The organism is Streptomyces sp. NBC_00316, assembly GCF_036158715.1.
Classification (GTDB): domain Bacteria; phylum Actinomycetota; class Actinomycetes; order Streptomycetales; family Streptomycetaceae; genus Streptomyces.
Window position 1 is genome coordinate 4,358,618 of sequence record NZ_CP108023.1, and the last position, 115,343, is coordinate 4,473,960.

General features: G+C 71.5%; 99 protein-coding genes and 2 pseudogenes (2 of these 101 running past the window's edge). 59 read left to right on the forward strand and 42 right to left on the reverse strand.

Annotated elements, in window-relative coordinates:
- Positions 1–1,207, forward strand: partial view of an ammonium transporter gene (locus tag OG878_RS19370; protein ID WP_328887954.1) — the 3' portion only. Its footprint begins 80 nt before the window's first position; only the last 1,207 of its 1,287 coding nucleotides appear in the window; its start codon lies beyond the left edge, outside the window; it ends in the stop codon at positions 1,205–1,207.
- Positions 1,208–1,238: 31 nt separating this feature from the next.
- Positions 1,239–1,577: a P-II family nitrogen regulator gene (locus OG878_RS19375; RefSeq protein WP_328887955.1), complete on the forward strand. Its 339-nt coding sequence runs from the start codon at positions 1,239–1,241 to the stop codon at positions 1,575–1,577.
- Between the two features lie 85 nt (positions 1,578–1,662).
- Here the strand turns inward: OG878_RS19375 and OG878_RS19380 are convergent, their stop codons facing one another.
- A complete protein-coding gene (locus tag OG878_RS19380; protein WP_328887956.1) occupies positions 1,663–3,336 on the reverse strand; it encodes an acyl-CoA dehydrogenase family protein in 1,674 nt (557 codons plus the stop codon).
- A gap of 34 nt (positions 3,337–3,370) precedes the next feature.
- Positions 3,371–4,015: a TetR/AcrR family transcriptional regulator gene (locus OG878_RS19385; protein ID WP_328887957.1), complete on the reverse strand. Its 645-nt coding sequence runs from the start codon at positions 4,013–4,015 to the stop codon at positions 3,371–3,373.
- A 196-nt stretch (positions 4,016–4,211) separates the two neighbouring features.
- Between OG878_RS19385 and OG878_RS19390 the strand changes: the two genes are divergently transcribed.
- Entirely contained in the window at positions 4,212–5,747 is a 1,536-nt protein-coding gene (locus OG878_RS19390; RefSeq protein ID WP_328887958.1) for a class I adenylate-forming enzyme family protein, read from the forward strand.
- A gap of 88 nt (positions 5,748–5,835) precedes the next feature.
- On the opposite strand, the gene OG878_RS19395 is transcribed toward OG878_RS19390, so the two are convergent.
- Positions 5,836–6,576: a PP2C family protein-serine/threonine phosphatase gene (locus tag OG878_RS19395; protein ID WP_328887959.1), complete on the reverse strand. Its 741-nt coding sequence runs from the start codon at positions 6,574–6,576 to the stop codon at positions 5,836–5,838.
- Between the two features lie 150 nt (positions 6,577–6,726).
- Between OG878_RS19395 and OG878_RS19400 the strand changes: the two genes are divergently transcribed.
- The 3 genes from OG878_RS19400 (at position 6,727) to OG878_RS19410 (ending at position 10,094) form a co-directional block, all read left to right on the forward strand.
- The gene (locus OG878_RS19400) at positions 6,727–7,509 is read left to right on the forward strand and encodes a DUF72 domain-containing protein (protein WP_328887960.1); all 783 of its coding nucleotides are present in this window, start codon (positions 6,727–6,729) and stop codon (positions 7,507–7,509) included.
- A gap of 30 nt (positions 7,510–7,539) precedes the next feature.
- A complete protein-coding gene (locus OG878_RS19405) occupies positions 7,540–7,800 on the forward strand; it encodes a hypothetical protein (RefSeq protein WP_328887961.1) in 261 nt (86 codons plus the stop codon).
- A gap of 176 nt (positions 7,801–7,976) precedes the next feature.
- Positions 7,977–10,094 (forward strand): MMPL family transporter, encoded by a 2,118-nt coding sequence (locus tag OG878_RS19410; protein WP_328887962.1) that lies wholly within the window; start codon positions 7,977–7,979, stop codon positions 10,092–10,094.
- A gap of 105 nt (positions 10,095–10,199) precedes the next feature.
- Here OG878_RS19410 and OG878_RS19415 read toward each other — a convergent pair whose 3' ends face one another.
- Complete coding sequence (locus OG878_RS19415; protein WP_328887963.1) at positions 10,200–10,856, reverse strand: GDSL-type esterase/lipase family protein; 657 nt, start codon at positions 10,854–10,856, stop codon at positions 10,200–10,202.
- Here OG878_RS19415 and OG878_RS19420 point away from each other — a divergent pair.
- On the forward strand, positions 10,753–11,271 hold the full coding sequence (locus OG878_RS19420; RefSeq protein WP_328891297.1) for an alpha/beta hydrolase fold domain-containing protein: 519 nt from the start codon (positions 10,753–10,755) through the stop codon (positions 11,269–11,271). The two genes, OG878_RS19415 and OG878_RS19420, sit on opposite strands and share 104 nt — an antisense overlap.
- 12 nt (positions 11,272–11,283) lie before the next feature.
- On the opposite strand, the gene OG878_RS19425 is transcribed toward OG878_RS19420, so the two are convergent.
- Positions 11,284–12,495, reverse strand: a complete 1,212-nt coding sequence (locus tag OG878_RS19425) for a PucR family transcriptional regulator (RefSeq protein WP_328887964.1) — start codon at positions 12,493–12,495, stop codon at positions 11,284–11,286.
- A gap of 18 nt (positions 12,496–12,513) precedes the next feature.
- Here OG878_RS19425 and OG878_RS19430 point away from each other — a divergent pair, with 18 nt between their 5' ends.
- Positions 12,514–13,413, forward strand: a complete 900-nt coding sequence (locus OG878_RS19430) for an extracellular catalytic domain type 1 short-chain-length polyhydroxyalkanoate depolymerase (protein WP_328887965.1) — start codon at positions 12,514–12,516, stop codon at positions 13,411–13,413.
- A gap of 20 nt (positions 13,414–13,433) precedes the next feature.
- Here the strand turns inward: OG878_RS19430 and dacB are convergent.
- Positions 13,434–14,918, reverse strand: a pseudogene (gene dacB / locus OG878_RS19435) (D-alanyl-D-alanine carboxypeptidase/D-alanyl-D-alanine endopeptidase); the annotation flags it as partial.
- A gap of 235 nt (positions 14,919–15,153) precedes the next feature.
- The gene (locus tag OG878_RS19440) at positions 15,154–15,942 is read right to left on the reverse strand and encodes an HAD-IIA family hydrolase (RefSeq protein WP_328887966.1); all 789 of its coding nucleotides are present in this window, start codon (positions 15,940–15,942) and stop codon (positions 15,154–15,156) included.
- Positions 15,943–16,044: 102 nt separating this feature from the next.
- Between OG878_RS19440 and OG878_RS19445 the strand changes: the two are divergent.
- Positions 16,045–16,662, forward strand: a pseudogene (locus OG878_RS19445) (phosphoribosyltransferase); the annotation flags it as partial.
- 45 nt (positions 16,663–16,707) lie between these two features.
- On the opposite strand, the gene OG878_RS19450 reads toward OG878_RS19445, so the two are convergent.
- Together OG878_RS19450 and OG878_RS19455 are read right to left on the reverse strand one after the other, a co-directional pair.
- Positions 16,708–18,246, reverse strand: coding sequence for an alpha/beta hydrolase (locus tag OG878_RS19450; protein ID WP_328887967.1), 1,539 nt, complete (start codon positions 18,244–18,246; stop codon positions 16,708–16,710).
- A gap of 90 nt (positions 18,247–18,336) precedes the next feature.
- Entirely contained in the window at positions 18,337–19,071 is a 735-nt protein-coding gene (locus tag OG878_RS19455) for a polyprenol monophosphomannose synthase (protein ID WP_328887968.1), read from the reverse strand.
- A gap of 700 nt (positions 19,072–19,771) precedes the next feature.
- On the opposite strand from OG878_RS19455, the gene crcB (OG878_RS19460) reads away from it, so the two are divergent.
- The 3 genes from crcB (OG878_RS19460) to crcB (OG878_RS19470) are packed head-to-tail and all read left to right on the forward strand — an operon-like array spanning position 19,772 to position 21,035.
- Positions 19,772–20,293, forward strand: a complete 522-nt coding sequence (gene crcB / locus OG878_RS19460; RefSeq protein ID WP_443049131.1) for a fluoride efflux transporter CrcB — start codon at positions 19,772–19,774, stop codon at positions 20,291–20,293.
- Positions 20,290–20,664, forward strand: coding sequence for a DUF190 domain-containing protein (locus tag OG878_RS19465; protein WP_328887969.1), 375 nt, complete (start codon positions 20,290–20,292; stop codon positions 20,662–20,664). Before crcB (OG878_RS19460) ends, OG878_RS19465 begins: the two co-directional genes overlap by 4 nt.
- The gene (gene crcB, locus OG878_RS19470; protein WP_328887970.1) at positions 20,661–21,035 is read left to right on the forward strand and encodes a fluoride efflux transporter CrcB; all 375 of its coding nucleotides are present in this window, start codon (positions 20,661–20,663) and stop codon (positions 21,033–21,035) included. The genes OG878_RS19465 and crcB (OG878_RS19470) overlap by 4 nt, the downstream gene beginning before the upstream one ends.
- Positions 21,036–21,086: 51 nt before the next feature.
- On the opposite strand, the gene OG878_RS19475 is transcribed toward crcB (OG878_RS19470), so the two are convergent.
- From OG878_RS19475 to OG878_RS19485, 3 genes are all read right to left on the reverse strand, one after another.
- On the reverse strand, positions 21,087–22,610 hold the full coding sequence (locus OG878_RS19475; protein ID WP_328887971.1) for a DEAD/DEAH box helicase: 1,524 nt from the start codon (positions 22,608–22,610) through the stop codon (positions 21,087–21,089).
- A gap of 279 nt (positions 22,611–22,889) precedes the next feature.
- Positions 22,890–23,093: a cold-shock protein gene (locus OG878_RS19480; protein ID WP_277327371.1), complete on the reverse strand. Its 204-nt coding sequence runs from the start codon at positions 23,091–23,093 to the stop codon at positions 22,890–22,892.
- Between the two features lie 303 nt (positions 23,094–23,396).
- Positions 23,397–23,750 (reverse strand): MerR family transcriptional regulator, encoded by a 354-nt coding sequence (locus OG878_RS19485; protein WP_328887972.1) that lies wholly within the window; start codon positions 23,748–23,750, stop codon positions 23,397–23,399.
- Positions 23,751–24,280: 530 nt separating this feature from the next.
- Here OG878_RS19485 and OG878_RS19490 point away from each other — a divergent pair.
- From OG878_RS19490 to OG878_RS19515, 6 genes are all read left to right on the forward strand, one after another.
- A complete protein-coding gene (locus OG878_RS19490; RefSeq protein WP_328887973.1) occupies positions 24,281–24,763 on the forward strand; it encodes a hypothetical protein in 483 nt (160 codons plus the stop codon).
- 6 nt (positions 24,764–24,769) lie between these two features.
- Entirely contained in the window at positions 24,770–25,348 is a 579-nt protein-coding gene (locus OG878_RS19495) for a toxin (RefSeq protein ID WP_328887974.1), read from the forward strand.
- A 40-nt stretch (positions 25,349–25,388) separates the two neighbouring features.
- A complete protein-coding gene (locus OG878_RS19500) occupies positions 25,389–26,663 on the forward strand; it encodes an MAB_1171c family putative transporter (RefSeq protein ID WP_328887975.1) in 1,275 nt (424 codons plus the stop codon).
- Complete coding sequence (locus tag OG878_RS19505; RefSeq protein WP_328887976.1) at positions 26,660–27,271, forward strand: hypothetical protein; 612 nt, start codon at positions 26,660–26,662, stop codon at positions 27,269–27,271. Before OG878_RS19500 ends, OG878_RS19505 begins: the two co-directional genes overlap by 4 nt.
- Before the next feature lie 201 nt (positions 27,272–27,472).
- Entirely contained in the window at positions 27,473–29,314 is a 1,842-nt protein-coding gene (locus OG878_RS19510; protein ID WP_328887977.1) for an alkyl/aryl-sulfatase, read from the forward strand.
- 119 nt (positions 29,315–29,433) lie between these two features.
- A complete protein-coding gene (locus OG878_RS19515; protein ID WP_328887978.1) occupies positions 29,434–30,498 on the forward strand; it encodes an NAD-dependent epimerase/dehydratase family protein in 1,065 nt (354 codons plus the stop codon).
- 28 nt (positions 30,499–30,526) lie between these two features.
- On the opposite strand, the gene OG878_RS19520 is transcribed toward OG878_RS19515, so the two are convergent.
- Both OG878_RS19520 and OG878_RS19525 read right to left on the reverse strand, forming a co-directional pair.
- Entirely contained in the window at positions 30,527–31,642 is a 1,116-nt protein-coding gene (locus OG878_RS19520; protein ID WP_328887979.1) for a sensor histidine kinase, read from the reverse strand.
- Positions 31,639–32,460, reverse strand: coding sequence for a response regulator transcription factor (locus tag OG878_RS19525; protein ID WP_328887980.1), 822 nt, complete (start codon positions 32,458–32,460; stop codon positions 31,639–31,641). Before OG878_RS19525 ends, OG878_RS19520 begins: the two co-directional genes overlap by 4 nt.
- Before the next feature lie 123 nt (positions 32,461–32,583).
- Here OG878_RS19525 and OG878_RS19530 point away from each other — a divergent pair, with 123 nt between their 5' ends.
- Genes OG878_RS19530 through OG878_RS19540 form a run of 3 tightly spaced genes read left to right on the forward strand, consistent with a single transcriptional unit; the run spans position 32,584 to position 34,837 of the window.
- Positions 32,584–33,309 carry a glycosyltransferase family 2 protein gene (locus OG878_RS19530; RefSeq protein WP_328887981.1) on the forward strand — a complete coding sequence of 242 codons (726 nt, stop codon included), beginning with the start codon at positions 32,584–32,586 and terminating at the stop codon, positions 33,307–33,309.
- Entirely contained in the window at positions 33,306–33,965 is a 660-nt protein-coding gene (locus tag OG878_RS19535; protein ID WP_328887982.1) for a TIGR04282 family arsenosugar biosynthesis glycosyltransferase, read from the forward strand. Before OG878_RS19530 ends, OG878_RS19535 begins: the two co-directional genes overlap by 4 nt.
- Positions 33,962–34,837: a class I SAM-dependent methyltransferase gene (locus OG878_RS19540; RefSeq protein ID WP_328887983.1), complete on the forward strand. Its 876-nt coding sequence runs from the start codon at positions 33,962–33,964 to the stop codon at positions 34,835–34,837. Before OG878_RS19535 ends, OG878_RS19540 begins: the two co-directional genes overlap by 4 nt.
- A gap of 346 nt (positions 34,838–35,183) precedes the next feature.
- Here the strand turns inward: OG878_RS19540 and OG878_RS19545 are convergent, their stop codons facing one another.
- Positions 35,184–36,476 (reverse strand): molybdopterin-dependent oxidoreductase, encoded by a 1,293-nt coding sequence (locus tag OG878_RS19545; RefSeq protein ID WP_328887984.1) that lies wholly within the window; start codon positions 36,474–36,476, stop codon positions 35,184–35,186.
- A 204-nt stretch (positions 36,477–36,680) separates the two neighbouring features.
- Here OG878_RS19545 and OG878_RS19550 point away from each other — a divergent pair, with 204 nt between their 5' ends.
- Together OG878_RS19550 and OG878_RS19555 are read left to right on the forward strand one after the other, a co-directional pair.
- The gene (locus tag OG878_RS19550; protein WP_328887985.1) at positions 36,681–38,075 is read left to right on the forward strand and encodes a hypothetical protein; all 1,395 of its coding nucleotides are present in this window, start codon (positions 36,681–36,683) and stop codon (positions 38,073–38,075) included.
- 62 nt (positions 38,076–38,137) lie between these two features.
- Entirely contained in the window at positions 38,138–38,989 is an 852-nt protein-coding gene (locus OG878_RS19555) for a GNAT family N-acetyltransferase (RefSeq protein WP_328887986.1), read from the forward strand.
- A gap of 26 nt (positions 38,990–39,015) precedes the next feature.
- On the opposite strand, the gene OG878_RS19560 is transcribed toward OG878_RS19555, so the two are convergent.
- Together OG878_RS19560 and OG878_RS19565 are read right to left on the reverse strand one after the other, a co-directional pair.
- Positions 39,016–40,728 (reverse strand): SpoIIE family protein phosphatase, encoded by a 1,713-nt coding sequence (locus tag OG878_RS19560; protein WP_328891299.1) that lies wholly within the window; start codon positions 40,726–40,728, stop codon positions 39,016–39,018.
- 179 nt (positions 40,729–40,907) lie between these two features.
- Positions 40,908–41,648: an alpha/beta fold hydrolase gene (locus tag OG878_RS19565; protein WP_328887987.1), complete on the reverse strand. Its 741-nt coding sequence runs from the start codon at positions 41,646–41,648 to the stop codon at positions 40,908–40,910.
- A gap of 97 nt (positions 41,649–41,745) precedes the next feature.
- On the opposite strand from OG878_RS19565, the gene OG878_RS19570 reads away from it, so the two are divergent.
- From OG878_RS19570 to OG878_RS19580, 3 genes are all read left to right on the forward strand, one after another.
- On the forward strand, positions 41,746–42,294 hold the full coding sequence (locus OG878_RS19570; RefSeq protein ID WP_328887988.1) for a peroxiredoxin family protein: 549 nt from the start codon (positions 41,746–41,748) through the stop codon (positions 42,292–42,294).
- A gap of 225 nt (positions 42,295–42,519) precedes the next feature.
- Complete coding sequence (locus tag OG878_RS19575; protein WP_328887989.1) at positions 42,520–42,990, forward strand: cation:proton antiporter regulatory subunit; 471 nt, start codon at positions 42,520–42,522, stop codon at positions 42,988–42,990.
- Between the two features lie 2 nt (positions 42,991–42,992).
- Complete coding sequence (locus tag OG878_RS19580) at positions 42,993–44,225, forward strand: cation:proton antiporter (protein ID WP_328887990.1); 1,233 nt, start codon at positions 42,993–42,995, stop codon at positions 44,223–44,225.
- A 7-nt stretch (positions 44,226–44,232) separates the two neighbouring features.
- On the opposite strand, the gene OG878_RS19585 is transcribed toward OG878_RS19580, so the two are convergent.
- Both OG878_RS19585 and OG878_RS19590 read right to left on the reverse strand, forming a co-directional pair.
- The gene (locus tag OG878_RS19585; RefSeq protein WP_328887991.1) at positions 44,233–45,165 is read right to left on the reverse strand and encodes a M56 family metallopeptidase; all 933 of its coding nucleotides are present in this window, start codon (positions 45,163–45,165) and stop codon (positions 44,233–44,235) included.
- A 3-nt stretch (positions 45,166–45,168) separates the two neighbouring features.
- Positions 45,169–45,627, reverse strand: coding sequence for a BlaI/MecI/CopY family transcriptional regulator (locus tag OG878_RS19590; protein WP_443049132.1), 459 nt, complete (start codon positions 45,625–45,627; stop codon positions 45,169–45,171).
- 160 nt (positions 45,628–45,787) lie between these two features.
- On the opposite strand from OG878_RS19590, the gene OG878_RS19595 reads away from it, so the two are divergent.
- Together OG878_RS19595 and lysA are read left to right on the forward strand one after the other, a co-directional pair.
- Positions 45,788–46,243: a tellurite resistance TerB family protein gene (locus OG878_RS19595; RefSeq protein ID WP_277327349.1), complete on the forward strand. Its 456-nt coding sequence runs from the start codon at positions 45,788–45,790 to the stop codon at positions 46,241–46,243.
- Between the two features lie 847 nt (positions 46,244–47,090).
- Positions 47,091–48,434: a diaminopimelate decarboxylase gene (gene lysA, locus OG878_RS19600; protein ID WP_443049133.1), complete on the forward strand. Its 1,344-nt coding sequence runs from the start codon at positions 47,091–47,093 to the stop codon at positions 48,432–48,434.
- 21 nt (positions 48,435–48,455) lie between these two features.
- Here the strand turns inward: lysA and OG878_RS19605 are convergent, their stop codons facing one another.
- A complete protein-coding gene (locus OG878_RS19605) occupies positions 48,456–50,030 on the reverse strand; it encodes an MFS transporter (protein WP_443049134.1) in 1,575 nt (524 codons plus the stop codon).
- Between the two features lie 207 nt (positions 50,031–50,237).
- Positions 50,238–51,314, reverse strand: coding sequence for a PucR family transcriptional regulator (locus OG878_RS19610; RefSeq protein ID WP_443049135.1), 1,077 nt, complete (start codon positions 51,312–51,314; stop codon positions 50,238–50,240).
- A 276-nt stretch (positions 51,315–51,590) separates the two neighbouring features.
- On the opposite strand from OG878_RS19610, the gene OG878_RS19615 reads away from it, so the two are divergent.
- The 5 genes from OG878_RS19615 (at position 51,591) to OG878_RS19635 (ending at position 62,539) form a co-directional block, all read left to right on the forward strand.
- On the forward strand, positions 51,591–52,247 hold the full coding sequence (locus OG878_RS19615; protein WP_328887993.1) for a hypothetical protein: 657 nt from the start codon (positions 51,591–51,593) through the stop codon (positions 52,245–52,247).
- A 113-nt stretch (positions 52,248–52,360) separates the two neighbouring features.
- The gene (locus OG878_RS19620; RefSeq protein WP_328887994.1) at positions 52,361–54,475 is read left to right on the forward strand and encodes a flotillin family protein; all 2,115 of its coding nucleotides are present in this window, start codon (positions 52,361–52,363) and stop codon (positions 54,473–54,475) included.
- 270 nt (positions 54,476–54,745) lie between these two features.
- Positions 54,746–59,608 carry a DNA repair ATPase gene (locus OG878_RS19625; protein ID WP_328887995.1) on the forward strand — a complete coding sequence of 1,621 codons (4,863 nt, stop codon included), beginning with the start codon at positions 54,746–54,748 and terminating at the stop codon, positions 59,606–59,608.
- A gap of 72 nt (positions 59,609–59,680) precedes the next feature.
- Complete coding sequence (locus tag OG878_RS19630) at positions 59,681–61,666, forward strand: NAD-binding protein (RefSeq protein ID WP_328887996.1); 1,986 nt, start codon at positions 59,681–59,683, stop codon at positions 61,664–61,666.
- 204 nt (positions 61,667–61,870) lie between these two features.
- On the forward strand, positions 61,871–62,539 hold the full coding sequence (locus tag OG878_RS19635; RefSeq protein WP_328887997.1) for a 3'-5' exonuclease: 669 nt from the start codon (positions 61,871–61,873) through the stop codon (positions 62,537–62,539).
- A 386-nt stretch (positions 62,540–62,925) separates the two neighbouring features.
- Here the strand turns inward: OG878_RS19635 and trpS are convergent, their stop codons facing one another.
- Together trpS and OG878_RS19645 are read right to left on the reverse strand one after the other, a co-directional pair.
- Positions 62,926–63,984: a tryptophan--tRNA ligase gene (gene trpS, locus OG878_RS19640; RefSeq protein ID WP_328887998.1), complete on the reverse strand. Its 1,059-nt coding sequence runs from the start codon at positions 63,982–63,984 to the stop codon at positions 62,926–62,928.
- Between the two features lie 215 nt (positions 63,985–64,199).
- Positions 64,200–64,328, reverse strand: a complete 129-nt coding sequence (locus OG878_RS19645; protein ID WP_277327339.1) for a DUF6126 family protein — start codon at positions 64,326–64,328, stop codon at positions 64,200–64,202.
- A gap of 180 nt (positions 64,329–64,508) precedes the next feature.
- Here OG878_RS19645 and OG878_RS19650 point away from each other — a divergent pair, with 180 nt between their 5' ends.
- From OG878_RS19650 to OG878_RS19660, 3 genes are all read left to right on the forward strand, one after another.
- Entirely contained in the window at positions 64,509–65,591 is a 1,083-nt protein-coding gene (locus OG878_RS19650; protein ID WP_277327338.1) for an LLM class flavin-dependent oxidoreductase, read from the forward strand.
- Between the two features lie 6 nt (positions 65,592–65,597).
- Positions 65,598–66,248: an FMN reductase gene (locus tag OG878_RS19655; protein ID WP_328887999.1), complete on the forward strand. Its 651-nt coding sequence runs from the start codon at positions 65,598–65,600 to the stop codon at positions 66,246–66,248.
- Between the two features lie 92 nt (positions 66,249–66,340).
- Positions 66,341–66,763, forward strand: a complete 423-nt coding sequence (locus OG878_RS19660; protein ID WP_277327336.1) for a universal stress protein — start codon at positions 66,341–66,343, stop codon at positions 66,761–66,763.
- Between the two features lie 59 nt (positions 66,764–66,822).
- Here the strand turns inward: OG878_RS19660 and OG878_RS19665 are convergent, their stop codons facing one another.
- On the reverse strand, positions 66,823–67,986 hold the full coding sequence (locus OG878_RS19665) for a MerR family transcriptional regulator (protein ID WP_328888000.1): 1,164 nt from the start codon (positions 67,984–67,986) through the stop codon (positions 66,823–66,825).
- 102 nt (positions 67,987–68,088) lie between these two features.
- A complete protein-coding gene (locus tag OG878_RS19670; RefSeq protein WP_328888001.1) occupies positions 68,089–68,490 on the reverse strand; it encodes a hypothetical protein in 402 nt (133 codons plus the stop codon).
- A gap of 121 nt (positions 68,491–68,611) precedes the next feature.
- Here OG878_RS19670 and OG878_RS19675 point away from each other — a divergent pair, with 121 nt between their 5' ends.
- Positions 68,612–69,481, forward strand: a complete 870-nt coding sequence (locus OG878_RS19675; RefSeq protein ID WP_328888002.1) for a hypothetical protein — start codon at positions 68,612–68,614, stop codon at positions 69,479–69,481.
- 101 nt (positions 69,482–69,582) lie between these two features.
- Positions 69,583–70,566 carry an NADP-dependent oxidoreductase gene (locus tag OG878_RS19680; protein WP_328888003.1) on the forward strand — a complete coding sequence of 328 codons (984 nt, stop codon included), beginning with the start codon at positions 69,583–69,585 and terminating at the stop codon, positions 70,564–70,566.
- A 50-nt stretch (positions 70,567–70,616) separates the two neighbouring features.
- On the opposite strand, the gene OG878_RS19685 is transcribed toward OG878_RS19680, so the two are convergent.
- Entirely contained in the window at positions 70,617–71,027 is a 411-nt protein-coding gene (locus OG878_RS19685) for an RNA-binding S4 domain-containing protein (protein WP_328888004.1), read from the reverse strand.
- A gap of 331 nt (positions 71,028–71,358) precedes the next feature.
- Between OG878_RS19685 and OG878_RS19690 the strand changes: the two genes are divergently transcribed.
- The 4 genes from OG878_RS19690 to metG all read left to right on the forward strand — a co-directional run bounded on the left by OG878_RS19690 (position 71,359) and on the right by metG (position 77,488).
- The gene (locus OG878_RS19690) at positions 71,359–72,849 is read left to right on the forward strand and encodes an APC family permease (protein WP_328888005.1); all 1,491 of its coding nucleotides are present in this window, start codon (positions 71,359–71,361) and stop codon (positions 72,847–72,849) included.
- Positions 72,849–73,817 carry a hypothetical protein gene (locus OG878_RS19695; RefSeq protein WP_328888006.1) on the forward strand — a complete coding sequence of 323 codons (969 nt, stop codon included), beginning with the start codon at positions 72,849–72,851 and terminating at the stop codon, positions 73,815–73,817. Before OG878_RS19690 ends, OG878_RS19695 begins: the two co-directional genes overlap by 1 nt.
- Before the next feature lie 260 nt (positions 73,818–74,077).
- Complete coding sequence (locus OG878_RS19700; RefSeq protein WP_328888007.1) at positions 74,078–75,757, forward strand: VWA domain-containing protein; 1,680 nt, start codon at positions 74,078–74,080, stop codon at positions 75,755–75,757.
- Positions 75,758–75,883: 126 nt separating this feature from the next.
- Complete coding sequence (metG, locus tag OG878_RS19705) at positions 75,884–77,488, forward strand: methionine--tRNA ligase (protein WP_328888008.1); 1,605 nt, start codon at positions 75,884–75,886, stop codon at positions 77,486–77,488.
- Positions 77,489–77,585: 97 nt separating this feature from the next.
- Here metG and OG878_RS19710 read toward each other — a convergent pair whose 3' ends face one another.
- The 3 genes from OG878_RS19710 to aspS all read right to left on the reverse strand — a co-directional run bounded on the left by OG878_RS19710 (position 77,586) and on the right by aspS (position 81,574).
- On the reverse strand, positions 77,586–78,365 hold the full coding sequence (locus OG878_RS19710) for a hypothetical protein (RefSeq protein ID WP_328891303.1): 780 nt from the start codon (positions 78,363–78,365) through the stop codon (positions 77,586–77,588).
- Between the two features lie 307 nt (positions 78,366–78,672).
- Positions 78,673–79,614 (reverse strand): intradiol ring-cleavage dioxygenase, encoded by a 942-nt coding sequence (locus OG878_RS19715; RefSeq protein WP_328888009.1) that lies wholly within the window; start codon positions 79,612–79,614, stop codon positions 78,673–78,675.
- Between the two features lie 142 nt (positions 79,615–79,756).
- Positions 79,757–81,574 (reverse strand): aspartate--tRNA ligase, encoded by a 1,818-nt coding sequence (gene aspS, locus OG878_RS19720; RefSeq protein ID WP_328888010.1) that lies wholly within the window; start codon positions 81,572–81,574, stop codon positions 79,757–79,759.
- A 172-nt stretch (positions 81,575–81,746) separates the two neighbouring features.
- Between aspS and OG878_RS19725 the strand changes: the two genes are divergently transcribed.
- Positions 81,747–83,825 (forward strand): ATP-binding SpoIIE family protein phosphatase, encoded by a 2,079-nt coding sequence (locus OG878_RS19725; RefSeq protein WP_328888011.1) that lies wholly within the window; start codon positions 81,747–81,749, stop codon positions 83,823–83,825.
- A 46-nt stretch (positions 83,826–83,871) separates the two neighbouring features.
- On the opposite strand, the gene OG878_RS19730 is transcribed toward OG878_RS19725, so the two are convergent.
- From OG878_RS19730 to OG878_RS19740, 3 genes are all read right to left on the reverse strand, one after another.
- Positions 83,872–84,981 (reverse strand): AI-2E family transporter, encoded by a 1,110-nt coding sequence (locus OG878_RS19730; protein WP_328888012.1) that lies wholly within the window; start codon positions 84,979–84,981, stop codon positions 83,872–83,874.
- A gap of 86 nt (positions 84,982–85,067) precedes the next feature.
- The gene (locus tag OG878_RS19735) at positions 85,068–86,030 is read right to left on the reverse strand and encodes a pirin family protein (protein ID WP_267003933.1); all 963 of its coding nucleotides are present in this window, start codon (positions 86,028–86,030) and stop codon (positions 85,068–85,070) included.
- Between the two features lie 152 nt (positions 86,031–86,182).
- The gene (locus tag OG878_RS19740; RefSeq protein ID WP_030930244.1) at positions 86,183–86,623 is read right to left on the reverse strand and encodes an SseB family protein; all 441 of its coding nucleotides are present in this window, start codon (positions 86,621–86,623) and stop codon (positions 86,183–86,185) included.
- Positions 86,624–86,795: 172 nt separating this feature from the next.
- On the opposite strand from OG878_RS19740, the gene OG878_RS19745 reads away from it, so the two are divergent.
- Positions 86,796–88,622: an acyl-CoA dehydrogenase gene (locus tag OG878_RS19745; RefSeq protein WP_328888013.1), complete on the forward strand. Its 1,827-nt coding sequence runs from the start codon at positions 86,796–86,798 to the stop codon at positions 88,620–88,622.
- A 69-nt stretch (positions 88,623–88,691) separates the two neighbouring features.
- Here OG878_RS19745 and OG878_RS19750 read toward each other — a convergent pair whose 3' ends face one another.
- The gene (locus OG878_RS19750) at positions 88,692–88,889 is read right to left on the reverse strand and encodes a hypothetical protein (protein WP_328888014.1); all 198 of its coding nucleotides are present in this window, start codon (positions 88,887–88,889) and stop codon (positions 88,692–88,694) included.
- Here OG878_RS19750 and OG878_RS19755 point away from each other — a divergent pair.
- From OG878_RS19755 to OG878_RS19765, 3 genes are all read left to right on the forward strand, one after another.
- Entirely contained in the window at positions 88,888–90,186 is a 1,299-nt protein-coding gene (locus OG878_RS19755) for a M18 family aminopeptidase (RefSeq protein WP_328888015.1), read from the forward strand. The two genes, OG878_RS19750 and OG878_RS19755, sit on opposite strands and share 2 nt — an antisense overlap.
- A 228-nt stretch (positions 90,187–90,414) precedes the next feature.
- Positions 90,415–90,636: a DUF6458 family protein gene (locus tag OG878_RS19760; RefSeq protein ID WP_277327320.1), complete on the forward strand. Its 222-nt coding sequence runs from the start codon at positions 90,415–90,417 to the stop codon at positions 90,634–90,636.
- 287 nt (positions 90,637–90,923) lie between these two features.
- Positions 90,924–91,172, forward strand: a complete 249-nt coding sequence (locus OG878_RS19765; RefSeq protein WP_328888016.1) for a hypothetical protein — start codon at positions 90,924–90,926, stop codon at positions 91,170–91,172.
- A gap of 15 nt (positions 91,173–91,187) precedes the next feature.
- Here the strand turns inward: OG878_RS19765 and OG878_RS19770 are convergent, their stop codons facing one another.
- Positions 91,188–93,005 (reverse strand): NHL domain-containing thioredoxin family protein, encoded by a 1,818-nt coding sequence (locus tag OG878_RS19770; protein WP_328888017.1) that lies wholly within the window; start codon positions 93,003–93,005, stop codon positions 91,188–91,190.
- A gap of 83 nt (positions 93,006–93,088) precedes the next feature.
- Here OG878_RS19770 and OG878_RS19775 point away from each other — a divergent pair, with 83 nt between their 5' ends.
- The gene (locus OG878_RS19775; RefSeq protein WP_328888018.1) at positions 93,089–93,583 is read left to right on the forward strand and encodes an LURP-one-related/scramblase family protein; all 495 of its coding nucleotides are present in this window, start codon (positions 93,089–93,091) and stop codon (positions 93,581–93,583) included.
- A 93-nt stretch (positions 93,584–93,676) separates the two neighbouring features.
- On the opposite strand, the gene OG878_RS19780 is transcribed toward OG878_RS19775, so the two are convergent.
- A complete protein-coding gene (locus OG878_RS19780; RefSeq protein ID WP_328888019.1) occupies positions 93,677–94,477 on the reverse strand; it encodes a carbon-nitrogen family hydrolase in 801 nt (266 codons plus the stop codon).
- Between the two features lie 182 nt (positions 94,478–94,659).
- Here OG878_RS19780 and OG878_RS19785 point away from each other — a divergent pair, with 182 nt between their 5' ends.
- A complete protein-coding gene (locus OG878_RS19785; RefSeq protein WP_328888020.1) occupies positions 94,660–95,484 on the forward strand; it encodes a maleylpyruvate isomerase family mycothiol-dependent enzyme in 825 nt (274 codons plus the stop codon).
- Positions 95,485–95,573: 89 nt separating this feature from the next.
- Here the strand turns inward: OG878_RS19785 and OG878_RS19790 are convergent, their stop codons facing one another.
- Entirely contained in the window at positions 95,574–96,881 is a 1,308-nt protein-coding gene (locus OG878_RS19790; protein WP_328888021.1) for an MFS transporter, read from the reverse strand.
- Positions 96,878–97,597: a GntR family transcriptional regulator gene (locus OG878_RS19795; RefSeq protein ID WP_443049136.1), complete on the reverse strand. Its 720-nt coding sequence runs from the start codon at positions 97,595–97,597 to the stop codon at positions 96,878–96,880. Before OG878_RS19795 ends, OG878_RS19790 begins: the two co-directional genes overlap by 4 nt.
- Before the next feature lie 194 nt (positions 97,598–97,791).
- Between OG878_RS19795 and OG878_RS19800 the strand changes: the two genes are divergently transcribed.
- Positions 97,792–98,721 carry a D-alanyl-D-alanine carboxypeptidase family protein gene (locus tag OG878_RS19800; RefSeq protein WP_328888022.1) on the forward strand — a complete coding sequence of 310 codons (930 nt, stop codon included), beginning with the start codon at positions 97,792–97,794 and terminating at the stop codon, positions 98,719–98,721.
- Between the two features lie 80 nt (positions 98,722–98,801).
- On the opposite strand, the gene OG878_RS19805 is transcribed toward OG878_RS19800, so the two are convergent.
- From OG878_RS19805 to pdhA, 3 genes are read right to left on the reverse strand one after another with little or no spacing between them, the layout of a single operon-like run.
- The gene (locus OG878_RS19805) at positions 98,802–100,247 is read right to left on the reverse strand and encodes a dihydrolipoamide acetyltransferase family protein (RefSeq protein ID WP_328888023.1); all 1,446 of its coding nucleotides are present in this window, start codon (positions 100,245–100,247) and stop codon (positions 98,802–98,804) included.
- A gap of 11 nt (positions 100,248–100,258) precedes the next feature.
- Positions 100,259–101,239, reverse strand: coding sequence for an alpha-ketoacid dehydrogenase subunit beta (locus OG878_RS19810; RefSeq protein WP_328888024.1), 981 nt, complete (start codon positions 101,237–101,239; stop codon positions 100,259–100,261).
- 2 nt (positions 101,240–101,241) lie between these two features.
- Entirely contained in the window at positions 101,242–102,390 is a 1,149-nt protein-coding gene (pdhA, locus tag OG878_RS19815; RefSeq protein ID WP_328888025.1) for a pyruvate dehydrogenase (acetyl-transferring) E1 component subunit alpha, read from the reverse strand.
- 338 nt (positions 102,391–102,728) lie between these two features.
- On the opposite strand from pdhA, the gene OG878_RS19820 reads away from it, so the two are divergent.
- The 3 genes from OG878_RS19820 to OG878_RS19830 all read left to right on the forward strand — a co-directional run bounded on the left by OG878_RS19820 (position 102,729) and on the right by OG878_RS19830 (position 105,043).
- On the forward strand, positions 102,729–103,388 hold the full coding sequence (locus tag OG878_RS19820; RefSeq protein WP_328888026.1) for a response regulator transcription factor: 660 nt from the start codon (positions 102,729–102,731) through the stop codon (positions 103,386–103,388).
- 182 nt (positions 103,389–103,570) lie between these two features.
- On the forward strand, positions 103,571–103,996 hold the full coding sequence (locus tag OG878_RS19825) for a pyridoxamine 5'-phosphate oxidase family protein (RefSeq protein WP_328888027.1): 426 nt from the start codon (positions 103,571–103,573) through the stop codon (positions 103,994–103,996).
- A gap of 63 nt (positions 103,997–104,059) precedes the next feature.
- On the forward strand, positions 104,060–105,043 hold the full coding sequence (locus OG878_RS19830; RefSeq protein ID WP_328891305.1) for a phosphotransferase: 984 nt from the start codon (positions 104,060–104,062) through the stop codon (positions 105,041–105,043).
- A gap of 37 nt (positions 105,044–105,080) precedes the next feature.
- On the opposite strand, the gene OG878_RS19835 is transcribed toward OG878_RS19830, so the two are convergent.
- Complete coding sequence (locus OG878_RS19835; protein WP_328888028.1) at positions 105,081–106,688, reverse strand: protein kinase domain-containing protein; 1,608 nt, start codon at positions 106,686–106,688, stop codon at positions 105,081–105,083.
- 304 nt (positions 106,689–106,992) lie between these two features.
- Here OG878_RS19835 and OG878_RS19840 point away from each other — a divergent pair, with 304 nt between their 5' ends.
- From OG878_RS19840 to OG878_RS19865, 6 genes are all read left to right on the forward strand, one after another.
- Positions 106,993–108,630 carry a protein kinase domain-containing protein gene (locus OG878_RS19840; protein WP_328888029.1) on the forward strand — a complete coding sequence of 546 codons (1,638 nt, stop codon included), beginning with the start codon at positions 106,993–106,995 and terminating at the stop codon, positions 108,628–108,630.
- A 573-nt stretch (positions 108,631–109,203) separates the two neighbouring features.
- Positions 109,204–109,761: a hypothetical protein gene (locus OG878_RS19845; RefSeq protein ID WP_328888030.1), complete on the forward strand. Its 558-nt coding sequence runs from the start codon at positions 109,204–109,206 to the stop codon at positions 109,759–109,761.
- Positions 109,762–109,853: 92 nt separating this feature from the next.
- A complete protein-coding gene (locus tag OG878_RS19850; protein WP_328888031.1) occupies positions 109,854–110,471 on the forward strand; it encodes a PadR family transcriptional regulator in 618 nt (205 codons plus the stop codon).
- Positions 110,472–110,527: 56 nt separating this feature from the next.
- Positions 110,528–111,313 carry an ABC transporter ATP-binding protein gene (locus tag OG878_RS19855; protein ID WP_328888032.1) on the forward strand — a complete coding sequence of 262 codons (786 nt, stop codon included), beginning with the start codon at positions 110,528–110,530 and terminating at the stop codon, positions 111,311–111,313.
- The gene (locus tag OG878_RS19860; protein ID WP_328888033.1) at positions 111,310–114,165 is read left to right on the forward strand and encodes an FtsX-like permease family protein; all 2,856 of its coding nucleotides are present in this window, start codon (positions 111,310–111,312) and stop codon (positions 114,163–114,165) included. The genes OG878_RS19855 and OG878_RS19860 overlap by 4 nt, the downstream gene beginning before the upstream one ends.
- 100 nt (positions 114,166–114,265) lie before the next feature.
- Entirely contained in the window at positions 114,266–114,808 is a 543-nt protein-coding gene (locus OG878_RS19865) for a bacterial proteasome activator family protein (RefSeq protein WP_277327302.1), read from the forward strand.
- 232 nt (positions 114,809–115,040) lie between these two features.
- Here OG878_RS19865 and OG878_RS19870 read toward each other — a convergent pair whose 3' ends face one another.
- Positions 115,041–115,343, reverse strand: the end of a protein-coding gene (locus tag OG878_RS19870) for an NAD(P)H-quinone oxidoreductase (protein WP_328888034.1). Its footprint extends 687 nt past the window's final position; 303 of the gene's 990 nt are visible here — the last part of the coding sequence; its start codon lies beyond the right edge, outside the window; its stop codon occupies positions 115,041–115,043.

Here is a 115,343-nt window from a genome sequence, read left to right on the forward strand (position 1 = left end):
GCTGATGACCCCCGGGCTGGCTCTGTTCTACGGCGGCATGGTCCGCACGAAGAGCGTCCTCAACATGCTGATGATGAACTTCGTGTCCATCGCGCTGGTCACCGTCGTGTGGCTGGTCGCGGGCTATTCGCTGGCCTTCGGCGACGACGTGTTCGCCGGACTCATCGGCAGCCCCGACCACGTGGGCCTGACGGGCATAGGCCCGGGCACCCTCACCGGCAGCGTGCCCACCCTGCTCTTCACCACGTTCCAGCTCACCTTCGCGATCATCACGGCGGCGCTGATCAGCGGCGCGATCGCGGACCGTATGAAGTTCGCGGCCTGGCTGGTGTTCGTGCCGGTGTGGGCCCTGCTCGTATACGTCCCCGTCGCGCACTGGGTGTGGGGCCCCGGCGGGTGGATCGCGCACTCCCTCGGCGCCCTGGACTTCGCCGGGGGCCTCGTCGTGGAGATCGCGAGCGGAGCGTCCGGCCTGGCGCTCGCCCTGGTGGTGGGCCCGCGTCTCGGCTTCAAGAAGGACGCGATGCGCCCGCACAATCTGCCGATGGTGATGCTCGGCGCCGGCCTGCTCTGGTTCGGCTGGCTCGGCTTCAACGGAGGCTCCGCCCTCGGCGCCAACGGGCTGGCAGCGGCCTCGGTCCTCAACACCCTCGTCGCCGGCTGCACCGGCCTGCTCGGCTGGCTCTTCGTCGAGCAGCGGCGCGACGGCCATCCGACCACCTTCGGCGCGGCGTCGGGCGCCGTCGCCGGCCTGGTCGCGATCACGCCCGCGTGCGGCACGGTCGACATCCTGGGCGGTGCCATGGTCGGCCTCACGGCGGGTGTCGTCTGCTCGTACGCGGTCGGGTGGAAGTTCCGGTTCGACTACGACGACGCGCTGGACGTGGTCGGCGTGCACCTCGTCGGAGGCGTCGTCGGCACCCTGCTCATCGGCCTGTTCGCGACGGCCACGATGACCGGGGACAAGGAGGGACTCCTCCACGGTGGCGGGCCGGGTCAGCTCGGCCGGCAGGCCGTCGCCGTGGTGGCCGTGGCCGCGTACACGTTCGTCATGACGTACGCGATCGGCAAGGCGATCGACAGGCTGATGGGAATGCGGGCCTCCGCGGAGGAGGAACTCACGGGCCTGGACCAGACGGTGCACGCGGAGAGCGCCTACGATCACGGCGTCCTGGGTCATGCCGCGCCGCAGACCCCGGCCCGCTAGACACCTCTTCCACGGACAGGAGCGCTGCCTCATGAAGCTCATCACCGCGATCGTCAAGCCGTACCGCCTCGACGAGGTGAAGACCGCGCTGCAGGAGCTCGGCGTGCACGGACTGACCGTCACGGAGGCCAGTGGATACGGGCGTCAGCGCGGCCACACCGAGGTGTACCGGGGCGCCGAGTACCGGGTCGACCTGGTGCCCAAGGTCCGTATAGAGGTGGTCGTCGAGGACGCCGACGCGGAGCCGGTCATCGACGCAGTGGTCCGCGCCGCCCGGACGGGCAAGATCGGCGACGGCAAGGTGTGGGCGGTGCCCGTGGACGCGGTGGTACGGGTGCGGACGGGCGAGCGCGGGCCGGACGCGCTGTAGCGCGCCCCTTGCGCAGCAACCGGCGCCGGCCGGCCGCGCCCGCGGGGAGCCCGGCGAGATCCGTGCTCCCCGCGTCGCCGCACGCTCAGCCGGCGGCGCCGGGCACGCGGTCGATGATCGCCGCGAAGTCGGTCGAGGGCGCCAGGGTGCCGAAGGCCAGGCCCTGGTCGCCGGCCAGCCGTGAGGCGCAGAACGCGTCCGCGACGGCGGCCGGGGCGTGCCGGACGAGCAGCGAACCCTGCAGCACCAGCGCCATGCGCTCGACCAGCCTGCGGGCGCGTACGGCCGCGTCCTCGGTGAGCACCAGCTCACCGCGCAACTGCCGCCAGGCCGCGTCGAGCCGGGCGTCCGCACCCGCGGCGGCCTCGATCTCGGCGCCGAAGGCCTCCATGGACTCGGGTTCACGGGTCAGAGCACGCAGTACATCGAGCGCGTTGACGTTGCCCGAGCCCTCCCACAGGCCGTTGAGCGGGGCCTCCCGGTACAGCCGCGGCATTCCCGACGCCTCGTCATAACCGTTGCCGCCGAGACACTCCAGGGCTTCGGCGACCGCCGCCGGCTGCCGCTTGCACACCCAGTACTTGCCGACCGCCGTGGCCAGTCGCAGGAACGCCCGCTCCCCCGCGTCGCCGCGCTGTGCCCGGTCGGTCGCTCCCGCGATCCGCAGCGCCAGGGTGGTCGCCGCCTCCGACTCGAGGCCCAGATCGGCGATCACGTTGCGCATCAGCGGCTGGTCGATCAGCCTGGCGCCGAACACGGAACGGTGGCGGACATGATGGGCGGCCTGCGCGAGCGCGGCGCGGATCCCGGAGGCCGAACCCAGGATGCAGTCCAGACGGGTCATCGTGACCATGTCGATGATGGTCCGCACTCCGTGCCCCTGCGGGCCCACCGGCCAGGCGACGGTGTCGTCGAACTCCGGCTCGCTGCTGGCGTTGCTGCGGTTGCCGAGCTTGTCCTTCAGCCGCTGGATACGGAACGTGTTGCGGCTGCCGTCCGGAAGCACCCGCGGAACCAGGAAGCACGACAGCCCTCCCGGAGCCTGTGCCAGCACCAGGAACAGATCGTTCATCGGAGCGCTGGTGAACCACTTGTGGCCGCGCAGCCGCCAGGTGCCGTCCGGCTGCTCGGTGGCGACGGTGGTGTTGGCCCGCACATCCGTGCCGCCCTGCTTCTCCGTCATGCCCATGCCTGCAAGCAGGCCGCGCTTGCCCGCGGGAGCGCGCAGGCCGGAGTCGTACGTCCGGCTCGTCAGCAGCGGCTCGTACAGCGCGGCCAGCTCCGGCGCCGCGCGCAGTGCGGGAACGGCCGCGTAGGTCATCGAGACGGGGCACCCGTGCCCCTGCTCGGCCGAACTCCACACCATGAAACCCGCCGCGCGCGCCACATGGGCACCGGGCCGGGGGTCGGCCCACGGTGCGCCGCCGAGGCCCTCGCTGATCGCCACGTCCATCAGCGCGTGGTACGAGGGGTGGAAGTCCACCTCGTCGATCCGGTTGCCGTACCGATCGTGGGTGCGCAGCACCGGCTCGTAACGGTTGGCCTCATCGGCCCAGCGCTGGACCTGCTCCGAACCGGCCAGCCGGCCGAGGCGGTGCAGGTCCTCCACGTACCACTCGGCACCCTCGCGCCGCACTCCCTCCAGCAGTACGGCGTCGTCGGCGACATCGTGGCCGACGAGCGGCGGCGGCTGGTTGGTCACCTCGTGGGTGCGTGCGGTGGGGTTGCTGCGCAGTGCGGCGTCTGCTGTCGTGGTCATCACAGTCCTCGGGGGTCGTCGTGCGCGGGCGTGGTCACGGGCGGTCGGTGCCGGCGTCGGATCCGGCCGGTGCGGCGGCCCCCGCACAGCGCAGCGACATCGCCACCAGTTCGGTGACCAGGTGGTCGGCGTCGGCGCCCTCGGCCGGAGCGGACAGCGGGTCGACCAGCACCTCGCCGATCGCCCCGGTCAGCGCGGCGGCGGTGACGTCCGGGTCCTGGTCGGGCAGCAGGCCCGCGCCGATGCCCTCGCGGATCACCTCGGCGAAGACCTCGCGGTAGCGGCGCCGGTACCCCAGCCGCTCCTGGCCGACCGCCGGTTCGGCCGGGGCGGCGAGCAGGGCGTGGGCCAGACCGCGGGACTCCATGGCCCGGCGGGCGAAGACGCCGACGCCCAGCGCGAGCCGCTCGACCGGGTCCCGGCCGCCCTCCGTGAGCACCTTGCCGAGCACCTCGACCTCCCGCCCCGACGCCCGGCGGAAGACCTCGACGGCCAGCGCCCCCTTGGAAGGGAAGTGCTGGTAGACCGAGCCGACGGACATCCCGGCCGCGGCGGCGACCGCCGTGACGGAGGCGTTCGCCCAGCCCACATCGGCGACGACGGCGGTGGCCCGCTCCACCAGGTGCTCCCTGGCGGCGGCCAGGCGGTCCTGCACAGCGGGCGTCTTGCGGTAGGCCATGAAACAAGTGAACCACTGTTCAGAGCTTCACGCCAGCATCCGACCACACCGGACTCCCGTGCCCGCGACGACGCGCCCACGGCATCCCTGGACGGGCGACGGCCGGCAAGGCATGCTCCGAACCATCGTTCAAAGCTTCAAAGCTTCGAAGCACCCGAACCACCATCGTCACCTCCGCACTGATCAGGAGATCGAGATGCATCTCAGTGCCATGCTGGACAGCGCGGTCCGCAAGGCCGGCGACAAGGAAGCCCTCGTCCACGGCGAGCGGCGCTGGAGCTACCGGGAGCTCGACGCGGCCGTCCGGCGCGCCGCGGGCGTGCTGCGCGACGCCGGCCTCCGCCCGGGCGACCGGCTGGCGGTCATGACGTACAACACCCCCGCCTTCCTCATCGCCGCCTTCGGCGCATGGCACGCCGGCGCCACCCTGGTGCCCGTCAACCACAAGCTGCAGACCTCCGAGGTGGACCGGCTGCTGCGCCACTGCGGTGCCCGGCTGGCCGTCGTCGACGAGGCCATCGGCGCCCGCGCGACCGATGCGGCGGCCGACGTCCGATGGCTGATCAGCCGTCCGGACGGGACGCCGGACAAGGCGGGTCCGGACGCGGACACGTCGGACTCCTTCGAAGCGCTGGTCGCGCACGCCGAGGAGTGGGAGGGCGCGCGCGGCGCGGACACCGACATCGCCCAGATCCTGTACACCTCCGGCACCTCCGGCCGCCCCAAGGGCTGCGTACACACCCACCGGGGCATCGCGCTCACCGCCACCTACACCTCGGTGACCATCCCGCTGCGCCGCGACGACCGGACCCTGATCAGCATGCCCATCTGGCATGCCTCCCCCCTGAACAACTGGGCCATGAGCACGGTCTTCATGGGCGGCACGATCGTGCTGCAGCGCGAGTACGAGCCGCGGGGCATGCTGGAGATCATCCAGAAGGAGCGCGTCACCGCCGTCTTCGGCGCCCCGATCGCCCTCCTCGCACCGCTGCGGGCGGTGCCGGACTTCGCCGCCTACGACCTGTCCTCGGTACGGGCATGGATCTACGGCGCCGGCCCGCTCGACGCGGACAGCGCCCGCAGGCTGATGAGCGCCTACGGATCGACGAACTTCCACCAGGTGTACGGGATGAGCGAGATGGGACCCGTCGGATCCTCGCTCTCACCCGACGAGCAGATCGACAAGGCCGGTTCGATCGGCCGGGGCGGCATGCCCGGCGTGGACCTGCGCGTGGTCACCATGGACGGCACCGACGCCACCGCAGGACAGACCGGGGAGATCTGGCTGCGCTCCGACACCCGCATGGTCGGCTACCTCGACGACGAGGAGGCCACCGCGAAGGCGTTCGACGGCGACTGGTACCGCAGCGGTGACCTGGGCCGGATCGACAAGGACGGCTTCGTCACGATCGTGGACCGGATGCAGGACCTGATCATCACCGGCGGGGAGAACGTCTCCTCGCAGGAGGTGGAGGGCGTGCTCCGCGGGCACCCGGACATCGTCGACGTCGCCGTCGTGGGCCGACCGCACGCGCAGTGGGGGGAGACCGTCGTCGCCTTCGTCGTGCCGGGCGACGGCAGTGCACCAACCCTGGAGGGGCTGCGCGCCTGGATGGAGCCGCTGATCGCGCGCTACAAGATCCCGCGCGAACTGGTGCTCGTCGCGCAGCTCCCGCGCACCCCGTCGGGCAAGGTGACCAAGCACGTCCTCCAGGCCGAACTGGCCGACTGAACGGGCCGGACGCGGTCGGCCGCCGCACCGCGCTGCCGGGGCGACAGCGACAGGACGTCGCCCCGGCAGCTCGGCCGTTCGCAAGGCTCTACTCGCCGATGCGTACCACCGCGAGCGTGATGTTGTCGGGGCCGCCCGCCTCGATGGCGGCCCTCCACAGCTCGAAAGCGGCCCTGCCGTCGTCGTGCACCCGCAGCAGACCGTCGAGTTCGTCCTCCGCCACCGGGTCGGTCAGCCCGTCGGTGCAGACCACGTAGCGATCGCCCGTGGACAGCGGCGACGTCGTCACATGGGGCGTGATCGCGCTGAACCGGGGCGCGCCGCCGAGCGACTGCGTGATGAGTGACGTGGTGCGCCGGCCCGGCGCCAATGGCGGGCTGTCGTCCACGCTCACCTGGCGGAGTCCGTCCTCCGTCACGTCGAGCACCCTGCTGTCACCGACGTTGAAGGCGAGCAGCGACTCCGTCAGCACGACCGCACCCGCGACCGTGGTCCCCATGGCGACCAGCTCCGGACGGCTGTCGGCGGCCGAGTACACCGCACGATTGCAGGCGGTCAGGGCGTCCCGGACGGCTTCCTCGCTGTCCAGCGAAGGACCGATCGAGGCGAGCCGGCGGACGACGAGTGCACTGGCCACCTCACCGGCGGGCTGCCCGCCGATCCCGTCGGCTACCGCGACCACGAGCGGGGTGCCGAGCGGGAACAGCAGCGTCTGCGGATTCTCGGTGGCGGTGCCGCACAGCGTCCACGGTCCGACCACGAGGCTGTCCTCGTTGTGATCGCGGACCAGCCCGGTGTGACTCAATGCAGTGACGGCTATGTACGGCATCCAAGGGCCCCGCTTCTCCGCAACGGCTGGCGCGTTCCGCACCTCCATTGTGGCGCGGCACGTCGAGCCGCCGCCCGTCGTCGCGTCCACCACGGTGCACTCGCCGGGCGAGCCGTTACGTCCTCCAGCCGCACGGGCAGGGATCGGCCCATGCCCGTGCTCGTCGGAACCTCGGGGTGGCAGTACAAGGACTGGCGTGACGTGCTCTATCCGCCGGGACAACCCCAGCGGCTGTGGCTGGAGGAGTACGCCCGGAACTTCGCCACCGTCGAGAACAACAACGCCTTCTACCGGCTTCCCACCACGGAGATCTTCGCCTCCTGGCGGGAGCGGACGCCGGAGGGATTCGTCATGGCGGTCAAGGCCAGCCGCTATCTGACCCATCTGAAGCGGCTGCACGAACCCGAGGAACCGGTGAGCCGGCTGATGGACCGCACCGAGGGCCTCGGCGACCGCCTGGGACCCGTGCTGCTTCAACTGCCGTCGCACTTCCGGGAGGACACCGGGGCCCTGGACGCCTGCCTGCGCTGCTTTCCCGGCAGGGTCCGGGTGGCCGTCGAACTCCGGCACACCTCCTGGTGGGAGGCGGAGCGGGAACTCCGGACGGTACTGGAGCGCCACGGCAGCGCACTGTGCTGGGCGGATCGGGGGTCCCGTCCGGTGACGCCCCTGTGGCGTACCGCGTCCTGGGGATACGTGCGGTTCCACGGCGGCCTGGCGCAGCCGTCGCCGCGCTACGGCCGTCAGGCACTGACGTCCTGGGCCCGCCGCATCGTGGACACCTGGCCCGACGAGGACGACGTGTATGCGTACTTCAACAACGATCTGGGCGGCGCGGCCGTCGTGGACGCCGCGAAGTTCGCGCGGGCGGTGGCCGCGTCGGGCCGGACGGTGAGCCGTACCCCGCCGGTCCCGCCGGCAGGGCGGCCCTGAGATCCCCTGCTCTTCCCTGCGACGTGCCAGATGTGCGTCCGGGCCGGAGCTGTCGGCGCGGCCGGGGTGTTCACCCTGCTGATCGTGGTTGTCTGGCAGGTGGCTGCGACCTGGCGTGCCCGCATGGTCGCAGCCCGCGAGGAGCCGTGCAGTCAGCTCGCCGGGAGATGCGCGGAGCTGCTCGAGGACGACGTCGAGCAGCGCCGACGGACGCCGGAGGAGCTGACGCAGGCCCGGACCTCGATCGCGTCGATGGAGAAGGTGATGCGCGAGATCGACCCGTTCCCGTGACGGGCTGTACGAGTGGTACGGCCGGGAGCGCCAACTCCCGGCCGTATCTGCGAAGTACACGCCGGACAACACCATCCGCAGCCGCGGCGGGCTCTCACACCCTCACACCGCGGCACGGATTCCCTGTGTCCCTCACCGGCCTGCGGCCGGTCGCACCCCACCCTGGGAGGTTACTCATGAAAGCGCTGCTCAGGCGTGCCGCCGGCATTCCTGCCGGGCGCCGCACCAAGTGGCTCGTGCTCGCCGCCTGGCTGATCCTCGCCGTCTCGCTCGGCCCGCTCGCGGGCAAGCTGGGCGAGGTCGAGAACACCGGTGCCAATGCGTTCCTGCCGCGCGGGGCCGAGTCCGCACAGGTCAACACGGCGCTGGAGAAATTCCGTACCGACGCCGTCATGCCCGCCGTCGTCGTCTACAGCAGCGACCGGCCGCTCACCGGCGCCGACCGGGCCAGGGCCCTCGCCGACCGGGCCGCCTGTGCGCATCTCGCCGCGGACGGCGAGCGGCCGGCGGGCCCGGTCCCGTCCGAGGACGGCAGAGCACTGATGATCGTCGTCCCGCTCGCGTACGGGGACGACCTCACCGGACGCGTCGACAGGATCCGCGAGATCGCGCACGCCGACGCCCCTCCCGGCCTGGACATCGAGGTCGGCGGACCGGCCGGCTCGCTCGACGACCAGGTGGCGGTCTTCGGCTCCCTCGACTCGACCCTGATGATCGCAACCGGCCTGGTCGTCGCCGTCCTGCTGCTGATCACCTACCGCAGCCCCGTTCTCTGGCTCTTCCCGCTGCTCTCGGTCGGTTTCGCCGCCGTACTGACGCGGGTGGGCACCTATCTGCTGGCCAGGTACGCCGGCCTGCCGGTCGATCCGCAGAGCGCGGGCATCCTCATGGTGCTGGTCTTCGGTGTCGGCACGGACTACGCACTGCTGCTGATCGCCCGCTACCGCGAAGAGCTGCACCGCCACGAGGAGCGGCACACGGCGATGCGGATCGCGCTGAGCCGCTCCGGTCCCGCCGTCCTGGCCTCGGCGGGCACGATCGCGGCAGGTCTCACCTGCCTGTCGCTCGCCGACGTCAACTCCTCGCGCTCCATGGGTCTGGTCGGGGCGGTGGGGGTGGTCTGCGGGTTCCTCGCGATGGTCACGGTCCTGCCGGCCCTGCTGGTGATCGCGGGCCGCTGGGTGTTCTGGCCGTTCGTGCCCCGGTACGGCACCCCGTCCCGCAAGGTGCGGACCGTCTGGTCCAGGGTCGGGGCCGCCGTCGCCGCCCGTCCCCGGCGGTCCTGGATGATGTCGGCCGCGGTGACCGCCGTGCTCGCGCTGAGCACCCTCGGCATCGACATGGGCCTGACGCAGTCCGAGATGTTCCGGACCGAGCCGGAGTCGGTCGTCGCGCAGGAGAGGATCTCCGCGCACTACCCGTCGGGGTCCTCCGACCCCGCGAAGATCGTCACCGACGCCGGTGCGGCGGACCGGGTCAGGCGGGTTGCGGCCGGCGTCGAGGGCGTCACCCGGGTCGAGGACGGCGACCGCACGCCCGACGGGCGGCTGGCCTCCCTCTCCGTGGTGCTGAGCGACGCCCCGGACAGTCCGGCCGCCAAGGACACCGTCGAGCGGCTGCGTACCGCGGTCCATGCGGTGGCGGGTGCCGACGCTCTGGTCGGCGGCACCACCGCACAGACCCTGGACACCCAGCGGGCCGCCGACCGCGACCTGCGGACGGTCGTCCCGGTGGTGCTGCTGGTGGTCCTGCTGGTTCTCGTCTGGCTGCTGCGGGCCCTGGTCGGGCCGCTGCTGCTGCTCGCCACGGTCGCCCTGTCCTATCTGGCGGCCCTCGGAGCCTCGAACCTGCTCTTCGCGCACGCACTGGGCTTCGCCGGCGTGGACTGGTCGATTCCGCTGATGAGCTTCGTCTTCCTGGTCGCCCTGGGGATCGACTACAACATCTTCCTGATGCACCGGGTGCGCGAGGAGACCGCACGGCTCGGCCACGGTCCGGGCGTGCTGGAGGGGCTGACCAGCACCGGAGGTGTCATCACCTCCGCCGGGGTGGTGCTCGCCGCGACCTTCGCCGTCTTCGCAGGGCTGCCCCTGGTCACCATGGCCCAGCTGGGTGTCATCGTCGGCATCGGCGTCCTGCTCGACACCTTCCTCGTCCGCACGGTCCTGGTTCCCGCACTCGCCCTCGACCTGGGCCGGTGGTTCTGGTGGCCGGGGAAGCTCTTCCGTGCGGCGGGCCCGCCCCCGCAGGTCCCGGCAACGGTGACCGGACAACGGGCGCACGCGGAGGCGTAGCACGGCCTCGTCCGGGCCGGTTCCGCCCGATGTGCGCCGCGGAGCCGCGCGGTGCCCGTGCCGACGGTGGGGACGCCGGCACGGGCAGCGCTTGCGGGGGGCGGGTCAGCGCAGGAGGTGGAGAGGGATGGCGTCGGCCATGGCCTCGGCTCCGGCGTCATTGGGGTGGAGGTGGTCGCCGCCGTCGTAGCGCGCGAGGAGGCGCTGCGGGTCGGCCGGGTCGCGCAGGGCCTTGTCGAAGTCGATGACCCCGTCGTATGCGCCGCTGGTGCGGATCCAGTGGTTGACGGTCTGCCGCGCGGCTCCGTTCCCGGGGCTGTAGAAGCCGAGGGTGTCGTTCTTGAACGGCAGGATCGTGCCCCCGTAGACCGTCAGTCCGCGTTCGTGGGCGCGGGCGATGATCTGGCGGTGGGCGTCGATGATGTCCTGCGCCGAGACCCTCTCCGACTCCGGGGCGACGGTGCCGGGATGGCCGAGGTCGTTCACGCCGAGGAGGACGATGACGTGCTCGGCTCCGGGCTGGGCCGCGGCGTCGCGGTCGAAGCGGCGCAGTGCGCTCTCGCCGAAGTAGGCCGCGAAGTTCTCGGCGTCGGACCCGGCCGGGGGCCTGGAGGACTGCTGGGCCGGGCTGTGCTGGCTGGCGCGGAACGCCGAAGGCCTGGACGTACGGGCGGACAGGATCGCCCTGTGGGGCGACAGCGCCGGAGCGGGTCCGGCCGCCGCGCTGACCCTCTTCGCCCGTGACCACGGCGGGCCCGCCATCTGTTTCCAGCACCTGTGCAGCCCCGCGCTCGACGACCGGCTGGGGACCGCGAGCGCCCTGCGCTTCACCGACACGCCCGTGTGGAACCGACGTAGCGCCCACCTCAGCTGGGAGGCCTATCTGGGGTACGGAGTGCCGGGCACCGAGGACGTCCCTCCGTACGCCGCGCCCGCCCGCGCCGGGACCGTCGCCCTGGCGGGGCTGCCGCCCGCGTACGTCTCCGTCATGGAGTTCGACCCCCTGCGCGACGAGGGCATCGACTACGCCCGCGCCCTGCTGGCCGCCGGGGTGCCCACGGAACTGCACCTGATCCCCGGTGCCTTCCACGGCGCCTGGGCCGTGGAGCACGCCGCCGTCATACAGCGCGCGACCGCCGAGGCGATCGCGGTGCTGCGCAGGGCACTGGGGCGGTGAGCCGGTGGACGCTCATCCGCCGTCACCCTCACCGTTACTACCGCCCTCACCGGCCAGCCGCAGTGCGTACAGCGCGAGTTGGGCGCGGAACCGGTCCTGCGGGTCCCGCAGCCGCCACCCCAGCTCCTCCTCGACGCGTGCCAGCCGTGCGGCCACCGAGCTGTGGTGCAGGTGGAGTCGGGCGGCGGCCTGTCTCAATGAGCCCGTACGGCAGAACGCGGCCAGGGCGTCCAGGAGTTCGCCGCCCTGCCCCGACTGCCCGCCCCGCTCTCCGCACTCCAGCTTCGCCAGCATCCGAACGTCCGCCTGCGCGCGCAGCCGCTCCACCGGGATGTCCGCCAGCAGCGCGACCGGGCCGAGTTCGTCGTGGTCGGCCACGGCCTCCTCCGGGCCGCCCGCCCCCGCGAACCGCAGGGCCGAGCACGCCTGTTCCCAGGAGGTCCGCGCATCCAGCGGATCGGTGCCGCCGCCGACTCCCACCCGAATCGCGTGCGCGGAGTCACGCACCGTCCCCCGGTCACGGAGGCGTTCACGCAGAACAGCCCGCAGCTCCGCGGTCGGTGAGGCCGTGTGCGCGGAGCCGCTCCGGAAGCCGTCCGGACGCTGGACCAGTACCGCCCCCACGGACCCGACCCGCGCCACCCGTACGGTCCCCTGCAGGGAACCGCGCCCCAGCAGTGCCACCGCCTCGACCCCCACATCCGTCCCCGGCCCACCGGCCACCGCGGCCACCCGCAGCGGCACTTCGGGTGCCAGGCCCAGCAGCCGCAGCGCACGGACGCGGTCCGAGGCGTCCTCCCGTCCGGACAGCACCAGCTCGACCAGTGCCGGATCGGCCGCCGAGGGCAGCCGGGTCTGCCGCGGCCGGCCCGCCAGCACCCGGGCGGTGATGGCCATCCACTCCAGGACCAGTTCGTCGAACGGGCCCGGCACACCGGGCCGTTCCAGCCAGACGCGTCCGGCCGGCTCCAGATCGACCCTGCCGGAGACGTGCTCGGGCACGCCGTGCAGGGCGGCGCCGGCCGGAGCGAACCGCGCCGTGCGGCCGTCGGACAGCTCCACTCCCGCCGCGCATCCGGCCAGCCCGGCCGTGGACCGCGCCAGCAACACCGGATCGAGCCCGCCACCGAGCAACGCCTCGAAGTGGGCGATCACGCGGACGGCGGTGGCTGCGTCCGCATCCAGCGCCGAGAGCCGCAGCAGCAGTCCCTTCACAGCAGTCATTCTAGGAAGGACATGGCCATGACCAACAGATCCGTGCACACGCCGACCGCCAGGAGCCGGCCGGTGGGATCACCGCTGACGGCCCTTCTGGCATGCGTCCTGCCCCTGTTGTCCGCGCTCCTCCTCGCCGTCGCCGCGCCGCCCGCTTCCGCGGCCACGCTGACGGAGGTGACCGGCTTCGGCAGCAACCCGAGCAGCCTGAGGATGCACCTGTACGTGCCGGACAGAGTCCAGGCGCGGCCGGCCGTGCTGGTGGCGGTGCACTACTGCACGGGCTCGGGTCCGGCCTTCTACTCGGGCACGGAGTTCGCCTCGCCGGCCGACCGCTACGGATTCATCGTCATCTACCCGTCGGCGACCAGGAGCGGCAACTGCTTCGACGTCTCCTCGCCGCAGGCCCTCAGGCGCGACGGGGGCAGTGACCCGGTGGGCATCAGGTCCATGGTCAGCTGTGTCGAGCGGCACAACAACGCGGACTCCGCCCGGATCTACGTGGCCGGCGCCTCCTCCGGCGCCATGATGACCGACGTCCTGCTGGGCAACTACCCCGACGTGTTCAAGGCGGGCGCGGCCTTCATGGGCGTGCCGCACTCGTGCTTCGCCACCACCGACGGATCGGGATGGAACAGCGCCTGCGCGAACGGCCACGTCGACAGGACGCCGCAGCAGTGGGGCGACCTGGCCCGTGCGGCGTACCCCGGCTACAGCGGCGCCCGGCCGCGGGTGCAGGTATGGCACGGCACGGAGGACACCACCCTGCGCTACCCGAACTTCAAGCCGCGCGGCGAGCATCAGGAGCTGCTGCTCGTCGCCTCCTGGAGATACGCGGCCACGTCGGCCACATCGTCGCCGATGTCCAGCACGCCGTCGATATCGGACGCGGACGCACCGTTCACCCCGGCGAAGAACACGTCGTAGTGCCCCCCGCTCGTCTCCAGATACCCGGCGACGGTCTCCGCGTCCACGCCCAGGCGCTCGTTGAGCAGGTCACCACCCGCGACGGTGCCCGTCTTGGCGGACACCCTGCCGCGGGCGGGACAGTTCCGGCAGGACGACGCGAGGGACCCGTCGACACCCAGGGTGGGCAGCGCCTCCCGGAAGCGGGTCGCCTCGGAGGTGCCTTGCCAGTACCTCAGGATCTGGGCCACGGCGCGGGGTGTGACGCGGTCGACCGGATTGCCGCCGCGGCCGTCGGCGAGCTGGACCGCCTTGCGGTCCACCTTGGCGCTGTCCAGGAACTTCGCGAGCACGGGAAAGCCGTCCGCGCACCGGGAACTGCCCGTGCTGACGGCCATGAGGCAGATACCGAGGTTGGCCCCGAGGTTGTGGCTCACCTTGAAGATGAGCCGGGCGTACGAGTCGTACGCCGGGGAGGTGAACCGGGCCACCACCGGCGCACCCCCGTACGACCGGGGCAGCCGGGCCGCCGGGTTGGGCCCCACGGCCTTGGCGGTGACCTCGACCCCGGCCCGCTTCAGTGCCTCGATCAGGGCGGTACGGCCGAAGGCGTTCGGGTCCTTGATGTCCGACACCCGCAGGACCGGGGCGGAATCGATGGCGATGGTGCCGGAGACCTGGATACGGGTGCCGTCGGCGGAGGGCTTCACCTTGAGGGCGGTGGGCTTGCCGGCCGCGACGGTACGGACGGTGGACTTGACGGTGTACGGCGCGACGTGCGGGCGCCAGTCCAGCCGGGCGGGCGCGCCCGGGGTGTCGCCCGGGGTGGTGAGCAGATCGATCAGGTTGTCATTGATGATCATCGGCGTCGGTGCCGGGTCGAGCGCCGGATCGCGACGGAACAGCCGGGCGTCCACGATCACGTTGCCGTCCACCTTGGTGATCCCCGACGCCCGTACCTGTTTGGCGAGTTGATTGATGCCGGCCAGCGGGTTCGGTGCGGTGAGCGTCGCTCCGGGAATGTCGTCGGCGTAGGTGTGGTCGATGTCCGTGAAGGCGACCGTGCCGTCCGGGCGCGTTCGGCCGCCGAGGGTCAGATCGCCCTGGGCGACGAGATCCAGGTCCCCGACGAGGGTCGCGCCCTGCCGCTTCCCGACGGCGTGCACCGGCGTGACGAAGTGGTGATCGCCCCCGAGGGTGCGCCAGGTGCCGCTGACGCCGAACAGCTTGGCCACGGATCCGGGCACGAGGAACTGGTCGGCGTTGCGTGCCTCCACCACCTCGCCGCTGTCCGGGTTCTGCTGGAAGATCGCCCACTGGGCGTGCGGGTAGGCGGGCTTGCGCATGATCGCTGCGATGCGCGGGTCGAGGTCGTCCAGCGCCTTCGACGGAATCACCGCGGCGATCCCGAAGGCCGCCACCCAGGCGGCCAGCAGAAGGCCGAGGACAGTGAGAACGCGCTTGCGGGTCCGACTGTGCCGAGGGCTTCGGCTCCGGCTTCTCTCTGGCATGAAGGCAAATGACATGCGGACTCCACCGGTGGTGTGTGGCTCGCGGGTGTACTGGGCCCGAAAAGTGTGATTTGAGGCTATTACCCATGGGGGCGACACAAGGGGCGGACGGTCCCGGCGCGGCGGAGGGGTCCCCCGGACGGTCGCGGGAGAAGGCCGGGGCGGAGGTCCGGCGGGGGCACCTGTACGGACACGGGAGGGCCGGGCCCGGTGTCCGCGGCCGTGACGTGCGCCCGCGAGGGCCGCCGGCTCACTCCCCCAGCAGCGCCGGCAGGTCCGCGAAGGAGTCGAGGACGTGATCCGGGGTGCCGGAGGCGGACCTGTGCGTCTCCGGCAGGTATTTGCCGGTCCTGACCAGTACGCCGGTGATCCCGAAGCGCTGCGCCGCCAGTACGTCGGTCTCGATGTCGTCACCCACCATCAGCGTTCCGGACGCGCCGGCGCCGAGATGGGCCAGTGCGGTGGCGTAGAACGCCTCGGCGGGCTTACCGGTGACCACCGCCTCGACCCGCGCCGCCCGTTCCAGCCCCGGCAGGAAGGCCCCCGTGTCGAGGTCGAGGCCCTGCGCCGTACGCCAGTACAGGTTCCGGTGCATGGCGATCAGCCGGGCGCCGCCCTGGAGGTGGCGGAAGACCGCGTTGAGGGCCTCGTAACCGAACGCCTCTCCCGCGCCGCCCAGGACGACCACGTCCACCGGAGGACCCTCGTCCGCCGCGTCCACGAGGGTCACACCCGCCAGGTCCTCGCGGACATCGCCGCTGTTGAGCAGCGCGCACCGGGCTCCGGGGCAGTGTTCGCGCAGATACGCGGCGGTGACCGCCGGTGCGGTGAGGATGTCGTCCTCGCCGACGGGGAAACCCGCACCGGCCAGTTTCGCAGCCATCTCGGCGCGGGTGCGGGACGTGGTGTTGGTGACCAGGGCCAGCGGGAGCCCGGCGGCACGCAGCCGCTCCATGGCCGCCACCGCGCCGGGCAGCGGCTGCCAGTCCACGGTGAGCACGCCGTCGATGTCGATCAGGACCGCTCCGATTCGTTCCACAAGGTCGACTGTCGCCGACTTGCGGGACCGCCGCACATGGGGTTGCGTTCGAAGTGGATACGTACGTGGTCACTGTCTCCCCTGGGTCGGGGGTGAACCACCGTGTTGTTCGCCGATCGCGTGGATGCGGGGCAGCGCCTTGGCGAGGCGCTGCGGCATCTGGCGGAGGAGGAACCCGTCGTCCTGGGGCTGCCGCGCGGCGGGGTTCCCGTCGCCGCTGCGGTTGCCGCGGCACTCGGTGCCCCTCTCGATGTGATCGTGGTCCGCAAACTGGGCGTGCCGTACCACCGCGAGCTGGCCTTCGGTGCCATCGGTGAGGGCGGGGTGCGGGTGATCAACGACGACGTCGTCCGGCGCGGAGGGCTCGGGCCCGAGGACATCGCCACCGTCGAACGCACCGAGCAGGCGGAGCTCGAACGGCAGGCGCGGCGGTTCCGCGAGGACCGGCCCCGGCTGCCGCTCGACGGCCGTACCGCGATCGTGGTCGACGACGGGATCGCGACCGGTGCCACGGCCTCGGCCGCCTGCCAGGTCGTACGGGCGCAGGGCGCCGCCCGCGTGGTGCTGGCCGTTCCGGTGGCGCCTGCGGACACCGTCGCCCACCTGCGTACACAGGTGGACGAGGTGGTCTGCCTCTCCACGCCGGTGCTGTTCTCGGCCGTCGGCGAGTGGTACAGGGACTTCTCCCAGACGCCCGACGAGGAAGTCCTCTCCCTGCTGAAGGCGTAGGGCCGTCGTCCGGACCGTGCCCGGCCCGCGCCCCGGTCAGTCCGCGCAGAACGTGTCCCGGTCCGGGCGTACCCCCGTGGTCAGGAACGTGGTGACCTTGCCGGTGCCGCACGCGTTGCCGTTGCCCAGGTAGACGCCGTGCCCGCCGTGGTCGACCGTGACGAGCCGCGCACGGCCGGCCAGTGCCTCGCGCATCCTCAGCGCCCCGAAGTACGGGGTCGCCGGGTCCCGGAGGTTCTGGATCATCAGGATGTCGGACGGGCCCTCGGCGGTGATCCTCGTCGGCTTCTCGGTGGGCCCGTTCTTCCAGAAGGCGCAGGGTGTGATGTTCGCCGGCATCCCGGCCGTCAGCGGGTGATCCGCCCGGTCGGCGGCCACGGCCCTCCGGTACGAGGCCACGGACGCCGGCCACCGCACGTCGTTGCAGATGACGGCGACCATGACCGCGGCGTCCTGGTCCGGCAGCGGGTACGCGAGCTCCGGCGGGAGGACCGGTGTCACGGCCGGGTCCTGGGCCGCCACGACGAGCTCGGCCAGCTGCCCGAACGAGGAGTCGCTGTACAGGGCGCTCTGCAGCGCCTGCCGCAGCCGGTTGCCGGTCAGCGCGACGCCCGCCGTGGTCGTCTCCTTCGGCTGACGGTCCAGCTCCGCCGCCAGCGAGAGGATCAACGGCCGCACGTCCTGCGGCCGCCGGGCCAGGCGCAGCCTCTCGGCCTCCCGCGCCGGATCCGAGGCCCAGGCCGCGAAGTCCGGGAAGCGGTCGTCCGCCGCCTGCGCCATGTTGGCCAGCCAGCCGCGCTCGAGCCGGGACGGATCGGGGTCACCGGTGCTGTCCAGTACCCAACGGTCCGTGTGCCGCGGATACTTCTGCGCGTACACGGCGCCCACGTACGTACCGTACGAGACGCCCCACGCCGACAGCTTCTCCTCGCCCAGCGCCTGCCGGAAGCGGTCGATGTCGCGCACCTCGTTCGCCGTGCTGAAGCTGCGCAGCACGGCTCCGCCGTTGCGGGCGCAGGCCTCGGCCGTGCGCCGGGACCGGGCGACGTTCTCCGTGATGTCGCCGTCCGGCGCGGGCCAGGAACGCAAGGTCGTCATGTACCGGTCTTCCTCGTCGAGACCGCAGTTCGCCCTCGTACTGCCGCCGACGCCGCGCGGATCGAGGCCGACCAGGTCGTACGCCCCCGCCAGCTCCTTCTGCAGCGCCGCCCCCTTCTGCGTCAGCCGCTGCACCCCGGCGCTGCCCGGCCCGCCCGGGATGACGATCAGCGTGCCGCGTCGCGCACCGGGCCGGTCACTGCGCACACGGGAGACGGCGACGGTGAGCTGCGGGCCGTCCGGGTCGGTGTAGTCGAGCGGTACGGGCAGGTCGGCGCACTCCTGCCCGGCGGGGCCGCCGGGCAGGGCGCACGACCGCCACATGAGGGTGGGGACAGCGGTGGCGGACTCCGCCGGTGCGGCGAGGGCGGCGGGGACCGCGACGGCGGCCAGTGACGTGGCGACGACGGTCACGGACAGGGCGACGACGGTCACGGACAGGGCGAGCAGCAGGGTCCGATTGAGGTAAGTGGTCATGGAACAAGGGTTGTTGAGCGACGGCCCCCATCCCATCCGGCAGGCACCACGGCCTCCGGTGGGGCTGCCCCCCGCACGCCTGACCGGACGTCAGCCGTTCTTGCCGAACAGCAGCTTCCACGGCGCGATCGCCGATTCGATCTGCACGCGCAGCCCCAGCTTCGATTCGCCGTTCACCCTCTCCTCGAATCTGATCGGCACTTCGACGATCTTCAGTCCGCGCCTGACCGTCCGGTGGTTCATCTCCACCTGGAAGGAATACCCGTTGCTGCGGACGGTCGGCAGATCGATCGCTTTCAGGGTGTCCGCCCGCCATGCCTTGAAACCGGCCGTGGCGTCCTTCACGCGCAGCCGCAGAATCGCGTTGACGTAGAAATTCGCCCAGGCGGAGAGCGCCTTTCGGTGCCACGGCCACTCGGTGGCGAGCGAACCGCCTTTCACATAGCGGGAACCGATCACGACGGCGGCGTCGTCGGCGAAAAGTCTCTCGACCATGAGCGGGACCACCGAAGCCGGGTGAGAGAGGTCGGCGTCCATCTGAATGACCACGTCGGCTGCTTCTTCCAGCGCGCGCGTCATACCGGCGACGTACGCGCGGCCCAGCCCGTTCTTCTCGCTCCGGTGCAGAACGCCGACCGTGCCCGGTGCCCCGGCTGCGAGCCCGTCCGCGATCTCCCCCGTGCCGTCGGGCGAATTGTCGTCGACGACGAGAACATGCAGGTTCGGTACGTGCAGGTCCATGAGCAGATCGACGAGGACGGGCAGGTTCGTCCGCTCGTTGTAGGTGGGGACGACCACCACGATCTTCGGGGGAGTCTTCTCCACGACCGTTCCCTTGCGCTCTCAGGCGTTTGCTGGTGATTCACGCGCTTGATCCGCGCGAGCCTAACACCCGGGAACAACGCCTCACCGGGCTCTCCGTACAGCGATCCGCGCAAGGCCTCGGCACGAAGAACATCCCGCGCCCGCCCATACGCGACGCGGCACCTATTGCAGGGGGAAACAATGAAAGGACCCGGTCCCGATTCCGCGCGTGCCACGCGGGAGCACGACCGGCTCTTCCCGGAGTTCCGGGCTTTTCGGGTACGCCACCCGGCGGAGATCCGGGCCCGTTGCACCCGTTCGCCGCCGAATCGGAGCGCGCCGTCGACCCTCCGCAGAATCCGGCTGACGCGAGCACGACACCCCGTCCCGAAGAACGTTCCGGACCCCGCCCGGAACAGGATTGTGCGCGCTCGCCGCCCTCTCCACCCATCTGTTCACCGGCGCCCTCGACGATTCGTCGCGCGGACGCTGGACCGCGTACGCACTCAGCATCGTCGTCGCCGGTCGTCCTCGCGCCCGCGCCGGGCGCGGCGCACATACGGGCGTTAGTCTGATGCGAGCAGGGACCGTGCGGGTGACGGTTGCTGCGCGGCGGTGGGGCCCGCCGTACCCGAACCGCGGCAGCAGTGCCGCCAACGGTCCCTACTTGCGGTCGGACGTGCCCGCGCACGGGCACCCAGCAGGTAGGAGACGTATGTCCATGGGAGCGCAGCAGCCCCGGGTGTTCCCCGCACCGACGGGATCCCCGGACTCCTCCGTGCCGGAGGACCCCGACGACGCCGAGGCCGCCATGTCCGTACCCGCGCGACCGGGCACCCGGTCCGGCCGGCAGTGGCCCGTCGTCGCCGTCGTCGCCCTCGGCGGTGCGATCGGAGCGTGCGGCCGTTACGGGGCTTCGCTGATCTGGACGACTCCGCCGGGTGGCTTCCCCTGGACGACGCTGCTGGTGAATGTCATCGGCTGTGCGGTGATCGGCGTGTTCATGGCGGTCATCAGCGATGTCCGGTCGGTGCACCGGCTGGTGCGGCCCTTCTTCGGTACGGGGGTGCTGGGCGGGTTCACCACGTTCTCCACCTACGCGGTGGACATCGAGCGGCTCGTGGACGCCGGCCGGGCCCGTGCAGGTGTCGCGTATCTCGGGCTGACCCTGCTGGCGGCGCTGGCAGCGGTGTGGAGTGCGGTGTGGCTGACGCGCCGCGTACGGGCGTGGAGGCGGGCATGACGGAGGAGACCAGCGGGACCGAGGGGGCCGGGGCGACCGAACGGGCCCTGCGGCTGACGGTCCTCGTCGGGGAGTCCGACAGCTGGCACCACCGGCCCCTCTACACGGAGATCGTGCACCGGGCGCACCGGGCGGGGCTGGCGGGCGCCAGCGTGTTCCGGGGTATCGAGGGCTTCGGCGCCTCGTCGGTGATCCACACCCAGCGGCTGCTGTCGCTGAGCGAGGACCTGCCGGTGGCCGTCGTGATCGTGGACACCGAGGAGCGCATCCGCGCGTTCCTTCCGCTCGTCGACGAGCTGATCGGGGAAGGGGTGGCCATGCTGGACGCCTGCGAGGTCATCCGCCGCCACGGTCGGGAGGAGGACCGGTGAACTGGCTGCTGGTGATCGTCGGTGCGGCCATCGGCGCACCGCTGCGCTACGTGACCGACCGGGCGGTCCAGTCCCGGCACGACACGGTCTTCCCGTGGGGGACGTTCGCGGTGAACACGGCCGGCTCCCTGGTGCTCGGTCTGCTGACCGGCGCGGTGGCGGCCGGCGCCACGTCGTCGCAGGTGCAACTGCTCGTGGGAACAGGGCTGTGCGGGGCGCTGACGACCTACTCGACGTTCAGCTACGAGACGCTGCGACTGGCCGAGGACGGGGCGATGTTGTACGCGGCGGCCAATGTCGTGGGGAGCGTGGTGGCGGCGCTGGCCGCGGTGTTCGTGGGGGTCTCGCTCGCCGAGACACTCTGGGCGTAGGACCGTTCGGGACGCCCCGCCGCACGGGCGGGACGTCCCGGGACCGATGAGCTAGGACCGGCGCTGCGAGCCGCCGTTGCCCGCGCCGGACGACGTGCGGCGGCCCTGTGACGGGCGGCTGCGGCGGGCGCGGGACGACGGCGAGCCGCCGCTCTTCGCCCGCTCCGTCACCGGCGCCGAGATCGTGACCGGCACCCCCGACGGGGCCTGCGCGCCGGTGATCCGACTCAACTCGGCCTCGCCGGAGCGGACCTGGGCGATCTTCGGGGTGATCCCCGCATCGGCCATCAGACGGGTCATCTCACGGCGCTGGTTGGGCAGCACCAGCGTGACGACGCTGCCGGACTCACCGGCCCGGGCGGTGCGGCCGCCACGGTGCAGGTAGTCCTTGTGGTCGCTCGGCGGATCCACATTGACGACGAGGTCGAGATTGTCGACGTGGATGCCGCGGGCCGCGACGTTCGTGGCGACCAGCACCGTGACGTGTCCGGTCTTGAACCGGGTCAGGGTGCGGGTGCGCTGCGGCTGCGACTTGCCGCCGTGCAGCGCGGCAGCCCGTACCCCGCTGTTGAGGAGGTGGTCGGTGAGCTTGTCCACCGCGTGCTTGGTGTCCAGGAACATGATCACCCGGCCGTCGCGCGCCGCGATCTCCGTCGTGGTGGCGTACTTGTCGGCGCCGTGGACGTACAGCACGTGGTGCTCCATCGTCGTCACCGCACCGGCCGCCGGGTCGACGGAGTGGACCACCGGGTCGTGCAGATAGCGGCGGACCAGCAGGTCGACGTTGCGGTCCAGGGTGGCCGAGAACAGCATCCGCTGGCCCTCCGGCGCCACCTGGTCGAGCAGCTCGGTGACCTGCGGCATGAAGCCCATGTCGGCCATCTGGTCGGCCTCGTCGAGAACGGTGATGGTGACACGGTCGAGGCGGACGTCGCCGCGCTCGATGAGGTCCTTGAGCCGGCCGGGTGTCGCGACGACGACTTCGGCGCCGCCGCGCAGCGCGCTTGCCTGCCGTCCGATCGACATGCCGCCGACGACGGTCGCGAGCCGCAGCTTCAGCGACTTGGCGTACGGGGTGAGGGCGTCGGTGACCTGCTGGGCCAGCTCCCGGGTGGGGACGAGGACCAGGGCCAGCGGGCGGCGGGCGTCGGCGCGCCGGCCTGCCGTACGGGCCAGCAGTGCAAGGCCGAAGGCGAGGGTCTTGCCCGAGCCGGTGCGGCCGCGGCCGAGCACGTCGCGCCCGGCGAGCGAGTTGGGCAGGGTGGCCGCCTGGATCGGGAACGGCGTGGTCACGCCCTCGGCGGCGAGCGCCGCCAGCAGGGGTGCGGGCAGATCCAGATCGGCGAACGCCTCGGCGGCGGGCAGCGCGGGGGTGATCGTCGTCGGCAGGGCGAACTCGCCCTGCTTGGCGGCGGGCCGGCGTCCGTAGCCACCGGAGCGCGGACCGGAACCGGAGGCGGAGCGGCCCGGAGCGCCGTAGCGGCTCTGGCCTCCCTGACCGCCGCCGGGCTGCGAGCGGAAGCCGCCGCTGCGGGTACGGGAGTATCGATCGTTCGTGCGAGCTGTGCGGTTCATGCAGAACCCTTCCTCGATATGGCGCGTATCGAGGAATTCACTGCACCGGCGGAGCGGCGCAGGAATCGCAGGAACGGGCCGATGAAATGCGTTGACGAAGCCCGGCTGCGAAGAAACGAGCCGTGTCCGACACGGATGAACCGCGTCCGTCACAGGGACTGGGGGCGGCGCACGGTGGCGGGCCCGGAAAAAGCAACGAGCTGGGGCCCGCACCCAAGGTGCGGGCCCCAGCTGTGCGCAAGTGCGTCTCAGCGCGTCAGCGCCGGAGCGTTTGCAGGATCACGCGGGGGTGATGTTCTCCGCCTGCGGGCCCTTCTGGCCCTGCGTGACGTCGAAGGTCACCTTCTGGCCCTCCTGCAGCTCACGGAAGCCGCTCGCGGCGATGTTCGAGTAGTGGGCGAAGACGTCAGCGCCGCCACCATCCTGCTCGATGAAGCCGAAGCCCTTTTCCGCGTTGAACCACTTGACGGTGCCAGTAGCCATGTTTGTCTCCTTCTGGGGCAGTGCCCGGGGATCCGCACCGTGCGGATCCCGCGTCGCCGCGATGATTACCCCGTCCGGAACAATAATGCCGGAAATACAAAAGCGCGCCCATCGGCACATTACGCCGACGAGAGCACTTGGAGTTTTGGGAACCACAACTGCAACTGCATCCACACTAGCACGATGGAAGCGTCCGGAAGCGGCAAGTAATTACACTCCGTCCGGTGTGCCATAAACCTTCATCGGGCATTGCATAAAATTCTGCGCTTGCGGCAGCAGATATTCTGCCCCGCGGACCCGTCCTCAGGACCCCGCGCCCGCTCCACCGGCCGAACCCGTCCGGGACCGACGCAGCTCCGCGTTGAGGCTCAGGGCCTCCTCGAGCTGGTCCTCCAGGATGACGATGCGACAGGCCGCCTCGATCGGCGTACCGCCGTCGACGAGTTCACGCGCGCGGGCCGCTATGCGCAACTGGTAGCGGGAGTAGCGGCGATGGCCGCCCTCGGACCGCAGGGGTGTGATCAGGCGGGCCTCGCCGATCGCCCGGAGGAAGCCGGGCGTCGCGCCGATCATCTCCGCCGCCCGGCCCATGGTGTAGGCGGGGTAGTCGTCGTCATCGAGCCGGTCAGCGGCGTGCGGAGGGGTCTCTGGGGGCATTTGCACCTCTTCCGGGCCCGCCGCGAGAGACATCGGAAGCGTCTCTGATTTCGTTGACCGAAAAAGAAACTCTCTGAGTGCGAGCCATCATCTCTATCATAGCCGCGACAGATTTCCCGGGCCTGTCGGGTGAAATTAGCTGTCCGGGCGCCCGACGGCCGCCCGGGTGCACGACGCCTCGTCGCACACCTCTTCGCACACTCTTTCCCGTCGCGAGACGCGTACCCCGACGCACACCTCGCGGGACACACTGACCGGACGGTCAGTTGATGACGGCCTGGCCGGCGGTCATAATGTACGAGTAGCCCTTCACGCATCCCCCGTCGTGAAGGGCTACGACCCGTTGCGGGCCCACCCGTGCCGGACATACGACGACACCACGGGCAAGGGACTCCCCTCGTGGTCCCTTGCCCATGTTTTTTCGAGTTAACAGTGACGTAGAGTATTTGCGCAAGCCCGCTCCTGGCACTGGAGCGGGATGTTCCGCTCGGACGGACGCGCGTACGGCGGACGTGGACGTGGGGACCCCGATGGACAACGGCGAAGAACACGCGCCTGAGCTGCGGACGTTGCAGCAGAAGGTGGAGTACATGGTGGAGGAGACCTTCCCCGGCCGGAAGATCTCCGGGCGGGTCTTCGCGGACCTGGTCAAGGAGCGGGGTGGGTCGCTGTCGCACAGCTACTTCTCCAACATCCTCGCCGGGAAGGTCACCCAGCCGTCCGAGGAGATCCTCAAGGCTCTCGGGCTCGGCTTCGGCGTCGACTGGCGCTTCTTCAAGGAGGAGTCGGAGGTCGTCGACGACGTCGTCGCCGGCCTGCGGTTCCTGGCGAAGCGGCGGACCGGGGAGATCAGTGGGCTGGCCGGCCGTGGCCTGGACGACGACGGCCTGCCGCCGGAGCTGCTGCAGTTCGCACTCTCGCTCCTGGAGGACGCGAAGGACCGGCGGAGCGACGCCGCCGGCGGCCCGGGCAACGGGTCCGGCGACGCCGCCGACGGCCGGTCGGAGCAGTAGGCCCTCATGTCCCTGCGTGCGCTGCGAAGAGAGTGCGAGGCCGGACTGGCCGACCTCCCCCTCCCCGCCCCGTTCTCCGTCACCGGTCTGGTGGCGAACATGGAGGCGGCGCGCGGCCGCACCATCGTGCTGCACGAAATGCCCGACCGGCTGGCGCGCGTCAATGCCGCCTGCGGACTGCGCCTGGCCTCGGGACGGACCAGCCTCGTGCTCTACCGGCGGCGCCCCACCGCGTACCAGACGCAGCACGTCATCCTGCACGAGCTGTGCCACGAGTGGTTCGACCACGGCACCTCGCTCGACGCGGAGCAACTCCAGCGGCTGCTCCCGGTCTTCGACACGTCCCTGATCTCCCGGGTCCTCGACTCCGGTGTCGCCGACGCGCTGCGGGCGGGCGACGGCACCGTGCAGGCGCGCGCCCACTACGACACGCACGACGAGCGGATCGCCGAGTTCGGCGCCTCGCTCATCCCGCGTATGGCCAGGGACGTGACCAGCGACGACATGGTGGGCCGCCTGGCCGACTCGCTCTCCCGCCCCGTCGCGCACCGCCGCCGCGGCGGCGGCCTGTTCCGCCGGACCTGACTGCTCGACAACCCCCTCCCCCACTCCAGAGGACTTTGCCGTGACCCCGCTCGATCTCGCCGGCTACCTGATAGCCGGCCTCATGACGGCCGTCGCCGTGTGGCGCATGCCGGCCGCCCTGTGGGGCGACGAGGAGGACAAACGCCGCCGGGCCCTGTGGGGCTGCTACGCCGGATTCGCCGCCGCCCTGTGGACGAAGACCCGTGCCGTACGGACCGGGCTCAACAACAGTGCCGTCACCGACCTCTCGGTCCTGATCAAGCACTACACCGCGACCGTCGCGATCCTGGCGATCCTCAGCTACATCGTCGCGATCTACGGCCGGTACCCCGAGGCCGGGGACGTCCCGCGGCACGTCCGGTTCGCGCGGATGATCCAGCAGGTGGCGGCGAAGGCGTCCGTCGCCACACTGATCCTGCTGACGGTGCTCTTCTTCACCGTCGTCGACCGCTCCGTACCGTCGGACCGCTTCGTCTCCGACCATGCCGGGCAGTGGGGCGCCACGCTGTACATGAGCGTGTTCTACCTCTACCTGGGCGCCGCGTCCGCGGTCTGCGCGTACCAGTGGGGGCTGGCCACCGCCGGTGCGCGGCTCCGCCATCTGCGGGTGGGGCTGGGCATGATGACATTCGCGATGGTCATCGGCGTCGGCTACACCGTCAGCCGCACGCTGTTCCTGTGGGTCAGCGTCATCGACCGGCCGAGCCCGGCCTTCGCCCTGGAGTTCGACGAGGTCACCGAGGCCGCACAGCTGGTGCTGTTCGCGTTCTTCGCGGTGGGCGCGTCCATCCCCGCCTTCAGCACAGGCGGGCGCCGGGTGAAGCTGTGGCGGGCCCAGAGCCGGCTGCACGCCCTCTGGTACGAGCTGATGACCGCGTTTCCCGAGCAGCCGTTCGAGCCGCCGCGGTCCCTGCGCCGCGAACTGACCAGGTTCGACACGCCCGCGGACATCCGGATCGACCGGTGGGCCGCCGACATCGCGGACGCGGTCGAGAAGCTGCGCCACTACGTGCCGGACACCCTGCTGCCGGCCGCCGGGGCGGCAGCCGTCGGCGACACCGCGGACCCCGCGAAGGCCGGACCGCTCGCCGACGCGTACTGGATCAAGGCGGCCCTCACCGCGAGGAACAGCGGCGCCGCCGCCGGCCCTGCCGCAGCGGTCGGCACACAGCACGCCACCGACCAGGACGACGAAGTGGCGTGGCTGGTGGAGGTGGCGGCCGCGTACCGGACGGTCTCCGAGGACCGGACCCGGCAGATCCTGGCCTCCGTGACAGCCATGGACACGACGGAGAAGACGGAGAAGAAGGCGTGACGACGACGAACACCACCGCGGCCCCTGCCCCCGCCGACGGCCGGACGTCGGCCGCCCGCACGGTCACGGACGTCCTCCAGCCCCGCAACGTCCTGCTCGCCGGCATGCTCGCCATCGGCCTGGCCGCCGCCGGCCACTGGACCGGTCTGCTGTGGGGCCTTCTCGGCGCCCTCTGCGCGGGAATCGTCCCGGCCGGGTACATCGAGTGGGAGCGGGGGCGCGGCACCTGGGGCGACCGGCATGTCGTCGACCGTACGAAGCGTGCGCCGATCTTCTTCGTCATCCTCGGCTCGATCGGGGCAGGCTCGGTCGTCATGGTCCTCGGGCACGCGCCGGCCGGGATCCTGGTGGCGATGCTGGCCCTGTGGGCCATGACGGTCGTCCTGCTGGCCGTCAACACCGTCTGGAAGATCTCGGTGGACGCGTCGGTCGCCTCGGCGGTCGTCGCACTGCTCGCCGCGGTCCACTCCCCGTGGTGGCTGCTGGCGTACCCGATGACGGCCGCCGTGTGCTGGTCGCGGGTGGCGCTCGGCTACCACAGCGTCGCCCAGGTGGTGGCGGGCGCTTCGCTGGGAGCGGCGACGGCGACGGCGTTCCTGGTCGCCTGACGCCCGGAGCGGCCGTCACCGGTCCCCTGCGGGCTCCCCCGGTTGCGCAACGCCGCGTATGCCCAAATAGTCATGTTGCGACAGACTTTGTGGCCGGGCGGCTGCGCCACGACGTCCTCGGTGCGCCGACCGCAGCACCGCCCGGGTGAGGGCGGCGGTACGGGAACCAGGTCGGCGCACCACCGGCCCCAGGAGATCAGCATGCCCACCACCACAGCATCCGCTGGATCCACCGCACCCGACTTCGCGGACCGTACGGACTTCGAGAACGCCGACCGGGGATTCGTGGCCGGACCATCCGTCACGGCCATCACCGGCGACGACGGACGCGTGGTGTGGGACTTCGCCGACACCGCCTTCCTGGAAGGGGACTGCCCGGACACCGTCAACCCGAGCCTGTGGCGGCAGGCCCAGCTCTGCGCCCGCGCCGGTCTGTACCGGGTGACCGACGGGATCTACCAGATCCGCGGCTTCGACCTGTCGAACATGACCCTCATCGAGGGCGACACCGGAGTGATCGTCGTCGATCCGCTCGTCTCCGCCGAGACCGCGGCGGCCGGCCTCGCGCTCTACCTCGAGCAGCGCGGTGACCGGCCCGTCACCGGCGTGCTCCTCACCCATTCGCACATCGACCACTTCGGCGGCATCCACGGCGTCGTCGGCCGGGACGACGACGTACCGGTCCTCGCCCCGCAGGGCTTCATGCAGCACTCGGTCACCGAGAACGTGTACGCCGGGACGGCCATGCTGCGGCGCGGCGCCTACTACTCGGGCATGAACCTCGGCCGCGGCCCCACCGGCCTGGTCGGGACGGGCCTCGGCTTCACCGCCTCCACCGGAACCACCGGCATCCTCCCGCCCACCATCGAGATCACCGGAACCGGGCAGGTCGAGACGGTCGACGGCGTGGTGTTCCACTTCCAGCTGACGCCCGGCACCGAGGCACCCGCGGAGATGAACTTCCATCTGCCCGAGCACCGCGCCCTGTGCATGGCCGAGAACGCCACCCACAACCTGCACAACATCCTGACGCTGCGCGGCGCCGTGGTCCGCGACGCACGGATCTGGTCCCGCCATCTGAACGAGGCAGTGGAGCTCTTCGGCACCGAGAGCGACGTCCTGTTCGCCTCCCACCACTGGCCCACCTGGGGGACGAAGCAGCTGACCACGTTCCTGTCGGAGCAGTGCGACCTGTACGCCTACCTGCACGACCAGACCCTGCGCCTGGCCAACCGGGGCCACACCGGCCTCGAGATCGCCGAACTGATCGAACTGCCGCCCGGTCTCGCCCGCTCCTGGCACGCCCGCGGCTACTACGGTTCCGTCAGCCACAACGTGAAGGCGATCTACCAGCGTTATCTGGGCTGGTACGACGGCCACCCGTCCTCGCTCTGGGAGCACCCGCCGACCGAGTCCGCGCGCCGCTACGTCGACTGCATGGGCGGCGTCGACGCGGTGGTCGCCCGGGCCGGGCAGTACGTCTCCGAGGGCGATCTGCGGTTCGCGGCGCAGCTGCTCAAGCACGCGGTCTTCGCGGACCCCGGCCACACCGCGGCCAAGGAGCTGCTCGCGCAGACCTTCGAACGGCTCGCCCACGGCGCCGAGAACGCGACCTGGCGCAACTGCTATCTCATGGGCGCCCTCGAACTGCGCCAGGGCATCACCAGGACGCCATTGTCCGCCGGAGGCATGACCGCGGCGCTGAGCGTGGAGCAGATCTTCGACTCGCTCGCCATCCGCATCGACGGCCCCCAGGCGTGGGACCACCGGGCCACTCTGGACTGGCACTTCACCGATCTGGGCGAGTGGTACCGGACCACTCTGCGCAACGGTGTCCTCGTACCGGCGAGGACGGACCCGACCGACACCGCCATCGACGCCCCCGCCGACGTGACGTTCACCCTGACCCGGGCGCAACTGCTGCAGCTGCTGGCCGGCAAGGGGCTCGACACGATCGAGCACACCGGGGACATCGGCGCGCTGCGGACCCTGGTGTCGGTGCTGGACACCACGGACCCGGACTTCGCCGTCGTGACGCCCTGACCGCCGGCCCGGTGTGCGGGTCGTTGCGGTCCGGGTCCCTGCCCGACGGGTTCTTACGCTCCGGTGACGTGCCCGCACGGCGGCGGAGCGGAGTGCGCACGGCGATCTAACGTGGCGTCATGCGCGTACTGCTCACCGGCGGGGCCGGGTTCATCGGGGGACACATCGCCGAAGCGCTCGCCCGGCGCGGGCACGAGGTGGTGGTCTTCGACGCGCTGCTGGAGTCGGCGCACGGGCCCGGTGCTCGCGCCGGGCGGGAGGGGCTGGTCGTCGCCGATGTACGGGACCGGGGCGCGGTCGCCGATGCGCTGCGGGGGGTCGACGCGGTGTGTCACCAGGCGGCGATGGTCGGTCTGGGCAAGGACTTCGCGGACGCCCCCGAGTACGTCGGCTGCAACGACCTGGGGACGGCTGTCCTGCTGGCGGAGATGGCCGGGGCCGGGGTGGGCGGTCTGGTGCTCGCGGGGTCGATGGTCGTGTACGGCGAGGGCCGGTACGACTGTCCACGGCACGGGCAGGTCAGGCCAGGACCGCGGGCCGTGACCGATCTGGCGGCGGGCCGGTTCGAACCGCGCTGCCCGGACTGCGGGGCGGAGCTGACCCCCGGTCTGGTGGGCGAGAACGCGCCGACCGACCCGCGCAACGTCTACGCGGCGACGAAGCTCGCCCAGGAACATCTCGCCGCCTCCTGGGCGCGGGCGACGGGCGGCCGGGCGACGGCCCTGCGGTACCACAACGTGTACGGGCCGGGGATGCCGCGCGACACCCCGTACGCGGGCGTCGCCTCCTTCTTCCGCTCGTCGCTGGCCCGGGGCGAGGCACCGCAGGTCTTCGAGGACGGCGGCCAGCGGCGCGACTTCGTCCACGTACGCGATGTGGCGGCTGCGAACGCGGTGGCGCTGGAGGCCTTGCTGGAACGGGCGGCAGGGAGCTTCGCCGCGTACAACACCGGGAGCGGGGACCCGCACACGATCGGTGAGATGGCGGCGGCGCTGGCCGCCGCGCACGGCGGCCCGGAGCCGGAGATCACCGGTGGGTACCGGCTCGGGGACGTACGCCATGTGACGGCGGACTCGCGCCGGCTGCGGGAGGAACTGGGCTGGCGGCCGGAGGTCGGGTTCGCGGAGGGGATGAAGGAGTTCGCGGGGGCGGCGGCACTCCGAGCGGTCCCGGCCGGCGGGTGAGACGGCAGGGCGGCCGGGTGCGGCTCTCTCAGGCCGGGGCGGCCGCCGGGAGGGTGACCTCGAAGCAGCAGCCACCCGCGACGTTGCGTACGTCCGCCCGGCCCTCGTGCGCCTCCACGATGCCGCGCACGATGGCCAGCCCGAGGCCTGCGCCGGCGGGTGGCGTACGTGCGTGGCTGCCGCGCCAGCCCGTGTCGAACACCCTCGGCAGGTCCTCCTCAGGGATGCCGCCGCAGCCGTCCGTCACCGAGAGCACCACTGTGCCTTCGGCGCGGTGCGCGGCCACCGCCACCGTGCCGTCGGCCGGGGTGCGGCGGATCGCGTTGATCAGGAGGTTGCCCAGGACCCGGCTCATCTCCTTGCTGTCGACCTCCACCGGCACGGCGTCGATACGGTCGCCGACCAGCCGTACCCCGTGCTCGCGCGCCAGTGGGTCGGCACCCGCGAGGGCGTCGCCGACCAGGTCGTACACGGAGATGCGGGTGGGTGCCAGGGTGAGCGATCCGGCGTGGATCCGGGAGAGTTCGAAGAGGTCGCCGACCATGGCGTTCATGCGTTCCACCTCGGTCCGTATCTGACGGAGGTAGCGGCCCGAGTCGGCGGCCATCCCGTCCTCCAGCGCCTCGGACATGGCCCGCAGCCCGGCGAGCGGGGTCCGCAGATCGTGCGAGATCCACGCGACGAGCTCGCGGCGTGACGTCTCCAGGGCGCGTTCGCGCTCCCGGGAACTGTCGAGCTTGGCACTGGTGGCCGCCAGTTCCCTGGCCAGGGAGGCGAGTTCGGCGGTCGCCCGCTCCTCGGGGACGGCGAACGTACCGCCGTCCCCGAACGAGCGGGCCGCCAGGGTCAGCTCCCTGCTCCTGGCCGCGACCCAGCGCCCCAGCAGCATCGCGGTGGCGAAGGACACCACGGCAGCCATGGCGACCACGGTCGTGACGACGGTCAGATCGTGCGTCGACAGGAACATCGCCCAGGCGACCACGAGGGTCCCGGCCAGCATCGCGGTCACGGCGACGGCGGCGACGACGCTCAGCGACACGACGAGCGAACGGTGCCGGAAGAGGCGCAGCGCCAGTGCGCCGAGCAGTCCGGCCGCGGCGGCACCGAGGAACGCGCAGAGCGCAATGAGGAGGATGTCGGTCATGAGGGGCCCGCAGCGGTGGTGGGGCCGGCCTGCGTGCGGACGGAGGCCGAGGGTGAGGCCGGTTCCGGCTCCGGCTCCGGCTCCGGGGTCAGGCGATAGCCCACGCCCCACACCGTCCGGATCAGCTGCGGACGGGCCGGGTCGGCCTCGACCTTGCCGCGCAGCCGCCGCACATGGACCGTCACGGTCGACAGATCCCCGAAATCCCAGCCCCAGACCTCCCGCATCAGCTCCTCCCGGGTGAACACCCGGCCGGGGTGGCGCAGGAAGAAGGCCAGCAGATCGAACTCGCGGAGGGTGAGGGAGAGTTCGCGGCCGCCCCGGGTCGCGCGGCGGGCCGCCGGCTCGAGGCGGAGTCCGGCGCACTCCCACACGGCCGGGGCGGCGTCCGTGACGGGCGCCGCCTCCCGGCCCCGGCGCAGCACCGCATCGACGCGCAGCACGAGCTCGCGCGGGCTGAACGGCTTGGTGACGTAGTCGTCCGCGCCCGTCTCCAGGCCCAGGATGCGGTCGTCCTCGTCCCCGCGCGCCGTCAGCATGATGACCGGCACCCGGCCGTGCGCCCGCATCCGGCGGCACACCTCGAAGCCGTCCATGCCGGGCAGCATCAGATCGAGGACGACGAGGTCCGGCCGCCGCTCGCTGAAGCACTCCAGCGCCGCCGGACCGTCACCGGCCCGCCGGACGTCGTAACCCGCACGGTCCAGATAGCCGACGACGACCTCGGCGACCGTCGGATCGTCGTCCACGACGAGGACATGGCCGCGCGGGGCGCCGGGGGCTGGGCCGGAACCCCGGGTGTCCGGGATGTTCTCCATACCGCCACCTTGGCATCCCGGTTGCCGGCAGGGGTGGTCCGCGGTCCGCCGAAGGGTCGACGTCCGTCTTTCGTAAGAACCTGAAGCCCGAAATGCCGGTTTCTTCTCCGTAGGGTGAGCGAGGTGACCGATTCCTTCCACAATCGAACCCCGCGCGCCGATGTGGTCCTGCCCTGTCTCGACGAGGCCGCGGCGCTGCCCCGGGTACTGGCCCGCATCCCGGACGGCTGGCGCGCGATCGTCGTCGACAACGGCTCCACCGACGGATCGGCGGACCTCGCCCGCTCCCTCGGGGCGACCGTCGTGCCCGAGCCGCGGCGCGGCTTCGGGGCCGCGTGCCATGCCGGACTGCTCGCCGCCGCGGCGGAGTTCGTCTGCTTCTGCGACTGCGACGGCTCCCTCGACCCGGGGCTGCTGCCCGGCTTCGTACGCCGGATCGCCGACGGGGAGACGGATCTGCTGCTGGGCCGCCGCCGCCCCGAGGGCCGCGGTGCCTGGCCGCTGCACGCCCGTGCGGGAAATCTGGCGCTGGCCCGCATGCTGCGCCGCCGTACGGGCCTGCGGCTGCACGACCTGGGCCCGATGCGAGCCGCGCGCCGGGCGGACCTGCTGGACCTGGACCTCACCGACCGGCGCAGCGGCTACCCGCTGCAGATGGTGGTGCGCGCGTCGGACGCCGGGCTGCGGGTCGCGGAGACGGATGTCCCGTACCGCCCGCGGACCGGCAGGTCCAAGGTGACCGGCACCTGGCGGGGCACCTGGCAGGCGGTACGCGACATGCGCGCCGTACTGCGCGAGCCACCGCAGCCGGCCGCCCCACGCACCGTGCGACCGGAGGCCTCCCGATGAGCGCGGCACCGGCCGCGCCCGGCCCCACCACCCTCCTCGTGATCGCCAAGGAACCGCTGCCCGGCCTCGTCAAGACCCGGCTGACCCCGCCCTTCACCCCCGCCGAGGCCGCGCAGCTCGCCGAGGCCGCGCTCCATGACACGCTGCGCACGATGCTGGCGCTGCCGGCCCGGCGAAGGGTCCTGGTGCTCGACGGGCGTCCCGGGCCCTGGCTCCCGCCCGGCATCGAGGTCGTCGCGCAGGGCACCGGCGGGCTCGACGAGCGGCTCGCGGCGGCGTTCGGTGGCTGCACCGGGCCGGCGCTGCTCATCGGCATGGACACCCCGCAGATCACCGCGGCCCATCTGGCTCCCGCGCTCTCCCCGGACGCGTGGGACGGCTGCGACGCGTGGTTCGGGCCGGCCGAGGACGGCGGCTTCTGGGCGCTCGGACTGGCCCGCCCCGACCCGGAACTGGTGCGCGGCGTGCCCATGTCCGCCCCGGAGACCGGGGCCGTCCAGCGGCGGCGGCTCGTCGACGCCGGGCTGACCGTGCGCGATCTGCCCGCGTTGCGGGACGTGGACACGGTGGCGGACGCCGCGCGGGTGGCGGCCGCCGCACCGCACGGGCAGTTCGCCGAGACCCTCGCCCGGCTGACCGGGGCGGCGACGCGATGAGCGGGACAGTGCCGAAACGCCCCGTGCTGACTCCCGTGCCCCCGGACACCCGCCACCCGGACACCGAGCACCGCGGCGCCGGGCATCCGGACATCGCCCCGTGGAGCACCGACCCGTACGCCAACGCGCTGCGCAACGGCCACGGTCCGCTCTTCCTCCGCCGCACGGACGGCTGGCTGCTGCCTCTCGACGTCGAGCGCTGGTGCGCGGGCGCCGACGCCGCCGATCTGTCCGCGCTGCTCCGCTGCGAGGGGCCGGTCCTCGACATCGGGTGCGGACCCGGCCGCCTCGTCGCGGAACTGGCCGCCCGCGGACACCGCGCGCTCGGCATCGACGTCAGCGAGGCGGCCGTCGCCCACACCCTGCGGACCGGCGGCTCGGCACTGCGCCGTTCCGTCTTCGACCCGCTGCCCGGCGAGGGCCGATGGGGCACCGTCCTGCTCGCCGACGGCAACATCGGCATCGGCGGAGACCCACGCAGCCTCCTGCGACGTGCTGCGGACCTGCTCGCCCCCGGCGGCCTGCTCATCGCCGAGACCGCGCCGATGGACATCGACGAGCGGGTCAGGGTCCGGCTGTACGACGGCCGCCCCGCACCGGACACGGCCGGCGGGCCGGACCGGGCCGATGCCGACGACGCGCACTTCCCCTGGGCCCGGATCGGCGCCCCGGCCCTGATCCGGTACGCGCAGCCGAACGGCTGGCGCCCGGTCGATCAGTGGACGGCGGACGGCCGCACCTTCGTCGCCCTGCGCCGCGACCGGAGGGTCCGGACCGTGAGCCAGAGCGCCGACACCGCGAACAGCGCGGCCGTGATCAGCAGCCAGTTCCCGAGGAAGACATCGAGCGGGAGCCCGCTCGCCGGCTCGTAGCGCTCCGCCTGCCGGGTGATCAGGGGGAACCACATGAGCAGGAGCAGCCCCGACAGAAAGGCCGGTACGCGGACGAAGTTGACCAGGCCCGAGCGCGGCCCCAGCACCCTGCGTACGGCCCGGTCCGCCGTCGCGTACACCGGCAGCAGCACCAGGTCGTGCACCAGCGCCGCGGCGACGAACCACACCGCCACTGCGAACGTGTCCCCCTCCAGCAGTCGCACCCCCGCATAGCCCGCGAGCGCGAACGTGACCGCCAGCAGGGCGAAATGCAGCGGCCCTTCCCCGTACCAGCGCCGGAGAACCGCCCCCGGCCGGAATCCTCCACGTCTGCGCACGGGGCTCGTCAGAGCTCCCCGAACGTCAGCCGGGTCACCCATTTGGTGTTGAGCACGCCGGGCGCCGCCGGCACGATGATCCGCGCCGGGTACCCGTGATCCGGCGACAGCGTCTCGCCGTTGACCTCCAGCGCCAGCAGCGATCGCGGGTCGCGCACCTGGTTGTCGCGCAGGGCGGCCTTGCGGAACGGCCCGCTGTGCTGCACCGACTCGACCAGCACACCCGGCGGCCGGTCCGGATACCCCGCGACCACCGCCAGGTCCCGCAGCCGCACGCCGCGCCACCACTGGTCCGCCGTCGACCAGCCCTCCACGCACGCGATCGGCAGGGCCGCGCTGTACTGGTCCATGGCCAGCAGCTGTTCCCGGGTGAACGAGCGCTCGCCGGCGGGGCCGCTGACGGTCAGCCGCCACCGTTCCCCGGTGTCGGCCGGGGTGACCCGCACGGACGCGGCCGTCTTGTTGATCTGAAACCCGTTGGGCCCCTGTCCGGGGTCGGCGACGCCGCGCGGGGTGAGCAGGGCGGTGCTCCGCAGCGCGTCGAAGCTCCGGCCCACCGAGGTGACCAGCAGGAGCAACGATCCGGCGCCCACCATGGCGAACGCACCGCGCCGGGTGAGGGTCGGCGCGTCGGGCGCGGGCGAGGCCAGCTCGTCCGCCTCGCCGCGCAGTTCACCACTGCGCAACACCCGTACGGCTCTCGGGAGCTTCAGCCCGACGTGGGCGACGAACCCGGCGAGGAACACCCACGCCCCGTAGAAGTGCAGCGGGTAGAACGACCCCGGGAACACGTACTCCACCTGGATGTTGAGCAGCCCGGTGACGAACTCGAACAGCGCCCCGCCGACGAGCAGCAGCAACGACACCCGTTCCAGCGCATGCCCCACCGACCGGGCCGGCGGCAGCGCGAAGAGCCTGGGGATCACCGACCAGAGCTTTGCCAGCAGCACGGGAACGAGCACGATGCCGCCGGTGACATGCAGCCCCTGCGTCAGCCGGTACAGCCAGTGCGGCCCGGTCGGCCAGGCGAAGAGATAGAACCCCAGCAGCCCCTTCCCCGGTGTCTTGTCGTTGACCGCTGCCAGGTCCGGGTTGTACGCGGCGTACGACAGCAGACCGGTCACGAACACCAGCGTCAGCCCGACGAGGAGGACGAGACCGAGCACCGCCGTGAACCGGACCCCGCGGACCGGACTGCGCCAGAACCCGGGCGCGGAGGGAAGCCGCCCCCGTTCCTGAAGCCGTTCCAGGAACGCCGGGACCGGAAAGCGGAGTGCTCTGCTGTGACCTGTGTCGCCCATCCCCCGAAGCTAAGCCCGAGGTACCCGGTCGGGGCCCGTACGACCCCTGACGAAACTCTGACGTCACTCCAGCGACGGCCGACCGGGCGATGACGCCCCGTCACCCGCCGGGCCGTCCGGCCCCTCCCGGCCAGGATCTGACGGTTCCGTGACGCGCCCCGGTGATACCGCCCGCGGACGCCCCGCCCTGCTTACCGTGCCTGCGTGAAGACCGAGGAACGCACCACCGGCCACCGTCCCCCGCAGCAGCAGCGCGCCGACGGCCACCGCGGCGACCTGATCGCCGCCGCCGCGGGTGTCCTGCTCGTCACCGCCGCCGTGCTGATCGGCCGCGCGATCCAGGACGCCCACGGAACGCTGGTGGTCCACTGGCCGCCCCTGCTGGCGTCCTGGTATCCGCACACCGGCCCCGGCACCGCGGCAGCGGTCGTCGTCGCGGCGGCCGTCATCGCGTACGGGCCGGTCCTCGCCGGCCGGCTGCCCTGGCGGGGCCTGCTCGCCACCGCGTGGGCCGCCTCCCTCGCCTGGATCTTCTCGCTGGCGATGATCGACGGCTGGGGCCGGGGCATCGCCGACCGGCTCACCACGAAGCACGAATACCTCCGGGTCATCGGCCGGTTCGACGACATCGGCGCGGCCCTGCGCGGTTTCACCGGCCACATCCTGCTCGGCCACCCGGGCAACTGGCCCGCCCATGTCGCCGGTCATCCACCGGGTGCCACGCTCACCTTCGTCCTGCTCGACCGGATCGGGCTCGGCGGCGGCGCATGGGCCGGTGTCTGGTGCATCGTGCTCGGCGGCTCCGCGGTGGCCGCCGCGCTCATCACGGTGCGCGCCCTCGCCGACGAACGTCTGGCGCGGCGCGCCGCGCCGTTCCTCGTCCTCGCGCCGATGGCGGTCTGGACGGGAGCCTCGGCGGACGGCTACTTCGCCGCGGTGGCCGCCTGGTCGGTCGCGCTCCTCGCCCTGGCCGCGACCCGCACCACCCGCCGCCCGGCGGCGGCCGCCCTCGGTTCCGGGCTGCTCTACGGGCTGACCTGCTACCTCTCGTACGGTCTGACGCTCATCGCGCTCCTGCTTCTCACCGTCCTCCTCCTGACCCGGACGGCCCGCCCCGTCCCCCTCTTCCTTCTCGGGGCGCTCGTCGTCCCGGTCGCGTTCACCCTGGCGGGGTTCAACTGGTGGGAGGGGTACCGGGTGCTGGTCGAGAGGTACTACCAGGGGGCGGGCGGGATCCGCCCGTACTCCTACTGGGTCTGGGCGAACCTCGCGGCGACGACGGTCGCCGCCGGACTCGCCACGGTCGCCGGCCTGCGCCGGGCCGTGGCCGGCGCCCCCTCCGCCGTCCGCGCCCTGCGCACCGGCACCACCTCCGCACCGCACCGGCTGATCCTTCTCACCCTGGCCGGGCTCCTCGCCCTCCTCGTCGCGGATCTGTCCGGGATGAGCAAGGCGGAGACGGAGCGCATCTGGCAGCCGTTCGTCCTCTGGTTCCTGCCGGCCGCCGCGCTGCTCCCACCGGACACCCGCCGCGGCTGGCTGACCGCGCAGGCCGTCGTCGCACTGCTGGTCAACCATCTGCTCTGGACAGGGTGGTGACGAGGAGGCACATGGCCGAACCGTCGTCCTTGAACCGGTCACCTACCGGGTACAGGTGCCCCGTGCCGACATTCGAGATCACCACAGCAAGCGCCGACGACATCGAGATGCTGGGAGAGTGGGCCCACGCCGAGGGGTGGAACCCGGGCCGCACCGACGGCCAGGCCTTCTTCGCCACCGACCCGCGCGGCTTCCTCATCGGCAGGCTCGACGGTGAGCCCGTCTCCTCCGTCTCCGTCATCCGGTACGGCTCCGGCTTCGGGTTCCTCGGCTTCTATCTCACCCGCCCGGAGTTTCGCGGCCAGGGGTACGGCATCCAGGTCTGGCGCGCCGGGATGGACCGGCTCGCCGGGCGCAACGTCGGGCTCGACGGCGTCGTCGACCAGCAGGCCAACTACCGCAAGTCCGGGTTCCGTTCCGCCTGGACGAACATGCGCTGGGCCGGCCGGCCCACCGCGGACCCCGCCGTGCCGCCCGGTCTCACGCTCGTCGACGCCCGCTCGCTGCCCTTCGACCGGCTGGCCGGCTACGACCGCCGCTTCTTCCCCGCCGAGCGCGACAGCTTCCTCGCCCCGTGGATCGCCGCGCCCGGGCGCACCGCCCTCGCCGCCGTCTCCGACGACGGGGAGCTGCGGGGGTTCGCCGTGATGCGTCCCTGCCGCACGTCGTCGCGCATCGGCCCCCTCCACGCTTCGTCGCCCGACGTGGCCGCCGCCCTGCTGAGCGCCCTGTCGGCCGTCGCACCGGACGGCGAGATCGCCGTCGACGTACCCGGCGTCAATCCGGCGGCGGTCACGCTCGCCGAACAGCTGGGCCTCACACCGTCGTTCGAGACGGCCCGGATGTACACGGGGCCGATGCCGGACGTCGATCACACCGGGCTGTTCGCCATCACCAGTCTGGAGCTCGGCTGACGTCGCGGCGACCACTGACAGCGCCCCTAAAGGTCCTGCTCCGGTTCCGGGATCCGGGCCCGCGACGCCAGCACCGCGATGTCGTCCTCCGCGCCCGGGCCGAACCTCTCCAGCACCCCGTCCAGCAACTCGTCGAGGCTCCCGCTCGCCGGCAGGGTCATCTCCGCGAGCCGGCGCACCGATACGTCGATGTCCTCGCCCCGCCGCTCCACCAGACCGTCGGTGTACATGAACATCACCGTCCCCGGGCCGCACTCCACCACCGTCGTCACATAGCCGCCGAACCCGGTGCCGAGCGGCGGTCCCGCCGCCACCTCGCCCAGCCGGGCCCCCGCGTCCCCCGGGTCGATGAACACCGGTGGCAGATGCCCCGCGCTCGCCAGCTCGCACGTCCCGCCGGCGCGGTCGACGACCGCCAGCAGGCAGGTCGCCGCCCGGTCCGGACCCGAGCGCTCCACCATCCTGTCGAGCTGTTCCAGAATGCGGTGCGGCGGCAGCAGTTCGTCGGCGAGCAGCCGCAGCAGGGAGCGGTAGTGGCTCATCGCGACCGCCGCCTCCACCCCGTGCCCCATCACGTCGCCCATCGCCTTGAGGTGGCGCCCGTCCGGCAGCGGGATGACGTCGAACCAGTCGCCGCCCACCATCACGCCGCGGTCGGCCGGCAGGTAGCGGGTGGCCACCTCGATGTGCGGGTGCGGCAGGCGCGGCTCGGACAGCAGGGAACGCTGCAGCTCCAGGGCGATGGTGTGCTCGTGGGCGAACCGCCGGGCGTGGTCGAGATCGACGGCCGCCCGTGCGGCCAGTTCCCGGGCGACCACCACGTCCTCGTCCGAGAACACCGGCGAGTCACCCGCCCGGGCGAGGCCGAGGACACCGAGCGGCCCGCCGCGCACCGAGAGCGGCACGACGACCGTCGAATGCATGCCGAGGGCCCGGTAGGCGGCCACCCGCTGGGGGTTCGCGGAGGCGTTGCCGAGATGCCGGTCGTCGCCGAGGTTCGCGACGACGGGCTGGTCGGTCTCCAGGCACCGCGGTACGGACGCGTCCTCCTGGTAGTCGATGTACTCGCTGGTCAGCCCGAACTCCTCGAGCCCCTCCCGCAACCCGGCGACCGCCGTGATCGCCGCGCGGCGCAGCCGCAGCATCCCCGGCGGCGCGGGGCGTACGGGAGCTGCCACGTCCGGAGGGAAGACCTCGACCGTCGCGGCGTCCGCCAGCGCCGGTACGACGAGGTCGACGAGTTCCGCGCAGGTGGTGTCCATGTCGAGGGTGGTGCCGATCCGGGAGACCGCGGCGTCGAGGAGGGTCAGATTCCGCCGCGCCTGCTCCAGCTCGCGCTGCTCGTCGCCCGAGGCCATCACCTCCAGCACGATCGCGGCGATCCCCCTCACCTGCCCGTCCACCTCCAGCCGGTGGTACGTGCCGTGCCAGTACCGCCGGGCCCTGCCGGACGCGGCGGGCGTGTAGCCGCTGGAGGTGATGTCGCGGGGTTTCCCGTCGGCGAGGACCGCCCGCATCGCGTCCTCCCGCGCGTCGAGATACGGCAGGATCTCGGTGACCGTCCGGCCGAGGTGTTCGGCGGCCGGGATGCCGTTGATCCGTTCGAGTGCCGCATTGACGTACACGTAGCGCAGCTCGGTGTCGAGGACGGCCACCCCGGCCGTGGTCCCGCCGACCACCGCAGCCAGGATCGCGGGATCGAACGGTGGCTGGGCGTCGGCGTACGCATCGGCCTGCACGAGCACCTCCTGGAGCGGGGCGCGGGTCACCCGCCGGCCCGGCCTCCATGGTCGGCCGCCCGGCCCCGCCCCGCATCCGCGCCCACCCGTGGACCGGTGCCGCGGCCGGGACCGGCATGGTGGGCGCGCTCACCGTGGAGACGGCCGCCACCCCGGCCGCGTCGTCCACACGCGATGCGTCATGTCCCGTCGCCGTCGTCCGGCAGGGGCGTTGCCCGCTCCGTGCGCAGCCGGTCGTAATCCACCGTGCCGTCCGTCGCCGGGGCGCCCAGCGGAAGCCGGAGGGCGGCGTCCACCGCAGCCGGCAGCGCGGCCAGCCCCAGCAGCCCCCTCACCAGCTCGGTCGTCAGCCCGTGCCACGCACCGGCGCGGCGGAGCATCGCATGGTCGCTGTCGCGGATCGTCACCAGACAGGAGCGGGCACCGGCCCGGCGGGCGCGGGTGGCGAGGGACTGGGAGCCCTGGGGGCTCGTCACGCGGTCGCGGGTGCTGTGCAGCAGCACGACGTCCCGGTCGGCCAGTTGGGTCACCGGATCACCGGGCGGACACCAGGGAGCGAGGCCGACCACCCCCCGTACCGACGGATGACCGGCGGCGCGCAGGGCGGCGCGGGCTCCCATCGAGTGCCCGACGAGCACCACCGGAACGTCGCCGTGGGTGCGCCGCACGTCGTCCAGTGCACGTACCGCGTCGTGCAGGGCGTCCTCCCGGGCCCCGTTCCATCCGCGGTGCCCGTACCGGACCTCCCGTACCGCCACCTCCACCGGCTCGGCCCGCGTCACCCGGACGACGGCCCGCGCGAACGGTCGCATCCGCAGGGCCGGAAGGTTCAACGGCCCCGGCGGGGGCGGCCCCAGACCCGTCTCGCGCCCGCCGTGCAGGAGGAGCACCGCCGCCGACGGTGGTCGCCGATCCGCCATACGTACCTCCTGGTCGCGGAAGCCACCACCGTACCGAGCATGCTGTACCGGAACATCGCCGAACGCCGCACACCCGTCGCACACAAGGGGACCCACCATGGGATCGTCACCACACGTCGGCCTGCCCGCCCCGGACTTCACCCTGCCGGGCGGCACCCTCGCCGAAGACACGTTCGAACGACGCGACTACACGCTCTCGGCCGCCCGCGGACGTACCGTCGTCCTCGCCTTCTATCCCGGCGACAACACCACGGTCTGCACCAAGCAGCTCTGCTCGTACTCCTCCGGCCTGGAGACCTTCACCGGTCTCGACGCGGAAGTCTGGGGAATCAGTCCACAGGGTGTGGACAGCCATGAGTCGTTCGCCCGGGCACACGGTCTGCGGATGCCGCTGCTCGCGGACGCCGGACGGGAGATCGCCCGGGCGTACGGGATCACGGCGCCCGGGATCGGGGTGCGCCGGGCCGTGTTCCTGATCGGGCCGGACGGCGTGCTGCGGTGGAGGCACGTCGCGCTCCTCGGGGCCACCTTCCAGTCCCTGGACACGCTCGCCGAGCACATCTCCGGCATCGGCAACCGCACGGGGGAAGCCACTTCACCCGCCCCGGGGCAGCCGGCCGACGACACGGACGAGACCACCGGCTGACCTCTTTCCCGACCCCACGTGCCCGACGGTGAGCAACGGACCGCCGGGCACGGCCGCGTCCGCAGCCCGGCCGTCCTCGTGCGGCCGCCCGCCGGTCGAAGCCGCTGCGGGTCCCGGTCCGGCATCACACGCCCGCAAGCGGTGGAAGTCTCCGGTTAAGGTAATGAGACGTTAAAGAGATCGCCAAGTGCGTCGCTGTGCCGTCGTGCGCCTCGGGAGGAAGCCATGGGAACCCACCGGACCACGCTGCCCGGAGTCGGTGTGCAGTACGACTACACCACCGAGTCGGGACAACACATTTCGGTCGTCGTCCACCACGACGGGCGGCGGTTCATCGGCTTCTACGAGCACGACGACCCCGATTCGTGCCGGCTCTCCGTGCCGCTGACTCCGCAGGAGGCCACCGCACTCGCGCATCTCATCGACGCCGCACCCATCGACGCCGTACGGACCGAAGGCATCGATCTCGTCACCGAGCACATACCGCTCGGGTCGCGCTCCCCGTACGGAGGGCGGCTGCTCGGGGACACCCGGGCGCGGACGCGGACCGGGGCGTCGATCGTGGCCGTGCTGCGGACGCACAGTGCGCATCCGTCGCCGGGGCCGGACTTCCGGCTGGCCATCGGGGACACGCTCGTCGCCGTCGGTACGCGTGAGGGCGTCGACGCGCTCTCCGAGATCATTGCGGAGGGCTGACCGTGCACGACACGACCGCACTGCTGGTGGAGCTCGGCTCCGTCATTCTGGGGCTCGGGATCATCGGGCGGTTCGCCGGGCGGATAGGGCTCTCGCCGATTCCGCTCTATCTGCTGGCCGGGCTGGCGTTCGGGGACGGGGGGCTGCTGCCCCTGGGGGCCAGCGAGGAGTTCACCGCCGTCGGCGCCGAGATCGGTGTCATTCTGCTGCTGCTCCTGCTGGGGCTGGAGTACAGCGCGTCCGAGCTGGTGACCAGCCTCAAGACGCAATATCCGTCCGGGGTCGTCGACTTCGTGCTCAATGCGACGCCCGGTGCGGTCGCCGCCCTGCTGCTCGGGTGGGGCCCCGTCGGGGCCGTCGCACTGGCCGGGGTCACCTGGATCTCCTCGTCTGGCGTCATCGCGAAGGTGCTCACCGATCTGGGGCGGCTGGGGAACCGGGAGACACCCGTCATTCTCGGGGTCCTCGTCATCGAGGACCTGTCGATGGCCGTCTATCTGCCGCTGCTCACCGCGATGCTCGCCGGTGTCGGCCTGGCTGGCGGCAGCATCGCCCTGCTGGTCGCGCTCGGCACCGTCGGGTTCGTGCTGTATCTGGCGCTGCGGCACGGCCGGCTCATCAGCCGGGCCGTGTCCTCCGACAACCCGGAGATGCTGCTCCTCGTCGTCCTCGGGCTGACCGTCCTGGTGGCCGGGGTGGCCCAGCAGTTGCAGGTCTCCGCAGCGGTCGGCGCGTTCCTGGTGGGGATCGCCCTCTCGGGGGAGGTGGCGGAGGGCGCCCGCAAGCTGCTGACGCCGCTGCGTGATCTGTTCGCCGCCGTCTTCTTCGTGTTCTTCGGGCTCTCCACCGATCCGGCCGCGATTCCGCCCGTGCTGCTGCCGGCCCTGCTGCTGGCCGTCGTCACCGTCTTCACCAAGATCGGCACCGGCTGGTACGCGGCCCGGCGGGCCGGGATCGGGTCGCGCGGGCGGTGGCGTGCCGGTGGCACGCTCGTGGCGCGCGGTGAGTTCTCCATCGTCATCGCCGGCCTGGCCGTGGCGACCGAGCCCCGGATCGGGCCCATCGCCACCGCGTACGTGCTCATCCTGGTCATCGTCGGCCCGCTCACCGCCCGCTGGACGGAGCCGGTCGTGACCCGGATCAGGAAGCAACGGGAACGGAAGCCCGACGAGGCCGGTGTGCTCGTGGCCCGCGAGGAGCTTCCGGTCGTGGAGCGTGCGTCGGCCGCCGACTGAGCCGCCGTCAGAGCGGGGTCGCCGCGTGCAGGATCCGTACCAGCGTCACCGTCGCGTTCAGCGACGACAGCGCCGACACCGCGGTGCCGGCGGTGGCCACCAGTCCCGCGAAGGCGACGTGGGCGGACGACGGCGGCCAGAGCCGGGTCGGCGGGACGGGGTCCAGGAGCGCGGCGACCCGGCGCGGGACCGGGCCGACCGCCGCGAGCGCGGGCAGGGCGTCCGGTGACCGGTGGGCGAAGAGCGCCGCCTTGCCGACCGCCCCCGCCACCGCCCGCCGGTCGCCGGTCACCTGCGCCGCCGCCTCGTCCGCCCACCGCTCCGTGCTGTACGCCACCGCCGCACGCAACGGCAGCAGGAACGGGTTGGCCCGCGCGGCGAGTTGGGTGGCGAGGAGGTAGCGGTGGTGGCGGGCGGTCAGGTGGGCCCGCTCGTGGGCGACGAGCGCCCGGCGTTCGCGCGCGGTCAGGCACTCCATCATCGCCGTCGACACCACCACCCGGCCGGGGGCGCCGGGGAGTGCGTACGCGTACGGCTCCGGGTCCGGCAGCACGGCGACCACGGACGGCCTCCCCGGGAGGGACTCGAGGGCCCGGGTGGCACGGACGCGCTGGCGTACATGGTGGTGGACCGCTGCCGCGCAGGCCGCGACCACCGCCGCCAGCACCCCGATCGCGACGATGCCCGCCTTCTCCTCGTACGGCACCGCCGCGCGCACCTCGGGGTCCGACCAGCCGTCCGGCAGCGGATTGCCGGGGAGCTGGGCCGTGCCCACCACCATCAGCAGCGCCAGGCACACCGTGCTGCACAGGGCGAGCGTCGTGCCGACGGCCGCCAGCAGACGGGTGGCGCTGCGCGGGTGCAGATGCTGTTCGGCCAGGCGCGCGATCGGCAGCGCGGTCAGCGGCAGCACGAGGGGCAGATAGACGAAGACGCCCATCGGTCAGTCCCCCTCCCTCTCCGTCGTCTGCGCCAGCAGCGCGCGCAGACGTTCCTCGTCCCCCGGGGACAGCACCGAGACGAACCGGGCGAGTACGGCCTCGCGGTCCCGCTCGCCGTCCAGGACCCGGCGCATCCGCAGCGCGGCGAGACCGGCCTCGTCGGAGGCGGACGTCCAGATGTAGGAACGGCCCTGGCGGGACCGTGTCACGCACTTCTTCTCGTACAGACGGGTCAGGATCGTGATGACGGTGGTGTACGCGAGGTCGCCGTCGAGGTGCTCCTGTACCCAGCCCGCCGTCGCGGGGCCGTGCGCCGAGCGCAGTACGGCGAGGATCTGGGCCTCCAGTTCGCCCTGACCGCGCTTGCGGGGGCGCCGCCCTTCGGCCACCGGGTTCGCCGGGGGCACGTTGTCGCGGGGCAGTTCGTTGTGCGGGTGGTGGCTGGCCCCGGCCGTGTCCATCGTGGTGACTGCCCTTCGTGCGATACCGCGTCGTCCACGGCGTCGCAGCATCGTACTGAAGGCCGGTTCCCGGACACTGCGGGCGACCGCCCTGCTTACTTCTACACGTCTGTAGAGTTTGATCTCGTTCCGCCGACACAACGCAACGTATGGAGACGTCATGGCACTGTGGGATCGGATCAAGGAATCCGCGTCGACGATGCAGTCGCAGCTCGAGGCGAAGAAGAACGACCTGAAGAGCGGCGCGTTCCGCGATGCGAGCATGGCGATGTGCGCCCTGGTCGCCGCCGCCGACGGTTCCATCGACCCGTCCGAGCGTCAGCGCGTCGCCTCGCTGATCGCCTCGAACGAGGTACTGCAGAACTTCCCTGCCGACGATCTGCAGCGGCGCTTCAACGACTACGTGAACAAGCTGACCGCGGACTTCGCCTTCGGCAAGGTCAGCGTGCTCCAGGAGATCGGCAAGGCGAAGAAGAAGCCGGCCGAGGCGCGTGCCGTCATCCAGATCGGCATCGTCATCGGCGGTGCCGACGGCGACTTCGACAAGTCGGAGCAGGCCGTGGTGCGGGAAGCGTGCTTCGCGCTCGACCTTCCGCCGCACGAGTTCGACCTGTAGGCACCGGCGCCGCACGGCCCTCGGGCCGGACCGCGCCCGGGCCGGACCGCCTGAATCACCGCTGGTCCGGTCCCCAGGACCCCGCCCTCGTACCGCGTATGCAACGCGTCACGGAGGCGGGGTTCTGCGTCAAGTCGGCGTCAGGGCCGTACTCGATCCCCTCGTCAGCGGGCTTAGCGTCATCAGTGCAGCCGCTTGCACCGCGGCCGCAGTCCCCTCGAGGAGGAACACCATGTCCGACTGCGCCGAAACGGACGACCCCGAACCTCTTGAACCCGTCCCGGCCGGACCACTCTTCGTCCCCGTCCGGCCGGGTCTCACCAGCGGCACAGCCGGCACCGCACGGTTCTTCCGTACCGTTCCTGGGCGGTGGGCAGGAGTGAGTCCTGGCTCACCGGCACGCCCCGAACGGTCTTGGGCGCACTGGTCCTCCGCTTTCGCGTCCCGGTCGGCAACACATATCCCGTATGCGGTCCGTCCCGGGTGGGCGGAATCCCTACGACCTGGCCATATGGGTGTGGCCAGAGGCGACGGGGAGGCCCCGAACCATCTCGCTGGTGACACGGGGGCCCCGACCGCTGACGCCACACCCGGCGTCCCAGATCGCACCGAATACGCTACGCACACCCCATCAGCCGCACAGCAGATCGCCACACCGTTCGCTCAATCGTGCCCATCTGCACCAAAGCAGCTTGCCCCGCTCGGTATCACCGGCCTCACCGTGGATCCGCAGCTGACCGCCCAGCCCGCATCCTCTTCCCCCGGGGCGCACTGGCGGAGCACCTGTCCGCAGGCAGCGCCCACCGCCGTCGCTGCACAGCGGCGTTGAGACCGGAAGGGGACCATCGTGACCATCTCATCCGAAGCCGTCGTCGAGGAGACCTCCTTGCGTGACGGCGATGTCTGGCCCGCCTCCGCCCGCACCGTGCCCGGCGGCGATGTGACCGTGGGCGGAGTGTCGCTCGCCGAGGCCGCCGACCGGTTCGGCACGCCCGTGTACGTCCTGGACGAGGACGAGGTGCGCCGGCGCTGCCGTGCCTACCGTGCCGTCTTCCCCTCCGCCGAGGCGGACGTCGTCTACGCCGCCAAGGCGTTCCTGTGCCGCGCCGTCGCCTGCTGGATCGGCGAGGAGGGGCTCGGGCTCGACGTCTGCTCGGCCGGGGAGCTGGGACTCGCCGTCGCCACGGGCTTCCCCGCCGAGCGGATCGTCATGCACGGCAACGCGAAGAGCCCGGAGGACCTCCATACGGCCGTACGCCTCGGGGTCGGCCGGATCGTCATCGACAACGCCTCCGAGATCGCCCGGCTGGCGACGATCGTGCCGCGGAACACCCGACAGCAGATCCTGGTGCGCGTGGTGCCCGGCATCTCGGCCGGCGGGCACGCGGCGATCCGTACCGGGACCGACGACCAGAAGTTCGGTCTCTCCCTCACCGACGGGTCCGCGCAGCACGCCATCGCCAAGGTGCTCGGGCAGCCACGGCTCCAGCTCATGGGCCTGCACTGCCACATCGGCTCGCAGATCGGCACGGTCAAGCCGTATCTCCAGGCCGTGCGGCGGATGGTGGGTCTGCTCGCCCGCGTCCGCGACCAGCACGGGGTGGTCCTGCCACAGCTCGACATCGGCGGCGGGCACGCGATCGCCTACCGGCCCGGCGAGCAGAGCCTCGACGTACGGACCCTCGCCACCCGGGTGCGGACCGAACTGGCCGACGGGTGCGCGCGGGCCGGGCTCCCCGTCCCCCGGCTCACCGTGGAACCTGGGCGCGCCGTCATCGGGCCCGCCGCGGTCGCCGTGTACCGGGTGCTCGCGGTCAAGCAGACGGGGACGCGCACCTTCGTCGCCGTCGACGGCGGGATGAGCGACAACCCGCGGCCCGCGCTGTACGGCGTGCGGTACGCGCCCCGCCTCGTCGGCCGTGCCTCCACCGCCGCCCCGCAGCAGGTGACCGTCGTCGGGCGGCACTGCGAGGCGGGCGACGTCCTCACGGACGGGGTGGAGCTGCCCGGTGACGTACGGCCCGGCGATCTCCTGGCGGTGCCCGCGGCGGGGGCGTACCACCTGTCGATGGCGTCCGGATACAACCTGGTCGGCAGGCCGCCGGTCGTCGCCGTGACGGACGGGACCGCACGGACCCTCGTGCGGCGCGAGTCGCTGGACGACATGCGGCGGCGGGACATCGGGGTGTAGGGCGGGGGACCGGCCCCGTCGTCAGGCACGGACCGGGGCCGGCTCCTCCACCCTCTGGGGACGGGGTGCGCCCCGGCGGTACAGGACCACGGTGACCAGCATCCCGAGGGCGAAGTAGCCCGCCGACCACCAGTACGCGGTGGAGTAGCTGTGCAGCTGGGCCCGGGCGATGTCGGCGGGGGTCGGCGGGCGTCCGGCGAGGTAGCTTGTGGCAGCGCCGGTGGCGAGCGTGTTCAGCAGCGCCGTACCGATGGAACCGCCCACCTGCTGGCTGGTGGTGACCATGGCCGAGGCCACCCCCGCGTCACGGGTGGCCACCCCGTACGTGGCCAGGTTCATCACGGTCGCGAAGACCATGCCGAGCCCCAGGCCGAGGAAGAGCAGGTTGGGCAGCACATGGGTGAAGTAGCCGCTGGTCAGGTCCAGGCCGGTCATCCACACCATGGCGGCCGCTGCGATGCCCATGCCGAGCGGCACGACCGGCTTCGCGCCGAACCGCGGCACCAGCACATTGGTCGTCGTCATCGACGTCGCGATCATCAGGGCGACCATCGGGATGAAGGCGAGACCGGTGGCGACCGGCGAGTAGAGCAGGGTCTTCTGCAGGTAGTACGTGAGGAAGAGGAACACGCCGAACATGCCGCCGCCGGCGATGAACATCGCCAGGTACGACGCTCCTCGGTTCCGGTCCAGCACCACCCGCAGCGGCAGCAGCGGATGCACCGCCCGCGTCTGCCACCAGGCGAACGCCGCCACGAGCACGCCGCCTGCCGCGAGGAAACCCCAGGTGTGCGGTGAACTCCACTGGTGCGACCCGGCATTGGAGAAGCCGAAAACGATGCAGAAGAGGCCCGACGAGACCAGGACCGTGCCCGGGACGTCGAGCTTCGGACGGTGGGCGGGGGCACCGGCGGACAGCAGCCGGGCGCCGCCGGCAAAGGCGACCAGGGCGAACAGCAGGTTGACGTACAGGCACCAGCGCCAGTTCAGATACTCGGTGAGGACCCCGCCGAGCAGCAGCCCCACCGCGCCGCCGGTGCCCGCGATGGCGCCGTAGATCCCGAACGCTTTGGCCCGCTCCTTCGGGACGGTGAACGTCGTGGTGAGGAGGGAGAGCGCGGCCGGCGCGAGCAGCGCACCGAACATGCCCTGGAGCGCGCGGGCGACGACCAGCACCTCGAAGCCCGGGGCGGCGCCGCCGATCGCCGAGGCCACCGCGAAGCCGACCAGACCGGTCAGGAAGACGCTCCTGCGGCCCACCAGGTCGGCGATCCGGCCGCCGAGCAGCAGCAGCGAGCCGAAGACCAGGGCGTACGACGTCACGATCCACTGGCGGTTGCCGTCGGAGAAGCCGAGGTCCCGCTGGGCGGAGGGCAGGGCGATGTTCACGATGGTGGCGTCCAGGACCACCATCAGCTGCGCCAGACCGATCACCCCGAGCACCCACCACCGGCGCTCCGGTCCACGCACGCGCCGGCTCTCGGGACGGGACGGCGGAGCGATCGCGACGCCGGCGGTGCCCCGGGGGGCCGGTCGGCCGGCGGACGGTCTCACCTCGGGGGACGGATCGCGCGCATGACGTGCGTGACGTGCCATGGTTCTGGGTCTCCCTCGGTGCACACGTCCGAACACCCCCTGCACCTCACGCTAGGCGCAGGTCAGGATCGCCGCATGCGGGAAGGGGCGCACGGGTCCGGACCTGCCGGGATCCGGCAGATGAGAGGGTCCGTGGCCGGCGCGCACGCACCCGTCGAGGGGTCTTGACCGGCCCCGGCGCGGCGGGGACGTCAGAGTTCCTCGACGTCAGAGTTCCTTCGCCGGCCAGTCCAGCAGCCGGGCACCGATCACCGCCGTCTGCAGCGTGTACCGGTGCGTCGGGTCGGACGGATCTGAACCGGTCAGCTGATGGATCCGCTCCAGCCGGTACGTGAGCGCCCGGACGCTCAGCGTCAGCCGCCGGGCCGCTTCGGCGGCGACACAGCCCGCGTCGAAGTAGGCGGCGAGCGTCTTCAGCAGCGGTTCCGCGCCGCCGCGAGCCTGTCGGAGGGGGCCCAGCTCGCTGCGCACCAGATCGGCCATGGCCTGCCGGTCCCGGGTCAGGACGGGGTAGACCAGCAGGTCGGCGGCGTACAGCACCGGATCGTCCAGGCTCATCCGGTCCGCCAGGTCGATCGCGGCGAGCGCCTCGTCGTACGACTGGACGACACCGCCCGGGCCCCGGTGCGGGCGGCCGATCGCGACCCGGCCGCCGTCCGTCGCCGCATGCGCCTGCTTGGCGAAATGGCGCAGGGCCTCCGGCTGGGAGTCCGGGGCGATACAGACCAGACGCCCGTCCTTCGTCGTCAGCAGGATCTCCCGGCCGTCGAAACGGGCCAGCAGCGCCGACTCCACCTGGCGCGGCGCGGTGTCCGTCTCGGTGTACGCCTGCGGCCCCGCCGCCACGGCGACCGCATGGGCGCGTGACAGCCGCAGCCCGAAGCGGGTGGCCCGCTCGGCGAGCCGGCCCAGATCGCTGCGCCCGTACAGCAGGTCGTCGATGAACTCGCGGCGCGCCGCCTCCTCCCGCCGTACGGTGCGCCGCTGGGCCCGCTCGAACCCCTCGGCGAACGCGTCGACGGTCTGCTCGACCGCGGCCAGCACGCAGTCGGCGGACGCCGGGCGGGTGGCGTCGATGCCCGGCCACGCGGTGCGGGTCGCCGCCAGATGGAGACCGACCAGGGTGCGCAGCTGGATTCCGGCCTCGGCGGCCTCCCGGCCCAGGTCCCGGCGGCTGTCCAGCTCGTCGCGGGTCAGCCGGCGCCCGGTCGCGGCGACCTCGCCCAGTATGCGGGTGTAATCCCCCAGCCAGTCGTCGGCGATCTCCGGCTCCGGCACGCCCATGCCTCCAGTTTTGATGCGTCTCTGACACTCGCTCAACGCATCAGGGCAGGTGCTGGTGCCCGGCATCAAGGAAGTACAAAGACTGCCGGATACCGGCAATGCGGCACAGCCGCATCGGCTGTCATGATCCGAACCAGCACCAACCGGGGGAAACACGGGGGATACGGGGGAGGACTCGGCTGCTGCGGCGCCGCTGTGGCGGCGTCGCAGCACCGGGGTCACCGCCGCACGACGCACCCGCCGCACCCCCGCTCACACGCAGGGGGGAGTGCACCGATGCAGGAGTTCCTGAGCGCGGCGTTCTCCTTTCCCGCCGCCCTGTTCGGCGCGGCCCTGGTGGTCGTCGTCTGCTTCTGGCTGCTGGTCCTGGCCGGCGCGGCCGACCACCACGCCTTCGACGGGGACCTCGACACCGACCTGGCCGGGATCGGCGGTGCGCCGGTCTCCGTCTCGGTGTCCGTGATGGTGGTCGTCGCCTGGTTCACCAGCCTGACCGGCTCCGTCCTGCTGCACCGCAGCGCGGTCACCGGCACGGCCCGGGCCGTACTCGCCTGCGCCGTACTCGCCGGGGCGCTGCTGATCTCCTGGGCCGTGGTCCGGATCCTCGTACGTCGCCACCGCCGCCACTTCCCGGACGAACCGCCGCCCTCGCGCCGGGACTTCCTCGGCCGGGTCTGCACGGTCCGCACCGGCTCCGTCAGCTCCGACTTCGGCCAGGCCGAGGTCGCGGCAGCCGACGGATCCACCGCGATCGTCCAGGTCAGGCAGTTCTCGCAGCCGGACGAAGGGGTCCTCACCGCAGGCAGTGCGGGGCTGCTGTACGCGTACGACGACGAGGGCGAGTTCTTCTGGGTCTCGCCGTACGACGTGACGCTCGACCCGGGACCACCGGCACCGTCGCGGCCCCGTACCAAGCCCCGCCGTTCCGGCTGAGCCGTCCGCCGCCGACGCCCGCACGCCGATTTCCGGCGCGCACACGGCTGCCCGACGCCGCCCTCCCCGTACCCGCCTCCTCCGTTCTTCCTCACCAGCCGCCAAGGACTGTCATGGATGCCATCTCCCTGGGCTTCGGCGTGCTCATCGCCGTGGTCCTGCTCATCGCCATCGCCCTGCTCCTCGTCGTCAGCCGGCTCTTCCGCAAGGTCGAACAGGGCAAGGCGCTGATCATCTCCAAGACCAAGAAGGTCGACGTGACCTTCACCGGCGCGGTCGTCCTGCCGGTGCTTCACAAGGCCGAGTACATGGACATCTCGGTGAAGACGATCGAGATCCGCCGCACCGGGCGCGAGGGCCTGATCTGCCAGGACAACATCCGCGCCGACATCCACATCAACTTCTTCGTACGGGTCAACAAGACCGTCGAGGACGTCATCAAGGTCGCCCAGGCCATCGGCACCGAACGGGCCAGCGACAAGGCTGCCATCCAGGACTTCTTCGCCGCGAAGTTCGCCGAGGCCCTCAAGACGGTCGGCAAGCAGCTGGACTTCGTCGATCTCTACACCAAGCGCGAGGAGTTCCGGGACCGCATCATCCGGGTTATCGGCACCGACCTGAACGGCTACCACCTCGACGACGCGGCCATCGACCACCTGGAACAGACGCCGATGACACAGCTCGACGGCGCCAACATCCTCGACGCACAGGGCATTCGCAAGATCACCGAACTGACGACGATCGAGCACGTGCGCACCAACGAGTACCAGCGCACCGAGCAGAAGGAGATCACCCGGCAGAACGTCGACGCCCGCGAGACCATCCTGGAGCTGGAGCGCCGGCAGGCCGAGGCCGAGATCAAGCAGCGGCGCGAGGTCGAGACGCTGCGGGCCCGCGAGGAGGCGGCGACCGCCCGGGTCCAGGAGGAGGAACGGCTCGGTGCGCAGGCCGCGTTCATCCGTACCGAGGAGCAGCTCGGGATCCAGCGCGAGAACCAGGCGCGGGAGATCGCCGTCGCGCAGAAGAACCGCGAGCGGGTCATCGCGGTCGAGAACGAGCGCATCGAGAAGGACCGGCTGATCGAGGTCATCGGACGCGAACGGCAGACCGAGCTCAACCGGATCGCCGCGACGAAGGAGGTCGAGGCCGAGCGCCGCGAGGTCGCCGATGTGATCCGGGAACGGATCGCGGTGGACCGCACGGTCGCCGAGCAGGAGGAGTCGATCAAGACACTGCGGGCCGTCGAGGAGTCGGAGCGCACCCGCAAGTCGGTGATCATCGCCGCGGAGGCGGAGGCCCAGGAGAAGCTGGTCAAGGACATCAAGGCGGCGGAGGCGGCCGAGGCGGCCGCCACGCACCGCGCTGCGGAGCAACTGACGCTCGCCGAGGCCCGGCTGAAGAGCGCGGACCTCGACGCCCGGGCGAAGCTGCGGCTCGCCGAGGGCGTCCAGGCGGAGTCCGCGGCACCCGGTCTGGCGGAGGTGCAGGTCCGGGAGGCGGCGGCCGACGCCATCGAGAAGACCGGCCTCGCCGAGGCCGAGGCCACGTCGGCCCGGCTCAAGGCCGAGGCGGAGGGGGCCCGGCTGAAGGCACTGGCCACCGCCGAGGGCACCCGGGCGCAGGCCACCGCGGACGCGGCGATGATCGGCGAGAAGCTGAAGGCCGAGGCGGCCGGGCTCACGGAGAAGGCGGCGGCGATGGCGGCGCTGGACGACGCGTCGCGCGGGCACGAGGAGTACCGGCTGCGGCTCGCCGCCGAGAAGGAGATCCGGCTGGCCGGACTCGACGTGCAGCGGCAGGTCGCCGAGGCGCAGGCGACGATCGTGGCCACCGGCCTGGAGAACGCCGACATCGACATCGTCGGCGGGGAGTCGGTCTTCTTCGACCGGCTGGTCTCGTCGATCGCGCTCGGCAAGAGCGTCGACGGGTTCGTGGAGAACTCGGACACGGCGAAGGCCCTCGCCGGGCCGTGGCTGAACGGCACGTCGTCGTTCACGGACGACCTGACGCAGGTGCTCGGCTCGGTCTCGACGGGTGATGTGCAGAACCTGACGGTGTCGGCGCTGCTGATGCGGATGATGAGGGCGCCGGGGGCGGGGACGGATGCCGGTCAGATCCGGCGGCTCCTGGACTCGGCACGGCAGTTGGGCCTGGCGGACGTGCCGGTGGGGGCGGCATCGGCCACGGGTGACGTACCGGCGTCGCGGAACGGGTCGCCGGTGGCATAGGGGCCGGGGTGAACCGGGCCGTCCGGTGGGCGTTCCGTCCTCACCCACCGGGCGGGCCCGGTACGGCCTCCCGGGCCCGCCCACCGCACACCACGGGCCCGACCGGGCCGCGGTTCCGTCCTCGGGCACCGGACGGGCCCGAAGCGCCCGGGCGAGCATTCCAGCCCGTAGAAGCCGTCCCCCATTCCCCTGGGGCCATGGGGAGTTCGAGGACGAAGCCGCGGCCGGAGGCCGCGCCGACCGCACCACATCTCGCAGGGAGCCGTACGCATGGACACCGACCCCACCCCCACCGTGGACGCCGGCACCTACGACGTGCTGCGGCGCCGCCTCACCGCGCAGGCCGCCGAGCTCGCCCGCCGCGCCGAGGCCCTCAATGCACGCCGCACCGAGGCGTTCGGTTCGACGGAGCTGCGGCTGCTGGCCACCGAGCAGATCCGTACCGAGCAGCCGTCACTGCCCCGCGATCTCACCGCCGTGGGCGGACAGTTGCTGTTCGGCTTCGAGCGCGGACCGGGCGCGCACGGCGAGCCCGCCGTGGCCGACGTCCTCGCGCTGTACGACGCGGACCTGGCGACGGCCCCCACCGCCCTCCTCACCGACGAGACCTTCGTACGCGAGTTCGCCGCCCTGCACCGCTACTACCGCGACGCCCGCCTGCTGAGGCTGCGCCGCGTCGACGGCCGGCTGCTCGCCGTGTTCCGTACCGGTGAGAACGCCGACGACATCCGCGTCCTGCGCTGGGCGCTCGCCCCGGACGGTTCCCCCGGCGCGTTCCTCGACGCGCGCGGCGACCGCGATCACGTCTTCCCGCCGTCGCACGATTTCACCTGGACGGCCACCGGTCGCGAGTCGCACGTCCCCGGCCGCCACCCGCACATCGCGATCGGTGACAGCGGCGCCCTGTTCGTCGACACGCTCGGCGGTACCCTGACCGTCAAGACGGCCGACGACACCGGCACACCCGAAGGGATCTACGAGGAGCCGGTCGCCGACCCCCTCCAGTCCCTGGCCGACGCGGACGTCGAGTTCGCCGAGGTCGGGCCGCTGATCCTGCTGCGCATCCGCCCGTACAACGAGGACGCCTGGCGCCCCCTGGTCTTCAACACACTGCTGTCGTCCGTGCAGCGTCTGGACGCCATCGGTCCGGCCTGCCACCGGCTCCCCGAGGACCAGGGGATCATCTTCCCCGGCGGCACCTATCTCACCACCGGCGCCGCCAGGACCTTCGACCTCTCCGAGCCGCTCACCGACCCGGTCTTCGAGGGGGCCGTCCGCTCCCCCAACGGCGAGGACGTGCTCTACCTCTTCCGCTCCCGGGACGCCGCCCGCGCCCTGCTGCTCCCCTACAACCTCATCCGCCAGGAGGTCACCACCCCGCTGCTCGGCCGCGGTCACGCCCTCCTCGACGATGGCACGCTCGTCCTCCTCAAGGACCCGGCAACGGCCGGACCGGCGCGCGTCCACCCGCTGCAGCGCTGGCGTACCCCGTACGTCTCCGACACCTACGCCACCTCCCGTCCCGCCGGAACCGGTCCGCTCTCCCGCGTCGGCAACGCCGACCTGGTGCGCGGGATCTCCGACTGCCTCGCCCTCGCGCGCAGCGCCGCCGAGACCACGCCCACCACGGCCGTGTACGGACAGTTGGTCGCCGACTGCACCCGCGCCACCGACCGTTACCACTGGCTGACGGATCCCGAACTCGGCCACCTCGCCGCCCCGTTGGCGGATCTGCGCGACACCGCACGCCAGGTGCTCGCCGAGTTCGAGACCGTGCAGGAACTGACCCGGCAGGCCGCCGACGCGCTCACCGCATCGGCGGACCGGATCACCGGGCTCGTCCGGCGTATCCGCGGCGAGGTCCCGCCGTCCGCCGCTGCCTGGGTCGACCGGCTCACCGAACTGCGCCACGCCCACGGCCACATGGCGACGCTCGCCGGGATGCGGTACGCGGACACCGGCCGGATCGCCGAGCTCACCGAGGCCACCGCCGCCGAACTCACCTCGGCGGCGCAGCGCGCGGTCGCGTTCCTGAGCCGGGACGACGCGTTCGCCGCCTACCACCGGGACGTGGAGCAGTTCACCGCCGACGCGTCGGCGCTCGCCACCGTCACCGGCGCGGCGGCGCTCGGGGACCGGCTGACGCAGCTGGCGGACGGGCTGTCGACGGTCACGGATGTCGTCGCGGGGCTCGACATCGGGGACGCCACCTTCCGTACGTCGATCCTGGAGCGGATCGCCGACGTCCTCGGCGGCGTCAACCGGGCCCGCGCCACGCTCACCGCCCGCCGGCGTGAACTTCTCGACCACGAGGGACGGGCGGAGTTCGCCGCCGAGTTCGCCCTGCTCGGGCAGGCCGTCACGGGTGCGCTGGCCGCCGCGGACTCCCCCGACGCATGCGACGGGCAGCTGGCCAGGATGTTGCTCCAGGTGGAGAACCTGGAGTCCCGGTTCGCCGAGTACGACGACTTCCTCGTCGCTCTGGCCGAGCGGCGGACGGAGGTGTACGAGACGTTCTCGGCCCGCAAGCAGACGCTGCAGGACGTCCGTGCGCGCCGCGCCGAGCGGCTGGCCGAGTCGGCGACCCGGATCCTCGGAACGGTCTCACGCCGCCTGACGGCCCTGGCCGACCTGGACGCCGTGCACACGTTCTTCGCCTCCGACCCGATGGTCGCCAAGGTCGTCCGCACGGCGGACGAGCTGCGCGGACTCGGCGACCCTGTACGGGCCGAGGAGCTCGACGGGCGGCTGAAGGCGGCCCGCCAGGAGGCGGGGCGTGCGCTGCGCGACCGCAGCGAGCTGTACGCGGACGGCGGTGCGACGATCCGGCTCGGCCGCCACCGGTTCGCCGTGAACACCCAGCCGTTCGACCTGACCCTGGTGCCGTCCGGGGACCGCCTCGCGTTCGCTGTCACCGGAACCGACTACCGGGCCCCGGTCACCGACCCGGCGTTCGAGGCGACCCGCCCGTACTGGGAGCAGCTGCTGCCGTCGGAGTCCCCGTCCGTCTACCGCGGCGAGCACCTCGCCGCCCGGCTCCTGGACGAGCACGGCGCGGACGCACTGGCCGCCCGCGAACCGGACGAACTGGCTGCCTTGGTAAGGGAGTCGGCAGCGGCGTCGTACGACGAGGGGTACCAGCGGGGCGTCCACGACGAGGACGCCACCGCCATCCTGACCGCACTGCTCGGACTGCACGCCGGGGCGGGACTGCTGCGCGTCCCGCCGCAGGTGCGGGCCGCGGCGCAGCTCTTCTGGACGTACGACGCCGATGCCGCCCTCCGCACCTCCTGGACGCGCCGCGCCGTGTCGCTGGCCCGCGCCCGCGCGGCGTTCGGGGCGGCGCCCGCGATCAGCTCCCTCCAGGAGGAGTGGGCGGCCAGGATCGCCGGAGAGCACGGGCGACCGGCCGCCGCGTATCTCTTCGAGGAGCTGACGTCCGGGCCCGCCGGGTTCGTGACAAGCGCCTCGGCCCGCACCTTCCTGGACAAGTTCCGCCGGACAACGGGCACTTCGGCGTACGACGAGGACCTCGCCGCACTCCGCGACGACCTTCCCGCGCGCCGCCAGCTCGTCGAGGGCTGGCTGACGTCGTACGCCACCGCGAGCGGCGCCGGGATCGGGAGCGGCGACCTCGCGGAGGCGGTCGCCGTGGAGCTCTGCCCGGAGCCGGCGACCGAGCGGTACGACTGCGAGGCGCCGCTCACCGCCACCGTGCAAAATCTGCTCGGCACGCACCCGCGCATCGACCGGGGCAGGCTGTCCGTCCGCCTGGACGAACTCCTGTCCCGCACCGCCGAGTTCCGTACGGCTGTCGTCCCCGGCTTCCGCGCCTACCAGCGGCAGCGCACCGCCCTCGTCACCGCCGAACGTGCCCGGTTGCGGCTCGACGACCACCGGCCGCGGGTGATGTCCGCGTTCGTCCGCAACCGGCTGCTCGACGAGGTGTATCTGCCGCTGATCGGCGACAGCCTCGCCAAGCAGCTCTCCACCGCCGATGCCGGCCGGCGCACCGACTCGCAGGGGCTGCTGCTGCTCGTTTCGCCGCCCGGATACGGCAAGACGACGCTCATGGAGTACGTCGCCGACCGCCTCGGCCTGGTCCTCGTCAAGGTCAGCGGCCCTTCGCTGGGCCGCGCGGTGACTTCCCTGGACCCGGCGCAGGCACCCGACGCGACCGCCCGACAGGAGATCGAGAAGATCAACTTCGCGTTGGAGGCGGGCAACAACACGCTCCTCCACCTCGACGACATCCAGCACACCTCGCCCGAGCTGCTCCAGAAGTTCATCCCGCTCTGCGATGCCACCCGCCGCGTCGAGGGCGTACGGAACGGCGAGCCGCGCAGCTACGACCTGCGGGGCAAGCGGTTCGCAGTGTGCATGGCGGGCAATCCGTACACCGAGTCCGGCGAGCAGTTCCGGATCCCGGACATGCTCGCCAACCGGGCCGACGTGTGGAACCTCGGCGAGGTGCTGAGCGGCCGCGAGGACGTCTTCGCGCTGAGCTTCGTCGAGAACGCGCTCACCGCCAATCCGGTGCTGGCCCCCCTCGCCGGCCGCTCCCGGGAAGACCTCGCGCTGCTCGTGCGCCTGGCCTCCGGCACAGAACCCCCGGCGCACGCGGATCGGCTCGGCCACCCGTACACACCCGCCGAACTCGACGGGATCGTCTCGGTCCTGCGTCATCTGCTGACCGCCCGATCCACCGTGCTCGCGGTGAACGCCGCGTACATCGCCTCGGCCGCGCAGACCGATGCGACGCGCACCGAGCCGCCGTTCCGGCTGCAGGGCTCGTACCGCAACATGAACAAGATCGCCGAACGGATCGTGCCCGTGATGAACGACGGGGAGCTCGCCGCCGTCATCGACGACCACTACGCGGGCGAGGCCCAGACGCTCACCACGGGCGCCGAGGCCAACCTGCTGAAACTGGCGTCCCTGCGTGGCACGCTCACCCCCGAACAGGCCGGCCGGTGGGCGGCGATCAGCGCCTCGTACGTGCGCACCCAGGCACTGGGCGGCCCGGGCGGCTCGCGCGAAGGGGATTCCGCGTCCCGGGCGGTCGCGGCGCTCGGTCTGCTCGCGGACCGGCTCGCGGCGGTCGAGTCGGCGATCCGGAACGGAGACCGCTGACGCGGGGCGGCACCCGTGGAGCGGAGATCGTTCAGGGGATCCCTTCCGCCGCACGGCCGCGGGGGACAAGGCATGCTGGGTTCCGTGTCCACACTTCCCCAGCAGCCCCAACGGCCCGCGGCCGACGGCCACATGGTCGTCTGCGGCGACGACGCACTCGCACGGCGGCTGGCGGTGGAGCTGCGGTACGTCTACGGGGAGCGGGTCACACTGCTGCTCCCGCCGGGACGCGACCCGCGCCGACCGGAGCTGCCGCTGACCCAACGCGGGCGTGCGGTCACGCTGTTCGGCCGGATGTCGGCGGCGATGAGCCGCAGCGGCACACCCGCACCGGCGGGCACCGGGGACGGGGACACCGACGCCGGAGTCCAGGCCGTCCGCATCCTGGAGGCGGCGGAACCGTCCGACGAGGCGTTCGAGGAGGCGGGGGTCGACCGGGCCGCCGCACTGGCGCTCGTCTACGACGACGACGAGCGCAACATACGTGCCGCGTTGACCGCCCGCCGCCTCAACCCCCGTGTCCGGCTGGTCATCCGCCTCTACAACCGCAAGCTCGGCCAGCACCTGGAGACCCTCCTCGACCAGGCCGCCGCCGTCGCCCTCCCCGGGCTCGACACGACCGCACCGGACACGTCCACCACCGTGCTCTCCGACGCCGACACGGCCGCCCCCGCACTCGCCGCGACGGCACTGACCGGCTCCAGCAAGGTGATCCAGGCGGAGGGCCTCCTCCTGCGGGCCGTCGAACGCACCCCACCCCGCCGGGGCGAGGTCACCGACACCGGCCTGTGCACGCTCGCGCTGCTCTCCTCCACCACGCATGACCCGGCGGGGGCCGAAGGGTCCGAGAGCAGCGGCGCCGAGGGCCCCCAACTCCTGCCGGACCACCGGGCGGTTGCCGCCGCGACCGGCCGCGGCACCGTCGTCCTGGAGGCCATCCGGGAGGCCGCGCCGACCGGTCCCGCCCCACGGATGCGCGGCCGGAACGTACCGCTGAGCCAGATCTTCTCGCGCCGGCTGCGCTGGTCGGCGCTGGGCGTCGCCGCGGCGGTCCTGGCGCTCGCGGTGGCCTCCACGCTCACCACCGGCGACAACCCGCTGCACGCCACGTACGTCACGCTCCTCGACCTGTTCGCGATGGGCGACCCGGCGATCGGCGACACCGCCGCACGGCAGATCATCCAGCTGCTCTCCGGCATGGCCGGGCTGATGCTGCTGCCGCTGCTGGTCGCGGGCGTCCTGGAAGCCTTCGGCTCCCTGCGCACGGCCTCGTCCCTGCGCCGCCCGCCGCGCGGACTCACCGGCCATGTGGTGCTGCTGGGACTCGGCAAGATCGGTACGAGGGTGCTGGTGCGGCTGCGTGAGCTCGGTATCCCCGTGGTGTGCGTGGAGGACGACCCGAACGCGCGCGGCATCCCGGTGGCCCGGCGGCTGCACGTACCGGTCGTGCTCGGGGATGTCACCCAGGAGGGCGTCCTGGAAGCGGCGAAGATCGAGCGTGCCCGCGCACTCCTCGCACTGACCAGCGCCGACACCACCAATCTGGAGGCCGTGCTCTACGCCCGCTCGGTCAAACCGGACCTGCGGGTGGCGCTGCGGCTGTTCGACGACGAGTTCGCGACCGCCGTCTACCGCACCCTGCGCACCGCCCATCCGCACGCACTGACCCGCTCCCGGTCCGTCTCCCACCTGGCCGCCCCGGCGTTCGCCGGCGCGATGATGGGCCGGCAGATCCTGGGCGCGATCCCGGTCGAGCGGAAGGTGATGCTATTCGCCGCGATCGAGGTCGCTGGCCACCCGCAGCTGGAGGGCCGGACGGTCGAGCAGGCGTTCCGGGCGGGGGCGTGGCGGGTACTGGCTCTGGATGCGACACCGCCGGAGGACCGCCATCGCGATCTGACGACGGCTGCTCCCACGTCCCCGGACCGGCCGTCGGGCCTGGTCTGGGATCTGCACCCCGGATATGTGCTCCGCGCCGAGGACCGCGTGGTGATCGCGGCGACCCGGCGCGGACTTGCGGAACTGCTGCGCAGGCGGGGCTCGATGACGTATTGCTGAGGGCTGTGCGGCCGGCGTCCTGGGCAGAGCGCTCGGTGCGAACCATGCCGGCGGTCGGCAGGACGGCCGACGCCACTGATAGGTGGACGGCGCCCCGTGGCACACCGCGCACGCATGGATCTGCTGATCGACACAGGGGTGCCGGGCACCGGCGCCCGGCGAAATCCGGGTGCTCCGCGGGCCCCTGCTGCCTACCCTCGCCGCATGGACCACACGGCACGGGACCAGCAGGACGACGGACTCCTGAACGTCATCGACGTCGAGGCGACGTGCTGGGACGGGCAGCCGCCGCCCGGGGCGGTCAGCGAGATCATCGAGATCGGGCTGACCGTCGTCGACCTGCGCCCGGCCGACGGGGCCTCCCCTGCCCCATGGGGTCTTTCCGGCTCGGCCGCGGCCGAGAGCCCGGGGCAGGGGCCGGGACCTCGGGGAAGGGTCGCCCGCCACCGGATCCTGGTGCGTCCGGCCCGGTCCACCGTCAGCGCGTTCTGCACCGAACTGACCGGCCTGACCCAGGCCGAGGTGGACACGGGCCTGTCCTTCGCCGACGCCTGCCGGCTGCTGGCGGCCGAGCACCGGGCCGGGGCACGCCCCTGGGCCAGCTGGGGCGACTACGACCGCCACCAGTTCACCCGCCAGTGCCGGGCCACCGGGACCACGTACCCGTTCGGCCGCCGCCACACCAACGCCAAGATCCCCTTCACCGCCGCCCACGGCCTGCGCAAGCGCCCCGGCATGGCCCAGGCCCTGCAGATCGCGAACCTCCCCCTGGAGGGCCGCCACCACAGCGGCGCGGACGACGCCTGGAACATCGCGGCGCTGATCCTGGATCTGTCGGCGCGGGGTGCCTGGCCGGCGGCGGACGCGGACTGAGCCGGGGCGGCCGGCGTGCCCCCTCCCGGTACCGGGAGGGCCCCTGGGGTCTTTCGTTCGGATCAGGCTGGATCAGGGAGCGGGGGCTGGTGCGTGCAGCTGCAAGGCGGAGGAAGGAGCCGACGCGGAGCGTCGGAGACTGACGACAACGCGGCAGATGTGCGTGCCCGACCCCGCGAGCCCAACATGATCCAGACGAGAGGGCCCCTGGGGTCTTTCGTTCGGATCAGGCTGGATCAGGGAGCGGGGTCGGGTGCGTGCAGCTGCAAGGCGGAGGAAGGAGCCGACGCGGAGCGTCGGGGACTGACGACAACGCGGCAGATGTGCGTGCCCGACCCCGCGAGCCCAGCATGATCCGAACGAGAGGCCCCTAGGGCCTTGCGGCCCTAGAGCACTCCCCCCATCACCGCCCGCACCTCGGCCAGCGTCTCCTCGGCCACGGCGTTGGCCCGCTCGTTCCCGGCCCGCAGCACCGACCGTACGTATGCCGTGTCCTGCGCGTACTCCGCCCGCCGTGCCCGCACCGGTGCCAGCAGGGTGTTGACGGCGTCCGTCACCGTCCGCTTGAGCGCGGCGCCGCCGCCGTCGCCGATCTCCTCGGCGACGGCGTACGGGTCGCGGTCGAGGCAGAGCGCGGCGAGCAGCACGAGGCCCGACACCTCGGGCCGGGTCTCCGGTTCGTACGTGATGCGCCGGTCGGTGTCCGTCCTCGCCCCGCGGATCAGCCGGGCGGTCTCGTCGGCGGTGGCGCCGAGAGCGATGGAGTTGCCCCGGCTCTTGCTCATCTTGGTGCCGTCGGTACCGAGCAGGAGCGGCGCGCTGGAGAGCAGGGCGTCCGGTTCCGGGAAGACCGCCCCGTACCGCTCGTTGAAGCGCCGGGCGATCGTCCGGGTCACTTCGAGGTGCGGCAGCTGGTCCTGCCCGACGGGTACGAGATTGCCCTTGCAGAAGAGGATGTCGGCTGCCTGGTGCACGGGGTACGTGAACATCAGCCCGCTGACCGCCGACTGCCGGGAGTGCGCGATCTCGTCCTTGACCGTGGGGTTGCGGCTCAGCTCGGCGACGGAGACGAGGCTGAGGAACGGCAGCAGCAGCTGGTTCAGGGCGGGCACGGCGCTGTGGTTGAAGATCGTGGTGCGGGCAGGGTCGAGGCCGATGGCCAGATAGTCCAGCAGCATCCCCTCCATGTACTCACCGAGCCGGTCGGCGACGTCCCGGTCGGTCAGCACCTGGTAGTCGGCGATGATCACGAAGACGTCCACGCCGAGATCCTGCAGCCGGACCCGGTTGTGCAGGGTGCCGAAGTAGTGCCCGAGGTGCAGGGGTCCGGTCGGCCGGTCCCCGGTCATGACCCGGAACCGTCCGGGTGCGTCCTGGATCCGCTGCTCCAGTCCGGCGCTGCGGCGCTCGGCGGGTGCGGTGACGGCAGTGGTCGTGATGCTCATGGGTCTCTCCTCGCGGGTGCTGGTGCGTTGCGTGGAGGACGGCCCGCCCGAGGCGGTCTGCGTACCCGTGCGAGGGCAGAGAAAAAGGGCCGTCCCGATCGAACGGCCCTGGTTCCGTGCAGATGAGGCGGCCGCTCCTAGGAGGAGCGCCACCAGTTCCGGCACGGCACGGAGGTCATGGCGCGAGTGTAACGCGGTACGGCGGCCCGGTCAGGTCACTTGTGTGCGTGGTCACCCACGTAGAACAGCAGGTAGACGAAGCCCGCGAAGAGGTGCGTGGCGAAGATGTAGACGAAGACGCGCAGCGCGACGCCGCGCTCCTTCCAGCTCTCGCTGTCACCCACTGGCCCTGCCTCCCCGGGTCCGGCATGCCCGGCCCGTACCGGGGACTCGTCATTCAGGGTACGCATCCGCGACGCCTGCGCCCCGCCCCCGGAATAGGGAGGGCGGGTGCCCCGTTGTATCGTGCGAAGAAGTAGTTCAAGGTTCAACAATAAGCACTCACCGTTATGGAGGCGGGCGCCATGCAGTTCGGGATCTTCACCGTCGGAGACGTCACCACCGACCCCACGACCGGTACGACACCGACCGAGCACGAGCGGATCAAGGCGACCCTCGCCATCGCGCTCAAGGCCGAGGAAGTGGGCCTCGACGTCTTCGCGACCGGTGAGCACCACAACCCGCCGTTCGTCCCGTCGTCCCCGACGACCACGCTCGGCTACATCGCAGCCCGCACCGAGAACCTCATCCTCTCCACCTCGACCACGCTCATCACCACCAACGACCCGGTGAAGATCGCCGAGGACTACGCCACGCTCCAGCACCTCGCGGACGGCCGCGTCGACCTGATGATGGGGCGCGGCAACACCGGCCCGGTCTATCCGTGGTTCGGCCAGGACATCCGCCAGGGCATCCCGCTCGCCATCGAGAACTACGCCCTGCTGCACAAGCTGTGGCGTGAGGACGTCGTCGACTGGGAGGGCAGGTTCCGTACGCCGCTGCAGTCGTTCACCGCGACCCCGCGCCCGCTGGACGGCGTCCCGCCGTTCGTCTGGCACGGCTCCATCCGCTCCCCCGAGATCGCGGAGCAGGCCGCGTACTACGGCGACGGCTTCTTCCACAACAACATCTTCTGGCCCATCGAGCACACCAAGAAGATGGTGAACCTCTACCGCCAGCGGTACGCGCACTACGGGCACGGCACCGCCGAGCAGGCCATCGTCGGCCTCGGCGGCCAGGTGTTCATGCGGAAGAACTCGCAGGACGCGGTACGGGAGTTCCGCCCGTACTTCGACAACGCTCCGGTCTACGGCCACGGGCCGTCCCTGGAGGACTTCTCGCAGCAGACACCGCTGACCGTCGGCTCGCCGCAGGAGGTCATCGAGCGGACGCTGTCGTTCCGTGACGCCGTCGGCGACTACCAGCGCCAGCTGTTCCTGATGGACCACGCTGGGCTCCCGCTGAAGACCGTCCTGGAACAGCTCGACATCCTCGGCGAGGAGGTCGTCCCGGTGCTGCGCAAGGAGTTCGCCAACATGCGGCCGGCCGGCGTGCCGGACTCCGCCCCCGTCCACCCGGCCGTCGCCGCCCGCACGAAGGAGATCTGACCCACCATGCACACCGAGGCCCTGAAGATCGTCGCCGTCTCGGCCGGGCTGAGCCAGCCGTCGTCGACCCGGCTGCTGGCCGACCGGCTGGCGGCGGCCGCCCGGGAGCGGCTGACCACCGAGCAGGACCGGCCGGTCGAGATCCGGGTGATCGAGCTGCGCGATCTGGCCGTCGACATCGCGAACCACCTGGTGACGGGGTTCCCGTCGCCGGCGCTGAACGAGGCGATCGAGGCGGCGGCGGAGGCCGACGGCCTGATAGCCGTCTCGCCGATCTTCACCGCCTCGTACAGCGGCCTGTTCAAGTCGTTCTTCGACCTGATCGGCAACACGACGCTGACCGGCAAGCCCGTCCTGATCGGGGCGACCGGGGGCACCGCCCGGCACTCGCTCGTCCTGGAGCACGCGATGCGGCCGCTCTTCGCGTATCTGCGGGCCACCGTCGTACCGACATCCGTGTACGCGGCGTCGGAGGACTGGGGTTCGTCCGGGGACGAGTACACCGAGGGACTGCCGTCCAGGATCCGGCGCGCGGGCGGCGAGCTCGCGGGGATGATCGCGGGCGGCCGGGCGGTCTCCGGGGCGTCGAAGGCGCTCGGACTCGACGACGACGTGGTGCCGTTCGAGCAGCAGCTGGCAGACCTGCGGCTGGACTGAACGCCCGAATGCCTGATTTAGCCGTGTTTATCCGCAAGGATGCAGTGCGACGTGTATCCGCGGATGCGAGCTGAACCGAGCTGGAGGCAGAGATGGGCAGGATCGTGGTGGGCGTGGACGGCTCCGAGCAGTCGATCAAGGCGCTGCACTGGGCGGTACGCCAGGCCGAGCTGACCGGCGACTCGGTGGAGGCCGTCAACAGCTGGGAGTACCCCGCAACCAGCTGGGCGTCCATGATGCCGGGCATGCCGGAGGACTTCGATCCGCAGGCCGTGGCAATCGTGTCGCTCACCGAGGCGCTGGAGGAGGCACTCGGAGCGGAGGGCGCCGCCGCGGTCAGCAAGATCGTGGTGATCGGCAACCCGGCGGAAGCCCTGCTGGACCGGGCGAAGGGCGCGAACCTGCTGGTCGTCGGGGCGCGCGGGTACAGCGGGTTCAAGGCGACCCTGCTCGGCTCGGTCAGCCTGCACGTCACCCAGCACGCGCCGTGCCCGGTGACGGTCGTCCGCGACTGAGCCGGCCCAAGGCGCAACGGGCGGCCCCCGCGCAGGTGTGCGCGGGGGCCGCCCGTTGTCTACAGCGCCACCACGTCCGCGACGACGCAGGCCACGTTGTCCGGGCCGCCCGCCGCGTGGGCCAGGGCGACCAGTTCCCGGACCGCTGTGTCCGGGCCGTCCGCCGCGCCGAGCACCCCGGCCAGTTCCGTACCGCCGACCACCGCCGACAGGCCGTCCGAGCAGAGCAGATAACGGTCGCCGGGCCTGGCGTCCTGCAGGCGTACGTCCGCCCGTCGCGCCGGGTCGTCCTGCCCGGGCCCGCCCACCAGGGCCTTGAGCAGCAGAGCACGTTGCGGGTGCGAGGACGCCTCCTCCTCGGTGAGCGAACCGTCGTCGACCATCGACTGGACCAGACTGTGGTCGTGGGTGATCCGGAACAGCTCGCTGCCGCGCAGCAGGTACGCCCGCGAGTCCCCGATGTGCACCAGGCCCAGCTGCGAACCGGTCCACATCAGCGCGGTCAGCGTCGTCCCCGACCCGTCCGGCGCCCCGTCGCTCCCCGCGACCGCGTCCCGTACCGCCTGCGCGGCCAGGTCCGCCGCGTCCTGCAGGGCGTTCAGGAGCTCCGCGGCCGGCACCGCACGGCCCGCAGCGTCGCCCACCGCCCCGCGCGCCACCGGCTTCAGCGCATCGATCGCCGCCGTGCTCGCGCCGGCGCCGCGGTCCCCGAACCCGTCGGCGACCGCGAGCAGCCGGGAGCCGGCGAACGCCGCATCCTGGTTGATCTCGCGCACCGCACCCGGGTCGGACTGCGCCGCGTACCGGATTCCCAGCGTGCCCAGGGTCCCCCGGGCCGTGTCCACGTGCGACATGGTGACTTCCTCCGCTGACAGATGATCGACGAGGAAGGTCGCCAGGTCCCGCCGGGCCGCCGTCTCGGCCTCCACCTGCGCCCAGTACGCCCGTATCGCGGCGGCGGCCGCGCCCGCATCGAGCGCGACCACCTCCGCGATCCCGGCCAGCGGCATCCCGATCCGGCGCAGCCAGGCCACCAGCCTGGCCGTCTCCAGCTGCGTCCTGTCGTAGTACCGGTAGCCGTTCACCGGATCGACCAGGGCGGGCCGGAGCAGGCCCAGTTCGTCGTAGCGTCGCAGGGTCTTCGCCGACAGCCGTGACGACCGGGCGAACTCCCCGATCGTCACCAGTGCCGCCGTGTCCTTCGCACGCGTCCCGCGTTCCACCGCAACCTCCTCGTACCGGACGGTCCGCCCGGCCCCGCCGATGCTGGGGCTTCCCCCGCGGAGAAGGTCAAGGATGAAGGAGACGGGGAGGACGCAGGAAGGTCAGTGCTCCCTCACATAGAACGCGTAGAAGGCGGACACCAGCATTCCGGCGCCGGTCACCAGCCCCACCACGGAGGCGGCGAGCACGCTCTTTCCGGAGAGGCTGTAGAGGAAACCGACCGTACCGCCGAACAGCGTGCCGTACGCGACGGCCTTCGCCTCCACCGGCAGTCGCTTCTGCACCCGGCCGAGGGCGAAGCAGAGCGCCGCCAGGACGGCACCGGAGATCAGACCGAGCGCGAGCTGCGTGCCCGTGAGCACACCGCCTCCGCGCACGATGGACGTCGCCCACCAGCCCGCGATCACTCCCAGCGTGACCGGCACGGCCCAGCTGAGCGTGCTGGGGCGCTGCGTGCGCGCCGGCATGGCGCGGCGCGTCGGCGTCGAAGCGTGTGTAGCCATGGCCGAGAGCTCCTTCCGTCACCCCCTGATCCCTCCAGGGCACACCCGGCCGCGCCGCCCGGCAACTCGAATGGCCCACGGTCCGTGGGCGCGCCGCCGGTGTCCGGGATTTCCTTGAGGGATGCGGACCTGTCTCTCAGCGACTCTGTCGATGGTGGTGCTCGTCCTGCTCGCCGTCCTCGTCCCGCTGAGCGCCCTGTCCGCCTGGGTCGATCTGGAGATCGACGACACGGACCGGTACGTCGCCGCGGTGGAGCCGCTCGCCTCCGACCCGGGGGTGCAGGGCATCGTGTCCGATCTGATCACCGACCAGGCGATGACACAGGTCGACGCCGGGCCGCTCCAGGGCGCCCTGCGGGGCTTCCTGCACGAGGCGGTGCAGTCGTTCACCACCACGGATGCCTTCCGTACCGCCTGGGTCGCCGCCAACCGCACGGCCCACACGGCCCTCACCGTCGCGATGAACGGTGAGAGCGGCGAGGCCGTGGTCATCGATCTGGGGCCGGTGATGGAGCAGGTCAGACACAATCTGGTGGACAGTGGGGTACCGCTGGCCGGCCAGATCCACGTCCAGCACACCGACATCACCCTGATCTCCGCCGACCGCGCCGACCAGCTGCGCTCCACGTTCCGCCTGCTGCGGGCCGGCAGCATCTGGCCCGCCGTCGTCACCGTGGTGTTCGCCGTCGTGGCCGTGGCCGCGGCTGCGGTGCGCGGCGGGCGGCGGGCCGCAGCTGCCGCCGCGGCGGTCGTCGGGGCCGGCTTCGCGATCGGCGCGCTGGTGCTGCGGGGGTTGCTCGCGATCGCCAGGAACCGGGTGCTGGCCGGGGTTCCGGAGAGTGATCGCGACGGGGCCGCGGCGGTGTACGACGCGCTGACGGCTTCGCTCCGCACGACGGTGTGGATCGTCCTCGCAGCGGGACTCGCGTTGGCGCTGTGCGCGACGGCTGCTCGGATGTGGGCGCGGAGGCGGGAGGCCGTACGGACTTGATCCTCCGACGGCCGGCCGGATTCGACGTGCGGCAGCGCACGGGCCGGGCAAGAGTGGAGCCCGGACTGCGTCACCGTCGGGGCGACTGAGAGGTCTTCCGTATGCGAGCCGTGGCCGTCAGCGCGTTCCGGGCCGAACCGGCCCTGATCCAGCTGCCCAAGCCGGAACCCGAACCCGGCGGCGTACGGGTGAAGATCGAGTACGCCGCGCTCAACCCGTCCGACTGGCAGACCGCGGACGGCGCCCTGGAAGGACTGGCTCCGCATGTGTTCCCGCTGGTCATCGGGGTGGACTACGCGGGCCGGGTGGACATGATCGGCAGCGGCGACAACCGTTTCCGGGTCGGCGACCAGGTCTTCGGCCGGGTGACCGAATCGCCGGTCGGCGCGGGTACGTACTGCGAGTACGTGTCCGTACCGCAGGACTCCGCGATCACGCTCATCCCGTGCGGACTGTCGCCGCGCACCGCCGCCGCGCTGCCGTCCGCCGGGATGGCCGCCGCCCAGATCCTGGACACGGCGGTGCTGCGCGGCCACGAGAGCCTGCTGATCATCGGTGCCGCGGGCGGCGTCGGCAGCTGTCTGACGCAGCTTGCATCGGCCCGGGACCTGCGTGTTCTCGCGGTGGTGCGCGGCGACGAGCAACGGCGGATGAAGGCACTCGGCGCCGCCGTCACGATCGACACGACGGCCCGTCCGCTCGAAGCGGCGGTACGAGAGGTGTCCGCGGGCGGTGTCGACGCGCTCGTCGACCTGGTCTCCGGCACACCGGAGGCGTTCGCGGTCCATGCGGCGCTGGTCCGGGACGGCGGTGTCGCGGTGACCACGCGGGGCGTCGCCGGCGGGGCGGCCGTTCCGCCGGGCGTCGGGGCCATCGACTTCCGGCTCGAACCGACACCCGTTCTGCTCGACGTCCTGGCCGCGGGGGCCGTGGAGGGCGTACTGCAGGTGCCCATCGACGTCGAACTCCCGCTGGAGAAGGCGCCGCAGGCCCTCGACCGGAACCGCACGGGCGGTGCCCGCGGCAAGACCTTGTTCGTGCTCCGGCCCACACGTCAGGGGAAGGGCCGCGCCCGCACGCGGTGAGGATCGCCCGCCCAGCCGCCCGCAGTGAGCGGCGGCAGCCGTACCCGCGCTCAGGCCGGATGATCCCCGGGGCCACGGCCCTGGAGGCGCTCCATCTCGCGGCGGTCGCGTTTGGTGGGGCGGCCCGCACCGCGGTCGCGGACCGGCACCTGGATCACCGCTTCGCGCGGCGGCGGGGGCGGACTGTTGTCGACGAAGCACTCGGCGGCCACCGGAGCGCCGACCCGCTTCTTCACGATCCGTGACACGACGACGATCCGGTCCCGTCCGTCGTGCCGGAGCCGTACTTCGTCGCCCACATGCAGGGTCTGCGCCGGCTTGGCCCGGTCGCCGTTGACCTTGACGTGCCCTGCGCGGCAGGCGGCGGCAGCCTGCGAGCGGGTCTTGGTCAGCCGTACCGACCAGATCCAGCTGTCGACGCGGACGCTTCCCTCCGCCTGTGGCGCCTCACCCGAAACCATGGTTCCGACTCTAGGGCCTTGCGTGCGGAGCCGGTGACGGACGGCCACGCAGGACTTGTGCGTGCCGGACCCCGTGAGCCCGGCGCGATCCGGACGGAAGGCCCTGGGTCCCGGCGTCGTACAGGCGACCGCGCAGCCCGCAGCGCCCACGTCTCGCCGGCTGTAACCACAGGACTACGATGCGGACGATCTCCCGAACGGACCGGCCGCCACCACCGTCCGGACTTCCGGGGATCTGTTTCTGACATGCCGCCACATGTCGTGCCGCTGAAGGATGTACGGGGACACCGGCCGGGGCACGGCGCACTTCCGGAAGCAGTTGAGAACAGCGATGAGCAGCACGCCCGACCGCCCCGGCCGTGGGCTCCAGCCCAACGTCCTCGGCACGTTCCACACGATCGTGATGGCCGTGGCGGGCAGCGCCCCCGCCTACTCGCTGGCCGCCACCAGTGCCGTGCTCGTCGGCACGGTCGGTCTCGGCGGACCCGCCGCCCTGCTCTACTGCGCCGTACCGATGCTCGGCATCGCCCTCGCCTACCGTCAACTCGGCCGGATCGACGTCAACGCGGGCGCCGGCTACTCCTGGGTGGGCCGGACCCTCCACCCCTTCCTCGGCTTCCTCAGCGGCTGGGCGCTGGTCGTCGCGGCGACCCTCTTCATGGTCGCCGGATCGCTGCCCGCGGGGACGATGACGCTGACCGTCATCGACTCCCGGTTCGCCGACGACACGACGCTCGCCACCCTCATCGGGGCCGGCTGGTTCCTGGTGATGCTGCTCGTCGTGCTCGGCGGGGCACGGCTCAGCGCCCGCGCCCAGCTGCTGATCTCCGGGGTCGAGCTGGTGATCCTGCTGGTCTTCGCGGGCCTCGCACTCGTCCACGGGACCACGGCGGGCCGGAACACGGGTACCGGCACCGCGCATGCCTTCGACTGGTCGTGGCTCGGCTTCGGGCACTTCGACGGCGTCTCCGGCTTCGCCTCCGGCGCGCTGATAGCCGCCTTCTACTACTGGGGCTGGGACGTCACCGGCAACCTCAGCGAGGAGACCCGCAACAGCCGCCGCACCACGGGCCTGGCCGGGATCGTGGGCGTGCTCACCGTCTTCGCACTCGTCGAGGTATTCACCATTGCGGTCAACGTGATCCTCTCCGCCGACGACATCGAGCGGCACAGCACCAACGTACTGACCGTGCTCGGTGAGCAGGTCTGGCCCGGCGTCGGCGGAAAACTGCTGGTGGTGGCCGTGATGCTGTCAACCGTCGCGACGCTGCAGACGACGCTCATCCAGGTCACGCGCTCCCTGTTCGCCATGGGCCGCGACCGTACGATGCCCGCCGCGTTCGGCCGGGTGCACCACAGCTGGAACACCCCGTGGGTGGCGGTCGCCACCGTCGGCGGCGTCGCCCTCGCCCTGATCCTCGCCTCCCTGGCCCTCGGTCCGGTCCACCGCATCCTGGGCGTGGCCGTCGAGGCGATCGGACTGCAGGTCGCCGTCTACTACGGTCTCGCGGGCCTGGCCGCCGTCGTCGCGTACCGCAAGATGCTGCACCGCTCGGTCGCGGACTTCGTCCTCGGCGGACTCTGGCCGCTGACGGGCTCGCTCTTCATGTTCTGGATCTTCTTCGAGGCGCTCGGCAGCTTCAGCAGGACGGCGCTCGTGCTCGGTCTCGGCAGTCTCGCCGTGGGAGCAGTCCCGATGCTCTGGTACTGGCGGCGCGGCAGCTCCTACTACCGGCCGGCGAAACTCGACGCCTCGCGGACCGTACCGGCCGGGGAACCGTCCGGCTACGCCCACTCCACCACGATCGTCACCGACTACTGATGGCCGGACGCCGCCGCACGCCCCCGCCCGTGCGCTTCGACCCTGACCTCGGCGACGGGCCGCTCACCACGGCCCGCCAGGACATCGTCATCGGCCGCTGGCAGGGCGTACGCGACCTGCTGCACGCCACCGGCAACCAGTGGGCCCTGCGCACCCACCGGATCCGGCTGCTCGCACACGCCGTCGCGGGCAGCACCACCGTGGAGACCTGGCTCGCCGCCGAACCGAAGAGCGCCGACGCGCAGGTGCTCAAGGCCGCGACCGAAGTGGTCCGGCTCTTCGGCCGGGCCGTCACCGCGGGCCGTGGCGCCGGGCTCGACCGGAACCGGGTGGACCGGGTCGTCGACTGCTGTCTGCGGGCCGCCGGCAGCTGCCCGCCCGACCCGATGCCCTGGGCGTCGCTGCTGACCGTGGCGCGGCTGTACGAGGACGGGACGAGGTGCCGGGTCACCCAGTGGTGGGACGAACTGCTCCGCCGCGATCCGCACCACATGGAGGGACACGCCCAACTGCTGCGGTACTACTCGGCGCGCTGGCACGGCACCCACGGCACCATGTACGACTTCGCCCGCGCCGCGGCGGGTGCGGCGCCGCCCGGTTCGCCGCTGCCGGTGCTGGTGCAGATCGCCAGGGTCGAGGAGTACCGGTCCGTCTCCGACGCCACGCACGGGCGGCCCGTCGTCCCGCCGCGCACCGGGCAGCAGCACTGGGACCACGAGCTGGCCGTCACGGAGGTGCGCCGCACCTGGGAACGGTGGCTCGGGATGCGCGAGGCGGGGCCGGTGCCCGCGCAGGAGGTCGGCGAGCTGAACTACCTGGCGCACGCGGCGTGTTACGCGGGACGGCCGGCGGAGGCCGCGGACGCGTTCCGGTTACTGGACGGCCGGGCGGTGCAGGTGCCGTGGTCGTACACCGGGGACCCCGCGGCACAGTTCACGCGGTGGCGCCGCCAGGTCACCGCCGCGTGAGCCGCCGTACACGCGGCCGGGAACCGGACGCCGACGTCACGGACGGACGGTACGCCACCAGGTGCACAACCACGCGGTACGAGGAACTCCGCATGAGCGGGGAGTGAAGTCAGGGCCACCGCTGCCCGATTGACACGGGCGCGGGCCGCACCAACGAACGGCCGGATCCGGCCGCTAACCTTACGTATCCGCCCTGGCCAGGGATAAATTCCCGCAGTACGGACATTCATCGCACTCAACTCATGCGAAAGGCCTCGCCCATGGGCATTCGGAGCTTGCTGCGCAAGGTGTTCGGCCGCGACCGCACGGAGCAGGACGAGCCGGCGACGGCCACGGTCCCGCCCCAGTCGGAGCGCACCGGGCGCACGGAGTCGGACCCCGTCGCCGTCACGGTGACGGCGGACGAGACGGTGGTCGAATCCGCCCCGGCCGCCAAGGCCTCGGTGCCCGCACCCGCCTCACGCCGGTCCGGTTCAGGCGGAGGCGGGCTGGCGGCGGACCTGGTGGCGGAGGCCTTCGACAAGGCATCGGCCCCCACCCCGAAGCCCACTCCCACGGTCCCGGCCCAGGGCTCGGCCCCCAAGCCGGTCGCGGCCGAGGCCGCGGAGGAGTCGGCCGCGGAGGCGGACACTGTGGCGGCCGCGCCGGAGGCAGCAGTCGAGCCCGTCACGGCCGAGGCCCAGCCCGAGCCGGAGCCGGAGGCTGCTCCGGTCGCTGCCGAGGTCGAGGTGGCGGAGGTCGCCGCAGCCGACGTCGAGGTCGAGGTGGAGGCAGAATCGGCCACCGCTGTGGCCGAGCCCGCGTCGGACGAGCCCGTGGTCAAGGCCGAGGCGGAACCGGTCGCTGGTGTGGCCGAGCCCGAGACGGAGCCCGCCCCGGCCGTCGCCGAGGCCGAGCCGGAAGCCACGACGGAAGAGGAGCCCGCCGCCGTCGCAGCCGAGCCCGAGGCCGGTATCGAGGCCGAGCCGGTCGCCGCCGACGTGGACGCCGAGCCGGTCGCCGCGGTGGCCGCACCGACTGCCGGCATCGCCCCTGCCGCCGAGCCCGAGCCGCAGGCACGTGAGGTCGTGGAGCCGGCCCCCGCCGCCGAACCGGAGACCCCGGTCGAGGCCGAACCGGTCCCCGTCAGCGCCGACGCCGAGCCGGTCCTCGTCGCCGACGCCGAGCCGGTCGCCGCCGACGTGCTGCCCGAGCCGGACGCCGAGCCCGTGGCCGCAGAGGTCACCGAGTCCGCCGCCGGGGCCCCCGCCCCCGCTGTCACCGCAGCCCACGTCACGTCCCTCGCACCCGCGCTCGTCGACCCGTACGGCGCGGCCCGGGACGCGCTTCAGGCGCACGGGCTGACCGGGCTCCGAGCCACCGTGTACCTGGTGCTCGACCGTTCCGGCTCCATGCGGCCGTTCTACAAGGACGGCAGCGCCCAGCACCTGGGCGATCGCACGCTCGCCCTCGCCGCGCACCTCGACGAGAACGCCACCGTGCCCGTCGTCTTCTTCTCGACCGACATCGACGGCACCGGCACGGTCGGCCTCGCCGACCACGAAGGCCGGATCGACGAACTGCACGCGGGCCTCGGCCGCCTGGGCCGTACCAGCTACCACCGCGCCGTCGAGGAGGTCGTCGCGCACTACGAGAAGTCGGAGGCCACCGGCCCCGCCCTGGTCGTCTTCCAGACGGACGGCCCGCCGGACGCCAAGCAGCCCGCCAAGCAGGCGCTCGCGGAGGCGGCACGGCTGCCGCTGTTCTTCCAGTTCGTCGCGTTCGGTGACGAGGACGCGAAGGGCTTCGACTTCCTGCGGAAGCTGGACGCACCGAACGCCGCGTTCTTCCACGCCGGCCCAGCCCCGGCCGAGGTGCCGGACGCCACGCTGTACCGGGAGATCCTCGCCGCGCTCCCCGGCTGGCTCGCGGCCCGCGAGAAGGCCGCCGGAAACGCCTGACCCGACGGTCCGGCCTGCAGACGTACGGTCACGGCGCGCCCGCCTCCGGGCCCGGCGCCGCCGTGACCGTACCGGCACCGGTCATCGGTGTGAGTGGATCTTCCGCGGGCCGTTAGGATTTCGACCATGGCGGCCACTGGATCCGAGAAGCAGGGGGCGACGGCGTACTACGTCTCGACCCCCATCTACTACGTCAACGACGCTCCTCACCTGGGCCACGCCTACACGACCGTCGCAGGCGACGTGCTCACCCGCTGGCACCGCCAGCGTGGCGAGAAGGTGTGGTACCTCACCGGCACGGACGAGCACGGTCAGAAGATCATGCGCACTGCCGAGGCGAACAACGTCACCCCGCAGGAGTGGTGCGACAAGCTCGTCGAGGAGGCATGGAAGCCCCTCTGGGAGCACCTGAACATCGCGAACGACGACTTCATCCGTACGACGGAGAAGCGGCACACGGACCGTGTGCAGGAGTTCGTGCAGGACCTGTACGACAAGGGCGAGATCTACAAGGGCGGGTACGAAGGCCCGTACTGCGTCGGCTGCGAGGAGTACAAGCTCCCCGGCGACCTCATCGAGGCGGAGGACGGCACGAAGCTGTGCCCGATCCACAAGAAGCCGGTGGAGATCCTCAAGGAGGAGAACTACTTCTTCAAGCTGAGCGAGTACGGCCCGAAGCTGCTGGAGTTCTACGCGAACAACCCCGGCTTCATCCAGCCCGAATCGGCCCGCAACGAGGTCGTGAACTTCGTCAGGCAGGGCCTGCAGGACCTGTCGATCTCGCGCTCGACCTTCGACTGGGGTGTCCCGGTGCCGTGGGACGAGAAGCACGTCATCTACGTGTGGGTCGACGCGCTGCTCAACTACGCGACGGCGGTCGGCTACGGCGCCAACCAGGAGAAGTTCGACGGGACGTTCCCGGCCGACGTGCACCTGGTCGGCAAGGACATCCTCCGCTTCCACGCGGTCATCTGGCCCGCGATGCTGATGGCTCAGGGTCTGCCGCTGCCCGGCAGGGTCGCGGCCAATGGCTGGCTGATGGTCGGCGGCGAGAAGATGTCGAAGTCGAACCTGACCGGCATCAAGCCGCAGGACCTGACCTCGCACTTCGGCGTGGACGCGTACCGCTGGTACTTCCTGCGGGCGATCGCGTTCGGCAGCGACGGCTCGTTCTCCTGGGAGGACTTCACCGCCCGCTACACCTCCGAGCTCGCCAACGACTACGGCAACCTCGCCTCGCGCCTCGCCGCCATGGTCGGCAAGTACTTCGGCGGGGCGCTCCCGGAGGCCACGGCCGCCGGTGACGCCGAGAAGGCGGTCCAGGAGGGTCTCGCGAAGGCCGTCGCCACGGCCGACCGGAAGATCGGCGAGGAGCTGGACTTCCAGGCCGGCATCCTGGCGATCTTCGACTTCGTGAAGCAGGTCAACGGCTACATCACGGAGCAGGAGCCGTGGAAGGTCGCCAAGGACGAGTCGCCCGAGGGGCAGGCCCGCCTCGCGACGATCCTGTACACGGCCGCCGAGGCGCTCCGCGGTGTCGCGGTCCTGCTGAACGCCGTGATGCCGGAGACCTCGCAGAAGCTGTGGGAGTCGCTGGGCGCCGAGGAGTCCCTGGGCGCGCTGCCCGACCAGCGCGTGCAGGACGCGGGCGGCTGGGGGCAGCTGCCGGCGGGTGCGACGGTGACGAAGGGTGCGGTGCTGTTCCCGCGCCTGGAGGAGAAGCCCGCGTAACGCTGAGGCTCGGTACGCAGATGAGGGGCCGGACCGGTCATGGGTCCGGCCCCTCTCGTACGTATGGGCAGGGGCGGCTCATATGCGTGACGTCCGGTCAGTGGGCCAGCGCCGCCGCGTCGCCCATCACGATCACCGGGACCTTGGCCGGTTCGAGGATGCGCAGCAGCTCCCTCATCCGGTCCTCGGGCAGCGAGATGCAGCCCTGGGTCGGTCCGCCGTGGTCGACATGGAGCCAGATGCCGCCACCCCGCTCCTCGCCGAGCGGACGGGTCGGGTCCAGCGGGGAGACCCCGGGAACGCGGTTGTAGTCGATGGCGATGACGTAGTCGAACGACCCCTCGAGGGGCTCTCCGTGGAGCCCTTCACCGCTCACCGCGAAGTCGGAGCTCTGCTCGTACGGGAACGCGGTGCCCGGAGCCTCGAGCAGGCCGCCCGCGGACGTCAGCCCGTAGACGCCGATGGGGGTACGGAGGTCGTCCAGCCAGTGCTCGTAGGTCCAGCCGTACAGGGCGTTGTGGGCGGGCCACGGACCCGCGGCCGGCTGCCAGCCCGCCGCGGGGTCCTCGCGGGTGTAGAGAACGGCGGTGGCCAGGCTGGAGTCCTCGGAGTCCCCGGTGACGACCAGCGCCTGCCGGGACTCGGGCGGGATCGCGGCCCTGGTCTCCGGTCCCAGCAGCCGGATCTCGCGGGGCTGGGTGGGGGCGGCCGGCCCGCGCGCGGCGACCCCGGGACCCGCCGCACCCGATCCGCCGGCCGGTGCGGGGGAGCCGGGGCTTCCGACGGCGGTGGGGCGGGGTGCGAGGCCGACCGCACTGCATCCGGTGAGCAGGACGAGCAGTGCGGCGCAGACGGCGCACGACAGACGCCGGCGCATCGAGGGACGGGGCACCGGTCCGGGAACGGGCACGGTTTCGGGGACGGGCACGGGGGGCTCCTGGCAGTCGGCGTCGAGGACGGCGGGGGCAAAGGTCCCCGTACCGAAGTCCCCGAGCCAGTCTTTGCCGACTCGGCCGACAACTAATCAGACAAAGGGGCCATCCGGACGCATCAGATCCGGTACCGTCCACGTTTCCCGGCGTGTCCTGCTGGGCGAATCCGGCCTGCGTACGTAACAGAAAGGGCCCGGAAGCACGCCTGCCGTGGCGGTTCCGGGCCCATCCCCTCCGCGGGGGAACGGAGCGTCAGAGGCCCGTGCCGTCGTGCGTCTCGTCCGGGTCGACACCCATCGTGATCGACCCGACGACGCCGCGCGCCATGTGGTTCTTGCGGTACGAGAGCTTCATCAGCCCGCCCGTGACACCACTCTGGTCGTAAATGGTGTCCTCGGTGAGGGTCGTACGCGTGGTGGTACTGGTCGAGTACGGCGCGATCTTCGCCGAGTCGAGCACCGCGGACTCCGCGAAGAAGAACTGACCGGTGTGGCAGGTGCGTCCGCCCTCGTACCCGGCGTCGGTCATCTTCCCGCCGACGTGCACCTTGGTGTGAATGTGCACACAACGGCCCTGGTACCAGCCCGGGAAGATCGTCCTGAACTCCACGTACCCGTGCTTGTCGGTGAGCTGGGTGCCGCGCAGATAGCGCTCGTCGTCGGTGGGCTCCGCGTGCCCGCCACCGCCGCCACCGGGCCCGCCGGACGGAGGCGTGCCCGTCGGAGCGCCGGTGGGGGCACCGGTCGGGGCATCCGTCGGGGCACCGCTCGGCGGCGTGCCGCCACCGCCGGGGCCGCCGGCGCTCATCGACTCGTAACCGGAGTAGATGCCCAGTGCATCGCAGTGCCAGATGTCGACGGCCGCATGGCTCAGGGGTTTGCAGGTGTCCGAGTCGATCACCTTGAGGCGGAGGGTCATCGGGATGCCCTCCCTGTCCTCGGTGATGTCCTTCCGGATCTTGTCGGCGTCGATGTAGTACGGCCCCTCGGTGGTCTCCGAGGTCAGCCGGTAACACTCCTCGCCCTGTCCGGCGGCGGACTTCTTTCCGTTGCCGCCGCTCGTGATCTCGTCGGCCGAGGCACCGGCAACCGCACCCGCCCCGATCCCGGCGGCCACGATGGCCGCACCTCCGGCGAACACCATCCGGCGACGCGTCATGTCCTTCTTGTGTGCGGGTCCTTGAGTCTCTGTCATGGGAAGTGAGGCTAGGCACGGGAGCTGGCAGGGGCGTGTGTGCCGGCTGTGCCTTGCTGTGGAGGGCGGCCACGACGTGAAACAGCCCCCGGCCTTCGGCCGGGGGCTGTTTCACGTGCAACCGAAACGGAACCGGTGACGCCTACTTCGCGCCGGTGTCCCTCGCTACCGAGTCCTTGGCCTCGGCCTTCTCCTTCACCGTCGCGGCGGGCTTGCGGAGCTGGATGTTCAGCTCGCGCAGCCGCGCCTCGTCCAGCACGGTCGGGGCACCCATCATCAGGTCCTGGGCGTTGCCGTTGAGCGGGAAGGCGATCGTCTCGCGGATGTTGGGCTCGTCGGCCAGCAGCATCACGATGCGGTCGACGCCGGGGGCGATGCCACCGTGCGGCGGGGCGCCGAGACGGAACGCGCGGAGCATGCCCGCGAACTCCTGCTCGACGGTCTCGCGGTCGTAACCGGCGATCTCGAACGCCTTGAGCATCAGCTCGGGCTCGTGGTTGCGGATGGCGCCGGAGGACAGCTCGATGCCGTTGCAGACGATGTCGTACTGCCAGGCGAGGATGTCCAGCGGGTCCTTCGTCTCCAGGTCCTCCAGGCCGCCCTGGGGCATGGAGAACGGGTTGTGCGAGAAGTCGATCCTGCCGGTCTCCTCGTCCTTCTCGTACATCGGGAAGTCGACGATCCAGCAGAACCGGAAGACGTCCTCCTCGAAGTGGCCGGCGCGCTTGGCGGCCTCGACCCGGACGGCCGACATGATCTTGGAGACCTCGTCGAACTCGCCGGCGCCGAAGAAGACGGCGTGGCCCGGGACGAGCGAGAGACGCTCGGTGAGGGTCTTGATGTCCGTCTCGGTGAGGAACTTGGCGATCGGTCCGGCCAGCGTGCCGTCCTCGCCGACGCGGACCCAGGCCAGGCCCTTGGCGCCCTGCTCGACGGCGTACTCACCGAGGCCGTCGAAGAACTTGCGGGACTGGCCCGCGGTGTCCGGCACCGGAAGGGCGCGGACGTGCTTGCCGGCGAACGCCTTGAACTCCGAGCCGGCGAAGACGTCGGAGATGTCGACGAGCTCCAGCTTGGCGCGCAGGTCGGGCTTGTCGTTGCCGTACTTCAGCATCGACTCGCGGAACGGGATCCGCGGGAACGGCGACGTGACGTGCCGGCCGTTGCCGAACTCCTCGAAGAGCTCGGTCATCAGCTTCTCGATCGGCTGGAAGACGTCCTCCTGCTCGACGAACGACATCTCGACGTCGAGCTGGTAGAACTCGCCGGGCGAGCGGTCGGCGCGGGCGTCCTCGTCGCGGAAGCACGGCGCGATCTGGAAGTAGCGGTCGAAGCCCGAGATCATCAGCAGCTGCTTGAACTGCTGCGGGGCCTGCGGCAGCGCGTAGAACTTGCCGGGGTTCAGCCGGGACGGGACGACGAAGTCACGGGCGCCCTCGGGGGACGTCGCGGTGAGGATCGGGGTCGCCATCTCGTTGAACCCGAGGGCCACCATCTTCGAGCGGATCGAGGCGATGACGGCGGAGCGCAGCATGATGTTGCGGTGCATGCGCTCACGGCGCAGGTCGAGGAAGCGGTACTCCAGGCGCCGCTCCTCGTTGACCCCGTCCTCTGCGTTGATCGTGAAGGGCAGCGGGGCGGCCTCGCCCAGTACCTCGACCTCGGTGACCTCGATCTCGATCTCGCCGGTCGGGAGATCCGGGTTCACGTTGTCGGCGCCACGTGCGGAGACCTTGCCGTCGATCCGGACGACGGTCTCCTTGGTGAGCTTCGACAGGGCGTCGTTGCCGGGGGTGCCGGGGCGGGCGACGAGCTGCACGAGACCGTAGTGGTCGCGCAGATCGATGAAGAGGATGCCGCCCAGGTCTCGACGATTGTGCAGCCAGCCGCTCAGCCGGACGTCGGTGCCGACGTCAGAGGCGCGGAGCTCGCCGCAGGTGTGGGACCTGTACCGATGCATCGTCGTTCATCCAGTCTTCGCGGTTGGGGTGGATTCAGCCTCCCCAGGCTACCGCCCGCGCCCGCACGACTTCATTGACATAAGCATTTCAAGATCATCCGGCGGGTCCGGACCGCCCTCCGGCGACCGTCCTCGGTGGCGTCCACGGAGCACATCTTCCTAAAGTGGGGCAATGCGCACCGAGGACGTCCTGGCCGCGACCGCGACCGGCCTGTGGCGCTGGGACAACACAGCCGGGACGGTCACGCTCGACGCAGAAGCCGCCCGGCTGGTCGACCTGCCCGCCAGGGACGGCGTCTTCCGAGAGGCCTCGGTGCGCGCGCGATTCCACCCGGTCGACTGGAACGAGATCTACGGGGTGGTGAATCTCGCCATCGCCGAGGACACCCTGGCGGAGGCCCGGCTGCGCATCGTGGACGGGGACGGCCGGGTGCTCCGTACCGTACGCAGCCGTTCCAAGCCTCTGCGTGTCGAGTCGGTCGACGGCTCGACGTACGTACTGGTCGGCACCATCCAGGAAGTCCCCGAACCGCAGCCGGGCACCGCCGGGGCGCACACGCCCATCACCGGGGACTGGCGCCGGTCCCGGGAGGCGTTCCTGCTGGACGCGGGGCGGGCGCTCGCCGAAGCCCGTTCGACGGAGGAGGTGCTGCGGGTCGCCGCCTCGCTCTCCATGCCCGGGTTCTCGCCGGACGGACTCGCCGTCTTCGGCGTCGCGGGCGACCGGCTGACGATCATCGGCCACCACGGCCAGAACATGGGCGACGAGGACCCGTTCAACGACATGCCGCTGGAGACCGACTACCCGGCCGCCGAGGTCGTACGGACCGGGCGGGCGATCTATCTCCCGTCGCCCGAGGAGTACCGACGCCGCTTCCCGGTCACCTGGCCGCTCGCCAGCCGCTTCGGGCGCCGCTCCTGGGCCTTCCTCCCGCTGATCGTGTCGGGCCGCACGATGGGTGCCTGGATGGCGGGGTTCCGGCACCCGGTGTCGTTCTCGCCGGACGAACGCTCCGTGCTGACGACGGTGGCCCGGATGCTCGCACAGGCCCTGGCGCGGGCCGGAGAGGCGGAGACCGAGCGGGAGCTGTCGCAAGGACTCCAGCGGTCGATGATGCCGACCCTGGACCCCGACATCCCCGGGATGACGGTCGCCGCGCGGTACGTACCGACCGGTGGCGGGCTCCAGGTAGGTGGCGACTGGTACGACATGATCCCGCTCCCGAACGGCCGTATCGCCCTCGTCATCGGCGACGTCCAGGGCCATGACGTGCGGGCGGCCGGGCTGATGGGCCAGCTGCGGATCGCTCTGCGCGCGTACGCCTCCGAGGGGCACAGCCCGGACGCGGTGCTCTCCCGCGCCTCCCGGTTCCTCTCCGGGCTCACCGACGCGTACGACGACGGGAAAGAGACCGGTCCGCGGTTCGCGACATGCCTGTACGCGGAGGCCGACCCGGAGACCGGGACGCTCGACATCGCGCGGGCCGGCCACCCCGACCCGGTCGTGATCAGCAGCGACGGGACGGCGGTCATCCGGCAGACCGGCGGCGGACTGCCGCTCGGCATGGAGACGGACACCGACTACCCGACGACCCGGGTGGTCCTGCAGCCCGGCGACACGATCATGCTGTGCACGGACGGGCTGATCGAGACCGGCGGCCACGACCTGACCACCGGCTGGGACCGGCTCCGGCCGGTTCTGGAACAGCACACCGGGGACCTGGAGAAACTCGCCGACGCGCTGGTGCAGGCCGTGCACGGGCCGACCTCGCACTACACGACCGGGCCGCTGGCCGACCGCCGTGAGGACGACATCGCGGTGCTCGTGCTGCGCCGCGAGGCCGGCCCGACGAAGCGGGCCGCGACGCGCCGTACCGCGATGACCGTCGCGCAGGCCGAACCCGAACGGATCGCGGCCGCCCGGCAGCAGCTGCGCGAGCTGCTGCACGACTGGTCGGACCCGGAGCAGGTCGACGCGGCCGTGCTGCTGATCTCCGAGATCACCACGAATGTCCTCCTGCACACGGACGGCGACGCGCTGATGGTCGTCGAGGTCGGCACGGACCGGGGCAGGCGATGCCTCCGGGTGGAGGTGACGGACGGCAGCGACGAACTGCCGCACAAGCGGCGACCCGGCGAGATGGCTTCCAGCGGGCGGGGGCTGGTGCTGATGCAGCTGCTGGCCGATGCGTGGGGCGTGGAGCCGCGGGGGGCCGGGAAGTCCATCTGGTTCGAGCTGTACGAGTCGTAGGAGGCGGGGACGGTCGCCGGGAAGCGCCCTGGTGGCCGCCCCGTCGTCAGCCGCCGGGCGGGCTCGATGTGCCGGGCTGAGGCGGTGCGCCCGGGGGCGGCGCGGCGCCCGGGGCGGAGGCGTAACCCTTGCGGAGTTCGCCGATGACGCCGAAGGCCGCAGCGCACACCGGTACCGCCAGCAGCATGCCCAGCAGGCCCGCCACGCTCGCGCCCGCCGTCAGCGCGATCATGATCATGGCCGGGTGCATCTGGACCGTACGGCTCTGGATCACCGGCTGCAGCACGTGCCCTTCCAGCACCTGGACCGCGAGCACCACACCGAGCGCCCAGATCGCGATCACGACCCCCCGGTCCGCGAGAGCGACCAGGACGGCGACCGCGCCCGAGAGGAATGCGCCGAGATACGGGATGTACGCGCCGACGAAGACCAGCGCGCCCAGCCCCACCGCGCCCGGCACCCGCAGGATCAGCAGACCCACGGCGATGCAGGTCGCATCGATCAGCGCAATGAACGTGGTGCCGCGCATGAAGCCCTCGACGGCCTCGAAGGCCCGCCGCCCCATCGCCTCGACCAGCTCACCGGTGCCGCGCGGGGCGAGGCTGTGGGCGAGGGCCGCGGCCCGGTCGGCGTCACGCAGGAAGAAGAAGGTCAGCAGCAGGGCGAGGACGCTGGTCGCGATCAGCGAGCCGACCAGGCTGATCCCGGTGAGCAGCCCGCCGGCGGCGCTCGCCCCGAACTTCTCGACGAGCTTCTGCGCATTGGCGGCGAGGTTGTCCACATTGATGTCGCGCGCGAACCCGAAGTGGTCGACGACCCACTGACCGACGTCCTTCAGTGACCGGACGATCTGGTCGCCGGTGTCGATGAGCGCGGTGACGACGATGTACCCGGCGCCGCCGACCACCGCGACGAGCAGCGCACAGGTGAGCCCGGCGGCCAGCGACCGGTTGACCCTGCGGGCGGCGAGCCAGCGGTGGACGGGGCCGAGCAGCGCCGTACCGAGCAGGGCCAGCAGAACGGGTGTGACCGCGGTCTTGAGGGTGACACACAGCCAGATGGCGACCGCGGCAACGCCCATGACCAGCAGAAGTACGACGCACCAGGCGGCTGTTCGCCGCGCGGCGTCGGGCAGGAGGGGCTTCCGGGTCTGCACCCTCCCACCCGATCACGGCGCGGGAGCCGTGTCCCGCCCGACGGTCCGCATGGGTGACGGACCGTCAGCGAGGGCCGGCGGAAGGATCACTCACCCATGCCGTGAACCGCGGGCACGGTGCCGAGGCGGCCGGCCTGGAAGTCCTCGAACGCCTTCTTGAGTTCGGCCTGGCTGTTCATGACGAACGGACCGTAGTGCGCCATCGGCTCCCGGATCGGACGGCCACCGAGCAGCACGACCTCCAGGTCGGGCGTGTTGCCGTCCTGCTTCTCGTCCGCGCGGACGGTCAGCGAGGACCCGGCACCGAAGACCGCGGTCTGCCCCATGTGGACCGGGCGGCGCTCCTCGCCGACCGTGCCGCGGCCGGCCAGCACGTACGCGAGTCCGTTGAAGTCCTCGCGCCACGGAAGGGTCACCTCGGCGCCGGGACGCACGGTGGCGTGGACCATCGTGATCGGGGTGTGGGTGACGCCCGGGCCCTCGTGTCCGTCGAGCTCACCGGCGATGACGCGGAGCAGTGCGCCGCCGTCCGGGGAGGCGAGGAGCTGGACCTGGCCGCCGCGGATGTCCTGGTAGCGGGGGGCCATCATCTTGTCGGCCTTGGGCAGGTTCACCCAGAGCTGGAGGCCGTGGAAGAGGCCGCCCGACATGACGAGGGACTCCGGCGGGGCCTCGATGTGCAGGAGGCCGGATCCGGCCGTCATCCACTGGGTGTCACCGTCGCGGATGGTGCCGCCGCCGCCGTTGCTGTCCTGGTGGATGAAGGTGCCGTCGATGATGTATGTGACGGTCTCGAAGCCGCGGTGGGGGTGCCAGGGGGTGCCCTTGGGCTCGCCCGGCGCGTACTCCACCTCGCCCATCTGGTCCATCATGATGAACGGGTCGAGGTGCTTGTAGTTGATCCCGGCGAACGCACGGCGAACCGGGAAGCCTTCGCCCTCGAATCCGCTCGGCGCCGTGGTGACGGCGAGCACGGGGCGGGCCGTGGCGTCGCCCGAGGCGGCGACCTTGGGCAGGGTCAGCGGGTTTTCGACGGTCACTGCGGGCATGGGAGCCACCTCCGGGATTGTCCTGGTTCCAATTTAGTTGAACAGTGAACATCTCGCAAGGGGTGCCGCATTCCCGCGTCGCCGCAGCACCCCCGGACAGCGAGAAGGGGTCCGTACCGCTCGGGTACGGACCCCTTCTCGAAGGTCAGAAATCAGCCATACATGCGACGCATCGCGAAGTCGACCATCTGCTCGACGGCCTTGGCGTCGAAGACCATCCGGTGCTCGCCCTCCATGTCGAGGACGAATCCGTAGCCGGTCGGCAGCAGATCGATCACCTCGGCGCCGGTGATCACGAAGTACTTGGACTCCTTGCCGGCGTACAGCCGCAGCTCCTTGAGCGTGGTGAACATGGGGATCACCGGCTGCTGGGTGTTGTGCAGGGCGAGGAAGCCGGGGTTGTCGCCGCGCGGGCAGTAGACCTTCGAGGTCGCGAAGATCTGCTGGAAGTCCTCGGCGGACAGGGATCCGGTGGTGAAGGCCCGTACCGCGTCACCGAGGGAGGGCGGCGAGGGTTCGGGGTACAGCGGCTGCTCGCCGTAGCCGCCACCCATCTGCTGCTGCGCGCCCTGGTTCTGGTCGTAGCCGTACATACCCCAAAGAGTAATCGGACACATCGCCGCCTCGAGGGGTTGCGTCTTATTACTGACGGGTAGCATCATCGGAGACGTCAGCTCATATACGGACCGCCAGCTCGTCGCCCGCCCGGACCTCACCCCTCACCGGGGCGCTGCGCGCCACTGCTATTGATTACGGAGCCTTCCCATGGGGCACTACAAGTCGAATCTCCGCGACATCGAGTTCAACCTCTTCGAGGTCCTCGGGCGCGACAAGCTGTACGGCACCGGCCCGTTCGCCGAGATGGACGTCGAGACGGCGAAGAGCATCCTCGACGAGGTCACCCGCCTCGCGGAGAACGAGCTGGCCGACTCCTTCGCCGACGCCGACCGCACCCCGCCGGCCTTCGACCCGGAGACCAACACCGCGCCGGTCCCGGAGACGTTCAAGAAGTCGTACCAGGCGTTCATGGACTCCGAGTACTGGCGCCTGGGCCTGCCCGAGGAGATCGGCGGCACGACCTCCCCGCGCTCCCTGATCTGGTCCTACGCGGAGCTGGTGCTCGGCTCGAACCCGGCCGTCTGGATGTACTCCTCGGGCCCGGCGTTCGCCGGCATCCTCTTCGACGAGGGCAACGAGGTGCAGAAGAAGATCGCCGAGATCGCCGTCGAGAAGCAGTGGGGCTCGACGATGGTGCTGACCGAGCCGGACGCCGGTTCGGACGTCGGCGCGGGCCGCACGAAGGCCGTCGAGCAGGAGGACGGCTCCTGGCACATCGAGGGTGTGAAGCGCTTCATCACCTCGGGCGAGCACGACATGTCCGAGAACATCATTCACTACGTGCTGGCCCGCCCCGAGGGCGCAGGCCCGGGCACGAAGGGTCTGTCGCTCTTCATGGTCCCGAAGTTCCACTTCGACTGGACCACCGGTGAGCTGGGCGAGCGCAACGGCGTGTACGCGACGAACGTCGAGCACAAGATGGGCCTCAAGGCGTCCAACACGTGCGAGATGACCTTCGGCGACCAGCACCCCGCCAAGGGCTGGCTGATCGGTGACAAGCACGACGGCATCCGCCAGATGTTCCGCATCATCGAGTTCGCCCGCATGATGGTCGGCACGAAGGCCATCGCCACCCTCTCGACGGGCTACCTGAACGCGCTGGAGTACGCCAAGGAGCGCGTCCAGGGCACCGACCTGGCGAACTTCATGGACAAGGCCGCGCCCAAGGTCACCATCACGCACCACCCCGACGTACGCCGCTCGCTGATGACGCAGAAGGCGTACGCGGAGGGCATGCGCTCCCTCGTGCTGTACACCGCCTCCGTCCAGGACGCGATCCAGGAGAAGGAGGCCGCGGGCCAGGACGCCAAGGCGCTGCACGGCCTCAACGACCTGCTGCTCCCGATCGTGAAGGGCTACGGCTCCGAGAAGTCGTACGAGCAGCTGGCGCAGTCGCTCCAGACGTTCGGCGGCTCCGGGTACCTCCAGGAGTACCCGATCGAGCAGTACATCCGTGACGCCAAGATCGACACCCTCTACGAGGGCACCACGGCGATCCAGGGCCAGGACTTCTTCTTCCGGAAGATCGTCCGCGACCAGGGTGCCTCGCTGAACGCGCTGTCCGAGGAGATCAAGAAGTTCCTCGCCGGCGCCCACGGCAACGAGGAGCTGTCCGGTGCGCTGGACTCGCTCGCCAAGGCGGCCGTGGACCTCGAGGCGATCGTCGGCACGATGATCACCGACCTCACCGCGACCGGCGAGGACGTCAAGAACATCTACAAGGTCGGCCTGAACACCACCCGCCTGCTGCTGGCCTCCGGCGATGTCGTCGTCGGCTACCTGCTGCTGAAGGGCGCGGCCGTGGCGGCCGAGAAGCTGCCGACCGCCGCCGCGAAGGACGTCGCCTTCTACCAGGGCAAGATCGCCGCCGCGAAGTTCTTCGCCGCGAACGTCCTGCCGGGCGTCTCCACCGAGCGCGCGCTCGCCGAGGCGGTCGACGGTTCGCTGATGGAGCTGGACGAGGCCGCGTTCTAGCCTTCGGCGCGCACCGTCGGTCAACGCAGCGCCGCCGCCCGAATTCCTTCGGGCGGCGGCGCTGCCGTATCAGCCGGGTACGCCAGGTGCACGGCCGGGAATCCCGCCCGGGGGACAGCCACCGGCGCCCGCCACGACCGGCTCGAGCGCCCCGTACGGCACCGGCACCGGCCCGGCGGCGATCGACACGCTGTGACCCCCGGCCCGCAGGGCGGGGTGGTGATACGCGGATTCTTCCCGCCGCATCGTCGTTACAGTGAAGAACATGAGTTCTCCCCTCCGCTTCGACCGCGGTCACACCGACGACCTGATGGCCTTCCTGATGGCCAGCCCCACTCCGTACCACGGCGTGGCCACCGCCGCGGCCCGGCTGGAGAAGGCCGGCTTCCGGCAGGTCGAGGAGACCGCGGCCTGGGACGCGTCCACCGGCGGGAAGTATGTGCTGCGCGGCGGGGCGATCATCGCCTGGTACGTGCCGGAGGGCGCCGGTGCGCACACCCCGTTCCGGATCGTCGGCGCACACACCGACTCGCCGAACCTGCGGGTGAAGCCGCTGCCCGACACGGGGTCGTACGGCTGGCGGCAGATCGCCGTCGAGGTGTACGGCGGGACGCTGCTCAACACCTGGCTGGACCGGGACCTCGGTCTCGCGGGCCGGATCAGCCTGCGGGACGGCACTCACCGGCTGGTCGACATCGACCGGCCGCTGCTGCGTGTGCCGCAGTTGGCCGTGCATCTGGACCGGTCGGCCAACACCGACGGGCTCAAGCTCGACCGGCAGAAACACATGCAGCCGATCTGGGGGCTCGGGGACGTCGAGGAAGGCGGCCTGATCCGGTTCGTCGCCGAGGAGGCGGGGGTCGACGCGGCGGACGTGACCGGCTGGGACCTGATGCCGCACGCCGTGGAGCCGCCGGCCTACCTGGGCCGGGACCGCGAGCTGCTGGCCGGGCCGCGGATGGACAACCTGCTCTCCGTGCACGCGGCGACGGCCGCGCTCGCCGCCGTCGCCGGACAGCCGGACGAAGAGATTCCGTACATCCCGGTACTGGCCGCTTTCGACCACGAGGAGAACGGCTCCCAGTCGGACACCGGCGCGGACGGACCGCTGCTCGGCACGGTGCTGGAGCGGTCGGTCTTCGCCCGCGGCGGTACGTACGAGGACCGCGCCCGGGCCTTCGCGGGGACCGTCTGCCTCTCCTCCGACACCGGTCACGCGATCCACCCCAACTACGGCGAGCGCCACGACCCGACGCACCACCCGGTGGCGAACGGCGGGCCGATCCTCAAGGTCAACGTCAACATGCGGTACGCCACCGACGGCAGCGGCCGGGCCGTGTTCGCGGCGGCGTGCGAGAAGGCGGGCGTGCCGTGGCAGACGTTCGTCTCCAACAACTCGATGCCGTGCGGCACGACGATCGGCCCGATCACCGCGGCCCGGCACGGCATCCAGACCGTGGACATCGGCGTCGCGATCCTGTCGATGCACAGTGCACGTGAGCTGTGCGGCGCGGACGACCCGTATCTGCTCGCGAACGCGCTGACGGCGTTCCTGGCGGGCTGAGCGGCCGGTCTCCCCGGCAGGGGCCGCTCCCGCTCCGCGGGCGGCCCCTGCCGGGCAGCCCTACCGACGGGCGGGTCCCTTCGGGCGGGCCCGCCCACTGCATGCGGAACCGCTCGTTCCGTCCGGGCGGCCTCCTCCCGATCCGCCCTGCGCACATGCTTGTCGCCGGGCCGGGTACGCGATCCGTACAACGGTCCGGAGCCTCCGGACCGCCAAGGAGGCGTGACCATGGGACTCGGAGGATGCATCATCCTCATCGCCGTCGGGGCGGTACTCGCCTTCGCCACCGACTGGAAGATGGACACCGTCAATGTCGACCTGGTCGGCTGGATCATGATGATCGTCGGCATCATCGGGGTCTTCGTCTACGCGAGCATCGCGCGGCGCCGTCGGGTGGTCGTACCGCCCAGCGCCACGGTCGTGTCCGAGGACGAACGCCGCGGTCTCTGAACCGATTTCCGGCCGCTTCACCCCTGCAGCGCGGCTCACAGCAGTTCGACATGGCCGCGGACAGCAATATCCCGGACGCAGCCCGGGCAGGACCGGCAGTACCCCCGTTCCCATGGGCCACTTGACGAACGCCCTGTGGGACGACGAGCCGCCGACCCACTGCCCGCACCGTCGTACGGCGGCATGTCGCACGGCTGCGCGCCTGCTCACCGGCAACCGCACGGACGGGTACGGGGTCGCCCTCGACACCCACGTGTCCGCGGCCGCGAGCAGATCCCGGAACAGGGATGGGACCAGGACCGGACACGGACCCCGGACCGGGCGGCCCCCAACGCCTGGTCCGGCCCGTACCGGCAACGGCCGAAACCCTGCAGGGCCATCGCTGCCGCGGCGGAACGGCTCGCCGCCGCCCGATCACGCTGACGGGAGGCGGCGGCACGGCTGCCGTGAAGGCGCCCGGCGGCGAGGGCATCGCCGCCAACCCGGCGACGGGCTACTCGACGTACGCGCTCCGCAACGGCGCCGACGACTTCTGAGAGCCCGTCAGCCCGTCAGGCCTGCTCGTCCATTCCGGCGAGCACCAGCGGCAGCCGGGGCGTTCCCTCCGCGGTCACGCGGACGGGGACGCCCCAGTCCTGCTGGTGGACGTGGCACGCCGGGTACTCGTTCGCCGGGTCGTCGTCGCACGACGCCGCCATCGCGGACACATGCAGAACGCCTTCGGTGACGCCGTCGGCCAGGACCAGGTCACGGAAGAGATCGGTGCCGGGACCGGCGCCCTCCGCCAGCAGCTCCGGCGGGGTCGACGAGACCAGCAGCCGGGTCGAGGGACCGTACCGGGTGTCGAGCTTCTGGCCGGCGGGCGCCTGGAAGACCACGTCCAGACGGAGCGTGCCGGGGGCGATCTCGGTGGCCGCGCGCTGGGTGCGGTGCGCCTGGTCGGCGACGCGCACGGCTTCCTCGGGCAGGCGCAGCCGGGTCAGCCGGTGGCGGGCCGACTCGACGACGACGAGGTCGTCACCGACCAGCACGGCGTCGCTCGGCTCCCGCAGATCCGTGGCCAGGGTGGTGACCTCACCGGTGGCCGGGTCGTAACGGCGCAGCGCGTGGTTGTACGTGTCGCTGACGGCAACGGACCCGTCCGGCAGCGCGGTGACGCCCAGCGGGTGCTGGAAGAGCGCCTGGTCGGCGGCGCCGTCGCGGTGGCCGAAGTCGAAGAGGCCGGTGCCGACGGCCGTGTGCACGGTCCCGTCCCGGTCGACGTAGCGCAGCGCGGACGTCTCCGAGTCGGCGACCCAGAGCCGTTCGCCGTCGGCCGTGGCCGCGAGCCCGGACGGCTGGGCGAACCAGGCCTCGTCGGCCGGACCGTCCACCAGACCCTCATTGGTGGTGCCCGCGGCGACCTGCACGGTCCCGGCTTCCGGGCCGTACGACCACAGCTGATGCACGCCCGCCATGGCGATCCACAGCCGGTCCGCGAACCAGGCGACGTCCCACGGGGACGAGAGGTCGACCTCTCGGGCCGGGCCGGTGGTCGGGGAGCCCTGCCACCACTGGCGACCGGTACCGGCGAGCGTCGTCGTCACCCCGGTCGTGAGGTCGAGGGCGCGGATGGCGTGGTTGACGGTGTCGGCGACCGCGATCCGGCCGTCGGGCAGCACGGCCAGCCCCTGCGGCTCGCTGAACCGGACCTCGTCGGGTCCGCCGTCCATGAGCCCCCGGTCCCCCGTACCGAAGTGACGGCGGACCGTCTCGCCGTCCTGCTCGATCTCGACGAGGCGGTGCCGGGTGGTGTCGGAGACCAGGAAGCCGCCGTCCGGCAGCAGCAGGGCCTTGCCGGGGAAACGCAGATGCGTGGCGACGGGCTCGGGCGCCACGTACGGGCCGTCGCCACGGCGCAGCGTGCCCTTCTCGGCGTGCTCCGCCTCCAGCTCCTCGACGAGCTTCGCGATGGCGTGCGCGTGCCCCTCGCCGGCGTGCTGGGCGACGACATAACCCTCGGGGTCGATGACGACGAGCGTGGGCCAGGCCCGTACGGCGTACTGCTTCCAGGTGGCGAGTTCGGGGTCGTCGAGCACGGGGTGGTGGACCTCGTACCGCTCGACGGCGTCGACGACGGCCTGGTGCTCGGCCTCGTGGACGAACTTCGGCGAGTGCACGCCGATGATCACCACGGTGTCACGGTGCTTCTCCTCCAGCTCGCGCAGCTCATCGAGGACATGCAGACAGTTCACACAGCAGAATGTCCAGAAATCCAGGATGACGATGCGTCCCCGCAGGTCAGCGAGGGTGTACTGCTGGTCGCCTGTATTGAGCCAGCCGCCCTTGCCGATCAGCTCGGGGGCCCTGACGCGCGCACGTGTAGCCATGTGAAGAGTCAACATCACCGTGGCCGTCCGCATTCCGGAGGGTCGCACACATTCCGGGGAGTCCCGGGGGGAACCTGTGAGCCATGAGATTCCTGGTGCGTGAGCGGCTCTTCGCCGTCGGCGACGACTACTGGATCGAGGACGAGGACGGGCGCAAGGTCTTACTCGTCGACGGCAAGGCCCTGCGGATGCGCGACACCTTCGAGCTGAAGGACGCGCAGGGCCGGATTCTCATCGAGATCCGGCAGAAACTGCTGAGCCTGCGCGACACGATGCTCATCGAGCGCGACGGCGAACAGCTCGCCAGGATCAAGCGCAAACGGCTGTCTCTGCTGCGCAACCACTACCGGGTGACGCTGGTGGACGGCACCGGGCTCGACGTCAGCGGCAAGATCCTGGACCGCGAGTTCGCCATCGACTACGACGGCGAACTGCTGGCCCAGATCTCGCGACGATGGCTGACCGTCCGGGACACGTACGGCATCGATGTCGTACGGGAGGACGCCGACACGGCACTGCTGATCGCCGTCGCCGTGTGCGTGATCGTGCTGGCGGACAAGGAGCGCGACGAGGACTGAGGACATGTGGGCTGTTTCACGTGAAACAGCCCGGTCAGGCGGCGGTGCGCCCGGCCCGATGCCGGTGCGTCGCCCGCCGGGGCAACGGCCCTGTCAGCGGACGGCCGTTGGCGGGGCGAGGCCCAGGCGCCGGTCCTTGAGCGCCGGGAACTGCTCCCGCGTGGCGGCGACCTTCGCCGGGTCGAACTCCACGGTGAGCACCTCCTCGCCCGCGCCCGCCTCGGCGAGCACCTCGCCCCACGGGTCGACGGCGATGCTGTGCCCGGCCTGCTCGACCCCGGCATGCGTGCCCCCGGTGCCGACGGCCAGGACGTACGCCTGGTTCTCGACGGCCCGCGCCCGGGCCAGCAGGGTCCAGTGGGCGCGGCGCCGCTCCGGCCAGCCCGCCGGTACGACGAGCGTCTGCGCGCCCGCGTCGACGAGGCCACGGAACAGCTCGGGGAAGCGCAGGTCGTAGCAGGTGGCGAGGCCGAGCGTGGTCAGCGGCAGGGCGACCGTCACGAGGTCCTCGCCGGCGCCCATCATCACCGCCTCGCCCTTGTCGAACCCGAAGCGGTGGATCTTGCGGTACGCGGCGGCCCGCTCGCCCTCGGGCGTGAAGACCAGGGACGTGTTGTAGAGCGTGCCGTCGTCGGCGCGTTCCACGAAGGAGCCCGCGTGCAGCCAGACCCCGGCATCGGCCGCGGCCTTCGCCATCAGGTCGTGCGTGGGTCCCAGGAGGGGTTCGGCCTCGTCGGCGAAGGCGGTGTACGCGAACGCGCCGACCGGCCAGAGTTCGGGAAGGACCACCAGATCGGCACCCCGCTGTTCCGCGACCAGTGAAGCCACGCGATCCCTGCGGGAATTGACCGATTCGTCCGGGTCTACTGCGATCTGGATGAGGGAGGCGTGCACACTACCACCGTCCTGGCATTCGAGCCGTCAACGCGGGCCTACGATCGTCACACGAAAGCACTGCCGGGGTGCCTGCTCGCAGCGTAACTTAGCGACCGAACCTCCCACGCAGCCCGCAGCCGCCGCCCGCCGACCGCGCCCGCAGTCCAGCCCATGCACCGCAGAACCGCACGAGGGGTCCCGTGACCGTCCATCCCATCCTCCAGACCTACGCCGATGCCTGGACCCACTCCGTCGAGTCGATAGCCGAGCTGGTGAAGCCGCTCGCCGAGGGGGAGTGGAACCGCCGTACACCGTGCCCCGGTTGGTCGGTGCGTGACATCGTCTCGCACGTCATCGGCATGGAGTGCGAGCAGCTCGGCGATCCGCGGCCGATCCACACGCTGCCGCGCGATCTCTACCACGTACAGAACGAGTTCACCCGCTACATGGAGATGCAGGTCGATGTGCGGCGCCACCACACCGCACCCGAGATGACCTCCGAGCTGGAGTACACGATCATCCGCCGCTCCCGTCAGCTGCGGAACGAGGCACGTGACCCGGAGACCATGACCAGGGCGCCGCTCGGCGCCGAGCAGACCCTGGAACTCGCGCTGCGGATGCGGGCCTTCGATGTCTGGGTGCACGAGCAGGACCTGCGGGCGTCGCTGGGACTGCCCGGCAATCTGGACTCCCCCGGAGCAACCATCGTCCGGGACGTGCTGCTCGCCGCGCTGCCGAAGGTGGTCGCCAAGGACGCCGGCGCACCGCCCCAGTCGGCGGTCGTGCTCGATGTGCACGGGCCGGTGGAGTTCATGCGCACGGTCAGGATCGACGCGGACGGCCATGGCTCCGTGGACGGTGCGCCGTCGTTGGGTCCCGCGGTGACGCTGTCGACGGACTGGGAGACGTACGTCCGGCTGGCCTGCGGGCGGGTGCGGCCGTCGGCGGTCGCGGACCGGATCAAGACCGAGGGCGACCAGGAGCTGGCCGCGGCGATCCTGCAGAACTTCGCCGTGACGCCGTGACGTCCGGCACCGTCACGCCGTAGCAGCCGGAAGGGCCGGCGGCGCCCGTCGTTTCGTGGAACGAAGAGACGGGCGCGCCGCCGCGGCGGTCACGCGGGTACGTGCACGGCCTCCACACGGCTGATCACGTGGTGGCTCCGCTCCCGGCGCGTGGCGCGGGCGTGCAGCCGCAGAATCTGCACGACCCCGAGCGCCTCCAGCACGAAGACGGAGGCGAACGCGATGCGGTAGTCGTCGCCCGTGGCGTCGAGCAGCACTCCGATGGCGAACAGAGTGGTCATCGAGGCCGTGAAGCCGCCCATGTTGACGATCCCCGAGGCGGTGCCCTGCCGCTCCGGCGGGTTGGCCGGGCGCGCGAAGTCGAAGCCGATCATCGAGGCGGGACCGCAGGCGCCGAGCACCGTGCAGAGGGTGATCAGCAGCCACATCGGCGCATGGCCCGGGTACAGGATGGCCGACGCCCACAGGGCGGCAGTCACCGCGACCGTGCCGAGGGCCAGCGGGGCGCGCGCGGCGTGATGGCGGGCGATGATCTGCCCGTAGACGAGGCCGACGGCCATGTTGGAGAGCACCACCAGGGTGAGCAGCTCGCCGGCGGTGGACCGGCTCAGGCCCTCCGCCTCCACCAGGAACGGCATCCCCCACAGCAGCAGGAACACCATGGCCGGGAACTGCGTGGTGAAGTGCACCCACATCCCGAGCCGGGTGCCCGGCTCCCGCCACGAGGCCGCGATCTGCCTGCGCACGTACGCGGCGCCGGTGTGCTCGACGGGCGGCGGCTCATACCCCTCCGGGTGGTCCTTCAGGAAGAGGAGCAGCAGCACCAGCACCACGACGCCGGCCATCGCGCTGCCCGCGAACGTGGTGGTCCAGCCGAGGCCGTGCAGGGCGCGGGCGATGAAGAGCGTCGAGACGAGGTTGCCCGCCATGCCGAAGAGGGCGGCGACCTGGCCGATCAGCGGTCCGCGCCGGGCCGGGAACCAGCGGGCGCCGAGCCGCAGCACGCTGATGAACGTCATGGCGTCACCGCAGCCGAGCAGCGCCCGGGAGGCCAGCGCCGTGCCGTAGGACGGGGAGAGCGCGAAGCCGAGCTGCCCGATGGTGAACAGGACCGCCCCGGTGGTGAGGACCTTCTTGGTGCCGTACCGGTCGACCAGCAGGCCGACCGGTATCTGCATGCCCGCGTAGACGAGCAGCTGAAGGATGGAGAACGTCGACAGGGCGGAGGCGTTGATGCCGAACCGGTCGGCGGCGTCCAGGCCGGCGACTCCGAGGCTCGTACGGAAGATGATCGCCACGAAGTAGACGGCGACACCGATGCCCCAGACCCGGGCGGCACGCCGGCCGCCGGGCGGATCACCGGGCAGGGACAGGGTGGGGGCACCGGCAGAGCTCACCGGTCCTCACCCCGGACCAGCACCTTGACCCGGCTGACATGGCGCCGCACGACCTGCGCGGCGCCGTCGGCGTCACCGGCCCTGATCGCCTCCAGCAGCTCACCGTGCTCGGCGATGTTGGCGGCGATCCTGCCCGGGTGCGCCTCCATCACGGCGACCCCCATCCGCAGCTGCCGGTCGCGCAGCTGGTCGTAGAGGCGCGACAGGATGTCGTTGCCCGCGTGGCGCACGATCTCGGCGTGGAAGCAGCGGTCCGCGACCGACACGGCGGCAAGATCCCCGGCCTGCACCTGCCGCCGCTGCTCCTCGAGCAGCTCCTCCAGCCGGGCGATCAGCTTCGCGGAGGCGGGCACGGCCTTGCGGGCCGCGAACTCCTCGACGAGCAGCCGGGTCTCCACGACGTCCGAGATCTCCTGCGCGGAGACGGCGAGCACCAGGGCCCCCTTCTTCGGATAGAGCTTGATCAGCCCCTCGACCTCCAGCCGCAGCAGCGCCTCGCGCACCGGCGTGCGGGAGACGCCGACGACCTCTGCGAGATCCCCTTCGGTCAGCAGCGTCCCGCCCTCGTAACGGCGTTCGAGCACCGCCTGCTTGATGTGGGTGTAGACGCGCTCGGCGGCGGGCGGCTGCTTGACGGCCGGCTTCGCCGGGGCCTTCGCAGCGGACTTCACGGGGCGCTCCATCGAGCGCTTCACGACGGGAGGTGCGGCAGGCATGCACACAGCATAGATACAACATGGACACAAGCGCCGCGCCGATCCGCCATCCGGACGGCGCGGCGCGGCACCGCCCCGGCAACGCTCCCGAAATCACCCCATGTTTCGGTACATCCATCGCCCTGCCTCATGAGTCTCACCACCGAGCGGCACCGTCATGTGGCCGCATTCCAGGGGCATTTGGAGCGTTCGAATTGAAAATCGGGATCAAGGGAACAAATCGCGCATCCGCCGCTGTCACCGTGGCTCTGACCGCGGGTGCCGTCCTCACGGGCAGCGTGTTCGCCACCGGGGCGCAGGCCGCTACGCCGCCCACACCCACGATCGTCGCCAAGGGCGGCTACGTGATGGACGACGGCACCGCGACGACCCTGTTCAGCAAGGCCGCGGACACCCGTCGCTCCACCGGTTCCACCACCAAGATCATGACGGCCAAGGTGGTCCTGTCGCAGAAGAACCTCAACCTGGATTCCAAGGTCACGATCCAGCAGGCGTACAGCGACTACATCGTCTCCAAGGGCGCCTCGTCGGCCCACCTGTTCGTCGGCGACAAGGTCACCGTCCGCCAGCTTCTGTACGGCCTGATGCTGCCGTCCGGCTGTGATGCCGCGTACGCCCTCGCCGACAAGTTCGGCACCGGCACCACCCGCGCGGCCCGCGTGAAGTCGTTCATCGGCAAGATGAACGCCTCCGCCACGTCCCTCGGCCTGAAGAACACGCACTTCGACTCGTTCGACGGCATAGGGAATGGCTCCAACTACTCGACGCCGCGCGACCTGACGAAGATCGCCGCCAGCGCGATGAAGAACGCCACGTTCCGCTCGGTCGTGAAGACCAGGTCGACCAGGCAGAAGGTCACCACGAAGAGCGGCGGCTACCGCTACATGTCGTGGACCAACACCAACAAGCTGCTCGGCACCTACAGCGGTGCGATCGGCGTGAAGACCGGATCCGGTCCGACGGCCAAGTACTGCCTCGTCTTCGCCGCGACCCGGAACGGCAGGACGGTCATCGGCACCGTCCTCGCCTCCACGTCCGAGACGACCCGGACGGCGGACGCGAAGAAGCTCATGGACTACGGCTTCAAGAAAGCCGTTCCCCGGAGCATCCGAAGGGGCCTGTAGCGCCACGCCCGGGCGGAAACCCGAAGGGGCCTGCGGCACGGTCAGTGCCACAGGCCCCTTCGGCGTACCTCCGCGGGGTGTTACGCCCAGGTGATCAGCCGCTTGGGCTGTTCCAGGATCGCCGCGACATCGGCGAGCACCTTGGAGCCGAGCTCGCCGTCGACCAGACGGTGGTCGAACGACAGTGCCAGCGTGGTGACCTGACGAGGCTTCACCTTGCCCTTGTGGACCCACGGCTGCAGCTTGATCGCGCCGACCGCGAGGATCGCGGACTCGCCCGGGTTCAGGATCGGCGTGCCCGTGTCGACGCCGAAGACGCCGACATTGGTGATCGTCACCGTGCCGCCCGCCATGGCCGCGGGGGACGTCCTGCCCTCGCGTGCCGTGGCGACCAGCTCTCCCAGCGCCGCGGCGAGCTGGGGCAGGGTCTTGTCGTGCGCGTCCTTGATGTTCGGCACGATCAGACCGCGCGGGGTGGCGGCCGCGATGCCCAGGTTCACGTAGTGCTTCTGCACGATCTCCTGGTTGGCCTCGTCCCAGGCGGCGTTGACCTCGGGGTTCCGCTTGATCGCGACCAGGAGCGCCTTGGCGATGATCAGGAGCGGGTTGACCCGGACCCCCGCCATGTCCTTGTCCTCCTTGAGCTCCGCCACGAGCTTCATCGTGCGCGTGACGTCGACCGTCACGAACTCGGTGACGTGCGGAGCCGTGAACGCGCTGCCGACCATCGCCTGCGCGATGGCCTTCCGCACGCCCTTGACCGGGATACGGGTCTCCCGGACGCCCGGTTCCGAGGCTGCCGCGACAGGTGCCGCGGGGACGGGCGCCGGTGCCGCGACCGGGGCGGCGGGCGCCGGTACCTGTGCCTGCGCCGCTACGGGGGCGGCTGCCGCGTGCACGTCCTCGCGGGTGATGACCCCGCCCGGACCGGTCGGGACGACCGTCGCCAGATCGATACCGAGGTCCTTCGCCAGCTTGCGCACCGGCGGCTTGGCGAGCGGGCGGCTCGCCGGCACGGGCACGACGGCCGGAGCCACGGCGGGGGCGGCAGCGTGGCCGTGGCCGTTGAGCTCGCCCTGGATCCCGGCGACCGCGGCCGCCGGGGCAGCCGTCCCGTCGCCCTTGCGGGCCCGCCGCTTGGTGGAGGACTCGGCCACGCCGTAGCCCACCAGCACCGGCTGGCGGCCCTTCGGCTCCTCCGGTTCGGCCTCCGGCTCGGCGACGGGAGCGGCCGCCGCGGCCGGAGCCTCGGCGCTGCCCGGTGCCACGTCCACTGCGATGATCACCTGGCCGACGTCGACGGTCGTGCCCTCGGGGAAGCGCAGCTCGTGCACCACCCCGTCGAACGGGATCGGCAGCTCCACGGCCGCCTTCGCGGTCTCGACCTCGCACACGACCTGGCCGTCGGTGACGGTGTCGCCCGGCTGGACGTACCACTTGAGGATCTCGGCCTCGGTCAGTCCCTCGCCCACGTCGGGCATCTTGAACTCACGGAAGCGAGCAGACGTTTCGGTCATCGTCGTCACGACCCCTCTCCTCAGTACGCCAGCGAGCGGTCGACGGCGTCGAGCACGCGGTCCAGGCCCGGCAGGTACTCGTCCTCGAGCCGCGCCGGCGGATACGGGGCGTGGTAGCCGCCGACCCGGAGCACCGGTGCTTCGAGATGGTAGAAGCACCGCTCCGTGATGCGGGCGGCGATCTCGGCCCCGGAGCCGTAGAACACCGGCGCCTCGTGGACCACGACCAGCCGGCCGGTCTTCTCGACCGACGCCTGGACGGCGTCGAAGTCGATCGGGGACATCGAGCGCAGGTCCAGGACCTCGATCGACTTGCCCTCCTCCTGGGCGGCCGCGGCCGCTTCCAGGCAGACCTTCACCATCGGGCCGTACGCGACGAGGGTGAGGTCGGAGCCCTCCCGTACCGTCGCGGCCTTGTGCAGCGGGCCGGGGATGAGGTCGGTCTCGACCTCGCCCTTGTCCCAGTAGCGCCGCTTCGGCTCGAAGAAGATGATCGGGTCGTCGCTCTGGACGGCCTGCTGCATCATCCAGTAGGCGTCCGACGCGTTGGACGGCGAGACCACCTTCAACCCCGCGACGTGCGCGAACAGGGCCTCGGGCGATTCACTGTGGTGCTCGACGGCACCGATGCCGCCGCCGTACGGGATCCGGACGACGACCGGCAGCTTGATCTTGCCGAGCGCGCGGGCGTGCATCTTCGCGAGCTGCGTGACGATCTGGTCGTACGCCGGGAAGACGAAGCCGTCGAACTGGATCTCCACGATCGGCCGGTAGCCGCGCAGGGCCAGACCGATCGCGGTGCCGACGATGCCGGACTCGGCGAGCGGGGTGTCGATGACCCGGTCCTCGCCGAAGTCCTTCTGGAGCCCGTCGGTGATCCGGAAGACCCCGCCCAGCTTGCCGACGTCCTCACCCATGATGAGGACCTTGGGGTCGGTGTCGAGGGCCTTGCGCAGCGACTCGTTGAGCGCCTTCGCGAGGGACATCTTCTGCGTGGCCATGACTAGTTGCCCTCCTCGGCGAACGAAGCCTGGTAGGCGGCGAACTGGGCACGCTCCTCGTCGACGAGCGGGTTCCCGTCGGCGTAGACGTGGTCGAAGATCGCCATCCGGTCCGGGTCGGGCATGGCCCGCACCGCTTCCCGGACCCGCTTGCCGAGAGTCTCGCTCTCGGTCTCCAGCGCGGTGAAGAACGCCTCGTCGGCGAGCTCCTGCTTCTCCAGATACGTACGCAGCCGCAGGATCGGGTCCTTGGCCTCCCAGGAGGCACGCTCCTCGTCCGCCCGGTACTTCGTCGGGTCGTCGGAGGTGGTGTGCGCGCCCATCCGGTAGGTGAACGCCTCGACGAGGGTGGGACCCTCGCCCCGGCGGGCCCGCTCGAGCGCCGACTTGGTGACGGCCAGGCACGCGAGGACGTCGTTGCCGTCGACCCGGACGCCGGGGAAGCCGAAGCCCTGGGCGCGCTGGTAGAGCGGCACCCGGGTCTGCTTCTCGGTCGGCTCGGAGATCGCCCACTGGTTGTTCTGGCAGAAGAACACCACGGGCGCGTTGTAGACCGCGGAGAAGGTGAACGACTCGGCCACGTCACCCTGGCTGGAGGCGCCGTCACCGAAGTACGCGATCACGGCCGAGTCCGCGCCGTCCTTGGCGACGCCCATGGCGTAGCCGGTGGCGTGCAGGGTCTGCGAGCCGATGACGATCGTGTACAGGTGGAAGTTGTTGGTGTTCGGGTCCCAGCCGCCGTGGTTCACACCGCGGAACATCCCGAGCAGGTTGGTCGGGTCGACCCCGCGGCACCAGGCGACCCCGTGCTCACGGTAGGTCGGGAAGACATAGTCGTCGTCGCGCAGGGCCCGGCCGGAGCCGATCTGGGCGGCCTCCTGGCCCAGCAGCGACGCCCACAGGCCCAGCTCGCCCTGACGCTGCAGCGCGGTGGCCTCGGCGTCGAAACGTCGGGTCAGGACCATGTCCCGGTACAGACCGCGCAGCTCGTCCGCGGTCAGGTCAATCGTGTAGTCCGGGTGCTCCACCCGCTCGCCCTCGGGCGTCAGCAGCTGTACGAGCTCGGGCTCCGAACTCTGTGGCGTCCTCGCGGCGCTGGTCCGCTTGCTGCTGCGTCGCGGTTTGCGCGCGGCAGTGCTCTCCACGGTCACGTGCGTGCTCCTCCGTCGGTCCGGCCCCCGGGGTCTGCCGGGAGACCAGTGCGGCTCGCCTGTGTCCGTACCCGTGCACGGGGTGGGTGCCGCTCGGCCGGGAACAGGCGTGACAGGTGCCCCGGCGAGCGTCCTGCCAAAGGCACGTTACCCAGTGCGCCCCACAACTACGAAACCCTGTCTGACCTGCGATTTTGCTTGGATTTCCAAGTAAATCGAAAAAGTCGGGAACTTTCGCTGGTCACAGCACTGGTAACAGCCTTGCAGGCCGCCGGAACAACGGCACGTTATCCCGCCGTTCAGCGGCAGGGAAGAGGGGAGTGTGTGAGACTGCATTTGTGCGCGAAGAAGGAAAAATCACCGTTTTTCTACTCGATGACCACGAGGTCGTCCGACGGGGCGTCCACGAATTGCTCTCGTGCGAGCAGGACATCGAAGTCGTCGGGGAAGCCGGCACGGCGGCGGACGCGCTGGTCCGCATCCTCGCCACCCGGCCCGATGTGGCGGTGCTCGACGTGCGGCTGCCGGACGGCAGCGGGGTGGAGGTCTGCCGGGAGATCCGCTCCAAGGACGACAGCATCAAATGCCTGATGCTGACGTCGTACGCCGATGACGAGGCGCTCTTCGACGCGATCATGGCGGGCGCGTCGGGATATGTGCTGAAGGCGATCCGCGGCAATGAGCTGCTCACGGCGGTACGGGACGTGGCGGCCGGAAAGTCTCTGCTGGATCCCGTGGCCACCGCCCGCGTGCTGGAACGGCTGCGCGAGGGCAAGGAGAGCCGGAGCGACGACAAGCTGTCCGCCCTCACCGACCAGGAGCGCCGGATCCTCGACCTGATCGGCGAGGGGCTGACGAACCGGGTGATCGGCGAGCGGCTGCATCTCGCCGAGAAGACGATCAAGAACTACGTCTCCAGCCTGCTGTCCAAGCTGGGCATGGAGCGACGCTCGCAGGCCGCCGCCTATGTGGCGCGGCTGGAGGCCGAGCGGCGCTGAGCGCACGCGGCGTACGGCACCGGACCGCGGTCGCCGGCGGGCGTTTCGGGACCTTGGTCCCGGGCCACCCGGGGCTGCGGCCTCTTTCTGTGTCCACCACGTTGACGGAGAGTGGACGCATGCCCTCTGCGGAACCACCAGCAACAGCACCACCAGCACCCCCGGCGATGGAACCCCCACCGATGGAACCCGGGGCGATCGAGCTGCTCGGGCGGGTGCGGTACGGCCGGCTGGCGACGACCCGTCGGGCCCTTCCGTTTCTGGCGGTGGCCCGCCATCTCGTGATCGACGGACACGTCGTCCTGAGGATGCACAACGCGCTCGGCCGGAAGGAGTCGTGCGACGGCAGCGTCGTCGCGTACGCGGTGGACAACTTCAACACGGCGGGCACCGAGGACGCGGGCGGCGGCGATCTGTGGTCGGTGCAGCTCACCGGCCCCGCCGAGATCGTGCATCCGACCGAGGAGCATCGCGCGCGCTTCGGTGCGACACCGCTCCGGATCGACGGCGAGCCGTTCGAGCCGGTCTATCTCCGGCTCGCCCCGCACTTCGTCACTACGCACACTCTGAGCCGTCACGCAAGTCAGTCGAGTCACCACACAGCGTGATCTACCATTTGGTGAGTGCCGCGCTCATCTGTAGCCCTCCCCCCCGTACCGCCGGTCGTCGAGGTGCTGCGGCGATACCCGGACGCGGGTGAGCCCCTCACCTGCAGCCCCGTCACCCAGGGCCTCCTCAACCACGGCTACCGCGTCTCCACCACCCGCGGCTCGTACTTCCTCAAGCACCACCTCGACGACTCCACCGGCGACCGCGCGACCATCGTCCGCCAGCACCGCGCCACCCAGCGGCTGCAGTCGCTCGGAGTGCCGGTCGCGCCGCCCGTCGAGGACACGGAGGGCGGCACGGTCACCGAGATCGGCGGCCGGTGCTACGCCCTGCACCCGTGGGTGGACGGACTGCACCGGGTGGGCGCCCAGCTGACCACCGCCCAGTCGCAGCGGCTCGGGGCGCTCCTCGGAGCCGTACACACCGGCCTTGCACAGGTCATGGAGACCGGGGCCGCCCAGGGGCGCGGACCTGCGAGCCCGGACGCCGCCGACACGTTCGCGCTGATCGACGATCTGCTCGCCGCAGCGCGCGGACGGCGGCCCCGGGACTCCTTCGACGAGCTGGCCGAGCACCGCCTCGTCGAGCGGCGCGCCCTCCTGGAGCAGTACGCCGACCGCCGGCCGCCCGCCCCCGACGTCCCGGCGACCGGCTGGGTGCACGGCGACTTCCACCCACTGAACGTGCTGTACCGGGGGGCGAATCCGGTGGCGATCATCGACTGGGACCGGCTGGGGGTGCAGCCGCGCGCCGAGGAGGCGGTACGGGCCGCGGCGATCTTCTTCGTACAGCCCGCCGGAAAGCTGGAACTGGACAAGGTACGGGCGTACGCGCGGGCCTACCGGGGGGCGACCGGCGCGGGCGCCGCCGAACTCGCCGCCGCGGTGCACCGGGTGTGGTGGGAGCGGCTCAACGACTTCTGGATACTGCGCTGGCGCTACCGCCTGCACGACGGAAGGGCCGACCCGCAGTTTCCTGCGGTGTCGGCCCTGGCGGTCTGGTGGACGCGGGAGTACGAGGCGGTGCGCGAGGCCTTCACGGAGTGAGGGCCTCGCGGGTCCCCGGCCCGCACGGTCCCGGGGATCAGGGGCTGGTGCCCCCCGCGGTCGCCGGGTTGCCGTTGGCACCGGTGATGGTCCCGCCGTCGGTGGTCGTGCCCCCGTCGGTCGTCGTGCCCCCGTCGGTGCCCGTTCCCCCGTCGGTCGTCGTGCCGCCGTCCGTGCCCGTGCCCCCGTCCGTGCTCGTGCCGCCGTCGGTCGCCGTGCCGCCGTCGGTCTCACCGGTGTCCGGTGAGGTGGCCGTGTCGGACGGGGTCTCGGACGGTGTGCTGGGCGTGGTGCTCGGCGAGGTGGATGCCGGCGGCCAGTTCGACTGCTCATCGCCACCGGTGGAGTCGTCCTGCGGCGGGACCACCTTCGTGTCCTCCTCGCTGGGCGCCTCCGAACTCTTCGTCGGGGCCGGAGAGCTGGAGTGCGTGGCCGGGGGAGGCTCGTGATGGGTGCCGTTGCCGTTCGCCGCGTTGACCGCGATGGCGACACCCGCCCCGATCGCGATCAGCGCGAGGACGACGAACAGCCAGATCTTGCCGCGGCCGCCACCCCCGCCGTGCCCGCCCTCGTATCCGCCGTCGTCCGGGTTCATCGGCGGCAGGATCGGGCCCTGAGAGGTGTCCCCGTGCTGCGGCTGCCCCATCGCCATCGTGCCGCCCGCCATGCCCATGGCGGGGGCGTGGCCGCCCTGGTGCACGGTGACCGGGCCGGTGTTCCACGTGCCCGTGTGGCCGCCCTGCACCTGCAGCATCTGCAGGCTGTACTGGACCAGCCCGCGCATCTCCTCGGCGCTCTGGAACCGGTCGTCCGGGTCCTTCGCCAGCGACCGCATGACGAGCCCGTCCAGCTCCGGCGGCACCGCACCCGAGACGCCGGACGGTGGCACCGGGATGTCCTGGACGTGCTGGTACACGACGGAGAGCGGCGTCTCACCCGTGAACGGGGGCCGCAGCGCGAGGAGTTCGTACAGCAGACAGCCGGTGGCGTACAGATCGGAGCGGTGGTCGACGGCCTTGCCGAGCGCCTGCTCGGGGGAGAGGTACTGCGGCGTGCCCATGACCATGCCGGTCTGGGTCATCGTCGACTGCGCCCCGTGCAGGGCGCGGGCGATACCGAAGTCCATCACCTTGACCGCGCCGGAGTTCGTGATGATCACGTTCGCCGGCTTGATGTCGCGGTGCACGATGCCGTGCTGGTGCGAGTACGCGAGGGCCTCCAGCACCCCCGAGACGATGATCAGCGCCTGCTCGGGCGGCGGGGCCTCGGCGTTGAGCAGCAGATCACGGATGGTGCGGCCCTCGACGAGCTCCATCACGATGTACGGGACGGTCTGGCCGCCCACGACGTCCTCGCCGGAGTCGTACACGGCGACGATCGCATGGTGGTTGAGGCCGGCCACGGACTGTGCCTCACGCGTGAACCGGGCCTTGGAGACCGGGTCCTCGGCAAGATCGGAACGGAGCAGCTTCACCGCGACCGTGCGCCCGAGCCGGACGTCCTCGGCCGCGAACACCTCGGCCATGCCACCACGGCCGAGGCGGTGCGTCATCCGGTAACGCCCGTCACCGACGACACCGCCGACGCCCCAGGAGTCGGCCGCATCCGAAACTCCGCCGCCGTTTGCTTCGGGTTCGGGTGCCATCAGTCCTCGCCGTCGTATCTGTCCGCGCGTCCGCGGGTTCTCACGGTGTCTTGCATGCCTTGCTGCATTGCCACGTCACGCTACAGCCTCTGCCGGACACCCCGTTCTCGAGAGGGACGGGCCATCCAACCGGCTGCCGCGCCGCACACGCAAATTCCATGCCCGTCCTGTAACGCTTCCGAGACTCTTCCTGTGCGTAGGGTCACGGAACGGGCACCCGGCTTGACGTGTCGTACCCCTCGGGCAGACTTGGCGCGTATATAGGGATCTTCGCGCGAGACGCGCGCCTAGGGGGAAGCAAGTCATGAGCCAGGACGGCGCACACGGCGCCCAGGGGCGGTATGCGGGCGGTTCGGTCGCCGGTGGCCGGTACCAGCTGCGCGACCTGCTCGGCGAAGGCGGGATGGCGTCCGTATATCTGGCGTACGACTCCGCGCTCGATCGCCAGGTGGCGATCAAGACCCTCCACACGGAGCTGGGGCGCGAGCAGTCCTTCCGTGAACGGTTCCGGCGCGAGGCACAGGCCGTTGCCAAGTTGCAGCACACCAACATCGTTTCGGTCTTCGACACCGGCGAGGACGAGCTCGGCGGCGCGCTGATGCCGTACATCGTCATGGAATACGTGGAAGGGGAGCCGCTCGGCTCCGTACTCCAGGCGGACATACGCAACTACGGTGCGATGCCGGCCCAGAAAGCGCTCAAGGTCACCGGCGACGTGCTGGCCGCGCTGGACACCAGCCACGAAATGGGCCTGGTCCACCGCGACATCAAGCCGGGCAACGTGATGGTGACCAAGCGCGGTGTCGTGAAGGTCATGGACTTCGGCATCGCCCGTGCCATGCAGTCGGGTGTCACCTCGATGACGCAGACCGGCATGGTCGTCGGCACCCCCCAGTACCTCTCCCCCGAACAGGCGCTGGGCCGTGGCGTGGATGCGCGCTCCGACCTCTACTCGGTCGGCATCATGCTGTTCCAGCTGCTGACCGGACGGATCCCGTTCGACGCGGACTCGCCGCTCGCGATCGCGTATGCGCACGTCCAGGAGGAGCCGGTCGCGCCGTCCTCCATCAACCGCTCGATCACCCCGGCGATGGACGCGCTCGTGGCCCGGGCGCTGAAGAAGAATCCGAACGAGCGCTTCCCCAGCGCCGCCGCGATGCAGGACGAGATCACACGCGTGCTGAACGCGGGCGGACAGACGGGCGCCCCTGTGATCATCAGCGGTGCACCGACCAGCAGCGGTTCGGGCGTCGGCTCGGCGGTCTTCCCGCCGGTCGACCAGTCCACACCCCCGGCGCACGGCGTGCAGATGCCGTATCAGCCGCAGCAGTACCAGCAGCAGCCCGGCCCGTACGGTCCGCCGACCCCGACCCCGACCCCGGCGCCTTCGTACGGCTACCCGCAGGCGAATCCGGCGTACCGGACCCCGGCGCCGATGCAGCACCAGGCGCCGGCACCGTACACCGTCACTCCCCAGCCGGTGGGCGGCGGTGGTTCCGGCAGCGGCGGCAGCAAGCGGAACATGCCGGTGATCGTGGGCTCGATCGTGGTCGCGCTGATCGCGATCGGCGGCCTGATCACGGTCCTTTCCCTGAAGGGCGACCCGGCCGCGGGAACGGGCGGCGACCCGAGCAGCTCGCCGGTGGCGGGCGAGCACAAGGATCCGGAGCGGAACCGGACGATGAAGACCGAGGACTGCACGGACGCCGTGGAGGACAGCGACGACCCGAACAAGGTCGACGCACCGAGCTTCCTGTACAAGGACATCCTCTCCGCGAAGGAATGCGCACTGGCCGCGGGCTGGACGATCAAGACGATCCCGGTCCCCGGGAACGCCTACGCCGAGGACCAGGTCATCGACCAGTTCCCCTCCTCGGGTACCGCCGTCCCCGAGAAGGGCGCCCACTTCGAGCTGCGCATCTCCACCGGCGACCCCGCCTGAGCGAAGGGGTAGCGCCGCACCTGGGGAAGTGACGGCCCGGCACGCAGCAGGTGTGCCGGGCCGTTGTACGTCCCGATCACCCCGGATGCCGGATATATCGGTACATGTGACGCTGACCTCATGGCTTCAGGACTCCTCCCTCCACGGTCTTCGAGGTGCCTGGCCTGTCTGGCGATAGCGATAGGGGTGGCGCTGGGGCCGGTACAGGGTCGGGCACATGCGGACCAGCGCGAACCCGGCGGCACGCCGGGGCGGACGCGGGAGCCGGTCAGCGCTTCGCCGGCCGCGCCGCCCGCCGCACCGGACATACCCGACGCGGATCCCCCCTCCGCCCCTCCGGCGGGGCCGGACATATCCGCGGATCCCCCCTCCGTCTCTCCCGAAGCACCGGAAGACCTCGCGGTTCCCCCCGCCGACGCCCCGTCCACCGGACCGTCCGCCGGCCCCTCGGGCAAACCGTCCCTCCCTCCTTCGGCCGAATCCTCACCGGAACTTCCAGGACCTCCGGCACGTCCGGCGCCCTCGGCCCCGGCCGGCAGCAGTCCGGGGGACAGCGCCGGGAACGACCACTCCGTGGGCGACAGCGGCCCGGCCGACAGCTCCGCGGGCGCCGGCCCGGCGGAGGACGGCAACGCCCCAGTCGATGCCTCCACGGACAACAACGCCCCGGCCGGCAGCGCCCGGGCGGACAAGGATCCGGCCGGCAGCGCCGCGGACGCTGCCTCCGGCCCGGCACGGCAGCCTCTTTCCGGCCCCCGTTCCGATGCCGGCGGTTCGCCCGACGGACCGTCCGGCCGGCCCGATGCGCCGCCTCTGCTCGCCGGACGAGCGGACGGGGTGGGGCGGTTGCGACCCGGGCGGCCGTTCTCACCCTGGGAGCTCACCCACCGGGACGACTTTCTCGGCCAGTTCGACCAGCCGCCCCCCTCGGCGGCCCCTTCGGCCGCGCCTGTGGCAGTGCCCAGAACAACGACGGCGTCCGACGACTCCCGGAAGTCGGGCCGGGCGGCACCGCAGGCCCTCGACCGGCCCGGCGCTCACCACATGCAGCAGGTGTCACTGGGTGTCGGCATAGCCCTGGTCGGGCTGGGTCTGGGCTTCCTCGGACTCCGGATCCGGCGTACGAACTGAGCTGCGGCAGGGAAGTTACGGGGGAGCAGCAAGGGAACCAGTGGTACGGATGGGACTTGCCTCGGCAGGCATACTCGGTATACATACTGAGTATGTCGATCCGCCATGGGCTCCTTGCCCTCCTGGAGCACGGGCCCCGTTACGGCTCCCAGCTCCGCACCGAATTCGAATCACGCACCGGCTCCACCTGGCCCCTGAACGTCGGCCAGGTGTACACCACGCTCAGCAGGCTGGAGCGCGACGGCATGGTGGTCCAGGACGGTGAGGACGACCAGGGCCACGCCCTCTACTCGATCACCGACGACGGCCGCACCGAACTGCGGAACTGGTTCGGGACACCCGTCGACCGCAGCAGCCCACCGCGCGACGAGCTGGCGATCAAGCTCGCCATGGCCGTCGGCGCGCCCGGCGTCGACATCCGGGCCGTCATCCAGTCGCAGCGCCACCACACCGTGAAGGCGATGCAGGACTACACCCGGCTGAAGGCACAGGCCCTGGCCGACGTCCCGGGCAACCGCGACGAGGTGGCCTGGCTGCTCGTGGTGGAACAGCTGATCTTCCAGGCCGAGGCCGAGGCCCGCTGGCTGGACCACTGCGAGGCGCGGCTGGTCCGCCTCGCCGAAGCCTCCGCCACGGATCCGGAACCCGAGGCGCGTACGACCGGCCGCACCCCAGCTCGCACGCCTGCCCGGCCGCGTACCCGGCGCTGACCGCCCGCGTGCGCCGTCTCGACCACAGACCATTCCCGAGGGGGGAACCACTCGCCATGTCCTCGCACGACCCGTCCGCATCCTCGTCGTCCCAGCGGTCCGCCGCACCCCTGCCGGTCGACGCTCCCGTGCTCGAACTCCGCAGCCTCACCCGTACCCACGGCACCGGCATCGCCGAGGTGCACGCCCTGCGCGGCATCAATCTCTCGGTGCACACCGGTGAACTCGTCGCCGTGATGGGTCCGTCCGGTTCCGGCAAGTCCACCCTGCTCACCCTGGCCGGTGGTCTCGACACGGCGACCGGCGGCCAAGTGATCATCGAGGGGCAGGACATCTCCACCCTCGGCCGCAAGGGCGTCGCCGCCCTGCGCCGCCGCAGCGTGGGTTATGTCTTCCAGGACTACAACCTGATCCCGGCGCTGACCGCCGCCGAGAACATCGCCCTGCCGCGCGAACTCGACGGCGTCTCCGTGCGCAAGGCACGCAGGGAGGCACGGGCCGCGCTGGAGGAGATGAACCTCCTGCAGATCGCCGACCGGTTCCCCGACGAGATGTCCGGCGGCCAGCAGCAGCGGGTCGCGATCGCCCGCGCGCTGGTGGGGGACCGGCGCCTGGTGCTCGCCGACGAACCGACCGGGGCGCTCGACTCCGAGACCGGTGAGACCGTCCTCGCCCTGCTGCGCAACCGGTGCGACCAGGGTGCGGCCGGGGTGATGGTGACGCATGAGCCGCGGTACGCCGCCTGGGCGGACCGGGTCGTGTTCCTCCGGGACGGCTCGATCGTCGACCAGACGCTGGCCACCGGAGCCGACTCGCTGCTCGCCGCCGAGGGCGCCAAGTGAGCGTATTCACGGGCTGGCGTGCCGCCCTCAGGATCGCGCGACGCGACGCGATGCGAGCCAAGGGCCGCAGCGCACTGGTCGTCGCGATGATCGCGCTGCCGGTGCTCGGCGTGACGGCTGCCGATGTGACGTACCGCAGTGTGGAGCCGACCCGGGCCGAGAAGCTGACGGCCTCGATGGGCTCCGCGGACGCGCTGTTCAGCGATCCGGGGATGGGGGGCCCGATCCAGCAGATGCCCGACGGGCAGTCGTACGACCTGGCGTCGCAGGACACCGTGCAGCCGGGCGGCGAACCCGTGCCGCCGATCGACATGCGGGCCGCACTCCCCGCGGGCGCGCACGCGACAAGTATCCAGTCCGTCCCGGCGAGCGTCACCACCAAGTACGGCATCACCACCACCGAGATCGTCGAGTTCCCTACGTCGGACCCGATGGCCCGCGGCAAGGTCGACCTCGTACGGGGAGAACTTCCGCACGGCGACCGTGAAATGGCCGCCACCGAGCCCTTCCTGACGAAGTCGGGGCTGCACGTCGGCTCGCGCACCACCCTGCGCGGCGCCGAGCGCACGTACACCATCACCGGTGTCGTCGAGCGGCCCGACGACCTCAAGTCCGAAGCCCTGTACGCCGATCCGGGGGCGGTCATCGACCCGTGGACGAACACGGCCCGGCACGACAAGAAGGTCCTGCCGCCGAACATCGACTCCAAGAAGTGGCTGGTCAAGGGCGCCGCGGGGGCGGGCGTGAGCTGGTCCGACGTACTCGCCGCCAATGCGCGGGGCGCCCTCGTCGTGTCCCGGCAGGTCGTCCTCGACCCGCCGCCGGACTCCGAGGTCCCGATGGCCCGGACCATGAGCGGCAACTCGTACGGCGGTTCCGAGGAGCTGAGCGCGGCGCTGATCACCGTCGTCGCCATGGCCGTCCTGGAGATCGTGCTGCTCGCCGGACCGGCCTTCGCGGTCGGCGCCCGGCGCTCCCGCCGCCAGCTCGGCCTCGTCGGTACGTGCGGTGGCGACCGGCGCCACGTCCGGGCCGTGGTGCTCTCCGGCGGGCTGGTCCTCGGCGGTGTCGGTGCCGTGGCCGGTGTCGCGGCAGGACTCCTGCTCACCGTGGTGTTCCGCCCGGTGATCGAGAACTGGGCCGGATACCGCTTCGGATCACTGTCCGTGCGCCCGTCGGAACTGCTGATCATCGCTGTGATCGGCCTGGTCACCGGTCTGCTGGCAGCGCTCGTACCCGCCATCGTGGCGAGCCGGCAGTCCGTGCTGGAGTCGCTCAGCGGCCGCCGCGGCATCCGTCACAGCTCCCGGGTACTGCCGGTGCTGGGCTCCGTGACCCTGCTGATCGGTGCGGCCGTCGCGGTCCGCGGCGGCACCAGCGGCAACTCCACGCTGGTCGCCGGCGGCTCGGTCGTCGCCGAGCTCGGACTGCTCGGCTGCATCCCGGTGATCGTCGGCCTCCTCGGACGGCTCGGCCGCAGTCTCCCGCTCTCGCCACGGATGGCGTTGCGTGACGCGGCCCGCAACCGGGGGCGTACGGCTCCGGCGGTCGCGGCCGTGATGGCAGCCGTCGCGGGTTCGGTGGCGATCGCCACCTCCATGTCCAGCAGCCAGGCCGAGATGGATTATGAGTACACGGCGGGGCTCACCCCCGGCACGGTTGCGCTCATGGCCTCCGGCGACAAGTCGGCCGACCGGCTCCCCCTCGCCCGGGCCGCCGTCGAACACAACCTCGCCGTCACCGGTGGACACGCCGACGTCGGCCGGGTCTGGGCGGGCAGCGACTGCAATGTCTACTACGAGGACGAGACGAGCTGCGGCTCGGTCGAGCTGATCAAGCCCACCGGCAAGGGCCACACCTGCCCGCTCACCGGCAAGAGCGCCAGGAAACTCGCCGCGAGTCTCTCCGCCGACGAGCACAGGAAGCTGATGCGGACCCCCGCCTGCCTGGGCGAATACATCAACGACGACCCGTTCAACAGCTCGGCGGATGGCGTCGTCCTGGGAGACGCGGCCTTCCTCTCCACCTACGTGAAACTCCAGGATCCCGCGGCCGCCAAGGCCCTGGCGGCCGGCACACCCGTGCTGCTCAACCCGGCGTACGCGAAGGACGGCGAGGTCACCCTCAAGGCCGTCCACAGGTACAGCGACCGCGACAAGGCGAACCGCAAGCTGCACCCGGGCACGGCCGAGACCCGTACCGACCGGCTGAAGGTGTATCAGGCACCGGAGCAGTACGCCGCCACGCCCGGGGTCCGCCTGATCCTTCCCCTGCAGACAGCGAAGCGGCTCGGCCTGCACACCGAGGTGAACGGCAGCGTCTACACGGTCGCCCATGAGACGACCAGCAGTGAGGACCAGCGGGTCTCGGCGGCGATCGACCTGGCCGGAGGCGGCATCTACCTCCAGTCGCCGCACGGTCCGTCCGAGCGGCAGGACACGATCCTGCTGGTCCTCTCCCTGTTCGCGGGCGTGGTGACCCTGGGCGCGGCCGCGATCGCGACCGGTCTCGCCAAGGCCGATGCGGAGACGGACCTCACCACGCTCAGCGCCGTGGGCGCACCCCCACGCGTACGGCGGACCCTCTCCGGATTCCAGTGCCTGGTCGTCGCACTCACCGGCGTCGTGCTCGGTACGGCGGCCGGTCTGGTGCCCGCCGTGGCGCTCCGGCTCGTCGATCTGCGTGAGGCCGTGAAGCAGATGCGGGTGGAGCCGATGGAGTCCGCTTACACACCGATCGTGCTGCCCTGGGCGACCATCGGGTTGCTGGCCGTGGTCGTACCGCTGCTGGCCGGGCTGGGCGCGGCGGCGTTCACCCGCTCCCGGCAGACCCTGTCACGACGGGCCGGTTGACGGGCCGACCGGGTGGTTCCGGTGCCCCCGAAAATGGTGGATCAACCGTTTTCGGGGGCACCACCCTGTTGAGCAGGAGGTGTGCGAGACAATGGGCGGCATGGAGATGCCGAGGAATGAACGGTCGCAGGAGCACCCCCAAGTCCTCGTAGTGGGACAGGACGGCATGGCGATCGGCGGCGGTGGCACTGACGACGAATCGCGTGAGGTCCCGGTGACAGAAATGGTCGAACAGCCCGCGAAGGTCATGCGCATCGGCAGCATGATCAAGCAGCTCCTGGAAGAGGTCAGGGCGGCTCCTCTCGACGAGGCGAGCAGGGTCCGGCTCAAGGAGATCCACGCAAGCTCCGTGAAGGAGCTGGAGGACGGCCTCGCGCCGGAGCTGGTCGAGGAGCTCGAGCGGCTCTCTCTGCCGTTCAACGAGGAATCGGTGCCCTCTGAAGCGGAACTCCGGATCGCACAGGCCCAGTTGGTGGGGTGGCTGGAGGGCCTCTTCCACGGCATCCAGACGGCCCTGTTCGCCCAGCAGATGGCGGCCCGGGCACAGTTGGAACAGATGCGCCGCGCCCTTCCGCCGGGCAGCGGTCACGACGACGACAGTTCGGATCCGCACGGGGCGATCCGGTCGGGGCCGTACCTGTAGGCCGTACGGCGAGTTCCGTACAGCTGCTGAACCCCGTCCCGCCCACGTACGAACGAAGAGCAGGGCCCGGCACACGTTCCTGTGTGCCGGGCCCTGCTGCAGCTCTGTACCTTATGCGCCTTCTGCCCGCTTTCGCGTCCCGGTGCCGTGCGCCGGCGGCCTCCCTCGTCCGGTGTCGTTCATCACAGACTTCCGCCGTCCGGTGCCGTGCGCCGGCGGCTCCGTCGTCCGCTCAGGCCGACGTCGGTGTGCGCAGGAGAACCTTGCCGATGTGCTTGCTGGCCTCCAGCACCCGGTGCGCCTCCGCGGCGTCCGGCATCGGCAGGGTGCAGTCCACGATCGGCCGGACCACGCCACTGCCGATCAGCGGCCACACATGCTCACGCACGGCAGCGACGATCGCGGCCTTCTCGGCAAGCGGGCGCCCGCGCAGGGATGTCGCGGTGACGGCGGCACGCTTGTTCAGCAGGGCGCCCAGGTTGAGCTCGCCCTTGATGCCACCCTGGAGACCGATGATGGCGAGCCGGCCATTGAC

Bases quoted from the DNA above. Each gene is read 5' to 3' on its own strand.
- OG878_RS19540 (WP_328887983.1), top strand. From the start codon at position 33,962: ATGAGCGGGACAGTGCCGAAACGCCCCGTGCTGACTCCCGTGCCCCCG.
- OG878_RS19450 (WP_328887967.1), bottom strand. From the start codon at position 18,246: ATGACCACTTACCTCAATCGGACCCTGCTGCTCGCCCTGTCCGTGACC.
- OG878_RS19485 (WP_328887972.1), bottom strand. From the start codon at position 23,750: ATGCCCCCAGAGACCCCTCCGCACGCCGCTGACCGGCTCGATGACGAC.
- OG878_RS19635 (WP_328887997.1), top strand. From the start codon at position 61,871: ATGGACCACACGGCACGGGACCAGCAGGACGACGGACTCCTGAACGTC.
- OG878_RS19710 (WP_328891303.1), bottom strand. From the start codon at position 78,365: ATGCGCCGGCGTCTGTCGTGCGCCGTCTGCGCCGCACTGCTCGTCCTG.
- OG878_RS19475 (WP_328887971.1), bottom strand. From the start codon at position 22,610: ATGAACCGCACAGCTCGCACGAACGATCGATACTCCCGTACCCGCAGC.
- OG878_RS19715 (WP_328888009.1), bottom strand. From the start codon at position 79,614: ATGACAGAGACTCAAGGACCCGCACACAAGAAGGACATGACGCGTCGC.
- OG878_RS19655 (WP_328887999.1), top strand. From the start codon at position 65,598: ATGCACACCGAGGCCCTGAAGATCGTCGCCGTCTCGGCCGGGCTGAGC.
- OG878_RS19695 (WP_328888006.1), top strand. From the start codon at position 72,849: ATGGCCGGACGCCGCCGCACGCCCCCGCCCGTGCGCTTCGACCCTGAC.
- OG878_RS19700 (WP_328888007.1), top strand. From the start codon at position 74,078: ATGGGCATTCGGAGCTTGCTGCGCAAGGTGTTCGGCCGCGACCGCACG.
- OG878_RS19605 (WP_443049134.1), bottom strand. From the start codon at position 50,030: ATGGCACGTCACGCACGTCATGCGCGCGATCCGTCCCCCGAGGTGAGA.
- OG878_RS19770 (WP_328888017.1), bottom strand. From the start codon at position 93,005: ATGGCTACACGTGCGCGCGTCAGGGCCCCCGAGCTGATCGGCAAGGGC.
- OG878_RS19390 (WP_328887958.1), top strand. From the start codon at position 4,212: ATGCATCTCAGTGCCATGCTGGACAGCGCGGTCCGCAAGGCCGGCGAC.
- metG (WP_328888008.1), top strand. From the start codon at position 75,884: ATGGCGGCCACTGGATCCGAGAAGCAGGGGGCGACGGCGTACTACGTC.
- OG878_RS19630 (WP_328887996.1), top strand. From the start codon at position 59,681: ATGCTGGGTTCCGTGTCCACACTTCCCCAGCAGCCCCAACGGCCCGCG.
- OG878_RS19495 (WP_328887974.1), top strand. From the start codon at position 24,770: ATGTCCCTGCGTGCGCTGCGAAGAGAGTGCGAGGCCGGACTGGCCGAC.
- OG878_RS19480 (WP_277327371.1), bottom strand. From the start codon at position 23,093: ATGGCTACTGGCACCGTCAAGTGGTTCAACGCGGAAAAGGGCTTCGGC.
- OG878_RS19610 (WP_443049135.1), bottom strand. From the start codon at position 51,314: ATGGGCGTGCCGGAGCCGGAGATCGCCGACGACTGGCTGGGGGATTAC.
- OG878_RS19525 (WP_328887980.1), bottom strand. From the start codon at position 32,460: ATGGAGAACATCCCGGACACCCGGGGTTCCGGCCCAGCCCCCGGCGCC.
- OG878_RS19510 (WP_328887977.1), top strand. From the start codon at position 27,473: ATGCCCACCACCACAGCATCCGCTGGATCCACCGCACCCGACTTCGCG.
- OG878_RS19735 (WP_267003933.1), bottom strand. From the start codon at position 86,030: ATGCCCGCAGTGACCGTCGAAAACCCGCTGACCCTGCCCAAGGTCGCC.
- OG878_RS19795 (WP_443049136.1), bottom strand. From the start codon at position 97,597: ATGCCTGCCGCACCTCCCGTCGTGAAGCGCTCGATGGAGCGCCCCGTG.
- OG878_RS19575 (WP_328887989.1), top strand. From the start codon at position 42,520: ATGGGAACCCACCGGACCACGCTGCCCGGAGTCGGTGTGCAGTACGAC.
- OG878_RS19650 (WP_277327338.1), top strand. From the start codon at position 64,509: ATGCAGTTCGGGATCTTCACCGTCGGAGACGTCACCACCGACCCCACG.
- OG878_RS19375 (WP_328887955.1), top strand. From the start codon at position 1,239: ATGAAGCTCATCACCGCGATCGTCAAGCCGTACCGCCTCGACGAGGTG.
- OG878_RS19765 (WP_328888016.1), top strand. From the start codon at position 90,924: ATGGGACCAGGACCGGACACGGACCCCGGACCGGGCGGCCCCCAACGC.
- OG878_RS19535 (WP_328887982.1), top strand. From the start codon at position 33,306: ATGAGCGCGGCACCGGCCGCGCCCGGCCCCACCACCCTCCTCGTGATC.
- OG878_RS19615 (WP_328887993.1), top strand. From the start codon at position 51,591: ATGCAGGAGTTCCTGAGCGCGGCGTTCTCCTTTCCCGCCGCCCTGTTC.
- OG878_RS19675 (WP_328888002.1), top strand. From the start codon at position 68,612: ATGCGGACCTGTCTCTCAGCGACTCTGTCGATGGTGGTGCTCGTCCTG.
- OG878_RS19680 (WP_328888003.1), top strand. From the start codon at position 69,583: ATGCGAGCCGTGGCCGTCAGCGCGTTCCGGGCCGAACCGGCCCTGATC.
- OG878_RS19755 (WP_328888015.1), top strand. From the start codon at position 88,888: ATGAGTTCTCCCCTCCGCTTCGACCGCGGTCACACCGACGACCTGATG.
- OG878_RS19545 (WP_328887984.1), bottom strand. From the start codon at position 36,476: ATGGGCGACACAGGTCACAGCAGAGCACTCCGCTTTCCGGTCCCGGCG.
- OG878_RS19660 (WP_277327336.1), top strand. From the start codon at position 66,341: ATGGGCAGGATCGTGGTGGGCGTGGACGGCTCCGAGCAGTCGATCAAG.
- OG878_RS19590 (WP_443049132.1), bottom strand. From the start codon at position 45,627: ATGGACACGGCCGGGGCCAGCCACCACCCGCACAACGAACTGCCCCGC.
- OG878_RS19430 (WP_328887965.1), top strand. From the start codon at position 12,514: ATGACCAACAGATCCGTGCACACGCCGACCGCCAGGAGCCGGCCGGTG.
- OG878_RS19835 (WP_328888028.1), bottom strand. From the start codon at position 106,688: ATGGCACCCGAACCCGAAGCAAACGGCGGCGGAGTTTCGGATGCGGCC.
- OG878_RS19620 (WP_328887994.1), top strand. From the start codon at position 52,361: ATGGATGCCATCTCCCTGGGCTTCGGCGTGCTCATCGCCGTGGTCCTG.
- OG878_RS19415 (WP_328887963.1), bottom strand. From the start codon at position 10,856: ATGGCGGGCCCGCCGTGGTCACGGGCGAAGAGGGTCAGCGCGGCGGCC.
- OG878_RS19825 (WP_328888027.1), top strand. From the start codon at position 103,571: ATGGAACCCGGGGCGATCGAGCTGCTCGGGCGGGTGCGGTACGGCCGG.
- OG878_RS19810 (WP_328888024.1), bottom strand. From the start codon at position 101,239: ATGGCCACGCAGAAGATGTCCCTCGCGAAGGCGCTCAACGAGTCGCTG.
- OG878_RS19725 (WP_328888011.1), top strand. From the start codon at position 81,747: ATGCGCACCGAGGACGTCCTGGCCGCGACCGCGACCGGCCTGTGGCGC.
- OG878_RS19570 (WP_328887988.1), top strand. From the start codon at position 41,746: ATGGGATCGTCACCACACGTCGGCCTGCCCGCCCCGGACTTCACCCTG.
- OG878_RS19865 (WP_277327302.1), top strand. From the start codon at position 114,266: ATGGAGATGCCGAGGAATGAACGGTCGCAGGAGCACCCCCAAGTCCTC.
- OG878_RS19585 (WP_328887991.1), bottom strand. From the start codon at position 45,165: ATGGGCGTCTTCGTCTATCTGCCCCTCGTGCTGCCGCTGACCGCGCTG.
- OG878_RS19775 (WP_328888018.1), top strand. From the start codon at position 93,089: ATGAGATTCCTGGTGCGTGAGCGGCTCTTCGCCGTCGGCGACGACTAC.
- OG878_RS19740 (WP_030930244.1), bottom strand. From the start codon at position 86,623: ATGTACGGCTACGACCAGAACCAGGGCGCGCAGCAGCAGATGGGTGGC.
- OG878_RS19850 (WP_328888031.1), top strand. From the start codon at position 109,854: ATGTCGATCCGCCATGGGCTCCTTGCCCTCCTGGAGCACGGGCCCCGT.
- OG878_RS19465 (WP_328887969.1), top strand. From the start codon at position 20,290: ATGACGGAGGAGACCAGCGGGACCGAGGGGGCCGGGGCGACCGAACGG.
- OG878_RS19400 (WP_328887960.1), top strand. From the start codon at position 6,727: ATGCCCGTGCTCGTCGGAACCTCGGGGTGGCAGTACAAGGACTGGCGT.
- OG878_RS19670 (WP_328888001.1), bottom strand. From the start codon at position 68,490: ATGGCTACACACGCTTCGACGCCGACGCGCCGCGCCATGCCGGCGCGC.
- OG878_RS19760 (WP_277327320.1), top strand. From the start codon at position 90,415: ATGGGACTCGGAGGATGCATCATCCTCATCGCCGTCGGGGCGGTACTC.
- OG878_RS19625 (WP_328887995.1), top strand. From the start codon at position 54,746: ATGGACACCGACCCCACCCCCACCGTGGACGCCGGCACCTACGACGTG.
- OG878_RS19855 (WP_328888032.1), top strand. From the start codon at position 110,528: ATGTCCTCGCACGACCCGTCCGCATCCTCGTCGTCCCAGCGGTCCGCC.
- OG878_RS19595 (WP_277327349.1), top strand. From the start codon at position 45,788: ATGGCACTGTGGGATCGGATCAAGGAATCCGCGTCGACGATGCAGTCG.
- OG878_RS19745 (WP_328888013.1), top strand. From the start codon at position 86,796: ATGGGGCACTACAAGTCGAATCTCCGCGACATCGAGTTCAACCTCTTC.
- OG878_RS19410 (WP_328887962.1), top strand. From the start codon at position 7,977: ATGAAAGCGCTGCTCAGGCGTGCCGCCGGCATTCCTGCCGGGCGCCGC.
- OG878_RS19520 (WP_328887979.1), bottom strand. From the start codon at position 31,642: ATGACCGACATCCTCCTCATTGCGCTCTGCGCGTTCCTCGGTGCCGCC.
- OG878_RS19515 (WP_328887978.1), top strand. From the start codon at position 29,434: ATGCGCGTACTGCTCACCGGCGGGGCCGGGTTCATCGGGGGACACATC.
- OG878_RS19490 (WP_328887973.1), top strand. From the start codon at position 24,281: ATGGACAACGGCGAAGAACACGCGCCTGAGCTGCGGACGTTGCAGCAG.
- OG878_RS19840 (WP_328888029.1), top strand. From the start codon at position 106,993: ATGAGCCAGGACGGCGCACACGGCGCCCAGGGGCGGTATGCGGGCGGT.
- OG878_RS19565 (WP_328887987.1), bottom strand. From the start codon at position 41,648: ATGGCGGATCGGCGACCACCGTCGGCGGCGGTGCTCCTCCTGCACGGC.
- crcB (WP_443049131.1), top strand. From the start codon at position 19,772: ATGGGAGCGCAGCAGCCCCGGGTGTTCCCCGCACCGACGGGATCCCCG.
- OG878_RS19750 (WP_328888014.1), bottom strand. From the start codon at position 88,889: ATGTTCTTCACTGTAACGACGATGCGGCGGGAAGAATCCGCGTATCAC.
- OG878_RS19385 (WP_328887957.1), bottom strand. From the start codon at position 4,015: ATGGCCTACCGCAAGACGCCCGCTGTGCAGGACCGCCTGGCCGCCGCC.
- OG878_RS19380 (WP_328887956.1), bottom strand. From the start codon at position 3,336: ATGACCACGACAGCAGACGCCGCACTGCGCAGCAACCCCACCGCACGC.
- OG878_RS19395 (WP_328887959.1), bottom strand. From the start codon at position 6,576: ATGCCGTACATAGCCGTCACTGCATTGAGTCACACCGGGCTGGTCCGC.
- OG878_RS19425 (WP_328887964.1), bottom strand. From the start codon at position 12,495: ATGACTGCTGTGAAGGGACTGCTGCTGCGGCTCTCGGCGCTGGATGCG.
- aspS (WP_328888010.1), bottom strand. From the start codon at position 81,574: ATGCATCGGTACAGGTCCCACACCTGCGGCGAGCTCCGCGCCTCTGAC.
- OG878_RS19685 (WP_328888004.1), bottom strand. From the start codon at position 71,027: ATGGTTTCGGGTGAGGCGCCACAGGCGGAGGGAAGCGTCCGCGTCGAC.
- trpS (WP_328887998.1), bottom strand. From the start codon at position 63,984: ATGAGCATCACGACCACTGCCGTCACCGCACCCGCCGAGCGCCGCAGC.
- OG878_RS19405 (WP_328887961.1), top strand. From the start codon at position 7,540: ATGTGCGTCCGGGCCGGAGCTGTCGGCGCGGCCGGGGTGTTCACCCTG.
- OG878_RS19690 (WP_328888005.1), top strand. From the start codon at position 71,359: ATGAGCAGCACGCCCGACCGCCCCGGCCGTGGGCTCCAGCCCAACGTC.